The 106,086-nt window shown below is 50.6% G+C and carries 97 protein-coding genes, 1 tRNA gene, 1 rRNA gene and 3 riboswitches; of the genes, 35 read left to right on the plus strand and 64 right to left on the minus strand.

Annotated elements, in window-relative coordinates; genetic code table 11:
• A 16S ribosomal RNA gene (locus EDI28_RS20835) occupies positions 1-383 on the minus strand; the annotation flags it as partial.
• Between the two features lie 478 nt (positions 384-861).
• Between EDI28_RS20835 and EDI28_RS20840 the strand changes: the two genes are divergently transcribed.
• Positions 862-1,317, plus strand: a complete 456-nt coding sequence (locus EDI28_RS20840; RefSeq protein WP_128785816.1) for an RNA recognition motif domain-containing protein — start codon at positions 862-864, stop codon at positions 1,315-1,317.
• Here EDI28_RS20840 and murI read toward each other — a convergent pair.
• Together murI and EDI28_RS20850 are read right to left on the minus strand one after the other, a co-directional pair.
• A complete protein-coding gene (gene murI, locus EDI28_RS20845; RefSeq protein WP_164918601.1) occupies positions 1,286-2,077 on the minus strand; it encodes a glutamate racemase in 792 nt (263 codons plus the stop codon). The genes EDI28_RS20840 and murI overlap by 32 nt on opposite strands.
• A gap of 151 nt (positions 2,078-2,228) precedes the next feature.
• A complete protein-coding gene (locus tag EDI28_RS20850; RefSeq protein WP_128785818.1) occupies positions 2,229-4,166 on the minus strand; it encodes a TonB-dependent receptor in 1,938 nt (645 codons plus the stop codon).
• A 40-nt stretch (positions 4,167-4,206) separates the two neighbouring features.
• Positions 4,207-4,430: riboswitch (cobalamin riboswitch) on the minus strand.
• A gap of 148 nt (positions 4,431-4,578) precedes the next feature.
• Here EDI28_RS20850 and trmA point away from each other — a divergent pair.
• The gene (trmA, locus tag EDI28_RS20855) at positions 4,579-5,685 is read left to right on the plus strand and encodes a tRNA (uridine(54)-C5)-methyltransferase TrmA (protein WP_128785819.1); all 1,107 of its coding nucleotides are present in this window, start codon (positions 4,579-4,581) and stop codon (positions 5,683-5,685) included.
• 88 nt (positions 5,686-5,773) lie between these two features.
• On the opposite strand, the gene EDI28_RS20860 is transcribed toward trmA, so the two are convergent.
• Both EDI28_RS20860 and fabR read right to left on the minus strand, forming a co-directional pair.
• Positions 5,774-6,148, minus strand: coding sequence for a YijD family membrane protein (locus EDI28_RS20860; RefSeq protein WP_128785820.1), 375 nt, complete (start codon positions 6,146-6,148; stop codon positions 5,774-5,776).
• A 22-nt stretch (positions 6,149-6,170) separates the two neighbouring features.
• Entirely contained in the window at positions 6,171-6,803 is a 633-nt protein-coding gene (fabR, locus tag EDI28_RS20865) for an HTH-type transcriptional repressor FabR (RefSeq protein WP_128785821.1), read from the minus strand.
• A 325-nt stretch (positions 6,804-7,128) separates the two neighbouring features.
• On the opposite strand from fabR, the gene sthA reads away from it, so the two are divergent.
• A complete protein-coding gene (sthA, locus tag EDI28_RS20870; protein WP_128785822.1) occupies positions 7,129-8,544 on the plus strand; it encodes a Si-specific NAD(P)(+) transhydrogenase in 1,416 nt (471 codons plus the stop codon).
• Between the two features lie 50 nt (positions 8,545-8,594).
• Here sthA and cysQ read toward each other — a convergent pair whose 3' ends face one another.
• From cysQ to gspC, 14 genes are all read right to left on the minus strand, one after another.
• The gene (cysQ, locus tag EDI28_RS20875) at positions 8,595-9,428 is read right to left on the minus strand and encodes a 3'(2'),5'-bisphosphate nucleotidase CysQ (protein ID WP_128785823.1); all 834 of its coding nucleotides are present in this window, start codon (positions 9,426-9,428) and stop codon (positions 8,595-8,597) included.
• A 9-nt stretch (positions 9,429-9,437) separates the two neighbouring features.
• Entirely contained in the window at positions 9,438-9,989 is a 552-nt protein-coding gene (nudE, locus tag EDI28_RS20880) for an ADP compounds hydrolase NudE (protein WP_128785824.1), read from the minus strand.
• Positions 9,990-10,146: 157 nt separating this feature from the next.
• Positions 10,147-10,905 (minus strand): type II secretion system protein N, encoded by a 759-nt coding sequence (locus EDI28_RS20885; protein ID WP_128785825.1) that lies wholly within the window; start codon positions 10,903-10,905, stop codon positions 10,147-10,149.
• Positions 10,906-10,907: 2 nt separating this feature from the next.
• Entirely contained in the window at positions 10,908-11,384 is a 477-nt protein-coding gene (locus tag EDI28_RS20890) for a type II secretion system protein M (RefSeq protein WP_128785826.1), read from the minus strand.
• Positions 11,381-12,661 (minus strand): type II secretion system protein GspL, encoded by a 1,281-nt coding sequence (gene gspL / locus EDI28_RS20895; protein WP_233353485.1) that lies wholly within the window; start codon positions 12,659-12,661, stop codon positions 11,381-11,383. Before gspL ends, EDI28_RS20890 begins: the two co-directional genes overlap by 4 nt.
• The gene (gene gspK, locus EDI28_RS20900) at positions 12,630-13,637 is read right to left on the minus strand and encodes a type II secretion system minor pseudopilin GspK (protein ID WP_128785828.1); all 1,008 of its coding nucleotides are present in this window, start codon (positions 13,635-13,637) and stop codon (positions 12,630-12,632) included. The genes gspL and gspK overlap by 32 nt, the downstream gene beginning before the upstream one ends.
• On the minus strand, positions 13,637-14,308 hold the full coding sequence (gene gspJ, locus EDI28_RS20905) for a type II secretion system minor pseudopilin GspJ (RefSeq protein WP_128785829.1): 672 nt from the start codon (positions 14,306-14,308) through the stop codon (positions 13,637-13,639). Before gspJ ends, gspK begins: the two co-directional genes overlap by 1 nt.
• Positions 14,295-14,657, minus strand: coding sequence for a type II secretion system minor pseudopilin GspI (gspI, locus tag EDI28_RS20910; protein WP_128785830.1), 363 nt, complete (start codon positions 14,655-14,657; stop codon positions 14,295-14,297). The genes gspJ and gspI overlap by 14 nt, the downstream gene beginning before the upstream one ends.
• A complete protein-coding gene (gene gspH / locus EDI28_RS20915) occupies positions 14,654-15,244 on the minus strand; it encodes a type II secretion system minor pseudopilin GspH (protein ID WP_128785831.1) in 591 nt (196 codons plus the stop codon). Before gspH ends, gspI begins: the two co-directional genes overlap by 4 nt.
• Positions 15,245-15,271: 27 nt before the next feature.
• Complete coding sequence (gspG, locus tag EDI28_RS20920; RefSeq protein ID WP_164918600.1) at positions 15,272-15,706, minus strand: type II secretion system major pseudopilin GspG; 435 nt, start codon at positions 15,704-15,706, stop codon at positions 15,272-15,274.
• Positions 15,707-15,730: 24 nt separating this feature from the next.
• Positions 15,731-16,951 carry a type II secretion system inner membrane protein GspF gene (gene gspF, locus EDI28_RS20925; protein WP_128785833.1) on the minus strand — a complete coding sequence of 407 codons (1,221 nt, stop codon included), beginning with the start codon at positions 16,949-16,951 and terminating at the stop codon, positions 15,731-15,733.
• 3 nt (positions 16,952-16,954) lie between these two features.
• Positions 16,955-18,457: a type II secretion system ATPase GspE gene (gene gspE / locus EDI28_RS20930; protein WP_128785834.1), complete on the minus strand. Its 1,503-nt coding sequence runs from the start codon at positions 18,455-18,457 to the stop codon at positions 16,955-16,957.
• A complete protein-coding gene (gspD, locus tag EDI28_RS20935) occupies positions 18,457-20,469 on the minus strand; it encodes a type II secretion system secretin GspD (protein ID WP_128785835.1) in 2,013 nt (670 codons plus the stop codon). Before gspD ends, gspE begins: the two co-directional genes overlap by 1 nt.
• Before the next feature lie 38 nt (positions 20,470-20,507).
• Positions 20,508-21,392, minus strand: a complete 885-nt coding sequence (gene gspC / locus EDI28_RS20940) for a type II secretion system protein GspC (RefSeq protein ID WP_128785836.1) — start codon at positions 21,390-21,392, stop codon at positions 20,508-20,510.
• A 287-nt stretch (positions 21,393-21,679) separates the two neighbouring features.
• Here gspC and hslR point away from each other — a divergent pair, with 287 nt between their 5' ends.
• The 4 genes from hslR (at position 21,680) to EDI28_RS20960 (ending at position 27,143) form a co-directional block, all read left to right on the plus strand.
• Complete coding sequence (hslR, locus tag EDI28_RS20945) at positions 21,680-22,087, plus strand: ribosome-associated heat shock protein Hsp15 (protein WP_128785837.1); 408 nt, start codon at positions 21,680-21,682, stop codon at positions 22,085-22,087.
• A 27-nt stretch (positions 22,088-22,114) separates the two neighbouring features.
• Positions 22,115-22,996 (plus strand): Hsp33 family molecular chaperone HslO, encoded by an 882-nt coding sequence (gene hslO, locus EDI28_RS20950; protein ID WP_128785838.1) that lies wholly within the window; start codon positions 22,115-22,117, stop codon positions 22,994-22,996.
• Between the two features lie 319 nt (positions 22,997-23,315).
• A complete protein-coding gene (pckA, locus tag EDI28_RS20955) occupies positions 23,316-24,947 on the plus strand; it encodes a phosphoenolpyruvate carboxykinase (ATP) (RefSeq protein ID WP_128785839.1) in 1,632 nt (543 codons plus the stop codon).
• A gap of 216 nt (positions 24,948-25,163) precedes the next feature.
• Positions 25,164-27,143 carry an AsmA family protein gene (locus EDI28_RS20960; protein ID WP_128785840.1) on the plus strand — a complete coding sequence of 660 codons (1,980 nt, stop codon included), beginning with the start codon at positions 25,164-25,166 and terminating at the stop codon, positions 27,141-27,143.
• Here EDI28_RS20960 and EDI28_RS20965 read toward each other — a convergent pair.
• The 3 genes from EDI28_RS20965 to EDI28_RS20975 are packed head-to-tail and all read right to left on the minus strand — an operon-like array spanning position 27,098 to position 29,439.
• Positions 27,098-28,018: a bifunctional GNAT family N-acetyltransferase/hotdog fold thioesterase gene (locus tag EDI28_RS20965; protein WP_128785841.1), complete on the minus strand. Its 921-nt coding sequence runs from the start codon at positions 28,016-28,018 to the stop codon at positions 27,098-27,100. The genes EDI28_RS20960 and EDI28_RS20965 overlap by 46 nt on opposite strands.
• Before the next feature lie 45 nt (positions 28,019-28,063).
• Positions 28,064-28,501: a D-aminoacyl-tRNA deacylase gene (dtd, locus tag EDI28_RS20970; protein WP_128785842.1), complete on the minus strand. Its 438-nt coding sequence runs from the start codon at positions 28,499-28,501 to the stop codon at positions 28,064-28,066.
• Positions 28,498-29,439 (minus strand): virulence factor BrkB family protein, encoded by a 942-nt coding sequence (locus EDI28_RS20975; RefSeq protein WP_128785843.1) that lies wholly within the window; start codon positions 29,437-29,439, stop codon positions 28,498-28,500. The genes dtd and EDI28_RS20975 overlap by 4 nt, the downstream gene beginning before the upstream one ends.
• 104 nt (positions 29,440-29,543) lie before the next feature.
• Here EDI28_RS20975 and EDI28_RS20980 point away from each other — a divergent pair, with 104 nt between their 5' ends.
• Positions 29,544-30,185, plus strand: a complete 642-nt coding sequence (locus tag EDI28_RS20980) for a DUF2959 domain-containing protein (protein ID WP_128785844.1) — start codon at positions 29,544-29,546, stop codon at positions 30,183-30,185.
• Here EDI28_RS20980 and EDI28_RS20985 read toward each other — a convergent pair.
• On the minus strand, positions 30,182-30,712 hold the full coding sequence (locus tag EDI28_RS20985; RefSeq protein WP_128785845.1) for an AAA family ATPase: 531 nt from the start codon (positions 30,710-30,712) through the stop codon (positions 30,182-30,184). The two genes, EDI28_RS20980 and EDI28_RS20985, sit on opposite strands and share 4 nt — an antisense overlap.
• 92 nt (positions 30,713-30,804) lie before the next feature.
• Entirely contained in the window at positions 30,805-32,634 is a 1,830-nt protein-coding gene (typA, locus tag EDI28_RS20990) for a translational GTPase TypA (protein ID WP_128785846.1), read from the minus strand.
• 540 nt (positions 32,635-33,174) lie between these two features.
• On the opposite strand from typA, the gene glnA reads away from it, so the two are divergent.
• From glnA to EDI28_RS27570, 6 genes are all read left to right on the plus strand, one after another.
• Positions 33,175-34,584, plus strand: coding sequence for a glutamate--ammonia ligase (gene glnA / locus EDI28_RS20995; protein ID WP_128785847.1), 1,410 nt, complete (start codon positions 33,175-33,177; stop codon positions 34,582-34,584).
• 131 nt (positions 34,585-34,715) lie between these two features.
• Positions 34,716-35,312, plus strand: coding sequence for a DUF4124 domain-containing protein (locus tag EDI28_RS21000; protein WP_128785848.1), 597 nt, complete (start codon positions 34,716-34,718; stop codon positions 35,310-35,312).
• A gap of 113 nt (positions 35,313-35,425) precedes the next feature.
• Entirely contained in the window at positions 35,426-36,484 is a 1,059-nt protein-coding gene (gene glnL / locus EDI28_RS21005) for a nitrogen regulation protein NR(II) (RefSeq protein WP_128785849.1), read from the plus strand.
• Positions 36,485-36,532: 48 nt separating this feature from the next.
• Entirely contained in the window at positions 36,533-37,948 is a 1,416-nt protein-coding gene (gene glnG, locus EDI28_RS21010; RefSeq protein ID WP_128785850.1) for a nitrogen regulation protein NR(I), read from the plus strand.
• Between the two features lie 182 nt (positions 37,949-38,130).
• Positions 38,131-40,680: a bifunctional diguanylate cyclase/phosphodiesterase gene (locus EDI28_RS21015; RefSeq protein WP_128785851.1), complete on the plus strand. Its 2,550-nt coding sequence runs from the start codon at positions 38,131-38,133 to the stop codon at positions 40,678-40,680.
• A gap of 255 nt (positions 40,681-40,935) precedes the next feature.
• Positions 40,936-41,064 carry a hypothetical protein gene (locus tag EDI28_RS27570; protein WP_267900014.1) on the plus strand — a complete coding sequence of 43 codons (129 nt, stop codon included), beginning with the start codon at positions 40,936-40,938 and terminating at the stop codon, positions 41,062-41,064.
• Positions 41,065-41,215: 151 nt separating this feature from the next.
• On the opposite strand, the gene hemN is transcribed toward EDI28_RS27570, so the two are convergent.
• From hemN to EDI28_RS21040, 5 genes are all read right to left on the minus strand, one after another.
• The gene (gene hemN, locus EDI28_RS21020; protein ID WP_128785852.1) at positions 41,216-42,589 is read right to left on the minus strand and encodes an oxygen-independent coproporphyrinogen III oxidase; all 1,374 of its coding nucleotides are present in this window, start codon (positions 42,587-42,589) and stop codon (positions 41,216-41,218) included.
• A 184-nt stretch (positions 42,590-42,773) separates the two neighbouring features.
• On the minus strand, positions 42,774-43,274 hold the full coding sequence (locus EDI28_RS21025; protein WP_128785853.1) for a DUF2489 domain-containing protein: 501 nt from the start codon (positions 43,272-43,274) through the stop codon (positions 42,774-42,776).
• Positions 43,275-43,277: 3 nt separating this feature from the next.
• Complete coding sequence (yihI, locus tag EDI28_RS21030) at positions 43,278-43,859, minus strand: Der GTPase-activating protein YihI (RefSeq protein ID WP_128785854.1); 582 nt, start codon at positions 43,857-43,859, stop codon at positions 43,278-43,280.
• The gene (locus EDI28_RS21035; protein ID WP_128785904.1) at positions 43,859-44,500 is read right to left on the minus strand and encodes a class I SAM-dependent methyltransferase; all 642 of its coding nucleotides are present in this window, start codon (positions 44,498-44,500) and stop codon (positions 43,859-43,861) included. Before EDI28_RS21035 ends, yihI begins: the two co-directional genes overlap by 1 nt.
• 810 nt (positions 44,501-45,310) lie before the next feature.
• Positions 45,311-45,928 (minus strand): c-type cytochrome, encoded by a 618-nt coding sequence (locus tag EDI28_RS21040; RefSeq protein ID WP_128785855.1) that lies wholly within the window; start codon positions 45,926-45,928, stop codon positions 45,311-45,313.
• Between the two features lie 158 nt (positions 45,929-46,086).
• Here EDI28_RS21040 and yihA point away from each other — a divergent pair, with 158 nt between their 5' ends.
• Positions 46,087-46,752, plus strand: a complete 666-nt coding sequence (gene yihA / locus EDI28_RS21045) for a ribosome biogenesis GTP-binding protein YihA/YsxC (RefSeq protein ID WP_128785856.1) — start codon at positions 46,087-46,089, stop codon at positions 46,750-46,752.
• A gap of 705 nt (positions 46,753-47,457) precedes the next feature.
• Here yihA and spfP read toward each other — a convergent pair.
• Together spfP and polA are read right to left on the minus strand one after the other, a co-directional pair.
• Positions 47,458-47,505: a small protein SpfP gene (spfP, locus tag EDI28_RS27900; RefSeq protein ID WP_438616993.1), complete on the minus strand. Its 48-nt coding sequence runs from the start codon at positions 47,503-47,505 to the stop codon at positions 47,458-47,460.
• Between the two features lie 185 nt (positions 47,506-47,690).
• Entirely contained in the window at positions 47,691-50,462 is a 2,772-nt protein-coding gene (gene polA / locus EDI28_RS21050; RefSeq protein ID WP_128785857.1) for a DNA polymerase I, read from the minus strand.
• A 324-nt stretch (positions 50,463-50,786) separates the two neighbouring features.
• Between polA and elbB the strand changes: the two genes are divergently transcribed.
• Entirely contained in the window at positions 50,787-51,437 is a 651-nt protein-coding gene (elbB, locus tag EDI28_RS21055; RefSeq protein ID WP_128785858.1) for an isoprenoid biosynthesis glyoxalase ElbB, read from the plus strand.
• A gap of 245 nt (positions 51,438-51,682) precedes the next feature.
• On the opposite strand, the gene EDI28_RS21060 is transcribed toward elbB, so the two are convergent.
• From EDI28_RS21060 to recQ, 4 genes are all read right to left on the minus strand, one after another.
• Positions 51,683-52,120, minus strand: coding sequence for a GNAT family N-acetyltransferase (locus tag EDI28_RS21060; RefSeq protein ID WP_128785905.1), 438 nt, complete (start codon positions 52,118-52,120; stop codon positions 51,683-51,685).
• Between the two features lie 72 nt (positions 52,121-52,192).
• Positions 52,193-52,870 carry a 7-cyano-7-deazaguanine/7-aminomethyl-7-deazaguanine transporter gene (locus tag EDI28_RS21065; protein ID WP_128785859.1) on the minus strand — a complete coding sequence of 226 codons (678 nt, stop codon included), beginning with the start codon at positions 52,868-52,870 and terminating at the stop codon, positions 52,193-52,195.
• 170 nt (positions 52,871-53,040) lie between these two features.
• The gene (locus EDI28_RS21070; RefSeq protein WP_128785860.1) at positions 53,041-53,349 is read right to left on the minus strand and encodes a DUF3630 family protein; all 309 of its coding nucleotides are present in this window, start codon (positions 53,347-53,349) and stop codon (positions 53,041-53,043) included.
• A gap of 300 nt (positions 53,350-53,649) precedes the next feature.
• Complete coding sequence (recQ, locus tag EDI28_RS21075; protein ID WP_128785861.1) at positions 53,650-55,494, minus strand: ATP-dependent DNA helicase RecQ; 1,845 nt, start codon at positions 55,492-55,494, stop codon at positions 53,650-53,652.
• A 292-nt stretch (positions 55,495-55,786) separates the two neighbouring features.
• Here recQ and rarD point away from each other — a divergent pair, with 292 nt between their 5' ends.
• The 4 genes from rarD to ggt all read left to right on the plus strand — a co-directional run bounded on the left by rarD (position 55,787) and on the right by ggt (position 60,238).
• Complete coding sequence (gene rarD, locus EDI28_RS21080; RefSeq protein WP_128785862.1) at positions 55,787-56,698, plus strand: EamA family transporter RarD; 912 nt, start codon at positions 55,787-55,789, stop codon at positions 56,696-56,698.
• A 139-nt stretch (positions 56,699-56,837) separates the two neighbouring features.
• Positions 56,838-57,626, plus strand: coding sequence for an AraC family transcriptional regulator (locus EDI28_RS21085; protein ID WP_128785863.1), 789 nt, complete (start codon positions 56,838-56,840; stop codon positions 57,624-57,626).
• Positions 57,627-57,710: 84 nt separating this feature from the next.
• Entirely contained in the window at positions 57,711-58,367 is a 657-nt protein-coding gene (locus EDI28_RS21090; protein ID WP_128785864.1) for a LysE family translocator, read from the plus strand.
• A gap of 116 nt (positions 58,368-58,483) precedes the next feature.
• A complete protein-coding gene (gene ggt, locus EDI28_RS21095; protein ID WP_128785865.1) occupies positions 58,484-60,238 on the plus strand; it encodes a gamma-glutamyltransferase in 1,755 nt (584 codons plus the stop codon).
• A 108-nt stretch (positions 60,239-60,346) separates the two neighbouring features.
• On the opposite strand, the gene uvrD is transcribed toward ggt, so the two are convergent.
• Positions 60,347-62,518 (minus strand): DNA helicase II, encoded by a 2,172-nt coding sequence (uvrD, locus tag EDI28_RS21100; protein WP_128785866.1) that lies wholly within the window; start codon positions 62,516-62,518, stop codon positions 60,347-60,349.
• Between the two features lie 332 nt (positions 62,519-62,850).
• Here uvrD and EDI28_RS21105 point away from each other — a divergent pair, with 332 nt between their 5' ends.
• The 5 genes from EDI28_RS21105 to EDI28_RS21125 are packed head-to-tail and all read left to right on the plus strand — an operon-like array spanning position 62,851 to position 65,501.
• Positions 62,851-63,117 carry a BufA1 family periplasmic bufferin-type metallophore gene (locus EDI28_RS21105; protein WP_128785867.1) on the plus strand — a complete coding sequence of 89 codons (267 nt, stop codon included), beginning with the start codon at positions 62,851-62,853 and terminating at the stop codon, positions 63,115-63,117.
• A 44-nt stretch (positions 63,118-63,161) separates the two neighbouring features.
• Complete coding sequence (locus EDI28_RS21110; protein ID WP_128785868.1) at positions 63,162-63,425, plus strand: BufA1 family periplasmic bufferin-type metallophore; 264 nt, start codon at positions 63,162-63,164, stop codon at positions 63,423-63,425.
• Between the two features lie 24 nt (positions 63,426-63,449).
• Positions 63,450-64,286 carry an MNIO family bufferin maturase gene (gene bufB, locus EDI28_RS21115; RefSeq protein WP_128785906.1) on the plus strand — a complete coding sequence of 279 codons (837 nt, stop codon included), beginning with the start codon at positions 63,450-63,452 and terminating at the stop codon, positions 64,284-64,286.
• Positions 64,264-65,043: an HvfC/BufC N-terminal domain-containing protein gene (locus EDI28_RS21120; protein ID WP_128785869.1), complete on the plus strand. Its 780-nt coding sequence runs from the start codon at positions 64,264-64,266 to the stop codon at positions 65,041-65,043. Before bufB ends, EDI28_RS21120 begins: the two co-directional genes overlap by 23 nt.
• A gap of 2 nt (positions 65,044-65,045) precedes the next feature.
• Entirely contained in the window at positions 65,046-65,501 is a 456-nt protein-coding gene (locus EDI28_RS21125) for a DoxX family protein (RefSeq protein WP_128785870.1), read from the plus strand.
• Positions 65,502-65,549: 48 nt separating this feature from the next.
• Here EDI28_RS21125 and yigB read toward each other — a convergent pair whose 3' ends face one another.
• The 6 genes from yigB to lptM are packed head-to-tail and all read right to left on the minus strand — an operon-like array spanning position 65,550 to position 70,163.
• Positions 65,550-66,266 (minus strand): 5-amino-6-(5-phospho-D-ribitylamino)uracil phosphatase YigB, encoded by a 717-nt coding sequence (yigB, locus tag EDI28_RS21130; protein WP_128785871.1) that lies wholly within the window; start codon positions 66,264-66,266, stop codon positions 65,550-65,552.
• Positions 66,267-66,308: 42 nt separating this feature from the next.
• Positions 66,309-67,223, minus strand: coding sequence for a tyrosine recombinase XerC (gene xerC / locus EDI28_RS21135; protein ID WP_128785872.1), 915 nt, complete (start codon positions 67,221-67,223; stop codon positions 66,309-66,311).
• Positions 67,220-67,921 carry a DUF484 family protein gene (locus tag EDI28_RS21140; RefSeq protein WP_128785873.1) on the minus strand — a complete coding sequence of 234 codons (702 nt, stop codon included), beginning with the start codon at positions 67,919-67,921 and terminating at the stop codon, positions 67,220-67,222. The genes xerC and EDI28_RS21140 overlap by 4 nt, the downstream gene beginning before the upstream one ends.
• Positions 67,918-68,748 carry a diaminopimelate epimerase gene (dapF, locus tag EDI28_RS21145; protein WP_128785874.1) on the minus strand — a complete coding sequence of 277 codons (831 nt, stop codon included), beginning with the start codon at positions 68,746-68,748 and terminating at the stop codon, positions 67,918-67,920. The genes EDI28_RS21140 and dapF overlap by 4 nt, the downstream gene beginning before the upstream one ends.
• A 14-nt stretch (positions 68,749-68,762) precedes the next feature.
• The gene (gene lysA, locus EDI28_RS21150; protein WP_128785875.1) at positions 68,763-70,016 is read right to left on the minus strand and encodes a diaminopimelate decarboxylase; all 1,254 of its coding nucleotides are present in this window, start codon (positions 70,014-70,016) and stop codon (positions 68,763-68,765) included.
• Positions 70,017-70,046: 30 nt separating this feature from the next.
• Positions 70,047-70,163, minus strand: a complete 117-nt coding sequence (gene lptM / locus EDI28_RS21155) for an LPS translocon maturation chaperone LptM (protein WP_128785876.1) — start codon at positions 70,161-70,163, stop codon at positions 70,047-70,049.
• 78 nt (positions 70,164-70,241) lie between these two features.
• Between lptM and cyaY the strand changes: the two genes are divergently transcribed.
• Entirely contained in the window at positions 70,242-70,556 is a 315-nt protein-coding gene (gene cyaY / locus EDI28_RS21160; RefSeq protein WP_128785877.1) for an iron donor protein CyaY, read from the plus strand.
• A 92-nt stretch (positions 70,557-70,648) separates the two neighbouring features.
• Here cyaY and EDI28_RS21165 read toward each other — a convergent pair whose 3' ends face one another.
• Complete coding sequence (locus EDI28_RS21165) at positions 70,649-73,213, minus strand: class I adenylate cyclase (protein WP_128785878.1); 2,565 nt, start codon at positions 73,211-73,213, stop codon at positions 70,649-70,651.
• A 413-nt stretch (positions 73,214-73,626) separates the two neighbouring features.
• Between EDI28_RS21165 and hemC the strand changes: the two genes are divergently transcribed.
• The 4 genes from hemC to EDI28_RS21185 are packed head-to-tail and all read left to right on the plus strand — an operon-like array spanning position 73,627 to position 77,726.
• The gene (hemC, locus tag EDI28_RS21170; protein WP_128785879.1) at positions 73,627-74,559 is read left to right on the plus strand and encodes a hydroxymethylbilane synthase; all 933 of its coding nucleotides are present in this window, start codon (positions 73,627-73,629) and stop codon (positions 74,557-74,559) included.
• Positions 74,559-75,320: a uroporphyrinogen-III synthase gene (locus EDI28_RS21175; RefSeq protein WP_128785880.1), complete on the plus strand. Its 762-nt coding sequence runs from the start codon at positions 74,559-74,561 to the stop codon at positions 75,318-75,320. The genes hemC and EDI28_RS21175 overlap by 1 nt, the downstream gene beginning before the upstream one ends.
• A 4-nt stretch (positions 75,321-75,324) precedes the next feature.
• A complete protein-coding gene (locus tag EDI28_RS21180) occupies positions 75,325-76,539 on the plus strand; it encodes a uroporphyrinogen-III C-methyltransferase (RefSeq protein WP_128785881.1) in 1,215 nt (404 codons plus the stop codon).
• Positions 76,536-77,726 (plus strand): heme biosynthesis protein HemY, encoded by a 1,191-nt coding sequence (locus EDI28_RS21185; protein ID WP_128785882.1) that lies wholly within the window; start codon positions 76,536-76,538, stop codon positions 77,724-77,726. The genes EDI28_RS21180 and EDI28_RS21185 overlap by 4 nt, the downstream gene beginning before the upstream one ends.
• 366 nt (positions 77,727-78,092) lie before the next feature.
• On the opposite strand, the gene EDI28_RS21190 is transcribed toward EDI28_RS21185, so the two are convergent.
• The 3 genes from EDI28_RS21190 to EDI28_RS21200 all read right to left on the minus strand — a co-directional run bounded on the left by EDI28_RS21190 (position 78,093) and on the right by EDI28_RS21200 (position 82,625).
• The gene (locus EDI28_RS21190; RefSeq protein ID WP_128785883.1) at positions 78,093-78,533 is read right to left on the minus strand and encodes a hypothetical protein; all 441 of its coding nucleotides are present in this window, start codon (positions 78,531-78,533) and stop codon (positions 78,093-78,095) included.
• Positions 78,534-78,636: 103 nt separating this feature from the next.
• Positions 78,637-79,410 (minus strand): class I SAM-dependent methyltransferase, encoded by a 774-nt coding sequence (locus EDI28_RS21195; RefSeq protein ID WP_128785884.1) that lies wholly within the window; start codon positions 79,408-79,410, stop codon positions 78,637-78,639.
• A gap of 77 nt (positions 79,411-79,487) precedes the next feature.
• On the minus strand, positions 79,488-82,625 hold the full coding sequence (locus EDI28_RS21200; protein ID WP_128785885.1) for an EAL domain-containing protein: 3,138 nt from the start codon (positions 82,623-82,625) through the stop codon (positions 79,488-79,490).
• Between the two features lie 162 nt (positions 82,626-82,787).
• On the opposite strand from EDI28_RS21200, the gene asnC reads away from it, so the two are divergent.
• On the plus strand, positions 82,788-83,249 hold the full coding sequence (gene asnC, locus EDI28_RS21205; RefSeq protein WP_128785886.1) for a transcriptional regulator AsnC: 462 nt from the start codon (positions 82,788-82,790) through the stop codon (positions 83,247-83,249).
• Between the two features lie 129 nt (positions 83,250-83,378).
• On the opposite strand, the gene hemB is transcribed toward asnC, so the two are convergent.
• The 9 genes from hemB to rmuC all read right to left on the minus strand — a co-directional run bounded on the left by hemB (position 83,379) and on the right by rmuC (position 91,407).
• A complete protein-coding gene (hemB, locus tag EDI28_RS21215) occupies positions 83,379-84,425 on the minus strand; it encodes a porphobilinogen synthase (RefSeq protein ID WP_128785887.1) in 1,047 nt (348 codons plus the stop codon).
• A gap of 49 nt (positions 84,426-84,474) precedes the next feature.
• Positions 84,475-85,272, minus strand: a complete 798-nt coding sequence (gene tatD, locus EDI28_RS21220) for a 3'-5' ssDNA/RNA exonuclease TatD (RefSeq protein ID WP_128785888.1) — start codon at positions 85,270-85,272, stop codon at positions 84,475-84,477.
• Positions 85,273-85,347: 75 nt separating this feature from the next.
• Positions 85,348-86,103, minus strand: coding sequence for a twin-arginine translocase subunit TatC (gene tatC, locus EDI28_RS21225; RefSeq protein ID WP_128785889.1), 756 nt, complete (start codon positions 86,101-86,103; stop codon positions 85,348-85,350).
• A gap of 11 nt (positions 86,104-86,114) precedes the next feature.
• On the minus strand, positions 86,115-86,453 hold the full coding sequence (tatB, locus tag EDI28_RS21230) for a Sec-independent protein translocase protein TatB (protein WP_128785890.1): 339 nt from the start codon (positions 86,451-86,453) through the stop codon (positions 86,115-86,117).
• 3 nt (positions 86,454-86,456) lie between these two features.
• On the minus strand, positions 86,457-86,705 hold the full coding sequence (gene tatA / locus EDI28_RS21235; protein ID WP_128785891.1) for a Sec-independent protein translocase subunit TatA: 249 nt from the start codon (positions 86,703-86,705) through the stop codon (positions 86,457-86,459).
• Positions 86,706-86,773: 68 nt separating this feature from the next.
• Complete coding sequence (gene ubiB / locus EDI28_RS21240; RefSeq protein ID WP_199287472.1) at positions 86,774-88,411, minus strand: ubiquinone biosynthesis regulatory protein kinase UbiB; 1,638 nt, start codon at positions 88,409-88,411, stop codon at positions 86,774-86,776.
• A gap of 3 nt (positions 88,412-88,414) precedes the next feature.
• Positions 88,415-89,020, minus strand: coding sequence for a ubiquinone biosynthesis accessory factor UbiJ (locus EDI28_RS21245; protein WP_128785892.1), 606 nt, complete (start codon positions 89,018-89,020; stop codon positions 88,415-88,417).
• A gap of 7 nt (positions 89,021-89,027) precedes the next feature.
• Positions 89,028-89,783, minus strand: coding sequence for a bifunctional demethylmenaquinone methyltransferase/2-methoxy-6-polyprenyl-1,4-benzoquinol methylase UbiE (gene ubiE, locus EDI28_RS21250; RefSeq protein ID WP_128785893.1), 756 nt, complete (start codon positions 89,781-89,783; stop codon positions 89,028-89,030).
• A 73-nt stretch (positions 89,784-89,856) separates the two neighbouring features.
• Complete coding sequence (gene rmuC / locus EDI28_RS21255) at positions 89,857-91,407, minus strand: DNA recombination protein RmuC (RefSeq protein WP_128785908.1); 1,551 nt, start codon at positions 91,405-91,407, stop codon at positions 89,857-89,859.
• Between the two features lie 296 nt (positions 91,408-91,703).
• Here rmuC and EDI28_RS21260 point away from each other — a divergent pair, with 296 nt between their 5' ends.
• A complete protein-coding gene (locus EDI28_RS21260; protein ID WP_128785909.1) occupies positions 91,704-92,597 on the plus strand; it encodes a DMT family transporter in 894 nt (297 codons plus the stop codon).
• 73 nt (positions 92,598-92,670) lie between these two features.
• Here the strand turns inward: EDI28_RS21260 and EDI28_RS21265 are convergent, their stop codons facing one another.
• Entirely contained in the window at positions 92,671-93,873 is a 1,203-nt protein-coding gene (locus tag EDI28_RS21265) for a multidrug effflux MFS transporter (RefSeq protein WP_128785894.1), read from the minus strand.
• A 117-nt stretch (positions 93,874-93,990) separates the two neighbouring features.
• On the opposite strand from EDI28_RS21265, the gene EDI28_RS21270 reads away from it, so the two are divergent.
• Together EDI28_RS21270 and EDI28_RS21275 are read left to right on the plus strand one after the other, a co-directional pair.
• Positions 93,991-94,947 (plus strand): LysR substrate-binding domain-containing protein, encoded by a 957-nt coding sequence (locus tag EDI28_RS21270; RefSeq protein ID WP_128785895.1) that lies wholly within the window; start codon positions 93,991-93,993, stop codon positions 94,945-94,947.
• A 156-nt stretch (positions 94,948-95,103) separates the two neighbouring features.
• Complete coding sequence (locus tag EDI28_RS21275) at positions 95,104-96,891, plus strand: aminopeptidase P family protein (RefSeq protein WP_128785896.1); 1,788 nt, start codon at positions 95,104-95,106, stop codon at positions 96,889-96,891.
• 112 nt (positions 96,892-97,003) lie between these two features.
• Here EDI28_RS21275 and thiH read toward each other — a convergent pair whose 3' ends face one another.
• From thiH to EDI28_RS21315, 8 genes are all read right to left on the minus strand, one after another.
• Positions 97,004-98,116 carry a 2-iminoacetate synthase ThiH gene (thiH, locus tag EDI28_RS21280; RefSeq protein ID WP_128785897.1) on the minus strand — a complete coding sequence of 371 codons (1,113 nt, stop codon included), beginning with the start codon at positions 98,114-98,116 and terminating at the stop codon, positions 97,004-97,006.
• 9 nt (positions 98,117-98,125) lie between these two features.
• Positions 98,126-98,896 (minus strand): thiazole synthase, encoded by a 771-nt coding sequence (locus tag EDI28_RS21285; protein WP_128785898.1) that lies wholly within the window; start codon positions 98,894-98,896, stop codon positions 98,126-98,128.
• Positions 98,897-99,118 carry a sulfur carrier protein ThiS gene (gene thiS / locus EDI28_RS21290; RefSeq protein WP_128785899.1) on the minus strand — a complete coding sequence of 74 codons (222 nt, stop codon included), beginning with the start codon at positions 99,116-99,118 and terminating at the stop codon, positions 98,897-98,899. It lies immediately after the preceding gene.
• Between the two features lie 5 nt (positions 99,119-99,123).
• Positions 99,124-99,909 (minus strand): HesA/MoeB/ThiF family protein, encoded by a 786-nt coding sequence (locus EDI28_RS21295; RefSeq protein WP_233353486.1) that lies wholly within the window; start codon positions 99,907-99,909, stop codon positions 99,124-99,126.
• Positions 99,875-101,125 (minus strand): thiamine phosphate synthase, encoded by a 1,251-nt coding sequence (locus EDI28_RS21300; protein WP_128785900.1) that lies wholly within the window; start codon positions 101,123-101,125, stop codon positions 99,875-99,877. The genes EDI28_RS21295 and EDI28_RS21300 overlap by 35 nt, the downstream gene beginning before the upstream one ends.
• Positions 101,125-103,047, minus strand: a complete 1,923-nt coding sequence (gene thiC, locus EDI28_RS21305) for a phosphomethylpyrimidine synthase ThiC (RefSeq protein WP_128785901.1) — start codon at positions 103,045-103,047, stop codon at positions 101,125-101,127. Before thiC ends, EDI28_RS21300 begins: the two co-directional genes overlap by 1 nt.
• Positions 103,048-103,183: 136 nt before the next feature.
• A riboswitch (TPP riboswitch) is annotated at positions 103,184-103,281 on the minus strand.
• A 103-nt stretch (positions 103,282-103,384) separates the two neighbouring features.
• Positions 103,385-104,755 carry a voltage-gated chloride channel family protein gene (locus EDI28_RS21310; protein WP_128785902.1) on the minus strand — a complete coding sequence of 457 codons (1,371 nt, stop codon included), beginning with the start codon at positions 104,753-104,755 and terminating at the stop codon, positions 103,385-103,387.
• 85 nt (positions 104,756-104,840) lie between these two features.
• Positions 104,841-104,904: riboswitch (Fluoride riboswitch) on the minus strand.
• A 154-nt stretch (positions 104,905-105,058) separates the two neighbouring features.
• A tRNA-Trp gene (locus EDI28_RS21315) sits at positions 105,059-105,135 on the minus strand.
• A 340-nt stretch (positions 105,136-105,475) separates the two neighbouring features.
• Between EDI28_RS21315 and EDI28_RS21320 the strand changes: the two genes are divergently transcribed.
• Positions 105,476-105,952 (plus strand): IS630 family transposase, encoded by a 477-nt coding sequence (locus EDI28_RS21320; protein WP_128785903.1) that lies wholly within the window; start codon positions 105,476-105,478, stop codon positions 105,950-105,952.
• Positions 105,953-106,086 lie beyond the last annotated feature (134 nt).

Raw genomic sequence — 106,086 nt, forward strand, 5'->3', positions numbered from 1 at the left:
TGTGCAATATTCCCCACTGCTGCCTCCCGTAGGAGTCTGGACCGTGTCTCAGTTCCAGTGTGGCTGATCATCCTCTCAGACCAGCTAGGGATCGTCGCCTTGGTGAGCCKTTACCCCACCAACTAGCTAATCCCACCTGGGCTAATCTTAGCGCGAGAGGCCCGAAGGTCCCCCTCTTTGGCCCGTAGGCATTATGCGGTATTAGCTATCGTTTCCAATAGTTATCCCCCACACTAAGGCATATTCCCAGGCATTACTCACCCGTCCGCCGCTCGCCGCCCAACAAATCCCCCGAAGGGTCAATRTTGTCGCTGCCGCTCGACTTGCATGTGTTAGGCCTGCCGCCAGCGTTCAATCTGAGCCATGATCAAACTCTTCAATTAAAGTTYTGTTGGTCTTTCGACCGGCTCAATGAATACTGATTGAACATCGATAACTAGAAGCTAGTCATGATATTCGAATTGACTGTGCCAAAATAACTTGCGCTATTTTGTATCGGTCACTCAGTTCATTGATAAATCTTTCGACTTAACTCTTTCACGAGTGCCCACACAGATTGCATGGTCAAATTGTTAAAGAACAAACTGACAAATCGTTGCTGGCTTAGCGCCGTACTCCGTGTCAGTGAGGCGGCATTATAGAGACTTAGATCACTCTGACAAGTGTTTTTTCCAAAAAAATCACCGCATGACGATTATTTCAGCTAATGTGATGTAAATGTCTCTAATTTCAACATTAGAGCATCGTCACATTCACTAACTAGCAATTCCAAGTCAATGAAAGTAATATCGATGTGACTCTGTTGTTAAAATAACCAATAACGCCTTCTCTTATAATATTTATGACGATGTAGCTTTGAATATGAAATTTTCTAAACAAACCATGATAGCAATAGGCGCTATCGCCATTACCGGGGCTTTAGTTTTTAGCTTTCTTCCTTTCTCTCCCGGAATTTCCTTTGCCCTAGGGGTCGTTACGGCAGTCCTAGCCATAAACCATCTACAAAACACTCAACCCTTAACAAGTAATCCGGATACACCCCAGAGCAGCAAAACCCTTTATGTAGGCAACCTGCCGTATCGTGCAAATGAAAATGAAGTGAAGAAGCTGTTTTCCGAGCACGGTGAAGTATTTGCTGTGCGCCTTATGAAAGATAAGCGCACAGGTAAACGACGAGGTTTTGGCTTTGTTGTAATGAATAGCAATGATGCTGATACTGCCATCGAGCAACTCAACAACAAAGAATATGGGCAGCGCACATTAAAAGTTCGTGAAGCCAACGAACCTAAAGCTTCGGATACCTTAGAGACTGAATAGCCTCTAACTGCATTTCTCTTAGACTATGATTTAGTGCCGCGACATGATTGTTCGCGGCACTGTTATATGTAAGGTTCAACAGCGAAGATGCCCCCCCTTCACTATCTCCCAGTAACGCTTTTACCCTATTAGCAATAGCAATGCCCGAGTCGACAATGTGCACAGGGGAACCAAACGCTATTGCGATCTCTTGTTTGATTAACGGGAAGTGGGTGCAGCCAAGCACAATGCTATCCACTTGATTCCGCCATGGGTGGAGTATCTCTGCCAATTCAGGAATGGATACAGCCCGCCCCCGTAGCTTTTCTTCCGCCATTTCAACTAGCCGGGTCGAACCAATACGGAAGACTTCGCAATCACTTGCAAACTGTGCCACTAGTCTGTTGGTATAGTCACGCTTTACTGTCGCTGGCGTTGCCAGCAGGCCAATCACTTTCCGCTCGCTAATCATAGCAGCAGGCTTAATCGCCGGAACAACACCAACTACCGGTATTGATAGCTGCTGGCGTAAGGACGGCAGCACAATGGTACTTGCAGTATTACAGGCAATAACCACTAAATCGATAGAGTGGCGATCAACTAAAAGGGATACTATGTACTGAGTACGCTCAATCAATACATCCTCAGGCAACTCACCATAAGGGAACGCTGCATCATCAAACGCATACACATATTGGAAGCTGGGTAACTGGGTATAGATTTCCTGATAAACCGAGAGTCCACCAACACCAGAATCAAAAATGAGTACCCGTTTCACTATTCACCGCTTTCGATATATATCAATCAGATGCTAATAATACTGCCATCTTGCTAAAAATCGAAATGCTGAAGACTTATAACTCACATTAACGGTAGTTTTTCTAAAAACGCTAGACACATAGTCTAGCGTCCTCAGTTAGAGGTTATTCAAGTTAGAAGCTATAGCTTGCCGTCAGACGCACCGCTCGCCCTGTCCCTGAATAATATCCATTTCCAAATTCACTATAGAAGCCAGAACTAACATACTGTTCATCGAACAGGTTATCGACCCGCAAACTCGCCAACCAAACATCGCGACTATAATTCAAAGCCAAGTTACCTAATATGTAGTCGTCTAGCTTTGGATCTACATTTGCGTTATCCCCTTCGAGGAAGCGCTCTCCAGTATAAACAGCTTCTGTAAACAACTGCCAATTACTGGTTATATCGACACTTAGATACCCTCGACCTGAATGCTCTGCAACCCAGGAAAGGGATTTCCCATTATTGGCCCCTTCAGTAAACTCAGCATCTATATAGCTGTATTCCAACCCAAACTGAAACATATCGTTCAGTAACCAGTCCCAGGCAAAATTCACCCCATATCGACGTGAAGCATCTGCATTACGATTCGCGCCGTTAAAAGCACCACCAACAGGCTTTTCAGCACTTGGGTCGAAGACAATTTCATCTTCAAGATCTAGGCGATATAGGCTTAAACGTAAAGAATGAGAATCCGGGTTCCAATCCCAACCCGCTTCGTAGGAGCGACCGGTTTGCGGTTTTAACCCAACAACACCCGGAGAGGTGTAGGCTTGTTCATCTACTTTTGCAAAACGGAAATTATCATCAGCCCGAAGATAGACTCTATGCTCAAATGATGGGCGATAATTAAGACCAAGTTCAAATGCATGTGCATCCTGATCTAACTTGACACCATTGGGGTAAACAGATTTGTCGGTAAGGTCGTCTTTCGCTTCTGCATAACGACCACCAATGACATAACTTAATTTCTGATTCTGAGGGATATTTGCCTGCACATAGATACTAGTAACATTTTGTTCATTACTGCGACCCGAACTAAATTCTGACTCACCACGGCTCAAATCTAGGCCTGTAACAATATTAAGCTTGCCTTTGTCAGTCGTAATATTAGCAACTGCTTTTGGGGTAAACTCCAGCAAAGAACGCTCATTCTTACCCGGCGAGCCCCATGAAACAGTCTCAACATCCGTATCTGAATAGTTAAGATCAGCTCCTAAAGACCAATCTTCAGTCAGTTGATGCTGATAACCAGCACGAGCCGCTGTGGTCTTCTCATGGTTGAAGTCTTTGCTATTCGATGAATTGGCCTGGCGTGGATTTTCATTAATTTGATCCAGTGTCAACGAACCAGCAAGCTCTCGACGATTGTCGTAGTAACTGGTTTCGACAAAGAATTGGTTCTTCTCTGTCTGATACTGAACTCTCCCTAGAATTGAGCCCGTTTCATTAGCATTGTGATCTCGATAATTATCCCCTTGGTTATAACTACCGGCCAAATAGTAGCGCCAGTCATCAGCCAAGGAGCCAGAGACATCACCTTGCCCTTCATAGGTATTGAAGCTACCACCGGAAAGTCGAAGATTACCGCCAGTACTATCCGGTGCCTTAGTCACAATATTAATCACACCACCTACGGCTTGATCGCCATAAAGTACACCCGCACTACCAGAGAGAAGTTCAATACGTTCAATTTGATTTAATGGGATAGCACTAATGCTAGGAGCCGCAATATCGATATTATTGAGACGACGACCGTCCACCAATATAAGGGTATTGTTCGCAGCCTGACTGCCACTAAATCCGCGCATGGCAAAAACAGGGCCTGAATTACTATCTGAAACTTGAATACCACTGCGCCCACGCAACAGTTCAGTCAAATTGGTTGCACCACTCTTTTCAATATCATAGCTATCAATGACATTGACATTTGCCGCTATATGCAATGGTTCTTTAATGCTTCGGCTAATCACTACAAGTTCATCTTCTTGATGAGTTGTATCAGAAGCAAAAGCCTGACTTTGAAGACACAGCGGGGCCAACGCCACTGCTAAAAGCGTTTTTTTCATTTTAATAGATACCTTAAGTCGCGTTGATTACGAAGCAGATGTTCTGCTTAGTACACTGGTTGGTCTTCGGACTTAAGAGCATGGTTGGACAACCACCTAAGGCAACAACTTCCCACTTCAATTACTGTATTGCACAGCATGCAGAAGCAGTGTTCGGAACTTACGTCCATGTGCTTTCGTTCTCTATCACCGCTGCGCGTCAGTCACGGACTCCCACCGTGTTCCCGGCCTGTATTTAGGCTAACCAGCGCAAAAAGAATGCTAGTTATCATTTTGAAGATTGTCTAGTTTTGTTTGTTATGGCATATGACGAATCGTTCCCCACTACACTTTTATCGGTAACAACACTGGACATCGGTCAGCAATACAATAAAATCTGCGCTCTTATTTTGAGCAGTTTGAGGCACACAAAATGGCATCCACCGCAATTAATCCAGCTGAGTACCAACCACAGCTGGATGAAAAAGCAGAGCGTATTCAAAATATCTTTGCAGATTTTGAAACCCCTGAGCTTGAGGTGTTCGCCTCTCCTGCCGAGCATTACCGCATGCGTGCTGAGTTTCGTGTTTGGCATGAAGGCGAAGACCTTTACTATGTCATGTTCAATCAGGAAACCCGCGAAAAGTACCGCGTTGATCAATTCCCGGCGGCTAGCCGCCTGATCAATGACCTTATGCCCTTACTGGTTGATGCCCTTAAGCCAGTCAAAGCACTGCGTCATAAACTGTTCCAAGTTGATTTCCTGTCGACCCTCAGCGGTGAAGTTCTAGTATCCATGCTATACCACCGTCAATTGGACGAAGAATGGGAAACAGAAGCCAAAGCATTGAAACAGCGCCTGAATGATGAAGGTTTCAACCTTAACTTCATTGGCCGTGCCAGAAAACAGAAGATCGTTCTGGATCAAGAGTTTGTGATAGAAAAACTGAAAGTTAACGACCATACCCTGACCTACAAGCAAGTAGAGAACAGCTTTACCCAGCCTAATGGGGAAGTGGCGCAAAAGATGTTGGAGTGGGCCGTTGATTGTACCCAGGACAGTGAGGGTGATCTGCTGGAGCTGTATTGCGGTAACGGAAACTTCTCGCTGGCACTGGCGAAAAACTTTGAGCGCGTATTGGCAACTGAATTGGCCAAACCATCGGTAGACTCTGCCCAGTACAATATTGCAGTAAACAATATCGACAATGTGCAGATCATTCGTATGTCTGCCGAAGACTTTACCGATGCAATGGAAGGTAAGCGTGAATTCCGCCGCCTGAAAGATCAAAACATCGACCTGCAGAGCTACAACTGCAACACTATCTTCGTCGATCCACCACGTTCAGGTATGGATGAAGGCACTTGCCGTATGGTACAGGGCTATGACCGTATTATGTACATTTCATGCAACCCTGATACGCTGAAAGAGAACCTAGCTATTCTGTCCGAGACACACCGTGTTACCCGCTTCGCCTTATTCGACCAATTCCCATATACCCACCATATGGAAGCTGGCGTATTGCTTGAGCGGAAATAAGGACAACTTCGAGCCGCCAAAGCCCCGTGGACCGAGCGGCAGACATTAAAAAAGGCGCCTCAGCGCCTTTTTTTATTGAGCATCAGCCTTAAGCTTCAGCCGCTTCCGATTTAGGTGACATCACACCCAGCTTGTATACCACCCAGAACAATAAGCCCAGAGTGATAATCAGCGGTAGGAAGTTAGAGCCCATATCCGGTGTATGCGCGCGCATAAAGCCGGAATACCCAAATGCACCAGCCAAGAAGCAGGCAAAAGCGATCGCCGGGGTACCTTCAGACATCGGCTTGCTCAGGTACTCCTGATACAGGCAGTACACTGCCAAACCGAATGCAACAACAGGGAAAACAGAAAACGACACAGCGCTTGAAGTGAATACAGCTAACGTAGCATTACCACACAGGCCTGCCAACAAAGACAGAAGCAATGTTTTACGTTCAGCTTTTACTTGTTCCTTGTTCATATCCTTCACCAACAAAATAAAGTTAGAGTTTCTGCCTGAGCTCACGACGCTCACGCTCTTTACGATACCAATAGGCACCTTTTGCAATCATTCGTAACTGCATGATTAGTCTTTCAGCATGCTCAGCTCGAGCATGGCTATCCAGATCCAGTGCATCGGCACCTGAACTGAATACCAGCGTTACTGATGCTTCTGCCTGAGTAAAGGCTTCGTCATGGGTAACACCAGTTTTGGCTTCTAGATACTCGGTCAACTCAGCCACAAAGTGCTGGATCTCCCGAGCAACAGCCGCACGAAACGCGGGGGAAGTTCCTGAGCGCTCGCGTAAAAGCAACCTAAATACATTCGGGCTGCTTTCAATAAATTCCATGAATGTTTCTACAGAGGTACGGATCACACTGCCTTCTTCGGCAATGCGCTGACGAGCCTGACGCATCAACTGACGCAGGATCAAACCACCTTCATCAACCATTGTAAGGCCGAGTTCATCCATATCTTTAAAATGACGATAGAAAGAGGTTGGTGCAATACCGGCCTCTCGCGCCACTTCACGTAAGCTAAGATTCGAAAAGCTACGCTCTGCACTTAGCTGATTAAACGCAGCATCAATAAGTGAGCGCCGAGTTTTTTCTTTTTGCTGAGCCCTAATACCCATGAACCTGTTGTTTCTCTGTAAGCTTTTTCTGCAACTATACGCGTTTTTGCTTGCTACTTCAGCGAGAATCGCAATTTCACAGTAATCAGAACATAGTAATTCCTGATGTGAACTGAATCAAAGTAGTAATTGTTACTTTTATCTACTGGCTCACAAAGTGGCTGACTTAACCTTTACGAACAGACCACATCTCGTTTTCACCGATTTTATCCTCAACAACGTGATCATTACCTATCTATCACCACCCGTTGATTCTACCTCCTTCAGGAAAAAGTTAAACTATAGCGACAGCAATGTTGCACGGATGATAAGAAAGGCCTGAACAATGACCCAATCTAAAAAAAAGAATGCCCAGCACTTTGATGCCATCATCATTGGCAGTGGCCCCGGAGGCGAAGGGGCTGCCATGGGGCTCACCAAGGCAGGCTTCAATGTGGCCATCATTGAACGGGAAGACAGTGTTGGTGGAGGCTGCACTCACTGGGGGACGATCCCTTCGAAAGCATTACGTCATGCCGTCAGCCGGATCATTGAATATAACCAGAACCCGCTCTACTGCAAAAATAACTCTACCCTGCACAGCACCTTCAGCCAAATCCTCGGCCATGCCCAAGTTGTCGTCAACAAGCAAACCCGAATGCGCCAGGGATTTTATGACCGCAACCAATGCTCGATTATTTTTGGCGAAGCGAGTTTTATCGATAGCCACACGGTGAAAGTCAAAACGGCAGATGGCAGTCATGATTTATACAGTGCCGATAAATTTGTGATAGCGACAGGCTCTCGCCCATATCAGCCTGCAGATGTCGATTTTGACCATTCCCGTATGTACGACAGCGATTCGATTCTTCAGCTCAAGCATGATCCCCGCCATATTATTATCTATGGTGCCGGTGTTATCGGCAGTGAGTACGCCTCAATTTTCAGGGGCCTCGGCGTCAAAGTGGATTTAATCAACACCCGTGATCGACTATTGGAATTTCTCGACAATGAAATCTCTGATTCTCTGTCCTACCACCTATGGAACAGCGGAGCGATGATCCGCAACGGCGAAACCTACGAACGAATAGAGGGAACCGAAGACGGTGTGATCCTCCACCTACAGTCAGGAAAAAAAATGCGGGCCGATTGTCTATTGTATGCCAACGGCCGAACCGGCAATACCGATCGCCTTAACCTAGATAAAGTCGGACTGACACCAGACTCCCGTGGCCAGCTGAACGTTAACCAGAACTACTGTACCGAGGTTGAGCATGTATATGCCGTCGGTGATGTAATTGGCTACCCAAGCCTGGCCAGCGCCGCCTATGATCAGGGACGCTTTGTCGCTCAGGCAATTTCAAACGGAGAAGCACAGGGGCAGCTGGTAGACCATATTCCAACAGGAATTTACACCATTCCGGAGATCAGCTCTGTCGGAAAAACCGAACAAGAACTTACCGCAGAGAAAGTACCCTATGAGGTAGGCCGGTCGCAATTCAAACATCTGGCCCGGGCGCAGATTGCCGGGACCGAAGTGGGTAGCCTGAAAATTCTATTCCATCGCGAAACCAAAGAGATCCTTGGGATCCACTGCTTTGGCGAGCGTGCTGCCGAGATCATCCATATCGGACAAGCAATCATGGAACAAAAAGGGGAAGGCAACACAATCGACTATTTCGTCAATACCACCTTTAACTATCCAACCATGGCAGAAGCTTTCCGGGTCGCAGCCCTTAACGGACTGAACCGACTGTTCTGATCCCTGAACACGCATACAAAAAACGGAGCCGACGCTCCGTTTTTTATTCTTTACTTTCCTTCCATTAACCGATTATCAGGCGTCAGGATGGTTGACCAAGGTAAGGTTTCATCCCCTAGCGTAATAAAGTTTGGATTTTCCAGCGTATCTCGCTCATTGTAGGACAACGGAGTCAAATGGGTATTAAGAATCCGCCCACCAGCCTCCTCTACAATGCATTGAGTCGCGGCGGTATCCCACTCCCCTGTAGGTCCAAGGCGTAAATAACAATCCACCGCCCCTTCAGCCACCAGACAGGATTTCAACGCTGCTGAACCTAATGGAACTAAATCATAGTTCAACGACGGATCAAGCCGGTTGGTAATCGTACTGATGTCCTGACGACGACTGATCGCCACAGCGATTGACTGAGTGGGCAGCTCATGCTTATGAGTAGAAATACGGACGGTTTCACCTTCCGGCGTAACTTTCCATGCCCCTTTGCCATGATAGGCGTAATACGTCACCCCGGATATCGGCGCATAGACAACCCCCATCACTGGTGTATTGTTTTCAACCAACGCAATGATCGTTGCAAAATCACCACTGCCTGCGATGAACTCCTGGGTGCCATCCAATGGATCAACCAGCCAGTAACGCTGCCACTGGCTGCGTTCTGCCAGCGAAATAACCGCATCTTCTTCAGAAAGGACGGGAATATCCGGCGTCAGCTCCGTTAGTTTTTCAACCACCAGTTTGTGTGCTGCCAGATCTGCACTTGTCACCGGGGTATTATCTATTTTGATCTGTTTTTCAAACTGACCACGCTGATAAATATCAAGGATCACCTGCCCGGACGCACGGGCAATATCGATCACTGAAGGTAATAGGTTCGATAAATCCATAACTCGCTCCTACTGTGATAATTGTTTTAATGCGAGAAAAAGGGCAGTAATACTACGGGCTTCTGCAAAGTCGAGGTGATGCAGTAGCTCTTCAGCCTGGTTTACAGGCCAACGAACAACTTCCAGCGGTTCGGGTTCATCCCCTTCTAGCTGTTCAGAGTATAAATCCTGAGCCAAAAATAGGGTCATACGGCTAGAAAAATATGACGGTGCCAATACCACTTCTTTGAGCGGTACCAATTGACGCGCACCAAAGCCGATTTCTTCTTTCAGCTCCCGGTTTGCAGCCTCTGCCGCCGCTTCACCAGGATCGATTAACCCCTTCGGAAACCCCAGTTCATACTGCTCAGTCCCAGCGGAGTACTCTCGGATCAACAACAAATCGCCATCAGCAGTCACAGGAACCACCAGTACAGCATGCCGCCCGCTGGGCTTCATTCGCTCATAGGTACGCTCGACACCATTGGAAAAGCGCAAATCAAGCGACTCAATCTTAAATAGCCGAGATTGTGCTACAACTTTCGTTGTCAATATTTCAGGTTTGTTTTTGTCCGCAGCCATGCCATTGTCCTGTATCACCATCAGATCCCCCAAAGGCTGAAGCCAAACTCATACAAGCGGATCATCTGCCACAGGGTAGTAGCTATTTAAGGGCAATAGCTAAGTGAAATAAAGTAAATTTTGGGGAAAGCGTTAAGCTGAGTGAATTACTCAACTATTAAAGACGTCCATTGTAGTTAATTTTGTAACGCCCCTTCGGATCCGGGTTACCCAGCCACTTAAGCTGCTGGCCGAGTTGCGGTGGAAATTCTGCCCCCGGCTTAAACCAACCATTCAAGGTATAACGCTGATCAGTTGCAAGCTCTGCCTGCCATTCACTCGACACATCAGCCGATGACTGCTCGACATCCGCCGTAACCTTGCCCTGCTCGCAGTTTAGATCTGCAATTACCGGACCGGGGTTCAACCCACCTAACGGTGAACTGACATTGCCCGCCGTCCAAGCCAATGAACCTTTCAATACCGAGCAATAGGGCGCCTGATACTGATAATCACGTAACGTCAGCTCTAAATTGCCTGCCACCGTTGCCGGAAGGGCAACCTGAGCAAACTTCATTACCTGCTGGGCCGGCATGGATACCAACAAGTTTTCAGCAAATGGTCCGCTGGCGCTATAACCTACAACCCCACGGCCATTAAGATTCATCTCGCTCCCCTGACCGAAGCGGACATTGAATACCGCTTTACCCGATAGCAAGGACAGCGGACTCATATCCCACTGCAAACGACCGTAATTTCTACCCTGCCACTGAACTTGTGTTGCCGAGCCCTGCCAAGGCGTACCACTAAAACCTGAAATACTCATCCCGCGAATGGGCGGCACCTGCTGCCAGACCCAGCTCGCAGGCACATGAGCAACCAGACTAGTAATAAACACTGCGCCAAATGTGGCACCTAATCCTAACTTATACTTCACTGCTATCCTCGGCCCAGCTGTAAACGACTCACTTCCACCATACCGGCACTGTCGGCTTTTGACACATCCAGGAACTGGGTATCAATACCATGTTCATCCTTAAGAAACGCCAGCCAGTTAACCAATGTATTAAATGGCAGGGGCTTAACCCAAACTTGAACAGCTTCACTACGCGGTTGCATACGAATTAATTCAATTCGGAATCGACGTGTGGTTTCATTCACCACCTGATTCAACCCTTTATTACTGACTGCCCCCGTAGAACCAGACCGACCTCGAAGTGTTGAGATCTCATCGGCTTTGGTGCTGACCCAGCTCAGTAATTGACGTTCTGTCTGCAACCGTTGCTCGGCCATTTCAGCCCGGTTGGCCAACGGCTGCCAAAGTCCCCAGTAAAGCACTGCGATGATTAACGCACCACCACCGCCTAAAACCAAACGTTGTTCACGGGCACTTAAGGCCTTCCACCATGCATTCATGATTTTCTCCTTAATACCACCGCCCCGATAACCTGACTGCCTTCTTTATTAAGCTGTCCTTGCTGCACCTCAAACTTTTCAGCCAATAGCGTCCGCAATTGTTCAAAGTGCTGAAATTCTGCCGCGCTTGCCTGAAAACGCAGCTCGGCGCGATTCTGATCATATTTCAAATTTTGGACATTCAACTGAGGGACCTTGCTCAAGGCAGGCTTGATCTCAGCTAACCAGCGCAACACCCCGTGTTCGCTGTCGGCCCCCCCCAAGCGGGCCAGCTCACTGCTCATCTGCCGTTTAAGATAACTCTGCGACGGAATACGTTTATACTGGGGCAGTACCTGACGGAAAATACGCTCACTTTCTGCTTTGTAGGCAACAGCCTGATCTTCCATTCGCTGAACCGATACCACATGCTCTGCAATGACAGCGACTAACACCAGACCAGCGGCTATCGCAACTTTGCGCCATGGCTTAAGGTACTTCCTCCACGCGGGTTGCTGCTTATAAGGCCCAGAAAGTAAATTGACCTTACTGCCTTCAGCCCCAAGTGCCAGCAACTGCATTACCAGCTCCGGCGTTTCCGCCTGCCACTTACCCGATACACCCTGCGGCGCCGGCGTATAATGGCGGATCAACAGTGGCTGTAGTGATTCTGTCTCAGACTCAACAACGGACACAGCAGCAGAAGACTCATTATCGTCGCCAGCTTCCTTGGTGGCAGCTGTCGGCATTGTCTGGGCAAGCAACCAAGTATCCAGCCACGAAACTTCGGCACCAACTCCCAACGTTTCCGATTGGCGGATCAGCCATTGACCTTCAAGCTCGGCGGCACTGTAGCTGTCGCTGAACAAAGGCAGGCACAGGCAGTCTGGCAGAAGTTTCTTCACTTCCATTCCAGCGTTATTCAGTGCCGCTAGCCATGTCTTTATCTTCCGGTGTTCAACCACCGCAACATGGGCGGTATCACTCTCTCTTTTGAGCAGATGGACATGCAATGAGTCGACATCCTGTGCCAGCTCTTCTTCCAGCAGGTATGGCAGCACAGACGCTAGCTGTCGCCCGCTTCCGGTAGGGATCGCAACGTCAGTCAACAGCATATCTCCCGCCGGGATCAGTGCAAAGACCTCGCGCTGGGCAGCATATTCTGTCAATTCGTTTAACTGGGAAAGATCAGCCAGCTGACCAGATGCAATCACTTCTTTCTGCTGTGGCGACCAGACCAGCCATTGCACCGGCTGTTCAGGCCGGCTACTTAGCCTTATCGTCAGAAATTCGCTCACTGATTCCTCCATAACGGCGACGTATCACAGTCACCTTTTCTTGGCCATCACGTTTAAGTAAGGCCACTAATCTAACTCTGGATCTATCGACCAGAATTTCTGTATCCAGCTGAAAATAATCGCTGCTTACGGCCAAATGCTCTTTGGCTCGTTTTTTCACATCAGCGCCCAACCGGGCAATGGTGGCTTCGGCCATAAAACCATCAACGTTTTGCCAGCCATCATAAGGACGATCGGCTATCAGCGTCTGGGCATCAGACAAAGAGAGCTCAGGCGCAAACATTCCAACCAACAATGCCGCCTGATGCTCGTAGAGCGTATTCACGTTGAGTAGCATATCTGTTGTCGGAATAGCACAAAGCAACGGTTTTGCCTTGCGGTAGATCTGCGCGCTCACACCATTGACCGCACGGAATTCACTAATATCAGCCATCAGGCCTGTAGGCGGTAAATACGGTGGCTGAAAACCTTCGTAGGTACTGTCTCCAGCCCCAAAAGATGAATTAATTGCCTCAGCCGGATCGACATACTCCCAGCTAGAGTCCGCGACTACTTCGGCCTCATAGCTTTCAACACCAGCTTCTTCTAAGATTGATTGCAGATAACTAACCAAAAATGGCTTCTTGGTGCGGTCTGCTTCAAGTGGCAACCCTGACAAAGCGTTGAGGTTAAAGCACGCCTGACGATCAATAATATCGCCAATCGCCTCTCCCTCATCCAACGGGTAACGCTGACCCTGAGTGGCCCAAGCCTGACTCAGGTTGACCGTATCGCTGTCATCAATCCCCTGTTGAATAGCAACCTTACCCAACTCTTCCATTCCCAGTGCATACCAATAGGCCTGCTGATTCTGTACCTGGTTTTCTACCCGGTAAAAATTGAGCTGCAACCGCTCGCTCATCTGAGCCGCGATCAGAGTCATCAATGCCAGCAGCATCAGTACAACAATCAGAGCAACCCCTTTATGCTGTTTCATTAGCTGCTCTCCTTATCATCCGCACTCAGTGCAGAGGTAGGCAGCATATACACTCGCTCTATCTCACCAAAATCTTCCAGCGTCATCTGCACCATAATGCCTTCAGGCAAGTCACTGGCCTCAGCCCATGCCTCCTGCCACTTCTTGTTACTGTAGAACCGGAAAGACAGCTTGGTAACATCGGTCAATATCTGGCGGATCAGAGGCTCGCTACCAACAACGGTATCGGGATAGCGAAACCATACCCGCTCGAGGGTATCTTCGACAATTCGGTAACCTACCCGGACATTTTCACCCCGGGGAAACATCTGCTGAGGGTTTTGCCAACCGGTACGGGTAAACATGATGCCTTGGCTCGACGAGTCGAGCAGGTATTCACCACTGAGCAACAACTTATCTGTGGGCGCTTCGCCCTGATTGCGCGTCTTCCTGGCGACAACCTGACGGAAGTCATTATCCATCATCACCATCGCGCGCTGGATTTCCTGCAGCCGGGCATTGTGATCCTGTGACTGCTGATCGCTAAGCAGGACCCCATTCATCACCTGATAAGCCGACAGGCTCAGCATCGCAAATACCGCAATGGCAACCAGTACCTCCAGCAATGTAAAGCCCCGCTGTCGCGCATTCTTAGGCATAGCCGCTATTCGCTGTCGGTTAATTTTCAACATAAGTTCTCAATGTCACAACCGACTGCTTTCTCGCCTGATCGGTAGAAACCGTCACATCCAATGCCCGTAAAAAGCCATCAGTCGTCTTGGTACTTTTAATTGACCAATACCACTCGCGGCCAGCCAGTTCCGATTTGCCTTTTTTCTCCGAGCTCGGAACCTGACCGGACAGACGCATTTTCGTCAGTTCATTATCTGCCACCATGGCAGCAAAGGTTTTCTCTTCCAGATAACCCAATGTATTTAGGTGCTGGCTGACAGCCTTCATCACGCTCAGGGCTGCAGTGGCAAATACTGCCAACGCTACCAGCACTTCAAGCAAGGTCATCCCGCGACTTCCCTTGTTCATCGCGTATTCCTTTCCGTCTGGCTTTTTACTGTTTCGCCCGGCGCGAACAGGAATAGCTGCCCCAACTCGTCAGCCTGAACCCGCCAGAACTGATTTTCCCCGTCAATTTCAAATTCCAGGCTAAAGGGGGTGTATTCACCGCTGGCCATCACGACGACCTGAGGAGGTTTAATCTTTTTTTTGTCAGTTTGTTCAGCAAACAAGTCTTCATCAAACAGTGAACCCGGCTTAAACAAACGATCCTTGTCCTGCCAGGAATAACCGCCGATTTCCACTCTCAGCTTGATCTCTTCATCCATGTCCACTTCCGTGAAAAAACGAGAATCCTGTACAGGCTGCCAATCCTGACTGGTTAGCTGAAGAAACTGATAACGACTTCGGTCAATCCGAACCCCATAATCAATGCCATTAAGCAGGGCATCTTCTCCCAATAGCTGAATCAAATGATGAAAACGTGCAGCCTCTTCCTTTACTTTGTCTTCCTGGCTTTCAGGCAGAGTGACGATCACTGCGACGGCACTGGTTGCAAGCAGCACCAGTACCAGTAAGATTTCGATTAAGGTAAAACCGGCCGCACGTTTCTTCATTCAATTCGTCTCTGACTCGATCTACTCTTAGTAGTCCAGCATGTTCCAGTTACCGATATCGGTATTCACCTCTTCACCGCCATCCTGACCATCGGCACCCAAGCTAAAGATATCCACGGCACCATGCTCACCCGGCATCACGTAGTTATATTCGTTACCCCATGGGTCCTTCGGCAGACGCTTGATATAACCACCATTACGGTAGTTACGCGGCTCAGGGCTCGATGACGGTTTAGATACCAGAGCCTCCAGACCTTGGTCTGTATTCGGATAGACGCTGTTATCCAGCTTATACATATCCAGAGCCTGCTCAAGTGCACTGATATCAGTGACAACTTTCTGCTGATCGGCTTTCTCTTTGTTGCCTAACAAATTCGGAACAACCAAACTGGCCAGCACACCCAAGATAACAATTACTACCATCACTTCCAGCAGCGTAAAGCCGCGTTGTTTGCGTTGCATTGAAAAGACCTCCAAAGGAAAAAACTACATACCAACCATGTTGTTCAAGGCGATGATCGGCATCAGGGTAGCAATCACGATAAACATCACGATGCCAGCCATTACGACGATTAATAAGGGTTCAAAAATTCCCAGTGCCATGTTAACCAAGGACTCAAAGTCACGATCCTGATTATCGGCAGCCCGGGTTAGCATCTGCTCTAGTTCGCCACTGCGTTCGCCACTGGCGATCATGTGCAGCATCATCGGCGGAAAGAGCTTGGTTTGTTCAAGAGACACACGCAAGCTTGCCCCTTCTCGTACCTTGTCAGCAGCTTCAAGTACCTGCTTGTTTACCCAGGTATTGGTCATCACCTCCGATGCCACTTTCATCCCGTCAAGCAACGGAATAGCACTGGATGTACAGATAGAAAGGGTACGGGCAAAGCGCGATGTATTCAGTCCGCGGGCAACCTTGCCGATCACCGGCAGCCCCATCACCCAGCGATCCCAGCGCAAACGAAAGTCCGGTTTTTTCAGCGCCGCTTTTAACAGCATGATCACGCTGACTATCGCAATAAGGACAACCAGCCCCCAGTTCTGAACAAAATTACTGGCGGCCAGCAGTACCTCGGTAATCGTCGGTAACTGCTGTCCCATCTGGACAAACTGATCGACAATCTTGGGAACGACGGTGGCCAGCAAAAATGCGACAACAGAAACGGCAACCAAGGTTAGCATGGTCGGATAGATCATTGCCTGCTGCAGTTTGCTCCGCATCTGCTGGCGGTTTTCCGTGTAATCGGCCAACCGGTTTAACACGGTATCAAGGTGACCGGATTTTTCTCCGGCGGCAACCATTGCCCGAAACAATTGATCAAAGATATGCGGATATTCAGCCATACTGTCTGACAAGGTATAACCTTCGACCACACGAGAGCGGACGGCCAAGAGCATGTTTTTCAGCCGAGGCTTTTCACTCTGCTCTCCTACCGCCTTGAGGCACTCCTCCAACGGCATCGCCGCCTGGACCAACGTCGCCAGCTGACGGGTAATCAATGACAGCTCATTCGTGCTGATCCCGCGGCGAAACTGGAAGCCACCACCGGCCTTCTTCTTTTCCCGCTCATGGGACTGAACGATATCAACTGGGGTCAACCCCTGCTCTCGCAGCTGCTGGCGTACCTGACGGGCAGTATCACCTTCCAGCACACCCTTTTTCTGCCGTCCCTTTCCATCAAGTGCTTTATATTCAAACGCAGCCATCTATCACCCCTCCTTTGTGACTCGCATCACTTCTTCAAGGGTGGTGACACCTGCTCTGACTTTCTCCAAACCATCATCACGGATACTCGGCGTATGCGCTCTAATGGCCTTTTCAATCGCTAGCTCACCGACTTCCGCATGGATCAACTCCTGCACATTCTCATCAATCAGCAATAGCTCATGAATACCGGTACGGCCCCGGTAGCCTTTGTTGTTGCAGGCCTCGCAGCCAACTGCACGATATAGTGTCAGTGGCTCAGCCTCGGTCAGACCAAACAGCTTCTTCTGCTCGGCATCTGCCTCGTAGGGCTCACGACAAGTCTTACACAAAGTCCGCACCAAGCGCTGAGCCAAAACACCCAGCAACGAGGATGACACCAGAAACGGCTCAATGCCCATATCACGCAGACGGGTGATAGCACCCACAGCAGTATTGGTGTGTAACGTAGACAATACCATGTGACCGGTCAGAGAGGCCTGTACCGCAATTGAGGCGGTTTCAAGATCTCGAATTTCACCGACCATCACCACGTCCGGATCCTGACGCAAAATCGCTCTCAGACCACGGGCAAAGGTCATATCCACCTTGGCATTTACCTGAGTCTGACCGATACCATCGATATCAAACTCAATAGGATCTTCAACTGTCAGGATATTGCGCTCCTGACCATTGAGCTCTTGCAAGCCGGCGTACAAGGTCGTCGATTTACCCGACCCCGTTGGACCGGTAACCAAAATAATCCCGTGCGGACGCTGAATAATATGCTGAAAGTTCTCGTGGTTGCCCTGAGTCATGCCCAAGCTGTACAAGTCGAGTCGAGTCGCATTCTTGTCAAGCAGACGCAATACGACCCGCTCACCGTGTGACGACGGCATGGTCGATACACGTACGTCAACGGCCCGGCCACCAATGCGCAGCGAAATACGGCCATCCTGCGGTACCCGCTTCTCGGCAATATCAAGCCTTGCCATAACCTTAATACGAGATACCAGCAACGGTGCCAGTTTACGGCTCGGCTTCAACACTTCACGCAGCACACCATCAACCCGAAATCGAATAGATAGCACTTTTTCAAAGGTTTCAATGTGAATGTCCGACGCGGCTTCTTTGATTGCCTCAGCCAGCATTGCATTGATCAGCTTGATAATTGGTGCGTCGTCTTCAGATTCCAGCAAATCTTCCGTTTCCGGCAACTCTTCAGCCAATGAGAAAAAATCATCGCTGTCCGAGCCCAGATCTTCCATTAGCTGGCGGGCTTCCGACGAATCCCGCTGGTAGGCATCAGTCAGCTTAAGCTCAAATTCTTTATCACCCAGCTCCTGTGGACTAAACGCCCCACCGGCTACCCGGCGGACTTCTGCCAATACCGGGGCAGTCAGGCTACCGCTATAGAAAAGAACCCATCCCTGCTCGGCAGACTCCAGCACGACCCGGTGGCGCTTGGCAAAAGAAAAAGGCAACCGGAACAAGGGCTGAAAGGCCACAACCGGATTCTCAGTTTCCATTACTGCGCCTCCAACTGGGCGACAAAGGCGCGTACTTCCGGCGGTAGTGAAATATCTTCTCCATATTTCGGCAGTACCGGCGTTTTGGTGTCCGGCATCAGCCGCAGACCTTTATCGGCACGGTAGAGCTGCTCAGCACGAATATAGTTGTATTTACGCTGGGTAATACCGTCGGCCGTGACGCCATCGCGAATAATGGTCGGCTTGATAAATACCATCAGGTTGGTTTTTGACTTGGTGGTATTGGTCGATTTAAATAGGTGCCCCAGAATCGGAATATCGCCCAAAAGAGGAATTTTCTGCTCGCTTTCGTCCACCTGTTCCTGAATCAGGCCGCCCAGAGCTATCATCTGACCATCCTGCACCAGTACTGACGTGGTTAGCTGACGTTTGGAGAACCGCACATCTACCGCCCCTTCGGCACCGAGTACATTAGACACTTCCTGCTCGATTTTCAGCTGGACGGAATCACCTTCGTTGATCTGTGGTACCACATTCAGCTTGATCCCCACTTCCTTGCGCTCGACAGTCTGGAACGGGTTGTCATTATTCGAGCTGGACGTCGAACCGGTCACCACCGGCACTTCCTCACCAACAATAAAAGAGGCCTCGCCGTTATCCATCACCGTAATACTCGGCGATGACAAAATATTGGAGTTGCGATCGGAAGCTACCGCATTAACCAGCGCAGTCCAGTCCCCCATCACAACGCCCAGCGCAGCACCGTTAACGCCACTCAATACACTGGCCAATTTTGTATAGTCACCCTGAGTTGCTTTGTTTTCAGTTCTATTGCCATTCGAATCAATAACGGTTGAACCTGGGACATCTTCAGCCTCTTTCAAGCCCACCGCATATTGGGAGATAGGGATACCAGAGTTACCAAACTGAACCACCCCACCGTCCAAGGAACCCCACTGAACACCGAAATTAACACCATCGCCTTCAGCCAGCTCTACAATCATCGCCTCAATCAGTACCTGTGCCCGGCGAATATCCAGCTGGGCAATGATATTTTCCAGCGCACGCATGATATCTGGCGGCGCTGTCAGGATCAGGGAGTTGGTATCAACGTGGGCCGAAATCATCACTTCGGCATTACCGCTTGCCGCTGTCTTCTTACTGCCGCCTTTCTTCTCGGCCTGCAGGTTGTCAGACACCCCTTTCAGGACATCAACCAATTCCTCGGCGTTGGCATATTTAAGGTACACAACCCGGTTATTGCCCGATGTGGCCATCTCCTTATCTAGCTGGTGAATAAGACGCTTGAGACGGTTGCGCACCTTGGGATCGCCTGACAGCAATACCGCATTGGTACGCTCGTCGGCAACCAGCTTAGGCTGCAAAAATTGTGGGGTAGACTTGGAGTCGGCCGATTTATTCAGTGCATCCACGATACGCACCATTTCTGCTGCCGATGCATTGCGTAGTTCGACCACATCAATTTCTTTGTCACCGGCGCGGTCGACACGCTCGATAATCTCAGCCAGACGGTTTACCACGGCAGCACGGCCTGTGATCATAATGATATTGGCAGGGTCGTAATGCACGACATTACCCGCACCGGCATTATCATTGAGCTGACGCAGCAACGGAGATAGTTCACGGACCGACACGTTGCGAACGGCAATGACCCGGGTAACAACCTGATCACCCTTGACTTGGTCTTTTCCGCCAACCACAGGGATCGCTGAAATTTTCGCGTCTTTATCACGGATAACTTTCAGAACCCCGTTATCCATTTCAACGACAGCAAAACCGTAGACTTCCAGCACATTAAGGAAAAACTGATAATACTGCTCATCATTCAGCAAGTCATAACTGCGAACATTAACCTGCCCACGAACAGCAGGGTCAACAATGATCGTTTTCTGCAGATTGCGTCCGACAATATTAATGAATTCCTGAATATCGGTTCCTTTGAAGCTGGCGCTAAAGTCATTTGCCATTGCAGAGCTGCACAACAAGCTCCCGGCCAGCCACAGGGCACTTTTACCCATCCATTTTTTCACAAAAAACTCCTGATTAATGTCGCGTTTGCCATAAGCCACTAACGCAACTCAATATAAATATCGTGTAACTGGCCTTCACGTTCTACTGTCAATGTAAAATCAGTTGCCTGTGACAGCTCGGTCCATAGCTTGGCCATAACCGCAGGATCCGTAAGGTCATTGCCATTTAGGTTCACCGCCAAATCGTTGGCCTTCAACCCTACAGCATCAAAAAGAGCCCGCTCTTTGCCCGGGTTGACCCGGTATCCCACCAGCTTGCCGTCCCGTTTTACTTGCGACAGGCGAATATAGCTAAATAATGTCTGCGGCTTTTCAAGGATTTCCTGCTTAATTTTTCCCAGTTCAGAAGAAGGGGATGATGATTTAGAAGCTGGCTTCACCGGGACCTGACGAGGCTGTTCCTTACTAAACTTCACACCATCAAGCATTAACGTTTCGTCGCGGCCACTGTTACGAATGATCACGCGATCAACATACACGGCCTGTAACGTAGCACGGGTTCCTTCAATCGCTTCGTTCAGACCATATGTGTTTTGTTTGCCTCGATTGGTAATAACGGCCAGGCTGGTTTGCGGACTAGAGCTCGCGACAACCCCAACCAAGGTAAGGTTAAGGCGAGTCACCGGCGCATCCTGTTTTACCGGCTCTTTTTTTACAACCGGTGTATTTTGCTGATAACGACCAAACAGGTTCATTCCCAGCACGTCAGACACCTGAAAACCGGAGCGGTTCGCTGTCGAGACAGAAACAGTTTTCACCTGCCACGGTGAGGGAGCAGTCGCTGGCTGGGCAATTGACCATACCAGGCGCCCTAATATCCATGCCAGCAGCACCACCAACAGCCAAGTCGCGGTCCGGGTAAGTGTAGTTACTGACAACGGGCGCTTAGCCTGAAGCGTTCCCAACCATTTTGCTGCAACCATGTTGAAATCCATTGTCCTTGGGATGTGAATAGATCCGATAATTTATCGGCCAACTATAAATAGAATACCCGTTAGCGAAGAAAACGGCAGTAAATTGCTACTAAGAAGGTTAAATATACCAAAACACATCACGTTAAAAATACATCTAATTTCAATAGACTAGCTATTATGGGGGATTTATTCTTCATTTGCTGTTGAAAATCTGATCTCATATCACCATTTAGTAGAGCTGACGCTGTAATTGCATTGTGGTATTTTTAGCGCCCATTAAGGGCAAGGAGTACGTTATGGGACAGCAATCATCGGATTCCGATACTCTCCAGGTACGTCTTGATAAATGGCTATGGGCCGCTCGGTTCTATAAAACCCGCTCGATCGCCCGTAATATGATTGACGGCGGTAAAGTGCACTATAACGGCCAGCGCTCCAAACCAAGCAAACTGGTCGAGGTCGGCGCAGAAGTTCGCCTGAGGCAGGGCAGCGATGAAAAAACCGTTATTATCGACAAACTGTCCGGCACCCGGCGGGGAGCCCCCGAAGCGCAAACGCTTTACCAGGAAACAGCTGAAAGTATCAAGCTGCGTGAAAACCACGCCCAAATGCGCAAGCTCAATGCCTTCGACAGCCCGAGCCCTGACAAGCGCCCTGATAAAAAGCAGCGGCGCGATATAATTAAGTTTAAGAGCAGTAACTAAATTTTACCTGCTGGAGTATATAAAAAGATGACAAACGATAGTCTGTACCGTTACCTGTTTGACGGTGTATCTGTACGCGGTGAACTTGTTCAGCTGAACGAGACATATCAGCAAATCATTTCCAGCAAGGAATACCCGGCTCCGGTCCAAAATCTGCTGGGCGAGCTGCTTGTTGCTACGAGCCTGCTTACCGCGACCTTAAAGTTTGAAGGTTCAATCACCGTTCAGCTGCAAGGTGACGGCCCGGTAAAACTGGCTGTGATCAACGGTGATCACGATCAGAAACTACGTGGCGTTGCTCGCTGGGACGGCGACCTACCGGAAACAGGAAACATCCATGACCTAATGGGCAAAGGCCACATGGTGATCACCATCACCCCGAACAAGGGCGAACGCTACCAGGGTGTCGTCGGTCTTGAAGGTGATAGCCTGGCAACTTGCCTGGAAGGTTACTTCGAAAACTCAGAGCAGCTAAAAACCCGTATCTGGCTCCGTACCGGTGAGATCGATGGCCAGGCAAAAGCCGCAGGTATGCTACTTCAGGTTCTGCCTGATGAACAAAGTAGCGACGATGGCGATTTCGCCCACCTAGAGCAACTGACAGATACCGTAAAGAGCGAAGAATTGTTCACTCTGGAAGCTCAGGATGTACTTTATCGCCTGTACCATCAGGAAACCGTACAGCTGTTCGACCCACAGGACGTGACTTTCCACTGTGGTTGTTCGCGTGAGCGCAGCGCATCGGCTATCTGCTCGATCGAACGAACAGAAGTAGAGCGTATTGTCACTGAAGAAGGCAAGGTTTCCCTACATTGTGATTACTGCGGCACCAGCTATGACTTTGATAGTATTGATGTTGCTGCTCTGTTCGAAAATTCGGCAGAGAGCAGTAGCAATCAGGTGCATTAATAATCACCTCGCATTAACTCTGAAAGTTAGTTACAAGAGCCGGATTTACTCCGGCTTTTTTTTTAACTGAAGCACACTTTTCCCCGCCTGATTGAAACTCAATAACACGCTAAATGCCGCTTTTTTCAAGAGAAATATTAATTTTGGGATCTGGCGCAAACGCTTCACATCACTGTAAAATCAACACCTACAAAACCCTTGAAACTTTTACTTAGCTGTAACTTTTTAATGGTTAATTTTTGATAAACCTCCCTGAATTACCCCTTTAGGGTTGCTAGCATGGTCAACAGTTAAACAACATCTTACCCTAGGAGCACCTATGACTGTCATGAACGTCGAGAAAAAGGTTGCAAAAAATATGGACCTGTCTAAATACGGTATCAGCAATGTTACAGAAATTGTTCGTAACCCTTCTTACGAAGTACTGTTCGAAGAAGAGACAAAGCCAGGGCTAGAAGGATATGAAAAAGGTATCGTAACAGAGCTGGGCGCCGTTTCTGTTGACACCGGTATTTTCACCGGCCGCTCACCAAAAGATAAGTTCATTGTTAAAGATGACACCACCAAGGATACCCTATGGTGGTCAGACCAAGGCAAAAACGATAATAAGAGTATTGGTCTTGGAGCGTGGAACGATCTGAAAGAACTTGTCACCGATCAGCTATCGGGCAAACGCCTGTTTGTGATTGATGGCTACTGTGGCACCAACCCAGATACTCGACTATGCATTCGTGTTATCACAGAAGTGGCCTGGCAGGCACACTTCGTGAAGAACATGTTTATCCGTCCAAGCGAAGATGAGCTGGAAACATTCGAGCCAGACTTCGTCGTAATGAACGGCGCGAAGTGCACGAACCAGAAATGGGAAGAGCACGATATGAACTCCGAAAACTTTACCGTTTTCAACCTTACCGAAAAAATGCAGCTGATTGGCGGTACTTGGTATGGCGGCGAAATGAAAAAAGGTATGTTCGCGATGATGAACTACTTCCTGCCGCTAAAAGACATTGCCTCAATGCACTGCTCTGCAAACATGGGTGAAAACGGCGATGTAGCTGTATTCTTCGGCCTATCTGGTACCGGTAAAACAACCCTGTCTACGGATCCTAAGCGTGCCCTAATTGGTGATGACGAACACGGCTGGGATGACAACGGCGTGTTCAACTTCGAAGGCGGCTGCTACGCGAAGACCATCAACCTGTCGAAAGAGGCCGAGCCCGATATCTACAATGCTATCCGCCGTGATGCACTGCTAGAAAACGTGACTGTTCGTGCAGATGGCGCTATTGACTTCGACGATAACTCGAAGACCGAAAATACCCGCGTCTCTTACCCAATTTACCACATCGAGAACATCGTCAAGCCTGTATCGAAAGGCGGTCATGCTAACAAGGTGATCTTCCTGTCTGCAGATGCATTCGGCGTACTGCCTCCAGTGTCCAAACTGACTCCGGAACAAACCAAGTACCACTTCCTGTCTGGCTTTACAGCCAAACTAGCCGGTACTGAGCGCGGTATCACCGAGCCAACACCAACGTTCTCGGCATGTTTCGGTAATGCCTTCCTGACATTGCACCCAACCAAGTATGCAGAAGTACTGGTGAAGCGCATGGAAGCTGCAGGTGCTGAAGCCTACCTCGTCAACACAGGCTGGAACGGTACAGGCAAGCGTATCTCAATCCAGGATACCCGCGGTATTATCGATGCGATCCTTGATGGCTCTATCGACAAAGCTGAAACCAAGCACGTGCCGATCTTCAATATGGAAGTACCGACAGCACTGCCAGGTGTTGATCCGTCAATCCTTGACCCTCGCGACACCTACACCGATCCACTACAGTGGGAAAGCAAGGCAAAAGACTTGGCCGAACGCTTCATCAACAACTTCGACAAGTACACTGACAATGACGAAGGTGCCTCACTCGTTGCAGCCGGTCCGCAACTAGACTAACGCAACAAATCGCTCCCGATTGCCTAAGCCCCTCCGAGGAGGGGCTTCTTTATTTGTATTAACTCAAGATAACCATCTGAAATTTACAGGTATAAACAAACTGTTCCTACTTGCAGTACGGGTGTTTTTCCGTCAATCTGAAGCGCAGTACCAAGCTGATAGCGCACTAATTAGATCAGATTCTTGTCCAGTTTGGTATAACCATAGGAGGGTTCAATGCGTCTAGCCGGGAAACTTATCGCTACCTTTATCGTCTTGTTAATGCTTGGCTTTACGATATTATGCACCCTGCTCCACACTCAGTACGCAACAGCCATTCTCAGCCACGGTATCAACACCCTCAGCCCTTATTCATTCAGTGCTCGCCATATTGGCTATACGATTACCGACCTCTGGCATCTCACCATCGAACAACCCCATATCAGCTTCCAGCAACAGCCTCTGTTTCAGGCCAAACAACTGGAACTCTGGTTCAAACCAGCCAAACTGCTTTATCCCGGCTGGTATTTTGATTCGATATTAGTGGAAGGGCTCGACCTGTCTCCGGACACACCGCTCCCCACTTTGCCGCTGATCAGCAGCGACCGCCTGGCCCTGACCAGTTTCAACCTGACTTCACCTGAACTGATCCTGCGTGACAGCCAGCTTCAGCTTGATAACTGGCGCAACCAAGCACAATCATGGGGGCTGTTTTCGGGTAACTTTCAGCTCTCAGCCAAAGAGCTACGCTGGCAAGAACTCGCATTGCATGATGTGTTATTCGACGGGAGTCGTAGCGATCAGCATTGGAAATGCTACGGGTTTTCATTTAACTGGCAACAAGCCAGCGTCAGTGGCCAGGCAGAATACCTAGCAACAGCGCAGACGGCAGAAACCATACTGCTACACCAACTGACAATTTCCGGTCTTCAGCTACAAGATAGCGAGCTAATCAATACACTACAGTCACACCTCGGCCAGTTGCTCAAACCATCGGTCAAGCTCGATATTCGACGCCTTGATATTCTAGACAGCAGTATTGAACGACCAGACTACACTATCAACGATGGCAACCTGTCATTGCACAACTGGAGCTGGCCAGCTAGCCTTTGGCATCAGCGCAATGCCTTTCTCTCCCTTGGCGCGAGCAGTGTCCGGTGGAAAAATACCGTGATCGATGAACCGTTGGTCGAGCTCGCCTTTTCCCCGCAACAAATTAACATTGAAGGAATGTCAGCCAACCTCCTTAGTGGCTATGTCCAAACTGACGGGACAATCACCCCGGATACACTGGCCCTTAACCAATTGACCATTAACGGTATCAAATGGTTTCTTCCCGAGCAGTGGCTGATTCAGCTGCATAATACCAGTCGCTATTTCAACAATATCAGCCTGACAACCCTTGATATCGGCTATACCCAACTTACAGCTCCACACCCCCAGCTTCCCTTTCAGCTGTCTGGGATCAATGCCAGCGGTCATGACCTGGTTCTTAAACGCCGGGGACAAACAGGCCTATGGCAGGGCAAATTGATGGCCAGTGCCGGGTTTGCCAGCGTCAATAGCATTGCGATGATAGAACCATTCATAGAGATGAACAGCCAGGCCGGCCTATGGCAGCTGACAAAGCTGCTGATCCCGTTTCGAAATGGGTTACTGGAAACGACAGGCACGCTGGATCTCAATCGCGAGGGCCAGCCCTGGCAGCTTGCACTGACGGCCGACAGTATGCCTGCCAATGTCTTGCCGAGGTGGTTGCAGCTGCCACTGCCGATCAGCGGTGTCATGGATATTGATCTGACAGCCAGTGGACTGGGCCAACACGCGACCGGACTGGCCTACAGCCTCGAGGGGGAGTTAAAGGGAAGCTTTCGCCAGCTACAGCTGGACAAACGGACGACGGCTCAGCTCTGGCAGCAATGGAGCCAGCAGAACATGGCAGCTTTGGCGATACAGCAAACTGAGGGCCAAAGTTATAGCCCGCTAACAGCTTCTCCCCTTGCTATCAGAGCCAGTCGTGGCCGGATAACCATCGAGCCTGTTTTGTTGAAGGGGGATGATTTTACTGCCACCCTTCAAGGCCAGTGGGACCTGGCCAGGCCAGCCAAGCAATTACTCCAGCTGCAGGCAACACAGGGATGCCAAATACTCAGCAGGCATTGGAACGGTGATCAGCAACAGCTCTCGCTGTCATCCTGTGACGGCAGCAGCATATAAGTACCGGTAAACGTTGAAGCCAGCTGCTCACCACTGTATACGCTCACCTCTACGACCACCCGACCTTTTCGGCCACTGGCAAGCCGGTCCAGATCGCCGCTAAGGCTCTCGACCGAGGCAACTGCGCGAGGGCGCTCTTTAACTGGGGCGACATAACGGATATGACTGTCAGCCAACACGATATCGGCTTCCAGCTTGCGCTCTTTCAGCAACATCCAGACAAACCCCCAGCCAGCCAGTGTCGCCATGGTAAAAATACTGCCGGCAAACATACTCTCGCTAGGATTCAGGTTGGCATTGATAAGGGCGCTGACTTCAAAGCGGTAGCCAGTATACTGGCTAATTCTAACGCCCATCTTTTCACTGATCGGGATCTGGCACTGCCACAGATCCTGAAGCTCCTGACACCAGTCGGGATGGCGCACCACCTCGTTCAGCGGCTTCAGGTGCTTCAGCATTTGCTGGTGCCTAACCGGTCCGCGCTCTTCGCTCAGCTCGCCCTGACTGGCAAAGTCATTGCGCAGATAGAACGTAATTGCATCTTCCCGAGCATTACAGACCAGTCGCTTGGCGCCTTCCTGGCGTGCCAGCGACTCCAGCGCCATCAGCACCAGTGCCCCCATCCCTTTATGCCGGTATTCCGGATGCACGGCCATAAAACGGATCTGGCCATCATTGTCCGGGGTCATATACAGCCGGCCAATCGCAATCGCCTCCCCGCTATCATTGACGATCATTCGATGGCAACCTAGCTCATCATAGGCATCTCGCTCCGAGCCCACCGGCATGTGCCACGGTTCGCGCAGCATCCGCCAGCGAAAATCATAATACTTTGCCAGTTCATCATCTGTTTGTGGGGTGATCAGTCGAAACATGCAATCCTTCTCCAACATTCCTTGGTCGGTGAGTGTTATCCGCACCTATACCTGTAACCAGAAAGTCACCGGGCCGTCATTCAGCAATGCCACCTTCATATCGGCAGCAAAAATACCTGTTTCCGTTTTAATCTCTTTGGCCTTACAGCTTTCGACAAAATAATCGTACAGACGTTCCGCATCTACAGGAGCGGCTCCGGCAGAAAAACTCGGGCGCATTCCACTCTTGGTATCGGCCGCAAGGGTAAACTGGGATACGACCAACACGCCGCCACCAGCCTGCTGGACATTCAGGTTCATTTTACCGGCTTCGTCTTCAAAAACACGGTAACCAAGCACCTTATCACGTAAACGTTGCGCTTTTGCTTCATCGTCACCTTTCTCTACGCCCAGCAACACCAGCAGGCCTTTACCTATGGTTCCGGCCACCTGCCCCTCGACAGTAACACTGGCTTCACTTACACGTTGAATAAGCGCAATCATTCTTTAGGCTCCTTGAGTTCACTTTTTACATCATTTAGCTGACTTGCAGACAGATCTTGCGGTAATGCTGTTTCAGACACCGCCGGCTGCCAGTGTACACGTTCTCCTAGGCTGGCGGTAATTTCCGCCCCCAGCAACACAATACACCAACACAAATACACCCAGACAAACAGGATCGGAATCACCGCCAGGGCACCGTAAATCACCTGATAGGAAGGAAAATTGGTAATGTAGAGAGCAAAGCCTTTTTTGCTCAATTCAAACAGCATACTGGCAATAATGGCACCGACCAATGCGTGGCGAAAGCGCACCTTGGTATTGGGCACCAGCAAATACAGGCCCAAGAAGGCGCTGCTGGACATGAGCACCGGCAACCCGCGCAGAGTCTGTTGAAACACCCCGCTAACGGCCTCGCTGTCGAGCAAATTGAGCGAGCCTAGATACGAGCTGACAGCAATACTCGTTCCCACCAGAATTGGTCCCAGGGTCAGAACCATCCAGTAGATTGAAAACGAGATCACCGGACGGCGTTTTTCATGTACCCGCCAGATATAATTCAATGATTTATCGATGGACGAGATCAGCATCAGCGCCACCACGAACAATGCCGCGATCCCGACGGCAGTCATCTTGCCGGCATTGGCAACAAACTCATTGAGGTACTGCTTGACCACTTCACCGGCTGCCGGCACGAAATTTTCAATCACAAAATTTTGGAGCACTTCGCCAAGACCGGCAAACACCGGAAAGCTCGATAGTGCAGATAACACCACAGTCAGCAACGGCACCAGCGACAACAAAGTCACATAGGCCATCGAACCTGCCGCAACGGTCAGGCGATCGTGACCGATCCGCCGGTGGAGGTACTTCAGATAGGCAATGCCGGTAAACAAAGACTGCCGCCATTTCCACTTGCCAGTTATCTTTTTGTCAGCCATATTCAGTTTGTTTTATTTATCTGTTTTTATAGTCAAAATAGTTGGTTTAGAGGACGATGGCAACTCAGAGGTCACTCGCAACACCAACTGGTTAGGAGCCTGTTATGCCTTATTTGCTTGTCGCAATGCTCAGCTTCACTCTTTTGTCCGGGTGCCAGAGTGCCTATTATTCTGCCATGGAAACCGTCGGCGTCCACAAGCGTGAAATTATGGTCGATAGAGTCGAGGAAGCAACTGAAGCACAGCAGGATGCCCAGCAGCAGTTCACCAGTGCCCTAGAAGCGCTCAAGGCACTGAACCAGTTTGACGGCGGAGAGCTAGAAACCACCTACAACGCCATCAATGACCAGTATGAAGCCAGCTCCGATGCAGCAGAGAAAGTCAGCAGCCGCATCGCCGCTATCGAAGATGTTGCCGATGCCCTATTTGACGAATGGCAGGATGAGCTGTCGTTATATACCAGCAGCAACCTCAAACGCGAGAGCGAGAGGAGGCTCAACAGCACCAAAGCCTCTTACCGGCAGATGCTTGGCGCCATGCACAAGGCCGAGCAAAAAATGACCCCGGTACTCAATACCCTGCGTGATAATACCCTGTACCTGAAGCATAACCTGAATGCAGCCGCCATTGGTTCACTTCAGGGCGAATTCAATTCGTTGCAGCGTGACATCCAACGGGCAATTACCGATATGCAGACGGCCATTGCCGAATCAGAACGCTTTATCGCCCAACTAAAAAAGGCCTAACCCTGCTTTAACCGGGTCTGCATCCAGCAGGCCCGCTCTTCCACACTGCCCCACGGCACTTCTTCGACCCGGTAGCCCAGAGCCAAGTACGTTTCAGTCAATTGTTGATGAATTTGCTCCGCCTCGGCAAAGCTGTGCGGGCGCTCCTCGTCCTGCACATAGATGTTGCGATTCGGGGCACAGAAAAACACAGTCGGATAATAGCCTGCCGCAGCTTCAAGATAGTGTTCTGCCACAGGCTCACCACCGATTGTCAGGTAGGCGCAGATGTCCCCGATAGCCCGGTCAACAACAGCCGGTATCGTGCCTTTACTGGCCTGACAGCGTTGCTCAGTCATCATTTCAAGACACAACTCGGCAAAAGCGGGTAGATCCGTCCAGGGCAACACCCCCTGTTCCAACTGCGACTGCTGCTGGATCAGCGTACGGGAGACTTCCGGAAACACCAGATAGCCTTTTTTTCCCATCGCGTTCAGCAGGGTTGTTTTCCCCGCCCCCGGGCCACCAGTGATAATAATAGGCTGCATATCGTTATTCTTTTGATTTTATAGGGCTCAGATACAACAATCCCCCCATGGTAGCACCGATGGGGGGATTGGTTAACGGAAGCAGTTAGCAGTTACTTCGCTGTACGGCTTGCACGCTTACGATCGTTTTCAGTAAGTAGCTTCTTACGGATACGAATGCTCAGTGGCGTAACTTCTACCAGTTCGTCATCATCGATAAACTCTAGCGCTTGCTCTAGCGTGTACTTGATTGCAGGAGAAAGCGTTTGTGCTTCATCAGTACCAGATGCACGAACGTTAGTTAGCTGCTTACCTTTCAGGCAGTTAACTGTCAGATCGTTCGAACGGTTATGAATACCAATTACTTGACCTTCATAAACTTCATCTGCGTGTTCAGTAAACAGACGACCACGCTCCTGCAGGTTGAACAGTGCGTACGTCAGTGCTTTACCTGTTGCGTTCGAGATAAGAACACCGTTGTTACGCTGACCGATTGTACCGCCTTTGTGAGGACCGTAGTGATCAAACGAATGGTAAATCAGACCAGAACCAGACGTTAGTGTCATAAATTCAGTCTGGAAACCGATAAGGCCACGAGAAGGCATCATGAAGTCCATGCGAACACGACCTTTACCATCAGGTGCCATATCAGTCAGCTCACCTTTACGCAGGCCGATATTTTCCATGATACCGCCCTGGTGCTCTTCCACCACGTCGATAGTCACGACTTCAAACGGTTCCATTAGCTGACCATCTTCTTCTTTGATGATAACTTCTGGACGCGATACAGCTAGCTCGAAACCTTCACGACGCATGTTTTCGATCAGAATAGACAGGTGAAGCTCACCACGACCTGAAACACGGAATTTGTCTGGGTCTTCAGTTTCTTCAACACGTAGTGCTACGTTATGAACAAGCTCTTTTTGAAGACGCTCAAGGATGTTACGTGAAGTAACAAACTTACCTTCTTTACCTGCGAACGGAGATGTGTTCACCTGGAAAGTCATGGTTACTGTTGGTTCATCAACAGAAAGAGCAGGTAGCGCTTCAACTTCGTTGACGTCACAGATTGTGTCAGAGATTTTCAGCTCGCCAAGACCGGTAATCGCGATGATATCGCCAGCCTTTGCTTCTTCAACTTCGTGACGCTCAAGACCAAGGTAGCCAAGAACCGTACCGACTTTACCGTTGCGTTTCTTACCTTCAGCATTGATGATTGTCACTTGCTGGTTTGGCTTCACAGAGCCACGAGCGATACGCGCAACACCGATAACACCCACGTAAGAGCTGTAGTCTAGCTGAGAAACCTGCATCTGCAGTGAGCCTTCAACGTCAACACTTGGTGGCGCAACATTATCAACAACGGCTTGGAATAGCGGTTCCATATCTTCGCCAGTAACACCTTCTTCAAGCGTTGCCCAGCCATTCAGCGCAGAAGCATAAACAACAGTAAAGTCTAGCTGCTCATCAGTCGCGCCAAGGTTATCAAACAGGTCAAACACCTGATCCATCACCCACTCAGGACGTGCGCCCGGGCGGTCAATTTTGTTGATAACAACGATTGGCTTCAGGCCGTATGCGAATGCTTTTTGCGTTACGAAGCGCGTCTGTGGCATAGGACCATCAACGGCATCTACAATAAGAAGCACAGAGTCAACCATCGACATGATACGCTCAACTTCACCACCGAAATCGGCGTGTCCTGGGGTATCTACGATGTTGATGTGGTAATCATTCCAGTTAATCGCAGTGTTCTTAGCAAGAATGGTAATGCCACGCTCTTTCTCGATATCGTTAGAGTCCATTACACGCTCTTCGCTTTCGCCGCGAGATTCTAGCGTGCCTGACTGCTGAAGCAGTTTGTCAACCAGGGTAGTTTTACCGTGGTCAACGTGAGCAATAATTGCGATATTTCTTAATTTATCGATCTGTTGATTAGACATGGATTTCACATTCACTCAGAACATGCAGCGACCATCGGGTTGCTACTTGGTTAAAAAAACGGCTCATAATCTAACAGATTTTACGCTAAAACCCACGTAATATGTGATTTATATCACCAGCTTTTTTAATTAATTCCGTGAAGCCAGATTCCACAAGGGAATTAGCGGCCGATTGCCATCCATTATATGGCACTATTTTTCCCTTTTTGCACCATATCGTTACCATTGAAAAGTAGAGTTCAACCCAATTTTTAAGCGTAGTTATACAGTCATCCGATTGACAATAGACTTGCGTAGGCCAATAGTAGAGGGCGCACCAATATTGTGAAATGAACCCGATTTGCACCAAAATGGTGCAGCACATCACCATAATAGTGCAAAAAATGGAATTACATAGCCTCAATTGACGCTAAATGGGCGATTTTGGGGCTTTAAAAAGTTGGCACAGTTCTCGCAAAGATTCTTTTAGCTGAACAAGATACCTGTTCATCACTTATTTTTGCGGCCAGTTGCCCAATCTAACACCGGAGGTTACTCAAGATGTCAGTAGAAAACGTACTAGCGCTGATCCAGGAAAATGAAGTTAAGTTTGTTGACCTACGCTTTACCGACACCAAAGGTAAAGAGCAGCACATCTCTATCCCAGCTCACCAGATCGATGCTGATTTCTTTGAAGAAGGCAAAATGTTCGATGGCTCTTCGGTTGCTGGCTGGAAAGGTATCAACGAATCAGACATGGTTATGATGCCCGACGCAGCAAGTGCGGTACTAGACCCGTTTACTGAAGATGCAACCCTGAACATTCGCTGTGACATCCTAGAACCTGCGACAATGCAAGGCTACGACCGTGACCCACGCTCAATCGCCAAGCGCGCCGAAGAGTTCATGCGTGCAACTGGCGTCGCAGACACGGTTCTGGTTGGCCCTGAACCTGAATTCTTCCTATTCGACGATGTGAAGTTCAACACTGATATGTCAGGGTCTTTCTTCAAGATTGACGATGTGGAAGCAGCTTGGAATACGGGTTCTGAATTCGAAGGCGGTAACAAAGGCCACCGTCCAGGCGTTAAAGGGGGTTACTTCCCGGTCGCACCAGTCGATTCGTCACAAGACATCCGTTCAGCTATGTGTCTGATCATGGAAGAAATGGGGCTGGTTGTTGAAGCACACCACCACGAAGTAGCGACCGCTGGTCAGAATGAGATCGCAACTCGATTCAATACGCTTACAACCAAAGCTGATGAAATCCAAATCTACAAATATGTAGTCCATAACGTTGCACACGCATTTGGCAAAACGGCAACCTTCATGCCAAAACCACTCGTGGGCGATAACGGCTCCGGTATGCACGTTCATATGTCTCTGGGTAAAGATGGCCAGAACCTGTTTGCAGGTGACAAGTACGGCGGCCTGTCTGAAATGGCGCTTTACTACATCGGCGGTATCATCAAGCACGCACGTGCCATCAACGCCTTTGCCAACCCAGCAACAAACTCGTACAAGCGTCTTGTTCCGGGTTTCGAAGCACCAGTTATGCTGGCCTACTCGGCACGTAACCGTTCAGCGTCTATCCGTATTCCTGTGGTACCAAGCCCGAAAGCACGTCGTATCGAAGTTCGCTTCGGTGATCCGGCAGCTAACCCATACCTGGCATTCGCAGCAATGCTAATGGCAGGCCTTGATGGTATCCAGAACAAGATCCACCCAGGCGAAGCGATGGATAAGGACTTGTATGACCTGCCAGCAGAAGAAGCAGCTGAAATCCCAACAGTTGCTGAATCGCTACAGGGCGCCCTACAGAGCCTGAACGAAGATCGTGAGTTCCTAACTGCTGGCGGTGTATTCTCTGATGACTTCCTCGATTCTTACATCGACCTAAAATCTCAGGACGTAGTGAAAGTTAACATGACGACTCACCCGCTTGAGTTTGATCTTTACTATTCAGTATAAGTAATTAACACATTACTTAATAATTAAGATTTAGGCCTGCTTCACAAGCAGGCCTTTTTGATCTTGTTCTCTCACCGGAAGCTGAAACACTCATAGTCAGACTATGATCAACCGCCCCCTAACGAAACCCCATGAAGCATACTCCTTATCTGCGACTCGCTATCATCTCTTTGGCCGGACTGACCACAGCGACATGCCTGCAGGCCACCCCGATATATACCTGGGAGGATGACCAAGGGATCACGCATTTCTCTGATCAACCCAGATCCGGTGCCGCCAGGGTTGAACTCAATATCCTGCCAGCCATTGAATCCGAATCTCACAAGAGCTTACCGGTAACGCCATCCGACAAGACTGCCTCCGGCAGCACTGAAGCTACCGAGTTCCGGGACACTCAGACCGCCCAGGCAGCCACGACCATCCGTCTGCTATCGCCACTCGACCAACAGACTCTCCGCGACAATGAGGGAATAATCAATGTCTCTGTCGCCACCACCCAACAGCTGGATAAAGACCACAGTACCCAGCTGCTACTCGATGGGACGCGATATGGCCAACCACAAACCCAGCTCAACTGGCGCTTGAGCAATGTCGATCGCGGCAGCCATACCCTGCAAGCCCAGATACTCAATAACGGCAAGGTTATTGCATCGTCAGAGGTAATCACTGTTTACCTACATCGTGCTTCATTGCTCCAGCGCAAGCCACCAACGGTTAAGCCCAAGTAAAACAGAGCAAGCGCGATTTTCCGTTCACGATGCGGGGCAGACAGGTTACACTTGATTGCACCAATTTGGTGCGCCACCTATTCACTGCACCAAAGTGAACAGGTAATACAAGGATGACAATCGTGACAGCCTCTTTTACCCCCCTGATCCTGGACAATTTGGTCACCGCGATATTGCTGCTCGACGAAGGATTGACTATTCGTTATGTCAATCCGGCCGCAGAGCAACTGCTATCGTTCAGCAAGCGTCGCCTCAACAATGCCCGCTTTCCGGACTTACTGCAGCATTCATCACTCGACCTCGGTCTGATCCAAGACACGCTACAAAGCGGCCAGGGACTGGCAGACAGTGATGTCACCTTTGTGATAGACGGCAGACATTACACCCTTGAGGTTAATGCCAGCCCGCTTTCATGGCAGAAAGAGCTGCTGATCCTGCTGGAACTCAAGCCTATCGATCAACAGCGGCGGATCAGCCAAGAGCTCAGCCAGCACGCCCAGCAGCAGGCAGCCAAGGAGCTGGTTCGGGGGCTGGCCCATGAAATCAAGAACCCACTCGGAGGGCTGCGGGGAGCTGCCCAGCTGCTGGAAAAAACGCTACCGGATCCCAGCTATACCGAATATACCCAGATGATTATCGAACAGGCAGATCGGCTGCGTAACCTGGTCGACCGACTGCTCGGTCCGCAGCGCCCGGGATCGCGTCAGGTAGATAATATTCATGTGGTGTTAGAAAAAGTCCGCCAGCTAGTCGCGATTGACAGCGGCAGCAACATTCAGCTCCACCGCGATTACGATCCGAGCCTGCCTGATTTCACGATGGATCCGGAGCAGCTAGAACAAGCCATACTCAATATAGTCAGCAATGCTGCCCAGGCATTGCAGCAGCATGACGGCGGGAATATTATCCTGAAAACCCGTACTGCCCACCAAACGCTGATCCATGGTAAACGCTACCGTATCGCCGCCAAGGTCGACATTATTGACGACGGGCCGGGGATCCCCGGCGATATCCAGGACACCCTGTTCTACCCCATGGTAACAGGCCGGGAAGGAGGAACCGGGCTTGGGCTGTCAATTGCCCAGAACCTGATCGATCAACATCAAGGTAAAATCGAAGTTGTCAGCTGGCCGGGCCATACCAAGTTCACCATTTATCTCCCGATTAAATAATGGGTAGCAGACACATCACCGATGAACGATAACAAGAGAGGACGTGATATGAGCAAAGGATTAATTTGGGTTGTCGACGATGACAGCTCAATTCGCTGGGTATTAGAACGAACCCTCAATGCGGCCGGATTAAAATGTGAAACCTTTGCCAACGCTGACAGTGTCATTGAGTCACTGGAGCGAAGTGTACCCGATGTACTGGTCTCCGATATTCGGATGCCGGGGATGGACGGGCTAACCTTGCTCAAATCGCTGCAACAGGACTATCCAGCCCTGCCGGTGATTATCATGACGGCCCATTCAGATCTTGATGCTGCGGTTAATGCCTACCAGGAAGGTGCTTTCGAGTACCTGCCCAAGCCATTTGATATTGATGAAGCCGTCACCCTCGTAGAGCGAGCAGTTACCCATAGCCAGGAACAAAAGCGCCAGCAACAGCCTGAGCAGGAAGAAAAAAGTGCACCAGAAATCATCGGCGAGGCACCTGCCATGCAGGAGGTCTTCCGCGCCATCGGCCGTCTATCACGCTCTTCCATCTCGGTGCTTATCAATGGTGAGTCCGGTACCGGTAAAGAGCTGGTTGCCCATGCTCTGCACCGCCACAGTCCACGGAGCCACAAAGAATTCATTGCCCTCAATATGGCTGCTATCCCGAAAGATCTGATCGAGTCTGAGCTGTTCGGCCACGAGAAGGGGGCATTTACCGGGGCCAACAGCGTCCGTCAGGGACGCTTCGAGCAAGCCAACGGCGGTACATTGTTTCTTGATGAAATCGGTGACATGCCGCTAGATATCCAGACTCGCCTACTCAGGGTACTGGCAGACGGCCAGTTCTACCGGGTTGGTGGTCACTCGCCGGTCAATGTCGACGTCCGGATCATTGCAGCGACTCATCAAGACTTGGAGCGACTGGTCACCAACGGTGATTTCCGGGAAGATTTGTTCCACCGCCTCAATGTGATCCGGGTTCACCTTCCGGCACTCAAAGACCGTCGTCAGGATATACCACAGCTTACCCGTCATTTTCTCCAGCGTGCATCTGATGAACTCGGTGTCGAGGTAAAAACCCTCCACCCGACAACAGAAACAACTCTGACCGAGCTCGGCTGGCCAGGTAACGTCCGTCAACTGGAAAATACCTGTCGCTGGTTAACAGTCATGGCGAGCGGTAACGAAATTCTACCATCGGATCTTCCGCCAGAACTGCTGACAAGCGACATTCGAACAGAGACCAACAACAGTCATGGACACTGGCACCACGCTCTCGAGCAATGGGCACGGGACACGCTGCAGCAGGGTAATCAGAACCTACTGGGAGAAGCGTTGCCAGAATTTGAGAAAATCCTGCTGGAAACCGCCCTGGAGCATACACACGGCCATAAGCAGGAAGCCGCCAGGCTGCTCGGTTGGGGTCGCAATACTTTGACCAGAAAACTAAAAGAACTCAACGTCGCGGCAGATTGAGCAACATATAATTAACACAGCATGGGGGCATTCAAGCCTCGACTGGCTTGCCCCCATCGACTGACCTCTCAATTTAGCGGCATGGATATAACATTCCTGAAAAGAACATTTGCATGTTCTTTCAATTTACATGACTATCAGAAGACAATAATTACAGTACGACGTTTCTACTATCATACGCCATGCTTAAGACTCGCCAGCTAACGCTACGTTTAGCGGTAATGGTACCGTTTACCTCATTATTGCTGTTGACTGTTGGCGTGATCACCTTCGCCCAGCAAAATAGCTATGAACGCATGTTGGCCGAAGTCAGCGGTAAACTGTTGAGCTCCTATACCCGAAGCATAAGCAATGATTTACGTCTTTTCCTGGGCGATCCGTTCAATACCAATCTAACCATTGCCGACAGTATTCAACGTCACCAGCTATACCAGCCACCTCGGTTAACAGGCCTTGAAGCATACCTAAAAGACGCCATATCGACGCTGTATGTCCACCAGCCGCAAATATCCACTATCGGCTTTGGCAGTGAAGACAAATATTTTGTTGGGTTTCGTAAAAAAAACCGACATCAACTTTCCCTCCTACTCAAAGATCGTCGTACTGACAACGAACTCCATATTTATACCGGCTCGACACACTTTGGCACCACCACCCATAGGATCAGTGCATACGATCCAACCCTGCGCCCCTGGTACCAACCTTTTGCCCGCAGCCTCACCCCTGGCTGGGCAGATGTTTATACCAACCAGGACGAAACTCACACGCTGACCATATCTGCTGTCAGCCCGGTTATTGACGACAACAATACGTTGCTCGGGGTGATGGTGACGGATATTAACCTCAACTACATCAACAGTTTCCTGCAAAGAGAGAGTCGTGACTTTTCGGGCAGCACGTACATTGTCGATGATGAAGGCAAGCTTATTGCCAGTTCGGTTCTGCCGCCGGAAGAGCAACCGGCGACCCAACTACCTCAACCAGATTCCCTGATCGCTGCCAGCCAAAAATTTATAGCTCAAACTCAGTTAGCGCTCACCAACATTGGTACCGAGTTTGAGTTTGAACACGACAACACACGCTACTTCAGCCGTATGACCCCCTATCAGGACGAATACAACCTCAAGTGGAACATTGTCGTTATCATGCCCGAGGAAGATCTGCTGGGGCAGCTTCCGGAGCATCAAAAATCGGGCTTGCTGGCGGCGGCACTCCTTGCCGGTTGCGGGCTCTTGATCGGCCTGCTGGTGTTGAACAAGCTTACCCAACCGATCATCGACATCGCCCGGGCCTCGCAAAAAATCACCGAAAACAACTGGAATGTTGACATCCGCCCGGGGATCAAACTCCACGAAACCGATCAGTTAACGCAAGCGTTCAAAGCCATGTCTGCCCGCCTTCAGCATTCATTTAACTCTCTGCGCAAGCTGGTGCTCTATGACAATCTGACAGGGCTATTGAGCCGGGAGGGCATCACAGAAGCAACGGTAAGTCCGCACACAAACCAGCACGCGACCCTGATGATTATTGGCCTGAAAGCCTTCAGCCACATCAACGACAGTATCGGCCACCTCAATGGTGACCAGCTTCTGGTCCTTATCGCCCGTCGCCTTGAAAAAGACCTGCCGGATACATCCCTGCTAAGCCGAGTAGGCAGGGATGAGTTTGCCGTGTTTATTCCCGGTCTCGAGACACATGATAATGCCGAGTTAATCGCAGGCCAGCTGCTTGCGCCTTTCTCTTTCCCTTTCATCGTCAACGGAGTAGAGGTTATGGTCTCTGCCAGTATCGGGGCGGTACAGGGTGTATTACCACAAGACGGCATGGCCGAGTGGCTGCGTAATGCCAGCCTGGCCCTCAACAAAGCCAAAACACAGGAAGATAAACCGGTTCACTATTTCGAGCCCCGAATGCTTGAGGCCTCCCTTGAAAAAACCCGGCTGGCTGCCGAGATCAACCGGGCGCTGGAACATAACGAACTCGAAGTCCATTTCCAGCCTCTCATTGATTTGGCAAGTGAGACACCCTGCGGTGCCGAGGCATTGGTACGCTGGCGTAGCCCAACCCGTGGCCTTGTGCCCCCGATCCAGTTTATCCCCCTAGCGGAAGAAAACGGGATGATCATCGAGATGGGCCAGCAAATCCTGCGCATGGCATGCCAACAAACCAGCCAGATGATCGCGCAGCAACATTGGCCACAAACCTTTATGCTCCATGTCAATCTGTCCGTTCGCCAGCTGCTGCAGGCCAATTTTGTCGAGCAGCTAGAAAATATCCTTACTGAGTCAGGTTTGCCGGCAGCCAACCTCACCCTGGAAATCACCGAGTCCCGGCTGATCAGCCAACCGCAGCAGGCAACCGAAACCCTGCAGCACCTCCGCCAGCTCGGCGTTCATATTGCCATTGATGATTTCGGTACCGGTTACTCCTCACTGGCCTATCTCACCCAGCTACCTTTTGATAGCCTTAAAATCGATCGTTCGTTCGTCAACCAAATGACCGAAAGCAGCAACTACACCCCGGTGATTGCCGCCATCATTACCCTGGCCGAGAACTTTAACGCCGATGTTGTCGCGGAAGGGGTTGAAACCAAGGAACAAGCCGAGCAGCTGAAGTTACTCGGTTGCCGCTATGCCCAGGGGTTTTACTATGCCAAACCTCAACCACTGAGCGAATGGCCAACAGCTCAGGAAAGCATCAGCCGAGTTTCTGCCGATATGGACAATGGTTAGCACTAACTACTCTGATTGTAATTACCGCCTTACTTAGCAAATAATATTGGTCTGGTCGATATTTCCTGCTCGCTTTTTGAGCAAAAACAATTCCCTTCTGGCCGATATTGCGTAGAATACGCCCACTTTAAAGCCAAACTGCACCTGCTCAGCTCACTCTGACTAGAGCATTCTTGCTTTAAAAGCGGGATAGAACAGTACGCTGCTTTATACCATCCGCTATAACATCAACAATAACTCCGTGGGAATACCACCATGCTGGAAAGTATTATCTCATTCAGTGTGACTATACCAGCCGTCAGTGAACTCGCAGCCAATGGCCCTGGCCATTTTGCAGCTGGCGTGCTGGCGTTGATAGCCACCGTCAATATGTTTAGCAGCTAAGTAGGCTGTTATACCAATATCTGTCTTGCAACAGGTGGGGATTGGTAAATACAGAAAGCCCCCGAAACCAAGGCCTGAAACCTTAGTCACGGGGGCTTTGTATTATACTCAAGCGATCTCAAGATACTTGGGTATATTCATCCCAGAGGAATTATATCACTCGGGAAAACTGCTGCTGGCGCGCACGATCGCGAAGGTATTTATCAAAGCACATGCAAATATTGCGGATCAACAGGCGACCTCTCAGCTCCACCTGGATGAAACGTTCATCAACGGTCACCAGCTCGTCATTAATAAAAGTCTGCAGCAATTCCAAATCTTCGGCAAAGTAAGTTTTAAAATCCAGATCAAAGCGCTGCTCGATATCAGTCATATCCAGCTGGAAGTTACAAATCAGCGCTTTAATGACTTCACGACGCAACAGATCATCCGCATCTAGTGAGACACCTTTCCAAAGCGCTTCACGCTTGTCCGTCACGCTGGCATAGTATTTTTTCAGCTCTTTCTGATTTTGTGCGTAGCAGTCACCAATCATCGAAATTGCCGACACACCCAGCCCTAGCAGATCACAGTCACCCTGGGTGGTATAGCCCTGGAAGTTACGATGCAGTATCCCGTTTCGCTGCGCCACGGCCAGCTCATCATCCGGCAGCGCAAAATGATCCATACCGATAAACTGATAGCCAACTCCCGTCAGGGTTGCAATGGTATCTTGCAAAATAGCCAGCTTCTCTTTCGCTGCCGGTAAATCAGCCTCGTTGATTTTACGCTGCGCAGCAAACAATTTTGGCATGTGGGCATAATTGAAAATCGATAGTCGTCCCGGCTTCAGGGTCAATACCTGCTCAAGCGTTTTGGCAAACAGCTCACGGTTCTGTTTCGGCAGGCCATAGATCAAATCCAGGTTGGTCGAACGGAAGCCCAGCTCTTTTGCCCGCTCTACCATGGCAAAAATGAATTCTTCATCCTGCTCACGGTTGACCAGTTTCTGCACTTCCTTGTTAAAGTCCTGCACGCCAATGCTCAGACGGTTAAACCCTTCTGCACGCAGGTGATCGAGCATATCGAGGTCAATTTCTCGCGGATCCACCTCAATACTGATTTCAGCATCTGAAGCGAAGTTAAACAGCTCACGCAGTAAGCCCATCAGACGGCTTACTTGCGGCTTGGTAAGGAACGTCGGAGTTCCTCCCCCCCAGTGTAATTGGCTTACATTACGCTCCCCCAGCAGTGCGGCGCGCTGGCGGATCTCCTGCTCTAGGACATCAAGATACTGATCAGCCTTGTGTTGATGGCGAGTAATGATTTTATTGCATCCGCAGTAATAGCACAGCTTGTGGCAAAACGGGATATGGACATACAGTGAAAGGTTGCGATCAGGGTATTGCGCACACGCCATATCAAATTCCGCCGGCGTAAAGGCTTCATGAAACTCAAGGGCGGTCGGGTATGAGGTATAGCGGGGGCCTGAGTAATTATATTTTTCTATCAGTGCCTGATCCCAAATAATCTGCTCATGTGACATGACATATTTCCACTAGTGGTCTGGGGGATAAATTGCGAATGCCAAGTTTGCCATAACTTGGTAAAGATGTAGATATTTTACTTTTTACAGATAACTGAAATGATGACTAGCTCAGATATTGCCTTGGCTATTAGTCAGAAGCCTCACCCATCTGATAGCTTCAGTATAGATGAGGCCTGTCATTCTAATAAACGCTTGGCGTGATCCCGGCTTTCAGCGTCAGAACCACATCCAGCTCGCACTTGATGTCGGCAAGCAAACGAGCTTCAGCTTTCATCCGGCGTAAATCCAGCTCCATCCGTTCTTTCTTCTGCAGAGCCTTTCTAGCATCGCCGCGCGGCATGTCTTTCACGACATGATACAACTCGTTCATCGCCGGATACTGGCTGGCAAAATCAACCTGTCGATCGCCCTGAAGCACTTCCATCAGCTTATAGAGACGGATGGCCACTTCTGACATATCGCACTGATCCTGCTTGCCGGCTTCGGCAATAATGAGCACACTCTCCATAATATTGCTATTGCGCTCTTGAATTTTCTCGGCCTGCTGAAGGTTTGTCCGCTCCAGAAAGGCTTTATGACGTGCATTTTGCTGGTACAGTTTAAACAATAAGTAGCCGGCATACATTGCCAGTACGGCAACAATACTGCCAGCCAGTCCTAACCAAAGCGTCATATCCTGCAACGATTACTCCTTATCGGACGAGCTCTCGCCTGAGTCCTCAAAAGGGTTCTCAAATGAGCCAAAATCCGAGTTTTCAAACTGCTCAAGCAAATCATCATCAGAAGAGATACCTGCTACCGGTGCAAAGCCATCAGCGGCTTCAGGTACATTGTCTTCCAGCAGACCCAGCTGGTTCATTAGCTGCTCGATACGATCCAGCTTCTGATCAACCTGCTTCTGCAGGCCAGCTCCTAGGTTTTCACCCGCTTCGATACGGTCAAGCAACACCATCAGCTGTGCATCGTTTTCCAGCATCGCCAGTTCCTGCTCGGCACTCAGGCGGCGCTCTTTCTTGGTTGTCGGCTTCTTGGCCTCAACAATCAGGGCGACCGGCTTCTTGCTGCCGTGGCGCGGATCTTTGCGTTTCGCCTGTGCTCTCGCATCTTCTGTCTGGACAGCCGAGTGACGGCTACCAGACTTCAGGCCTTTGCGCTTTTTGTCTTTCTGACGCTTACGCGCTTCTAGATCTGCTCTAGTCGTTGATTTTTGAGAATATTCTGCAGGACCTTCCGATCCTGGTGTACGGGTTCTTTTCTTACGGGTCATTACTGGGTTTTCCTCAGCAAAATTACATCATTTCCAACAAACTCGACTTTCAGGCCATCGCGCTTTGCCAGATAGCGAAAAGTCTCGCGGCTGAAAAAGCTCACGTGGGTTGGATCGTTCTTGTAATGCCATTGCACAAAGGCATCTGCATCTGTTGCTAACTTGGTCATGATCCCTAGCCATCCGCCAGGTTTCACCATATCTGTTAGCAGCCTCCATTCCTTCGCAGGCGTATAAAAGTGTTCAATTGCTTCTGTACAGGTGACAAAGTCATACTGCCTATCCAGTACGGCAGAGACATCGGCAAAATACGGATCATATATAGCCATATTATACCCCATCTCTGCCAGCATCACGGACAGAGTCGGTCCCGGGCCACTGCCAAAATCCAGTCCGGAGCACGGTGACGCTCCCAGCCGCTCAACCAGCGGTTGGGCAAGGCGGTTCAGAAAACCACGATAGCCCTGATCGTCAGGGTTATTTTCATGCTGATCGTAGACCGCTTTTTCATCTTCCGGTGACAACAGCGCCTCAGGATCCGCAAAGATCAGCGCGCAAGCCTGGCAGCGAAAATACACCCGTCGCTTGTCTTGGTGAAAAGCATCGGCCGACTGGCTACTGCATAACGGGCAGAGTTGCATGACGAACTGTCTCCTATTAACCAAAATGCTACACAGCACATATGGCAATTTGGCGTAAAATGAAGCCGGGTATAATAGCAGATTCGATCGAGAAATGTGCACTTTCGCACCAGATAGGCAAGGGCCAGAAGGGGCGTTGTAGAAAAGAAAAAAGCGACAGGTAATCACCTGTCGCTCTATGGGGTCGCCATTGCTGGCTTTGATCCTGTCTAGTCTGTCCTTAACCAGTATATAAACATCCCGGTCTGACAATAGTCCTTTTGTTATTAATGCTTTCCCTGCCAACGTTGCTTGTTCTTCATCATCCTGATGAATTTTTACCGTCCGTGCCACTATTCCCTGTAACGTCGATCATTCCCTGACCGGCTTATCCATAAAGCTGTTGTCATCCTGACAACACAATTCACCATCCCTGTGGGTACACTTTCCCTCGCGCACCGTATTCTTCAGGCTACTTGCCTATGCCGTCAATGGCGCTTCCTATCCTTTGCCGCTCTCCCTGTCGACAACGGATACTTTACGCCGATTCAGCTCGGATACAAGATTGCCTCACACACATACTTTTCTGAAATATTATTTCAATATTAATAACCATATGATCTATATGGTAATGGTTCCAATATCCCATGAGTCTTTCATCATCATCGGCTAGCCTGAATGGCAGATCTCTTACAAGCTACTCAGCTATCGGCGTTTTTGCGGTGTTTATTGTCATTAAATTGCAAGCGCTACCGTCCCTCCTTAATTAGGCGGAATGCAAAAAGGCAGCCGAGGCTGCCTTTTATTACACAATACTGGAATACTATTTATTTAGTGTAAGCCACCTACGTACTGTGACAGGGCGGTAATTTCGTCATCAGACAATTTTGCGGCAACAGAACGCATCATCTCATTGAGATCGTTACTACGCTGGCCTGCACGGAATTTATCCAGCTGCAGTTTTACGTACTCGGCATTCTGGCCAGAAATTTTAGGGAAGCCAGACAGGCTGGTACCGTTACCACGAGGACCGTGGCAGGCAGTACACGCCGCAATACCACGCTCGGCATCACCAAAGCGATACAGTTGCTGGCCAATTTCGACCGAAGACTCTGGGGTCGTATTATCTGAAATAGGTAGGGTTGAGTAGTAAGCCGCCAGATCTGCCATATCCTGTTCGGTCAGAGGCATTGCCATCCCCCCCATAACCGGATCATTTCGGCCTTGCTTACCACCCGTCGTCATTGCTAGCTTGAAATCCTTGAGCTGTTTTTCAAGATAGCCAGGGTGCTGGCCGGCAATTTTCGGGTATTGCGCCATTATGCTATTACCATCTGCCCCATGGCAGGCTGCACATGTCGCGGCTTTCGCTTTTCCAGCTTCTGCATCTCCCTGGGCCCAGGCTGAGCAACTGGCAAGAAGAGTCAATATTAATGCTAATTTCTTCATGACATTCCGTTTATAATTATAGAGCTTCCAGTACCACAAGTAATGCTCAGTTACATGGTATACAATGCGACCACAAACCAAGCACGGTTTTCATTCATTTTACACAATTTCACATAAAAGTAATCAGTCGACTACATGAAGACTTGACGGAGTTAACAGTGAATCAACCTCTCAACTATAGAAATACAGGATTCATCACAAGTGCACCGGACATTCGTCACTTGCCAAACGACACAGGCGTTGAGATCGCATTTGCTGGCCGCTCCAATGCAGGTAAGTCTAGTGCCCTAAACCGTATTACCGACCAGAAAAGCCTAGCACGTACTTCCAAAACACCGGGGCGTACCCAGCTCATTAATATGTTCGAGGTCATCAATGGCTGTAACCTGATCGATCTGCCAGGCTACGGTTTTGCCCAGGTCCCGCTGGAAATGAAACTAAAGTGGCAGAGGTCACTGGGTGAGTACCTTCAGAAACGCGAGTGTCTACAAGGCCTGGTAGTACTGATGGATATTCGTCATCCGATGAAAGACCTGGATCAGCAGATGATCAGCTGGGCTGTCGAAAGCCGATTACCGGTATTGGTATTGCTAACCAAAGCCGACAAGCTGAAAAGCGGTGCCCGGAAAAAACAGCTAATGACAGTACGCAATACCGCACTAAGCTTTGGCGGTGATGTGGAGGTAGAGGTATTTTCTGCCCTGAAAGGCATTGGTGTTGATCAAGTGCGCCGCAAGCTCGATGAGTGGTTTGCCCCTGAGCTGGCCCGTCAGCAGACACTACTTGAAGACAATACAGAAACAGCAAACGATGATGCTGAGTAACTGATAATTCGCGAGACGATGGCACTATGGACAGGGCCATAAAAATTCCCCACCTTCCAGGTGGGGCAACGGGAGAGAAATAGGAGGTTTTTATTTTTGTCCTAAAAGGATCAATGAATTCCCTCACCAACGCAAGTTTTTTATCCTGATCCTGCTTGTTTTTTAACCAGCCATTCCTGCACCCAGCCCGCCATTACCACACCTAAACATTGATTTTTACCCATTTGACGGTAAATCTATACTCAGTTGTTTTTTAGTGCAAATTAACCATGAAAAAACATCAAGTGCACAAGGCTGCTTATGGAATTTAATTACACTTTTATAAATATACAGGCGAAAAAAAAGCCACCCCAATCTGAGAGTGACTATTTCATGGATGTGTTGGCCAGCCGGTATAAAGACCCGCTACCAAAAACAAATATGAACAAGAAGCATGCATGATTATACCCACCTATTGATAACAATTAAAGTAATTACTCTAATTTTTAGGCATGAATAGCTGAGGCCTTTATTTATAAAGGACATGCACCATTCAGCGGAAAAACGAGCACTTAAGTCGAACAAGCATCACTATGCATACTTCTTCGCCAGCATTGGGGCAGAAAAAGCCAGATAAGGGACTTTAAAAGGGGGAAAAAACAACAAGCGGGAGAATTTTTGGCGCCCAATAAAAAACGCCCTGGTCAAAAGACCAGGGCGGCTGAATCAGCCAAATCCAATAACGTGAAACAAAAGGTCTGAAAGATAGAACATCTTACCTCTGTACCCTACGCAGATAACTGTATATCAATTGCACAGATTTGAAAAGTCATTTTTGTAATTTTTTTTCATCAAACCGTAACTAAATTTAGAATAACGTAATTTTACTATTCTTTATTTTTCATAAAAAAATAGCTGACCTAAGCCAGCTATTTCCTTAGTTATAACATATAAAACACTTAATGGGCTTCGTCCCAGTTCAAGCCGGCCCCTGCATCAGCTATCAGGGGAACATCCAGTTCAGCCGCAGACTCCATCAGGCTACGGATCTCAGCCGTCACACTTTCTAGCTCAGATTCCTGTACTTCAAAAACAAGTTCGTCATGAACTTGCATGAGTAACCGAACACGGCCCACTTCTTGTTTCTCTACCCACTGATCGACCAATATCATCGCACGCTTGATGATATCGGCTGCTGTTCCCTGCATTGGCGCATTGATCGCCGCACGCTCTGCCGCCTTGCGACGAATGCCATTACGGGATTTGATATCTGGCAGATACAGACGACGGCCAAACAAGGTTTCCACATACCCTTGCTCGCTTGCTGTCGTGCGGGTACTTTCCATATATTCCAATACCCCCGGGTAACGTTCAAAATACACATTCATGTAGTCCTGCGCTTCGTTACGCCCCATATCGAGCTGCTTCGCCAAGCCAAAAGCACTCATCCCGTAGATCAAACCAAAGTTGATTGCCTTAGCACGACGGCGCTGCTCGCTGGTAACTGACTCAATAGGCAAACCCAGTATTTCTGCCGCCGTTGCTGCGTGAATATCTTTGCCATGCCTGAATGCATCCAACAACGCCTTGTCACCGGACAGATGCGCCATGATCCGTAATTCAATCTGCGAGTAGTCGACTGCCAGCACTTTATAGCCGGTCGGAGCAATAAATGCCTTACGGATCCGGCGGCCTTCTTCGTTACGAACCGGAATATTCTGCAGATTAGGATCGCTCGACGATAGGCGGCCTGTCGCAGTAACAGCCTGGTGATAGGAGGTATGCACACGGCCTGTCGCCGGGTTGACCATCTTCGGTAACTTATCCGTGTAGGTCGACTTTAGTTTCGCCAGACTGCGATATTCCAGGATCAGTTTCGGCAATGGGTAGTCCAATGCCAGTTCCTGCAATACCTCTTCATTGGTTGAAGGGGCGCCTGATGGTGTTTTCTTCAGTACCGGTAATCCCATCTTCTCAAACAGGATCGCCTGAAGCTGCTTTGGCGAACTAAGATTAAATTCCTGCTCTGCAATCTCAAACGCCTTTTTCTCCAGCTCATCAAGACGAACGGCAATTTCTGCAGACTGTGCACTAAGCTGCATGCTGTCAATCAGCACTCCGGTACGCTCTATACGTGACAGCACTGGTACCAATGGCATCTCGATATCTTCAAATACCGATTTCAGCTTCTCGTCAGCGTTCACCTTTTCTATCAGAAGATTATGCAGCCGCAGTGTAATGTCGGCATCTTCCGCCGCATATGGCCCCGCCTGTTCCAGATCAATCTGGTTAAACGTCAGCTGCTTTTTGCCTTTGCCGGCAATTTCTTCGAAGCTAATATTTTTGTGCTCTAGATAACGCAGAGCCAAACTGTCCATGTCATGACGACCGACCACACTATTGAAGACATAAGACTCCAGCATGGTGTCATATTGGATCCCCTGCATCTCAATATCGTAACGAGCCAGGATGCTGGCATCGAACTTCAGGTTTTGCCCCACCTTCATTTGTGCCGGATCCTCCAGCAACGGCTTAAGCTGTGCCAGTACCCAATCACGACTCAGCTGGGCCGGAACATCGAGGTAGTCATGGGCAACAGGCACATAGGCTGCCTTGCCTTCTTCCACCGCAAACGACACCCCGATTAAATTGGCTGTCATATAGTCAAGGCCGTCGGTTTCAGTATCGAATGCTACCACATCCGCACCCTTCAGCTGTTCTAGCCAGGCATTGAAAGCAGCCTCATCCAGCACGGTTTCATAACCACTGCGATCTATCGTCGGTGCCACCGCTTTCTTCTCGGCGGCAGGTTGTGCCGATTGTTCATCGGCAACAATTTTACCGTCGCTGCCATCGAGCATTTCTGCCAACCAGCGGCGGAACTGCAGCTTGCCGAACAGTTTGATCAGCTCATCGGTATCAGGCTCACCTTTACGTAGCTGATCAGGCGTCACATCCAGCTCAACATCCAGCTTGATCGTTGCCAGCTCATAGGACAAGTATGCCGAATCTTTATGCTCTTCCAGTTTCTTTGGCATCGTCTTCGAGCCGCGAAAGCCCAATGGCGGGATGGCATCAAGGTTGTCATACAATGCATCCAAGCTACCGATACCCGTGAGCAATGCCTTGGCAGTCTTCTCTCCGACCCCTGGAACACCCGGAATGTTATCCACTTTGTCGCCCATTAGCGCCAGATAGTCGATGATCAGTTCAGGACCGATACCGAACTTATCGACAACGCCGGCCGGATCCATAACGACATCTGTCATGGTATTGATCAAAGTGACGTTCTGATCTACCAACTGGGCCATATCTTTATCACCAGTACTGATCAGCACCGGCATATTTTCCTTGGATGCCTGAGTGGCCAGAGTCCCGATCACATCATCCGCTTCTACCCCGGGAATCGAGATCAACGGGAGCCCCATCGCCTTGATCACTGCATGCAACGGCTCAATCTGGCCTCGAAGATCATCAGGCATCGGCGGGCGGTTGGCCTTGTATTCCGGATATATATCATCGCGGAAGGTTTTGCCTTTGGCATCAAAGATCACGGCGATATGCTCAGTTGAAAACTGGCGCAACAAACTGCGCAGCATATTAACGACACCGAATACGGCACCCGTCGGCTCACCGTCCGAATTAGTGAAGTTCGGTGCGGCATGGTAGGCGCGGTAGAGATAAGAGGAGCCATCAATCAGGATAAGTGGATTTTCAGGGATAGTTGCCATAAAGAGATTCTTATATCCGGGGGATGAAAGAGTTAAGGCACTAGAATGCCATGACAGCCGACAAGTGTTAACTGATGTTTTCCACCAAGCACCCGATATCTGTGGATAACTTTGTTAGTATTTAAAATCAAACAGTTGATCAAAAATAATAAAAAACACACGATCTTCATCTAAACCAATAAAAAACAACGAGTTATATTTAAATGCAAAAATGGATCCTCGATCCTAAAATGATCATTAATTGTGGAAAAAGTTAACAGATCGATCTGAAATTAGAATATCTGAATGCAAAAACAGACAAATCTGACCATAAAGGAAGCCAAAATGAAGAAAATAGCAGTTATTTTGAGCGGCTCGGGCGTGTTTGACGGAGCTGAAATCCATGAGGCGGTATTGGCTTTGCAGGCCATTGAGCAAGAAGGGGCAAGCTGGCATTGCTTTGCGCCCAATATTCCCCAGCACCATGTCATCAATCACCTGACCGGCGAAGAAATGGCTGAAACTCGCAATGTTCTGGTTGAAGCTGCCCGTATTGCCCGCGGCAATATTGACGATATCGTCAATCTCAATGCCGTAGACTACGATGCCCTGTTGCTACCGGGCGGCTTTGGGGCTGCTAAAAACCTATCCGACTTTGCTTTCACCGGTGCCGGTTGCGAGGTAAACCCCGAGGTAAAAAGAGCATGCCAGGCCTTTGCCAAAGAAGAGAAACCTGCCGCCTATCTGTGTATTGCCCCAACCCTGATCCCTGCTATTTACGGGCCGGGGGCCAAAGGAACAATCGGCGATGACCCAGACACAGCCCATTCGTTCAATAAAATGGGCGGCGAGCACATTAACTGTCCGGTCAATGACTTTGTGCTGGATCAGAAACGTCGGCTCCTAACAACACCAGCCTATATGCTAGCAGGAAGTATTACAGAAGCCGCAAGCGGGATTAATAAGCTCGTGAAAGAATTGGTCAAGCTGGCATAGTTTGCAAAAAAGAAAAAGCGGCGTTACCTAGGTTTATAAGTAAACCGGTAAGCGCCGCTCAGCAGAATTGGTGTTCGTTTTCAGCCCTACACTAAAAACACAGACCGTAGCTGAAGTACACTGGAAGCAATGTGAGCAATGTCGTGCCTTCAACAAGGGGGGCGTTTTGCGTACCTCCCTTGCTGAGCGCTGGTTAATAATAACCATTCTCATTTAAGATGCAAGTATTTTATTGCGAATAATTGTCATTTAATTTCCAGCGACTTGACAAAATGTAGTCTGTAATCCTCAATTCCGTCTTTTTTCTCCATATGTTCAATAAGGTACCCGTTTCTTAGCAACAGCCTTAGCATCGCTGGAAAACGGTTACGCGATTTGACCCGTAGCTCTTCAAAACCTTGCTCAACCACCCAGGTTTCTTGGGCTTCCAGCAAAGCCTGGGCCACTCCGCCGCAGCGCCCTTCGGGAGCGACCCCTCCCAACCAACTATAGAAACATGTCTCGGATAGGCGGTAACCTATTTTGACGCCAACCAATTGCTCATCCTGTTCTGCTACAAGGATTAGGCTCGCTTTTCCTTTCAGCCTGGCTTGCAGGGCGTTCTCATCGGCTGGCAGCGCAAACTCGCTGATCCGTGCCAGCACCTCCACAGCTTCTGCCAAACTTGCCTGACGTATCTTCATCACTTCCACTCCTGCTTTTCAGGTACAAAAAAGCCGACATATTGTCGGCTGTTAAGCTTATACCAAACTGTATCAGATCAGCCCCTGCTGGGGCTCAATTTTTGGGTTAATCGTTGTCAGGCGTTTAATCAGGTAGTTAAGCAATATTCCGTACATCGGCACAAACAAGCCAAGGCTAATGATCAGTTTAAAACTGTAATCCACTAGCGAAATTTCGACCCAGTTTTCCGCCATAAACGGATCCGGGCTGTTGTAAAAAGCGATTGCAAAGAAAGCCACTGTATCCAGCGCATTACCAAAAACAGTCGAGCAGCTTGGTGCTACCCACCACTGTTTGGTCTGACGCAGACGGTTAAACACCGACACATCCATGATTTGACCCAGCATATAGGCCATGAAGCTGGCTATCGCGATACGGGCAACAAACAGATTGAACTCGCCGAGATGGGACCAGCCCTGATATTCCCCCTGATAGAAAAGTACCGACAAACCATAAGAAATTGCCAGTGATGGCATCATCACCCGCAAAATGATCTGACGAGCCATGGTTGCACCAAATATCCTGACCGTCAGATCTGTCGCCAGAAAAATAAACGGGAAGGTAAATGCACCCCAGGTCGTATGGAAACCAAACAGGGTAAACGGCAATTGCACCAGGTAATTGCTCGAGGCAATGATCAACAGGTGGAATACAACAAGGAACGAAAGGGCTTTGCGCTGTTGCGCGAAAGAAAATTGAGATGCAGTCATTGTAAGACCTTTTTGTCATTGGGGGAGAGGGAACCCAAAACACTGCGGCCAGGCTCTCATACCTGTCGACAGCAACCGAAGCGGCGATTATACAGTAACCATTTATGTTGCCTAGTCCAAAAACTGGCTTCAAATCAGTGCAAACGTTTGCTGTTTACCGTAACGAAAAACTACCTGACGGCAAGCATACCCGCCAGAAACTGCAGCGTTTCATGGTCGTCGGCCGACAACCACTCAAGCCACAAGGCACTGGAATAGTGTTCTCCCTTGAGCATCAGCCGACAGCCTTCAAAATCAATCAGCCAGACGTGCAGATCGGCATTTAGCTCACGCTCGACAACCGTCGCGTCAATCTGCCGCAGGAACTGTTCGGCCACTGCGGGAAAGCTATCAAAGTCAAATTCAGGGCCTCCGAGCAATAGCAGCCCATGCTCTAAATCGAGTTCTCGACAAACGAACCGAGAGGAAGTAGAGGTCATACGTATTCCTTTTTATCGACGACAAGCACTCGTTACATGCTATCTGGACGGTTTTCCTGTAACCAAGTGTTGCTATGCGTATCAAGTAATAAAGGGGCTATAGCCAGCACCATTGTATTCATGTTTTTATAAGATCGTTGTCTCGGAACCGGAAAGACATCCCGTCGGTTTTCCGTTTCCTGACAATAGGTGATATTAACATTCTCACCAAATACGCAAGCTGTTTTGTCGCGAACAGAACATACTCGTTATGTTCTCAAACGCATTTTACCGGACTCGGAATGTCCGGTATTTTTTTATCTACCGCTCATCGATACCCGCTATGAGATGATCTTCGATCACCCCCAAAAACACATTGCCATATTTTTCCAGCTTACGGTGACCCACACCGTTCACTGCTAGCATTTCACCGGCTGAGGTCGGCAGCATTTCTGCCATTTCCATTAGGCTGGCATCATTAAAGACCACATAAGGCGGTAAATCTTCGTCGTCAGCAATGGCCTTACGCAGCTTGCGCAGTTTGGCAAACAGCTTTTTGTCATACTGGCGGTTGGCCAGCTTGTCATTTTTCGCACTGCGCGTAGCAATATCCAGCCGAGGTACCGCCAGCTCTAGCTCAACCTCGGCACGCAGGACGGCGCGGGCCTTTTCGGTCAGCTGCAATGTCGAACTACGGACAATACTTTGGGTGAGAAACCCACGATGCACCAACTGGCGAAGAATACTGACCCAGAACTCATGGCTGTGCTCCCGGCCAATTCCGTATGTACTCAGTTGCTCGTGCCCATGCTCGCGAATGCGCTGGTTCTGCATCCCGCGGATCACATCCACCACATGATTAATGCCAAAGCTCTGGTTGACCCGGTACACACAAGACAAGGCTTTCTGGGCAACTTCAACGGCAGCAAACCGCTTGGGCGGATCCAGACAAATATCACAGTTGCCGCACGGTTCCTCGCGATACTCGCCAAAGTAATTGAGCAGCACCTGGCGCCGGCAGGTCTGCGCCTCGGCAAAAGCCCCCATAGCATTCAGCTTGTGGCTTTCCACCTGCTTCTGCGGCCCTTCATCCTTTTCATCAAGGCAGCGACGCAGCCAGGCCAGATCTGACGGGTCATAGAACATCACCGCTTCTGCGGGCAAGCCGTCACGGCCAGCACGGCCGGTTTCCTGATAATAGGATTCAATATTGCGAGGAATATCATAATGCACCACGAAACGGACATTGGGCTTGTTGATACCCATCCCGAAAGCCACCGTCGCCACAACAATATGAATGTCATCGCGCTGGAAGCCTTCCTGTACCCTCGCTCGTTCATCATGCTCTAGACCTGCATGATACGCAGCAGCCCGGATCCCGTTATCGCAGAGCTTTTCGGTAATTTGTTCAACCCGTTTGCGGCTATTGCAATACACAATCCCGCTCTGCCCCCGAACGCCGCCAAGGTAGCGGGTCAGCTGCGACATCGGCTTGTATTTTTCCTGTAGGGTGTAACGTATATTCGGCCGGTCAAAACTGCCAAGGTAGGTATGCGGATCAACCAAACTGAGCCGGGACACGATATCATTGCGGGTAGTTTCATCCGCAGTTGCCGTCAGGGCCATGACAGGCAACTGGTCAAAATGCTGCTTCAGCGTTCCCAGAGCCGCATACTCGGGACGAAAATCATGCCCCCACTGAGAGATACAGTGCGCCTCGTCAACGGCAACCATACTCAGCGGCATGTCATAGAGGCGTTCCAGAAAATCACGGGTCAACACCCGTTCTGGCGAGACATACACCAGCTTCACCTCGCCACTCTGCATTGCCCGATATGTGTCCTGCATCGCTTCGCGGGACATTGTCGAATTCAAATAGGCAGCTGTCACCCCGTTGGCATTTAGCTGGTCAACCTGATCCTTCATCAGAGAGATCAAAGGAGAAATAACCAATGTCAGCCCTTCTCGCATCAAGGCTGGGATTTGATAGCAGAGCGACTTACCACCACCGGTTGGCATGATCACCAGACAATCCCGACCATCAGCTACCGCCTCGATCACCTCCTGCTGGCCAATGCGAAAAGTCTGATAGCCGAACACATCCTGTAAGATCTGCTCACTGGCCAAGAGAGAAGCTGGCTGACAAACGGCGCTGCTAGATGACATAAATCGACTCTTTGATTGACGAGCTGGTTATTCTATACCAATCAGATCGCCGATGTGAACGAGACTTGCCAAGACTCACCGTCAAATACCCATGATCCTGCTTACTGGAAAGCAGCTCGCAAATCGACACCGTAGTTTATGTCGCCTTTCCTTCTTGTAAAGGCACTGCTAATAGAATCATCAAAAGTTCGGATGACTTTCATCTTGAACACGTTTTATACTGCTCTCGCATACCTTTTTAGAAAATGCCTTTTTTTTTGCCCAATTTTATAAAATAAGACACTAAGACCAAATGAACCAACAAGCCAATAATACCCAACGAGGGGTCATTCTCGCCCTTGCCGCCTACACGATGTGGGGCATAGCACCAATTTACTTTAAATCCCTACAGCATGTCAGTCCGTTGGAAATCCTCAGCAACCGGGTGATCTGGTCCTTTTTCTTCCTGGCCGGGTTAATCTTCGTCACCAAGAGCTGGAGCAGGATCCGAGCAGTACTACGTAAACCTAAGACATTGCTGATACTGGTTGCTACCGCATTATTAGTTGGCAGCAACTGGCTCATTTTCATTTGGGCCGTCAACAACAACTATATGCTCGATGCCAGCCTGGGCTATTACATCAACCCGTTGCTGAATGTCATTCTGGGTATGTTCTTCCTGGGCGAACGATTACGTCCACTACAATGGCTAGCAGTCGCGCTGGCAGCCTGCGGGGTGGCCGTACAGCTGATCCAGTTTGGCTCTCTGCCACTGATTGCTCTGGCCCTGGCTGCCAGCTTCGGTCTCTACGGCTTGTTGCGGAAAAAGATCAATCTGGACGCCGGAACGGGCCTGTTCATGGAAACCTGTATCTTACTGCCACTGGCCTCAATTTACGTGCTGCTGATCGCTGACAGTCCGACAGCCGACTGGGCCGCCAATCCAGCCAGTACCAACTTGTTGCTGATAGCTGCTGGTGTCGTTACGACAGTCCCCCTGCTCTGCTTCACCGGTGCCGCCACCAAATTGAAACTATCAACGCTAGGGTTCTTTCAGTATATCGGCCCAAGCCTGATGTTCCTGTTGGCAATTACGGTCTACGGTGAAAGCTTTACCGCTGACAAGGGCTACACGTTTGCCTTTATCTGGGGGGCATTGGTACTGTTCAGCGTTGATGGTATCAAAGGCCATCGTCAGGCAAAAAAACAGGCTCAAACCAGCTAGCCAGCTAATCGAACAAAGGCAAACGGCCCGCGGCTTGTCACTTTTTTACAAGTCGCCATCCGTCGTTTATGTTCTACTGATAGCCACATTATTAGCAACGCAAGGTACTATCTGCAATCAGGCGGTTAGGGAGGTCAGGATGAATACAGTCAACCACCGGAAATCTGGCATTGATGACATCAACCTGATTGATGCACATTACCAAAGTTTTGCCTTCAAACGGCATTATCATCTCGACTACCACCTGGGACTGATCACCGACGGGCAACAGCAATATTATTTCAATGGTGCCAGCTACCAAGCGGGAGCCGGCCAGCTAGTGATCATGCCCCCTGATGAAATTCACGACGGCCAGCCACAGCAGCAAGGCTACAAGGTCAAAGTATTCAGCATTGCCCCCGAATGGCTCGATCACCAGGCCGGCGAATTATCGGGCAACGATCAGGTACACTTCCAGCAGCACAAGGTAACGGACAGCCAACTCTTTAGTCAGCTCAGCCAACTGCATACCCAACTGGGCAATCCACATTTCTCCCAGCTGGCCAAGGACTGTATGCCAATTGAATACTTTTCTCGGCTGCTCGGTCGATATAGCCAGCTCCGCCCCCAGCATGTCGTGCCGCTGGGAAGCAAAGATCTCCGTCAGCTACGTGACTACCTGATGGCCAATCTGGATCAGAAAATCAGCCTCGACAATCTGGCCAGGCAATGTGACCTGAGTCCGTCCCAGCTCCTGCGCCAATTTAAAAAAGCAACCGGCATGACTCCCTATGCCTGGCTGGGCCGCCTGCGCCTGGAACATGCCATGGCCCTGCTCAAAGCCGGATACTGCAGCACGGATGTCGCCTACTATGTCGGGTTTTATGACCAGGCTCATTTCACCCGAGCCTTCAAACAGGCCTTTGGCGTTGCCCCATCGGAAATCTGATCCCGTACTGTTAATTTTTTACAAGCGCTCCCGCGCTCACCGAGGCATGCTAGTCCCTGTTATACCACCACCGGATACAATGAGATGCACGAAATTACCCCCTTTATCACCTTGCTTACCGTTCATATTCTTGCCCTGATGAGCCCGGGGCCGGACTTTGCCCTCGTGGTTCAAAATGCAGGACGCTATGGACGTCAGACCGGCATCATCATTGCGCTCGGATTGTCTCTGGGGATCCTGCTCCACTCGATTCTGAGCCTGACCGGAGCCAGCCTGCTGATCCGCGAACAGCCGGCCCTGTTCGCCATACTGCAAGCAGCAGGAGGCTGTTACCTGCTTTGGCTAGGCATCGGTGCCGTCAAAGGAGTACTGAAGCAAGCCTGGCAAAAAAACGATATCTGTAGTTCTCCGGCTCCAGAGCAACACCTTGTCGCCAATCGCAAGCAGGCACTGGCCAAGGGGTTTACCACCAACATCCTCAATCCCAAGGCCTTGGTCTTCTTCCTGAGCCTGCTCTCGACCCTCGTACCGGCAGGGATGTCCGTCACCGGTAAAGTCACCGCAATCAGTCTATTGTGGCTAACTTCCTTCCTGTGGTTTGCCCTGTTGGCCTGGCTACTGACCGGGCAGCGGCTACAGAAAAAGCTGCAGCAGTGGACGCCCTTCATCGACGGGCTCTGCGGCCTGCTGTTTGTCAGTATCGGCAGCATGATCCTGCTGCGTCTGGCGCTACCGGCCTGATCGTTAAACCAACAATAAATTGTTGATTACGAGCACAAAAACTGCTCAACAATTAGACAGGTCCGGATTCAGCTCTTACGCTATCGAAGCCCCCGTATGCGAAAGAGGAATAAACCATGGAACGGAACACGTCCCGTCTGGCTGTAGCACTGGTAGCCTGCCTGCTTGTCCCTACGGCACTGAGCAAGCAAACCGCCGATCAGATTGCCCCCGAGGCAGCAACCGGGATCAGCCAGCAGCACCAGGTGATTGGCAACGAATGGATGATCGCCAGCGCCAACCCGTATGCCAGCGAGGCAGGGGCTACGATGCTCCGCCAGGGGGGCAATGCCATCGATGCGATGGTGGCGACGCAACTGGTACTCGGGCTCACCGAGCCACAGTCTTCCGGCATTGGCGGCGGGGCGTTTATGGTGTATTGGGATGCAGAAAAAGAAGCACTAACCACCTTCGATGGCCGAGAAACGGCCCCTTTTGCCGTCAACCCGCGTCTGTTTCAGGATCAAACCGGCAAGCCGCTGGCATTCTACGATGCCGTGGTCGGTGGTCGCTCCGTCGGGACACCCGGTACCGTCAAGCTGATGTGGTATACCCATCAACGGCACGGCAAGCTGCCTTGGCGTGATCTGTTTGCCCCCGCGATAAAACTGGCCACAGAAGGCTTCACCGTCAGCCCGCGACTGGCAACGCTTGTCGCCAGGGATCAGAAAAACCTCCAGCGCTGGCAGGACACCAAAGCCTATTTCTTCAATGACGACGGCAGTCCTATCAGAGCCGGACAGCGCCTTACCAACCCGGCCTATGCCGATACCCTCTCACAAATTGCCGAGCGGGGAGCCAGCGCGTTCTACCACGGTGAAATTGCCAAGGATATTGTCAGTACCGTGCGCAACGCCGAAGGGAATCCCGGCGTGCTCAGCGTGATGGATCTGGCCACTTACCAGGTCAAGGAGCGGAAGCCTGTCTGCGCACCGTATCGCCAGTTTGAGATCTGCGGCATGGGGCCGCCCAGCTCCGGCGCCCTGACCCTCGGCCAGATCATGGGCATGCTTAGCCACTACCCCATCGACAAAATGGGCCAAAATGACGTCAACAGCTGGCGTCTATTGGGAGATGCGTCTCGCCTAGCCTTTGCCGACCGCGGCCGCTACATGGCAGACAGTGACTATGTGCCGATGCCTACCGATGGCCTGGTCGATCCCGGCTATCTTAAGCAGCGTGCCGAGCTACTAAAAGGCGACAAGGCCCTTGCAACGGCCGAACCAGGCCTGCCGGTTTGGTCCCACGCCATGCGCTACGCGAAGGATGAATCACTGGAGCTGCCCTCCACCAGCCATTTTTCCATTGTCGACAGCGATCGTAATGTTATTTCAATCACCACCACCATCGAGAACGGCTTCGGCTCGCGATTAATGGTACGCGGCTTCCTGCTCAACAACGAGCTGACTGACTTCTCGTTCCGCAGTCATGTCGGCGGCAATCCGATTGCCAACCGAATAGAGCCCGGCAAGCGTCCGCGTTCGTCAATGGCACCCACCATCGTTATGAAAGACGGAGAACCGTATCTGGCGGTTGGCTCGCCGGGCGGCAGCCAGATCATCGGCTATGTCGCCAAAACCCTTGTTGGCCATCTTGACTGGGGACTGGATCTACAGCAGGCCATCAACCTACCCAATATGAACAATCGTTTCGGGGCCTTCGAGCTAGAAAAAGACACGGCAGCCGAGCAGTGGGCTCCGAAACTGAAACAGCTTGGTTTCGAGGTCAAAATCAAAGATCTCAACTCAGGTGTTCAGGCTATCCGGATTGACGGCAAACAACTTTCCGGTGCCGCCGATCCACGCCGGGAAGGCAAGGTCATCGCCCAGTAATAACCAGTAATAAAGAGCCCAATAGGAAATAACCCGATAGACAAAAAAGCCCGCCAATGCATCAGCATGACGGGCTTTCTTTCTGACTACATTACGGCAATCAGTAAATTACATCGGATCCAGCTTGGCGTACTGCGTCACCAGCCATTTGATCCCTTCACCGTTGAACGCAACCTGGACGCGGCTCTGGGCGCCGCTGCCTTCAAAATTGATGATAGTACCTTCACCGAACTTCGGATGCTGCACGCGCTGGCCAAGGCTAAAGCCCGTCTGGTTGAAGTTATCATTCACCTGGGTCTGGCTGAAACGTCCACTGCTCGCCGGACGCGATACCTGTGCCTTCATCCGTACTTCTTCGACGAATTCGGTTGGGATCTCGCGAATAAAACGTGACGGTTTATGGAAGTTATCTTTGCCATACAGACGGCGCATTTCAGCATAGGTGATATACAGCTTCTGCATCGCGCGGGTCATCCCCACATAACACAGGCGGCGTTCTTCCTCCAGGCGTCCCACTTCCTCGGTCGTCCGTGAGCTCGGGAACATTCCCTCTTCCACGCCGACCATAAACACAACTGGGAACTCCAGTCCCTTAGCGCTGTGCATCGTCATCAGCTGCACGGCATCCTCAAAGTCATCAGCCTGTCCTTCGCCAGCTTCCAGCGCCGCGTGAGACAGAAAGGCTGCTAGCGGGCTCATCTCTTCCGCTTCTTCCGGCACTTCAAACTGGCGGGTAGCAGTAACCAGCTCTTCCATATTTTCGATTCGAGCCTGGGCTTTCTCGCCTTTTTCCTGCTCGTACATCGCCCGCAAACCAGAATTACGGATCACCTCATCGGTTTGCTGGAACAACGGCAAATCACGAGTGTCATCTTCAAGTGCATTAACCAGCTCAATAAAGCGGCGCAGCGAATTGGCTGCACGGCCGGCCAGTACCTGTTCTTCCAGCAATGCGATACTAGCCTGCCACATGGTGGCACCACGATCCCGTGCCGCCAGGCGAATGGTTTCCAGAGTCCGGTCGCCAAGTCCTCGAGTCGGTGTATTCACCACCCGTTCGAAGGAGGCATCATCGTTACGGTTCGACATCAGACGCAGGTAGGCCAGCGAGTCTTTGATTTCCTGACGCTCGAAGAAACGCATACCACCGTAGATACGGTATGGCAGCCCCGCCTGGATAAGCGCTTCTTCCAGTACCCGTGACTGGGCATTGCTGCGATAAAGGAATGCGGTCTCGTTCAGGGTGCCCCCCTGATCACGCCATTCCTTGATTTTGCCCACCGCAAAACGCGCCTCATCCAGCTCGTTAAAGGCCGAGTACAACGAAATCGGCTCACCCTCGGCACCGTCGGTCCACAGGTTTTTGCCCATTCGCTCGTTGTTGTTGGCAATCAGTTCATTGGCGGCATTAAGAATATTGCCCGTTGAACGATAGTTCTGCTCGAGAAAAATTGATGACGCATTGGTGAAATCACGCAGGAAACGCTGAATGTTTTCGACCTGAGCACCACGCCAGCCGTATATCGACTGATCATCATCACCGACAATCATCACGTTACAATCAGCACCTGCCATCAGGCGCAGCCAGGCAAACTGAATGTTGTTGGTATCCTGGAATTCGTCGACCAATATATGTTTGAAGCGCGCCTGATAGTGCTCGCGAATGTGCTTGTTATCGCGGATCAGCTCAAAAGCCCGCAGCAACAGTTCGGCAAAATCCACCAGCCCGGCACGATCACAGGCTTCCTGATAGGCGGTATACACACGCAGCCACGTTTGCTCGACAGGATCGTTGAAGCTATCGATATTGGCAGGTCGCAGCCCTTCGTCTTTCTTACCGTTGATATACCAGGCTGCCTGACGGGCCGGCCAATGTTTCTCATCCAGATTCTGCGCTTTGATCAGACGACGGAGCAGGCGCATTTGATCGTCCGAATCCAATATATTGAAGTCATCAGGCAGGCGCGCATCAAGATAATGGGCACGCAGCATGCGATGACACAGGCCATGGAAGGTACCGTTCCACATGCCAGCCGAGGAGCCCTGCATCAGCTCGTTGATCCGGCCGCGCATCTCGGCCGCCGCCTTGTTGGTAAACGTCACCGACATGATCGAATACGGCGAGGCCTGCTCAATCTGCATCAACCAGGCAATACGATGGACCAGTACGCGGGTCTTGCCGCTGCCCGCACCCGCCAGAACCAGGTGATTACCTAGCGGCGCAGCCACCGCTTCTCTTTGCTTGTCATTAAGGCCATCTAACAGGAGTGAAGCGTCCATCGTTACCTACTGGTTATTTATACAATGCTGGTGATTATACCAGCTCAAATCAAGAATGCTTCGAGAACTTCACCCTCCCCAGAGATTCAGGCAATCCGGCCGCCAGTCGGCACAGCAGTTTGATAATTCACTAGTTTCAAACGCTTGCCTTTGCTTATTTGATCTATGCTTGGAAATGACAAAATGTTACATGCCAGCAAAAAAAGTTAAAAAAAGGTGAAATAAAAAGTCTGCTCGCCCTTTCTTATGTTCCGAGAGCGCAAAAAGCGCCAACGATAACAAAAAGAAACGTTGCTACAACGCAACAGTCAGCGAATCAAAGAGGAATGATTATGAAGAAGACAACCAACATTGCCCTAGCAACAGCCGTCACTGGCCTTATTGCGCTAGCAGGTACCGCAATGACGACATCGACCGCCGTGGCAGCCGAAGCCAAAGAGAAATGCTATGGCGTTGCAAAAGCAGGGAAGAACGACTGCGCCACCAAGAGCAGCTCGTGTGCAGGTACTGCCAAAACTGATGGCCAGAAAGATGCGTTCATTATGGTTCCCAAAGGCCTGTGTGACCGTTTATCCGGCGGGTCAACATCATCGTCTTAATGGCCACGACACACTGAATTGTTAGCTCAATCCAAGGAATGATTATGAAAAAAACCAATATTGCCCTCGCCACTGCCGTCACAGGCCTTATTGCTCTGGCCGGTACCGCAATGACTGCTTCGACCGCCGTTGCTGCCGAAGCCAAAGAAAAATGCTACGGCGTTGCCAAGGCGGGCAAGAACGACTGTGCCACCAAGACTAGCTCATGTGCTGGTACCGCAAAAACCGATGGCCAGAAAGATGCTTTTATTATGGTACCCAAAGGTCTGTGCGACCGCCTGGCCGGCAGCTCGCCAGAGGCAAAATAAGTGGGCGCCCTGACACAGCACCAAATGGTTGGGGTGGGGTTACGCTCCCCCCACATCGCTCAGGTTCTTGAGCAGAAGCCGGATATCGGCTGGCTGGAGGTCCACAGTGAGAACTACTTCATCACGACATCGACCGCCCGGCAGCAGCTACGGCAAATTGCCGAGCACTACCCGATTAGCTGCCACGGTATCGGCTTGTCCCTCGGCTCGGCTGATCCCCTGGATCGCCAGCATCTGAGCCAGCTCAAACAACTGGTCGATGAAATCAATCCGATCGCGGTCTCGGATCACCTCAGCTGGAGCTCCGTCGACGGGCAGTTTTTCAATGACTTGCTACCTCTGCCCTATACCGAAGAGGCACTGAACCATTTTTGCCGCAAAGTCGAACAGGTGCAGGAGTATCTCGGCTGCCAGATGCTGATCGAAAACCCGTCCAGCTATCTGAGCTTTGCAAATTCGGCCATTCCGGAGTGGGAGTTCCTTCATCAGGTACAGCAACGAACGGGCTGCGGGCTGTTGCTCGACCTGAACAATATTTACGTCAGTGCCTTTAATCATGGCTTTGACTGTAACCAATACATTGCCGCGCTGGATGCCTCGGCAGTGAAAGAGATCCACCTTGCCGGCTTTACCGCCAAACAATTCGAGGACGGCGAGATCTGGATTGATACCCATAGCAAGCCGGTCAGCGAACCGGTATGGCAACTCTATCGCAACTGGGTGCAACAGCATGGTCAAACCCCGACCCTGATTGAGTGGGATCTGGATATTCCGGAGCTCTCAGTCTTGCTCGAGGAGGCCGACAAGGCACGCAACATTATGATGCAGGAGGCGCAAGATGGGCAGCTCCTCACCCCCTGATTCTGATAACGCGCTACATCAACTGCAGCAAGACTTTGCCGCCGCCCTGCACTATCAGCCCAGTACAGTGACAGCAGAGATTGCTAACGGCCAGTTTCCGGCCGAGCAGCTGATCCAGATCTATCGCAATAACTTTATTATCAGCCTGTCAGAAATTCTTGAGGTGGTTTACCCCTGCGTCAAAGCCGTGGTCGGCGAGGAGTGCTTCGGCCAAATTGCACGCCAGCACGTTCTGACCCATCCGCTGCAACAGGGTGATGTCAGCCATTACGGACAAGGACTTTGCGATACCATCTGCAACCAGCCCGAACTGGTTGCCGCTGTTTCGTACCTGGCCGATTTGGCCAGACTGGAGTGGTACCTCGATCGTGCTGCCCATGCGCCAGCCATCGACTGCCAGTTTCCGTTTTATAAACTACAGCAACTGACTGAGGCTAATTTACCCCAACTCCGGCTTGAGGTGCCCGAACCGACGTTCTGCATTGATTCCGACTACCCGGTCGCGACTATCTGGCAGATGATCACCGACAACGCGATTGAAGAAATCAATCTCAACCAGCCGGAATCTGCCGTGATCCAACGACGCCCGAATCAAACGATAGTGTTGAATACCCATCCCGGAGCGACCGGACTGGTTCGGCTCAGCCAGCAGCATGGCTGCCTTGGCGAAGCCTCGGAAGAGATGCTGGCAATGCTCGGCGAGCTGGTCCAGCAACATATATTTTCAGACATTCAAGGTTTGCCAGAGGGAGAATGAGCATGCTGAGTTTTATCAAACAGGTCGACGGCCTCGCCCAGCGCATTACGGAGCCACTTATTCCGTTGCTGCTGTTATTCACCCGACTCTGGGTCGCCTGGGTATTCTTCAAATCAGGAATGGTCAAATACTCTAGCTGGGACAGTACCCTCTATCTCTTTGAGTACGAATACCAGGTCCCCTTGCTGCCTTGGCAGCTCGCCGCCTACATGGGTACCGCCGCCGAGCTGATCCTGCCGGTCTTTCTGGTCTTGGGCTTATTCACCCGCCCGATGGCACTGGTGTTGTTCGTCTTCAATATTATTGCCGTGGTTTCCTACCCGCTGCTGTGGGAAAAAGGCTTTTTCGACCACCAGCTATGGGGAATGATGATGCTGGTGAACGTCTTCTGGGGCGCAGGGCTGATATCAGTAGACAGACTGCTCGGCAACGAGCCGAAGCAGAGCCTGCTGGAATAGTCAAAAAAGGCGATCGCTATGATCGCCTTTTTGTTTTTCTGGGCCAGTTCAGACCAAATCAAGCAACTGCGACAAACGACAGATTTCCACATCCGGCAGCCACTTAACCTTTGGCTCGCAGTGCAGCTGACGCTGCTGATCATTGTACCAACATGCCTGAAAACCGTTTTTTTTCGCACCGCCAACATCTGTCACCAGGTGATCGCCGACATGGAGGATATCCTGCGCGGCCACACCCAGTAGTGCTGTCGCCCGGGCAAACATATCCGGCTCGGGTTTCGCCAAACCATCACGACCGGCAACCAGCACCTGGGAAAAATACTGCCCGAGGCCTATCTTCTCGGCATCGACATTGCCATTGGTGATCGCCAACAAAGGAACCTTCCGGCCAAGTTCAGCCAGTACCCGGTGTGTTTCCTCGGGAACGTCAACCTGATTACGGACAACCAGTACCCGCTCCAAACCTTCCTGGGCTGCCTGCTCGGCTTTTGGCTGCGAGTATCCCAGCTGCATCAAGCCGATTTTAAGCAGCTCATAACGCCAAAGACTCACATCATGACGCAGATAAGGAGTCTGTACGACCAGACGCATTTTCAGTTGCAGCCAATCTTCCCTGGCCATGCTGTGGCTGCACGGGTGATATTCTGCCAGCCAGTCGTGCATCACCTGCTCGGCGCGGCGGATCACCGGGCGGTTATCGTATAGGGTATCATCCAAATCAAATGTCAGCGCCTTCGGCGGCTGGAGGTTGCGATAAAACTGCATGTCAGCCCTCAGTTACATCAGCAGAGTAGGTGGCAAGACGCATTAGCGTTTGTCTCGTTTGGCCCTCGGGTGTGCTTCATCATACACCTTTGCCAGGTGCTGAAAATCGAGGTGGGTATAAATTTGGGTTGTCGACAGATTGGCGTGGCCCAGTAGCTCCTGCACCGCACGCAAATCGCCGCTGGATTCCAGCATATGGGTAGCAAAGCTATGGCGCAGTTTATGCGGGTTAATGTGGCTGGACACCGCCTGCTTCTGACCCCATTCGGCCATCCGCTTCTGAACATTGCGGTTGGAGATCCGCTGTCCCAATTTAGAAACAAACAAACCGGGCTCGCCGCTGGCAGCCAACTGTCCACGAACCTTAAGCCAATGCCCAACCCATTCGCGGGCCAAGCCCGCAAAGGGAACAATACGCTCCTTGTCCCCTTTACCGATAACCCGGATATCCCCCTTGCTGAGGCTAATATCACGCACATCCAGGTTAACCAGTTCCGACAGGCGTAATCCGGCGCCGTACATCAGCTCCATCATCGCCCGATCCCGAATCGACAGCGGATCATCCTCGTTCACATTGAGCAATTGATCCATCTCGTCAACATCGAGATTCTTGGGCAGCGGCCTGGCCTTACGGGGTGCAGACACTCCCTTGGCCGGGTTGGCTTTCAGCACGCCCTGGCGTACCAGATAATCAAAAAAACTTCGCAGCGCCGACAGGCGCATCGACAAGCTGCTTGCCTTCAGACCATCACGCATGCCTTTGCTGGCTAGCTGCCGTACCCAGCCGGCATCGACCACTTGCCAGTCAGTAACCTCTAGTTCCACCAGCTGCTCGGCTAACGTTGTCAGCTGACGCTTGTAGTTCTGCTGGGTGTGCAGACTCAACTCACGTTCGCTACGCAGGTATTCGTAAAACCGATGCAGTGGCTTCTCCAGCCCAGAAGGCAACTGACTCAATCAATCACCTCACGGGTATATTCCCAGTGATGGATCAGGCGAGTCAGCACCAAGGCCAACTGCTCGACAAACAAAGTATCCATCGCCGGCTGAAAATGACCGCCATCAGCGCTGGCAAAGCTCAGCACCCCGATTGGGTGTTCGATACCCAATGGTAGCACCACATAGGATCCTAAGTGCGGTGGCTGGCGAAAGAGCAGCTCGCTCTCTTGCTTGCGCAACCTCCCCATATATACCGTTCGGTGTGACAAATGGGCAACGCGAAAGCTCTCGAAAGCTTTGCGTTCGAGATATAGGTTGTCATCAAAGCTATCAAACAACCGCAGACTGAAATCCAGCTGCAGCTGACCGCTGAGCTCTTCCAAGATCACCAGTGCCTGATAAATATTGTGGGTTTGAAAAAGTTGCTGCTGGGCGCGGGCAAATATTTCAAACAGCTCGCTGTTTTTCCCAGCCGCAGAAACCAAGGTATTGATCTCACCTTCCAGTTCACGTACCTGGTCGCGCAGTCTCTCCAGCTGAATTTCAACTAAGGACACCACGCCACGCTCACTGTGAGTAACATGCAGCTGCGTCAGTAACTCAGGCTGGCGAATAAAAAAGTCAGGATTGTCGAGCAAGAACTCGGCCACATCCTGATCTGACAACGAGGTGTCTGCAATCATAGGCAGCTCACCCAGTTGGGATACATCTGTCATAATACTATTTGTCCATCAAAGACATGTGCTACAGGGCCAGTCATATACAATGGCTTGCCTTCTCCGGCCCAGCGAATATGAAGATCGCCCCCCGGAAGACTCACTTTCACATTTTCATCCAGCAGCCCCTGCTGCCGACCAATCGCGACAGCCGCACAGGCACCACTACCGCAGGCCTGAGTTTCCCCGGCACCACGCTCGTAGACCCGCAGCTTTACTTCGCCCCGGTTCAATACCTGCATAAATCCCGCGTTAACCCGTTCAGGGAAGCGTTCATGAGACTCCAGCAGCGGACCCAGGGTTTCCACACCGGCGGTATCAAGGTCGTCTACAACCGTGACACAATGCGGATTACCCATGCTCACCGCGCCACAGAATACCGTTTTCTCGCCTGCTCGCAAAATATAGGTTTTTTCGCTCTGCTTGGCACGAAACGGGATCTTGCCTGGCTCGAACTCCGGCACCCCCATGTTCACCGTTACCTGGTTATCGTTTTCCAGCTTCAGCATCATTTTTCCGCCCTTGGTACTGACAGAAACCTGATATTTATTAGTAAGCCCTTTCATCCAGACAAAACGGGCAAAGCAGCGGGCGCCATTGCCGCACTGCTCCACCTCGCTACCGTCGGCATTAAAAATTCGGTAATGAAAATCCGTTTCCGGATCATAAGGCGGTTCCACCACTAACAGCTGGTCAAACCCGATCCCCCGATGGCGATCGGCCAGCCGCCTGATGGCGTCAGGCGAAAAAAACACATTCTGTGTCACGCAATCCACCACCATGAAATCATTGCCTAATCCATGCATTTTAGAAAAATTGATCTGCATGATGTCCCTTCTCGTTATTCTGGCAATTGGTGTTCAGACTGCCATAGTTGCTCCAGCGTTTCACGCTCACGGACGACATGGGCATCTTGGCCATCGACCATGATCTCGGCGGCACGAGTCCGGGTATTGTAATTTGACGCCATGACAAATCCGTAGGCACCTGCCGAACGTACCGCCAGCAAATCACCCGGCTCAAGGCACAAGGCGCGGTCTTTGCCGATGAAATCCCCAGTTTCGCAGATAGGGCCAACAAAGTCATAAATCTGTGCTTCACCGTCACGCGGGACGACCGGCACAATATCCTGCCATGCCTGATAAAGTGTCGGGCGGATAAGATCATTCATCGCCGCGTCGACAATAGCAAAATTTTTGTGCTCGGTGTGTTTAAGATACTCAATTCGGGTCAACATCACACCGGCATTGGCGGCAATTGCCCGGCCTGGTTCAAAAATCAGCTCCAGATCAGGATGGTCATTCAGGCGGGCAAGCAGCTCAATGGCATAGTCCGAAGGCTGAGGAGGCTGCTCATCACTGTAAGTCACTCCTAAACCGCCGCCTACATCCAAATGGTCGATCTCAATGCCTTCGGCCTTGAGGGTATCAATCAATGCCAGCAGGCGATCGGTAGCATCAATAAACGGCTCGATATTGGTCAGCTGGGAACCGATATGACAGTCCATTCCCGTTATCTTCAAGTTTGGCAGACTCTGTGCCAAACGGTATACCTCTGGCGCACGGTCGAAAACGATACCAAATTTATTGTCACGCAGACCGGTAGAAATATACGGGTGGGTCTTGGCATCGACATCCGGATTGATCCGCAGCGAAATCGGCGCCACCTTGCCCAGCTCGGCCGCAACCTCGTTAAGACGAACCAGTTCAGGTTCCGACTCAACATTAAAGCATTTAATACCTAGCTCCAACGCCCGCTTCATTTCGGCAACGGTCTTACCGACACCGGAGAAGACAACTTTGGCAGGATCACCGCCAGCGGCAATCACCCGCTCCAGCTCACCCTGCGACACAATGTCAAATCCGGATCCCAGCCGGGCCAGGACATTCAGCACCCCGAGATTTGAGTTGGCCTTCACGGCATAACAAATCAGGTGAGGGTGATTGACCACCGCCTGATCAAACGCATTCCAGTGACGCTCCAGTGTCGCCCTGGAGTACACATACAAAGGGGTACCGTAGCGCTCAGCGAGGTCGGTAAGTGCAATCTCTTCGGCCCATAGCTGGCCGTCTTGCTGGTAGTTAAAATAATCCAAAGTTGTCTCTTCCCTGTCTGATCGCTGTCGTTACTGTTGCTGTTGTTGCTGCTCAGAATCGTCCGGCATATATAGCGGCCCGCTCTGGCCACAGCCATTAAGAGCCAATACACCCAGTACTAAAATTGCCAATAAACCTTTATGCATTTTTCAAAGCCAGTGATTATCATTTCATTGCCCTCTATAATCGCACCAACACTAGGAAAAGCAATAGGACGCAATGGGATGAATGATACAGAATTTCATAAGTTAGCCGATGAGGTTCTTATGAGCATCGAGGAAGGCATCGACGAATCCGGTGCAGACATTGAATATGAGACCAGCGGCAACGTACTGACACTGGAGTTCGAGAACCGCAGCCAAATCGTTATTAACCGCCAGGAGCCGCTGCACGAAATCTGGCTGGCTTCAAAATCAGGCGGTTACCACTTCAAGTACAAAAACGGCGAATGGCACTGCACCCGCAGCGGTGCCGAGCTGATTTCGCTGGTGAAGCAGGAATGTTCACGACACGCCGAAGAAGCAGTCGATTGGTCATAAGCCAGCAGTACCGTTAAGTGAACAGCCTAGACGAAAAAAGCGAGAGCCTACCGACTCTCGCTTTTTGTTATTCAGCCCGCTTAGATGCCTGACTAGCGTGTCGACAGCGACATCATAGTGGGAGCGGCTCCTGCCGCCGAGGGTCGCGGGATTTGCTGGCCACTCTTGAACGGGATCACCTGCGGCTCACCACCATCGCTATGTACGATGTCGTAAAACTGCGGCAAGTTAAAATTAATAAAATTCGCGCTGTAGCTGAAGCGATCCTGAGCCGAGGTATAGAAACGGTTTACACCATGAACCATTTCATCTTTGTCACCGCTACACTGACGGTAGACTTCCACCCGGTTCGACTCGTCCAAAATATAAATATTGTATCCGGCATCGCAGTCTTCAAAGAAAAACTGGATCAGGCCTTCGCTGGCATAGGCATCGACAATCTCCGGCGGATGCGGTTCATCTGCTTTGCCCATTACCAAATTCGCCGAGCCAAACAGCTTGTTGGTCGAAATACAGCTATAGAAATCGACTGAATTCTCCAGCTTCTGGACCGAGACCCCACGGCGTTCGAAAAACAGACCATGTGTCTGATCGCCGATTCGGATAGCTTTGAAACGACGGCGTTTTTCCTGCTCAACCGGCTTCAGGCGCATTTCGATACACTCGGCGACCAACTGGTAGACCAAGTTACGGATAAGGCCACGCATGTGCTTGCTGTAACAGAAAACATCAACCGACTCAGGCGGAATGGCGTCCTGGTGCATCTTGCCCAGTACCGTTTTCAAGGCATCCAGCATGGCATTTTCGCCACTGAAGTTCAGGGTACGGACTTCATTCCAGGAGTTGCGATAGACCAAATCCACGCTGCCTACCAGGCAAGTCTGCTCGGCACCGTAGCTAAAGATATCGGTGTTTTTGAAGTCAAAACGTACCGAGCGGTTTTTCAACTCGGTCGTCGGATCATTTTCCAGATTGACAAACAGCCCCAGCTGGCGAATCTCACACGGACTGGACAGCGCCTGCAAACCCGGCTGCGGACGACGGATCGGGAAAGTATTGCGGATATCACTGACCAGCTGATAGAGCTTGTCGATATCCATCGCCGCATCACGCACCACATTGTGCAGACAGGTCGATTCGGTTAGCAGGCCGTTGAAGTATGCCCAGGCAACCAGCTTGCTCAGATAGCGGTTGTGCTCCAGCGATGGCTGGCCCAAAATGGCATAGGGATCCAGCGGCTGCTTGTAAAGATACCAACCGGCAGTATTGGTCCGCCCGGCAGGTACCTGGATCAAGGTCAAATCCGACTCATGCAAATCGGGAGATATCTGCGGGTTCAACAACGTTACCTTGCCCGGCAGCACCTCAAACGCAGCATACAGCTTACGCGCAAGAATACTGATATCTTCCGGGCTGATCGCCGAGGTTATGTTATTACGACGGGCAAAACGGATCAGGTTACGGTAGCTCAGCATCAAGGCATCGAGCAACTCGTTATGTGCCCGCTTGACCTGTTCAACCTTCCAGTCCCGGCGATTATCCAGCTCCTGCAAAACCTCTTTCGACCACTGCCAGTCTGAGGTCAACTTAGTCAGGACCTCACGACGCCAGGCCACCGAGCCTGAAGCCGGCTCACGAGTCAGCTTTTCATGTGTCTTGAGATAGAAACAGCGACGCACCAGATCCAGACGACGGTGATCGTCAATACGTTCCAGATAGCGCGTGACCTTTTCCAGCATCAAATAGTACGCATCCATACAGTACTCTGTGCAATCTTCAGAGAAGAAACGGCGCTTGCCGTCAACACTAAGCAGCTGAGTGTGCGGATATTCCCAGGAGTAGGCCTCGAGCAAAATGGCTTTCAGCACCGACTTATAGGGCGAATCAATACTCTTGTATAACTGCCACAGGCTGGAACCAAAATATTCCTCGGCCGGGATCCGGGTAAGCGGACCAAAATCAATCCATTCATCACGACGGATATACCCATTAGTATCGAGATAGTCGATATATTCGTCGTAACACTCTTCCATTTCCGACGGCACCATGTACCACATCAGGCGCTGGCCGGCGAGCTGGACAGCCGAACGGTAAAACTCGTCAAGCAGCAGCAAGTGCTGGCTCGAACCACAGTTATCGCCGGTCATCTGTTCAGAAAAGTTATCGCGGAAACGATTTTCGTCAATCAGGAAAAAGTTGGCTTCGACACCCTGTGCCATTGCCCAGTCGGAGATCAGCGAACACTTGCTCTCAAGTGACTTGCGGGCATCCGCCGCCAGATCGGTACGGATACAGACCCAAATGTCGAGATCACTGGTCAGGCTCTGGCCCAAAGAAGACGTACTGCCCATGGCATATAGGCCTAGAATGGGATATTCGTCGTCGGATAACTGAGGAGGAGTAATAGTAGACTGGCTGGTTAAACCGCAATCATCGATAAGCTGCTGCTGCTGTTCCGAAACGACAAATGCGGCAATGCCTACTGGCACAACCTGATCCAGATAACCGGGTACTGCCGGATGGTTATAGTGAAGTAACACGGTTAGCAGATTGAATACCTGCTCGGACTGCGCATTCATCGCTGCGCGAGCACGCTCCAGCCTAAGCTGATTGTGCTGATCCAGTCGACTTTTAAGCGTCTCGATATAATTATGCAAATTACTCTTCCAAGAGCTACCAGCTAGAGAGCGGCCCAAATCTTGTCATTATTAGTGTAGTTATTGTTCTACACGCGAGCAAAAACGTGATCAATGTAACAGTTTTTGCTTTAACCGTAAAGTTAGTGACGATTTATGACAGCTTATGAATGGCTCGCTTTATTGCCAAACAACAATACGACCCATCCTTGTCCTATTTCCCCTCAAGCTAGTACAAACTCAATAAACCGCCAGCTGCGGTATTGTAATGAATTTTTCACTTAAAGGTTATGTGAGAAATATCACATTAATTACAACACATATCAAGACAATACTGATTCACCGCACTGAGGACAACAAGTGAATTACCATCGCAGCGCAGGAGTGATACGATTACCGTGTATAAATGCAAGCGATTTTATGGACCCGATTCTATGACCGATAAACCGATCCGTATTGCCACCCGCAAAAGCCCGCTGGCAATGTGGCAAGCAGAATTTGTAAAAGATGCCCTAGAGCAGGCCCATCCAGGCCTGATTGTCGAGCTGGTACCAATGGTCACCAAAGGCGATATCATTCTGGATACCCCTCTAGCTAAAGTCGGTGGTAAAGGCCTGTTCGTGAAAGAGCTCGAAGTAGCCATGCTCGAAAACCGTGCAGATATCGCCGTGCACTCGATGAAAGATGTACCTGTCGAATTCCCAGAAGGGCTTGGGCTGGTAACCATCTGTGAGCGTGAAGACCCGCGTGATGCGTTTGTCTCCAACAGCTTCAACACCATTGACGAGCTACCGGCCGGTGCTGTTGTCGGCACCTCTAGCCTGCGCCGTCAGTGCCAACTGCGTGCCCAGCGTCCGGATTTAGTCGTCAAAGATCTACGCGGCAACGTCAACACTCGCCTGCGCAAGCTCGATGATGGTGAATATGACGCTATCATCCTGGCCTGCGCCGGTCTTAAGCGCCTGAAAATGGACGATCGTATTCGTGATGCCATTGCACCTGAAATCAGCCTTCCGGCTGTTGGGCAAGGGGCCGTCGGCATTGAATGCCGCCTGGATGACGCGCGTGTCCGCACGCTGCTCGGTGCCCTTAACCACCAAGATACCGCTACCCGTGTGCTCTGCGAGCGGGCCATGAACAATCGCCTTCAGGGTGGTTGCCAGGTGCCAATCGGCAGCTACTCGGAGCTACAGGGCGATGAAATCTGGTTGCGTGCTCTTGTCGGAGAGCCCGATGGCAGCAAGATTGTCCGTGGCGAGATCAGCGGCCCGGTTGCCGATGCAGAAACACTCGGAACTCAGTTGGCTGAACAGTTGCTTGACGAGGGTGCCAAGGACATATTGGATAAGCTGTACGGCAACGCCTAATGACCATACTGATCACTCGCCCGGCCCCAGAATGCCATCTGCTTGCCCAGCAGCTTAATGCGGCGGGGATCAGTACTATCGCCCAGCCACTGCTAGATATTCAGCCAGGAAAACAACTCCCTACCTTGATTTCCCAGCTAAATAAGCTGCAATCAGACGATTTTCTGATTGCCGTCAGTGTTCATGCAGTGAACCTAGCGCACAATTACTTAACAACACAAGGTGCCAGCTGGCCAAAAAACGTGCATTATATGGCCGTTGGGCACAAAACGTCCGCAGCCCTTTCTGAGTGCTCCGGCAATGATGTGCTATCACCTCAGTCGCGCTGTGACAGTGAAGGGCTACTGGAATTACCTGCACTGGCTAAAGCTCGAGTACAAAACCGTCGGGTGCTGATTTTACGCGGCAATGGCGGTCGTGAACTGATATCCCAAACCTTGCAACAACGCGAGGCGATAGTCAGTTACTGCGAAACATACCTGCGCACCTGGATCCCGCTTGATGGTGGCCAGCTGTGTCAGACATGGCAGTCGAGGCAGGTCTCGGCATTGGTAGTCACCAGTGGCGAACAGCTGGCACACCTAAGCAGTTTAATACCTGATGACAAAATGGCTTGGTTTCTTCAGCGCCACCTTTTCGTACCAAGCCAACGAATCGCAGACCAGGCTAGAATGCTTGGTTTTTGTACAATTTCCACCGTGGGAAGTGCGGCCAACGCTTGCCTTTTCACGACCCTAAGCAAGATAGGCACGATGGGATAATCGGATGACTGACAAAAAAACCAATAATGATACCTCTGCAGATAACAAACAATCGGCAGTGTCAAAAACAACGAATAAGCCAGGTCAATCAAGTGCCAAAGCGCAAGCACCTGAAACCTCTGCACCGAAGGAAACAGCAACCAAGGCCGATACCAACCAGCCAGCCCCTGCTCCCCAGCCAGCCGAAAAACAAAGCGGCAGCAAAACAGGGGCAATTGCCATTGCACTTGTCATCGCGCTAGGTGCCGGCCTGTACTACCACGGCCACCAGCAAACCTTGGCCCAAGAAGCCAAAATGGCCAATCTTCAGCAGCAGCTTGCAGGAATGAAAAGCAACCTGACAAGCAGCATTGCAGCCACGAAAGAAGAAACACTCAGCCAGGTAGAAAAAAGCCTGCAGCGTACAGACGTCTCGATTTCCCAACAGGGCAAATCAATCACCGGCCTGCAGGTGGCACTGTCCGAAATGAAGGGACGCCGCCCGAACGACTGGCTACTGGCCGAAGCCGATTACCTGGTGAAAATGGCTGGCCGTAAATTATGGCTGGAACATGATACTGCCAGTGCAACTATCTTACTTGAATCCGCCGACCACCGTATTGCCGAGCTGAACGATCCAAGCATGACCCCGATCCGCGAAGCCATGCACAGTGATATTACTGCGCTGAAAGCCGTTGCCCGTGTTGATCGCGATGGTCTGGTACTGCGTCTGACCAGCCTGCAAGAAGCCGTTGCGGCACTGCCTCTGGCCAACGCAATCATGCCCGAAGCCGCGGAGGCAGAAGCGGCAACCGTTTCGACCTCTGTCGACGATTGGAAAGCAAACCTACAGACTTCCCTGAAGAACTTCAGCGAGCACTTTGTCACCTACCGTACCCGCGACGGCAGCGTGATCCCACTGCTCTCGCCAAAGCAGGACTTCTACCTGCAGGAAAACATCAAGTCCAAGCTGGAAACCGCGATCAAGTCGGTTTATCGCGAGCAGGGCGAGCTGTACAGCAAGTCGTTGATGATGGCCAAAGCATGGGCTGAGCAGTTCTACGACATGGAAGATCCAGCAGCGCAGAGCTTTATCAGCACCCTGGACAAGCTTGCACAAGAAAATGTGGAAGCAAGCTACCCGAGCAAGCTGAAATCGCAGCCTCTGATCACCGATGCCATCAGCGAGCGTCTACGTCAGCAAGTGAAACCACTTAGCACAGAGGAGAACCCAGCATGATCAAACTATTATTGCTGGTTGCTGCGCTGATCGCCGGTATTGTCGCCGGGCCGATGCTGGCAGGCAATCAGGGCTATGTACTGATCTCTGTTGCCAACCAGACCCTGGAAATGAGCCTGACTACCCTGATCCTGCTAGTCGTGATCCTGTTCGGTTCTTTCTTCCTGCTGGAAACAATCATCAAGCGTATTCTGTCAGTCGGCAGCTCAACCCGAGGCTGGCTATCTGGCCGCAAAGCACGTAAAGCACGCCAACTGACCTCAACAGGCCTGATGAAAGTCATTGAAGGTGACTGGAAACAAGCTGAGAAGCTGGTTGTCAAAGCTGCCAAGCACAGCGACACACCGCTGCTTAACTATCTGGCCGCCGCTGAAGCGGCACAAAGCCAGGGCGATGCCAACCAGCGGGACGAATACCTAAAACTGGCCGCCGATATCGATAGCCAGAATCTCGCCGTAGCGCTAACTCGCGCCAAGTTGCAGTTCCGCCAACAGCAGTATGAGCAAGCTGTTGCCACACTGCACGATATCCAACACGAGCACAGCCGTAACCCGGTACTGCTTGCGCTGCTGAAAGACTGTTACCTGAAACTGGAAGACTGGAAACCACTGCTGGCACAGTTACCTCAGCTTGAGAAACTTGGTGTGATCACCGCCGAAGAAGCCGCTGAACTGCAAATCAAAGCCGAGTGCGGCCTGATGACACATATTACCCAGCAAAACGGTAGCGAAGGCCTGATGGGGCACTGGAACAGCCTCAACCGTAAAACGAAGCAGCGTCCTGAACTTATCGCCTGTTTTGTTAGGCTGATGAGCAGCCACAGTGCCGATAGCGAAGCATATACCGTACTGCGCGACGCGCTGAAGAAGAACAACAATGATGAAGATCTGATTGAGCTGGTTCCAGCCCTAAACCTGGCTGACTACCACCCGGCAATTGTCCGACTCCAGGATCTACTCCGCTATGATAGCAGCAACCCAAGCACCTATAGTGCCCTGGGGCAGCTATTCATGCGCGAAGAGAAATGGGAAGAGGCCAAAAAGCACTTCGAGAAAGCCATTGAACTACGACCAAATATGGCAGACTACGGCTACTTGGTTGACGTGATGGAAAAACTGAATGACAGCGAAGCTGCTGCCGATCTCTCCCGTCAGGCTCTGACGCTGGCACTACCCGCCAAAAACTAACAATTTAGCAACATAATGTTTTGAGTTAAAAAGCACCCAGCAGGGTGCTTTTTTTATTTTTATATACAGCAGTTTATATACCAAAACGCGATACTTTGTATCTAAGTGTTAACAGCTATTTCATCTTATATCCAACCTATTGCTAGCATAATGTAAAAGTTATTCAATACGGTTTCTAGTCGCTAACAGATGGATAACTAACTATGGATATGCTTCCTTGGTTAATCGTTTCTGGCATTGTTGTTTCTGTGATCACTTGCTTGATGACCGCAGTTTTGATCAAAGAATCATAATCGGCCGGAAATTAAAAAAGCCTCCATCTTGGGAGGCTTCTTTAATTGTCTCAACTGTTCTTACCTACTACGACTAAAGCTGCAGAGCCTTTTTGGCTTTCTGCAAAGCCTTGTCGTAGCGCTGCACCGCCTTCGCCGCTTTCTTCAACCGTTTATTCTTTTTTTTCGCCAGCATCTTCAGCTGCTTGACCTGCTTTTTGGTCACGGTAGGCAGAACCACAGCCTCTTCTTGTTCAACAACGGCAATCGCTGCCAACTGCGTCTGAGCGACTGATGATGGCATAGGTAGCTCACTGACCGGTGGCATTTTCTGTGTTGCCTCAGACGTCGCAGTCGAGATGGCAGCCAGTGTTCTGGTCCTTGCCAGCGCACTTGGCTTGCACAAGTAGTCTTTGTTACTGGCTGAACGGGCACAGCTGCTGCACACAAACTTGGGCTCACTGACAATCTTGCTGATTGTTGCAAACTGATCGGCAATTTCGACCCGGCGGTATTTACATAGGGACTTTGCCATTTACCACTCCTTCAGCAAAAGCCAATGATTATCACTATTCCTAAGAATATCACTGCATAGCGACAAGCAAAAGACAGGAAAGCGGAGGGTAAAAATTAAAACGCTACGATTTCATTGCCGCAAGTACATAGACATCAAAACGGTTCTTCTTGGTTTCAATTGCCGTTGAGGGTTTTTGACCAGCCAGAAACTCGGCGTAGTCCGGGCGCTTTACCACTACCCGCTTGGTTGCCAAGGCCATAGCCGGAGCCAATAAGCTGTCAGCATCATTGTCAGCCCCGACCAGAGTCTGAAATACCCGCATTTCCTTCTTCACCAGTGCTGATTTTTTCTTGTGAGGATACATTGGATCAAGATAGACCACATCTGGCGCAGAAAAGTCAGGATCCGCTGCCAGCTTCTCCAGAGCATCATGGCTCGAGGCATGCAGCAGGGTAAGGCGTTCACTGATCCAGCCACCAATTTCAGGATCCTGCTGGGCTCGACGCAAACCATCATCAAGCAAAGCCGCCACAACCGGATGACGCTCCACCATTTGAACTTTACAGCCCAGCGAAGCCAGAACAAACGCATCACGGCCCAAGCCAGCGGTACCATCTACCACCGTGGGTCTTACGCCACCCTTCAGACCAACAGCCTTGGCTATTGCCTGGCCTCGTCCGCCGCCAAACTTACGTCGATGGGACGCCGCCCCTCCAACGAGATCAACATATACCGCTCCGAGCTTTGGCTCATCACGTTTGTGCAGCTCTAGCCTTTCGGTCGTCAGCACTAGGGCAAAAGTGCTATTTTCATCATGGCTCAGCCCCCAACGCAGGGCTAATTCATCCAGCTCATGCTGACGGTCAGGCGTGTTACAGATTAAAGCGAGTTGCACAAGATTCTCCGGTAGTAATCAACAAGCCCCCGGCTATATTGCTCGCATTGAGCACTTAGGGCGTATAAGGAGCAGGATTATACCACTGCCTCCGAGGGTTGGCGCAACTCGCTCACCAGTTCAGCCAGTGGCTGGGGCTTGCCAAATAGATATCCCTGAGCATAGTCGACGCCAAGCTCGTCAAGGCGGGTCAAGATGGCTTCGTTTTCCACAAACTCTGCCACGGTCTGCTTACCCATTTTCTTCGCCAGCTCATTAATGGCCTTCACCATGGCAAAATCCATCTCGTCATCGGCGATATCACGAACAAACATCCCGTCAATCTTAATAATATCAACCGGCATTCTTTTCAGATAACCAAACGAGGAGAGCCCGGAACCAAAGTCGTCCAGCGCAATCAGACAGCCCAAAGACTTCAGTTGGGTAAAGAGCAAGATGGCCTCACTCATATTACCGATAGCTGCCGTTTCGGTAATTTCCAAACACAGTTTATTGGTCGGCAAACCGGAAGCTCGGATTTTATCGACCATGAAATGAACGAAGTCGCGATTGCCCATTGACTGGCCCGATAGGTTAATCGAACACAGCTCCAATTGCTCAACCGCCGCAGGGTGCGCAACTAACCAGTCAATAACAGCATTGACGACATAACGATCTATCAGGTGGGCCAGGTTATATCGCTCTGCCGCCGGCATAAACAATCCCGGAGAGATCATGGAGCCGTCATTTTCACGGATCCTGACCAGAATTTCGTAATGTTGTTTCCGGCTGGTTGAGGTCAGCGGGGCTATTTGCTGGGCATGTAGCTCCAGTCGCTTCTCAGCCAGCGCTTTTCGAATAAGATTCACACACTCCATTTCCAGCTCGCGGCGTTTTAGCTCCTCGTCATCCGGATGGTAGAGGTGAAGACGATTTCGTCCCTCGTCTTTGGCGGCGTAACAGGCGGTATCGGCTTGAGCGTGAACCTGCTGGGTCGAGCCAGCTGTTTCATCGATAAGCCGGATCCCTATCGAACCACTGAAACTAAACCGGTTGTTCTGCCAGTAAAATTCGGCCTCTTCCAGCAGGAGCAATATTTCATTACCAAACTTCACCGCCTCAACTGGGCTGCAGTTACGCAGGATAATGGCAAACTCATCCCCTCCCAAGCGGGACAATGTCGCTCTGTCCGGCGTGATCCCCCGCAGCAGCAGGGCTACTTGCTTCAGAGCTTCATCACCGGCTTCGTGACCAGCGGTGTCGTTAATGACCTTGAATTGGTCAAGGTCGATATAGAGCATCGCATGACGGGCCCCTTTATTCCTCGCTTCAAGCAGCACTTCTTCCAGCTGCTGCTCAAAGTGGTTCCGGTTATACAAATCCGTCAGGTAATCATGGCACGCCTGGTATTCCAGCTGCGCCTCCAGTTCGCGGGTAGAGGTAATATCTTCTCCCACCAACAGAAGCTGAAGCTTGGACTGGGTCGGGCGAATAGTCTCGCGGATCCAGACAGTATGGCCATCAGCACACTTATATCTCAGCTGGCGACGCCAGAGCTTCTGTTCATTGGTCTCGCGAACACCCGAGATATACTGCTGTGGCAATGGCACATCATCATAATAAAAGTCCGTAACCTTATGCCCGAGCAACTGCCGCTTACTATAGCCGAGCAGATCGGCTGCAAATTGGTTAACCGACTGAATACGGGCCTGATTATCGACAGCCAGTAATATAACGGGTTGCTGCTCGTACAGCAGGCGGTAGCTGACCTCCCTTTCTCGCAGCTTTTCTTCCATCTGATGGCGAGAAGTGACATCACGGGCTTCAAATAGAAGCTGCTCTGCCTCACCGACCGACTCCGGCATCCGCTTCATGGCAATATCCAATACCCGTCGGCCGTCATCATTGCTCTGGATCTCGACTTCAAAACGAACCCGCTGATCCTGCCAGGCCGCATAAAAGGCCTTGCTTAGTCGCACCACAGTCTCTTGTTCCCAGCAATGCCAGCGCCACACCGGGCGATCGTATTTGATGATTGAGCGGCCGACCAGGTTCTGCAGGGCAAGATTGCCCGAGATCAACACACCGTTGTAATCGAGGATCCCGATATACTGGAAGCTCTGATCAAACACCCCCTCAAACAATGCCCGACTCTGTTGCAGCTTTTGCTCGCTCTTATGCAAACGACGGATAATCAGGCTAAGGAAGACAATAATCGCCGCCATGATAACGACCGCAATCGTCATCGCACGCAGCTCTTTGTTGTAACGTTCAAACCAGCTCTGCGGCTTGTTCATCACCACCACATCATCTGGCACGGTAAGGCCCCAGCGCAGCAAAGCCTGATGGTTAAACATCTCCTTGCCCGCACTATGCGTAAACATTGGCAGCTGACTGACATCACCATTAATAATCGTCACCAGCAGCTGGCCGATGAGCTGTCCCTGCTCAAAGCCACTGATCATGGTGCCGCCCACGACACCGTGTTCGAGCAGATACTGGTACGAGGCATACACCGGAGCCGATGCTCCCTCGGTCAGCGTATCGACAAAAGAACGGCTGCCCATGTAGTTCCCGCTGCTATCAAAATAGTAGCTCAAGAAAATAATCGCGGATTGATCCGGCAATAAGGCCGCCTGGGAATAAATGTCACTGAATTTTCCCGATGACAGGCGGTGCACCACAAGATCCGAGGGGTTTAACGTTAGATAATCATCGATTTCCTGCCACATCGCCTGCCCGGTATAGGTTTCATCGGCAATGACATAAATCTGCTGTAAATCTGGCTGCTGAGACAGGGCCAAGGCGATATTATCTATAGGGTCGCTGACCTCAAGCACTCCTGTCACCTGAGCCAGCCGGTCATGTTTCTCGGGCTGATAGTTGTTGATCCCCACCATCAATACCGGTGTATCACCGACTTCCTCAGACAGCTGATTAACCAACCACAGAGCATGATCATCCGTGACGACAATCGCCCGGTATTTCTCGCGGGTCAACTTGGTCCGGTAGATATCCAGCAGTTCATTGAGATAGCCATCAGACTGATAGCGCTTACTATCCATATAGCTGACATGAAGTGGGATACCATAAGGTTGCGAGGCCGACTCCAGCCCGGCTTGCAGCGAATCCGTCCAGCTCATTCCTTGATGATAGGAATGGATAACCAGGGTATCTTTCACCTGAGCATAGGAAGGAGCCACCAGCAGCGTGAGAAACAAAGCTAGAAACCGCATAAAACGTCGAAAGATCCTGTCGTCAAAGTCCATGTAATGTGCCAGCCTAGCAGCTAGCACCGCTGTATATTCACAGCACGATTAGGTCTGATTATTAGATACTGAAGCCAGCTCAGTATAAGATATGAGCTGTATCGGATAAACAAGGGATAACACAAAACCATGACCCAGCCACCACGGATTGATGATTTAGATCGCGATATCCTCAACGCCCTGATGAACGATGCCCGGATCCCGTATGCGGAAATGGCCAAGCGCTTTAATGTCAGCCCCGCCACGGTGCATGTGCGGGTGGAGAAAATGCGGGCCGCAGAAATCATTACCGGTACCGAAGTGGTTGTTAACCCGAAATTACTCGGCTATGACGTATGTTGCTTTATCGGTATCAACCTCAACGCTGCCCGTGATTACCATTCGGCTCTGGCCAAGCTCAATGAGCTTGATGAGGTTGTCGAAGCCTATTACACCACCGGGGCGTATAATATCTTCGTTAAGCTGATGTGTAGGTCGATTGAAGAGCTGCAGCATGTGCTGATTGACAAGCTTCAGGCCATTGACGAGGTGCAGTCCACCGAAACACTGATTTCCTTGCAGAATCCGATCAACCGGAACGTAAGCCCGTAAGAGGTGAGAGGTGAGAGGTGAGAGGCGAGAGGCGAGAGGCGAGAGGCGAGAGGCGAGAGGCGAGAGGCGAGAGGCGAGAGGCGAGATAGCATATCCCGCCTCAATAACCCGTTAATACCCGATTGAGTATTAGGCGTTATTTTCAGCGTCAGCCTGGCGAGCAGCAGCTTCTTCGGCCAGCCACTCGGCAACAGGTTTGGCAAAGTAGGTCAAAATACCATCGGCACCGGCACGCTTGAAGCACAACAGGGATTCCATCACCGTCTCGCGCTCTTTCAGCCAGCCATTTTGGATCGCCGCCATGTGCATCGCATATTCACCTGACACCTGATAAGCAAAGGTCGGTACCTGAAGCTCACTCTTCACCCGGCGCACCACATCCAGATACGGCATACCCGGCTTCACCATCACCATGTCCGCGCCTTCGTTGACGTCCATAGCCACCTCGTGCAGCGCTTCATCGCTGTTGGCCGGATCCATCTGGTAGGTCTTCTTGTCACCCCCCTTGAGGTTGCCCGACGAGCCGACTGCATCTCGGAACGGACCGTAATAATTCGAGGCATACTTGGCTGAGTAGGCCATGATTTGAGTATGGATATACCCCGCTTCTTCCAATGCTTCGCGGATTGCCCCAATACGACCATCCATCATATCTGACGGCGCAACAACATCGGCACCGGCTTCGGCGTGAGACAGGGCCTGCTTGATCAGCACCTCGGTGGTCACGTCATTCATTACATAGCCAGTCTCATCGATGATGCCGTCCTGACCATGAATAGTAAACGGATCCAGTGCCACATCAGTGATCACCCCCATCTGCGGAACATGCTCTTTCAGCAAGCGTACGGCACGCTGTACCAGACCTTCCGGGTTATAGGCCTCTGCCGCACAGGTACTTTTGAAATCCTGCGAAATCACCGGAAATAATGCAATAGCCGGAACACCCAGCTTTGCCAGATACTCAGCTTCCTCCAGCATCAAATCAATGGACAGGCGTTCAATACCAGGCATTGATTCAACAGTTTCACGGCGGTTTTTACCCATTAGGATAAACATCGGGTAGATCAGATCATTCACAGAAATCTGGTTTTCTGCCATTAAACGACGGCTGAAGTCATGCTTACGCATGCGACGCATACGGCGGGCCGGAAACGCGCCCTGGATAGATACAGACACTGCATACTCCTTGTATGGGTTGATTCGCTTTTTGCTGATGATACCACTCTCATCTGGCTTCGGGAGATCCGATTACAAAAAATTCCTGAGTTGTAGTATAAGAATTAGCAATAACTTCAGCCGCTTCCTGATTGCGACAGTGTGCAATGACAGAAGCAATATGCGGCAGAAACTTGGGTTCATTACGGCTGGATTTGGGTTTCGGTCGGTAGTCTCGTGGCAACAGATACGGGCAATCCGTTTCAATCATCAAACGATTGTCCGGAATATGGCGGACTATTTCACGCAGCTCGCTCCCCCGACGCTCATCACACACCCAACCGGTAATACCGATGTGCAAGTCTAGCGCCAGGCACTGCTTCAGCTCGGCCTCGGAACCGGTAAAGCAGTGCAGCACCGCCGCTGGCAACCTGTCGCGCCATGGTTTCAGGATCGCCAAGAAACGCTCATGAGCATCACGGCAATGCATAAAAACAGGCATATTGAGCTCTGCGGCCAATGCCAACTGGGCCTCAAAGACGGCTTCCTGCTGAGGCCGAGGCGAGAAATCACGATTGAAATCCAACCCGCACTCGCCAATCGCCACCACTTCCGGCTCCGCAGCCAACAGCCGGATAACCGGCAATGCCATATCTGAAACGGTTTTGGCATCATGCGGGTGTACCCCTGCCGTGCTATAGCAGTATTGCGGCCATTGGCGAGCCATAACCTGTGCCTGGCGACTCTCTTCAACACTGGTACCGGTAAGTATCAACCCTTTTACGCCAGCCTCTTTCGCCCGCTCAATGACAGCCTCGCGGTCCTTGTCAAAGCGACTGTTGGTCAAGTTGACCCCGATATCTATCATTTGGTTATCCGTTATCCTTTGAGTTTTTGTATAAAAAAACCGGCCATTGGCCGGTTCTTCAGTCATGCGTTCTGCTTACTGTTCGTCATGTTCAGTAGTTTCGCCTTCTTCATCGCGGATATAAAAACGCGAGAAGAACAACCCTACCTCAAACAGCAAACACATCGGTATCGCCAACAACGTCTGCGAAATGATGTCTGGCGGCGTCAGCATCATACCCACCACAAATGCTGCCACAACAATGAATGGCCGCTTTTGTTTCAGGGTTTGCGGATCGGTCGCACCGGTCCAGCACAACAGAATAATGGCAACCGGGATCTCAAATGCAATACCGAAAGCCATAAACAGTGCCAGTACAAAATCGAGATAGCTGGCAATGTCTGTTGCAACCTGTACCCCTTCCGGCGCAATGCTGGTAAAGAAACCAAACACGAGTGGGAAGACGACAAAATAAGCAAAGGATACGCCGGCGTAAAACAGCAGCGAGCTGGAAAACAGCAGCGGCATGATCAGCTTACGTTCGTGTTTGTACAGACCCGGTGCGATAAAGCCCCAAACCTGATGCAAAATCATAGGTACAGCAACAAACACTGAGGTAACCAAAGTGAGTTTTATTGGAGTGAAGAAAGGTGATGCCACATCCGTTGCAATCATCGTCGCCCCATCAGGCAGACGCTCTACCAAAGGTGCCGACAAAAACGCATAAATGTCGTTGGCAAACCAAACCAGACCAAGAAAAACCACCATTACACTCAACATGGAACGCAGCAGCCGATTACGCAGCTCTACCAAATGGCTGAATAACGGTTGCGTTTCTTCGACTGTAGACATAGTGATGTAATTTAATCCTGCTTTTGAGAAGTCGTTGCTGAGGTGTGCTCGTCTTTCTCAGCATAGGGACGCTGCACATCCGCGGCGGCTTGTTTCAGCTCTTCCACAGAATCACGCAGTTCAGGCGATAAGTCCTTCATTCCCATTTGCTCGGCCTTTTTCAGATTCTCCTGCAATTCCTGAATTTTCAGTTCTTGCGACAGTTCATCTTTCACTGAATTAGCCATATTACGAGCAGCGCCCACCCAGCGCGATACCGAACGTATCGCGACGGGAAGGCGTTCCGGCCCCAGTACTACCAATCCCACCACCGAGATCAGTATTAACTCCCAGAACCCGATATCAAACACGCGTTAAACCTGCTCTTTGTCTTTTTGGCTCTTTTGAGCCTGCTCACCTTGCTGATCATCAGCAAGTTTCTTTTGGTCGAAATCCGCGTCTGCTTCTTTCTTGGCTGCTGAGTCCTCGTCACCGATCGCTTTCTTAAAGCCCTTCACGGCAGAACCCAAATCACCGCCCAGCGAGCGTAGTTTCTTGGTTCCGAACAGAAGCACAATGATCAGTGCAATGATAAGCAATTGCCAAATACTAATACCACCCATGCTTGTTTTACCTCAGCTAATTGTGGTTGATAACAAAAACGATATGTTTAGGCTGCATACTTTACCTGCTATTTTCGGCAAGCACGCCACCCAAGTAACCAAAACGTGACCCCCGTAACGGCAGAAACCGTTGGATAAGTTTCAATATGATTACTAAAAAGTATGGCAGAACATACAACCAGGGTTGCACCAATGCCAAAATAGAACCTTGCCTGGCCCTGATAACGCCGATTATCCATGAAATTGTCGTAAAGTGTATCAATTCGCTGATTCAGTGCATTGCCCTGGCGCAAACTGTCGTACAGTAATTCCGGCAACTCCGGTAGTTTTTCGGCCCAGAACGGCGCCCTACTTTTAACACCTTCAATCACCGCCTGTGGTCCAACCTGACGAGACATCCAGTCTTCCAGAAACGGCTTGGCGGTATCCCACAAATCCAACTGCGGATACAGCTGACGCCCGAGCCCCTCAACATACAACAAGGTTTTCTGCAGTAAGACCAACTGCGGCTGTACTTCCATGTTGAAGCGACGTGCGGTATTAAACAGATTCAGCAATACATGGCCAAAGGAAATTTCAGCCAGCGGCTTTTCAAAAATAGGCTCGCACACCGTTCGGATTGCGAACTCAAAGTCATCAACATTGGTATCTTTCGGTACCCAGCCTGAATCCACATGAAGCTCGGCGACTTTTCGGTAGTCGCGATTGAAAAAGGCCAGTAAGTTTTCCGCCAGGTAACGCTTGTCATCCCGGTTTAGGGTGCCGACGATACCACAATCAAGCGCAATCCACTGCGGATTTTCAGGATTTTCACGGGCGACAAAGATATTGCCGGGATGCATGTCGGCATGGAAGAAGCTGTCACGAAATACTTGGGTAAAAAAGATATTCACGGCATTTTCAGACAACAACTTCAGATCGGTGCCATTGGCGACCAACGCATCAATGTCAGAGACCTGGATGCCGTAGATACGCTCCATCACCAGCAGTCGTTCACTGCTGAGCTCAGTATATACCTCAGGGACATACAGCATATCACTGTCTTCGAAGTTACGTCGCAGCTGAATGCCGTTAGCCGCTTCGCGCATCAGATCCAACTCGTCCAGCAACGTTTTCTCATACTCGCGTACCACTTCGACCGGGCGTAGACGGCGCGCTTCCGGCAAAATACGCGACAGAATACGTGCCATCCGGTACATGAGTTTAATATCGGCCTGAATAACAGGCAGGATATCCGGGCGAATCACCTTGAGCACTATCTTGCGGCCATCAGCCTTCAGGGTTGCCGTATGCACCTGGGCAATGGAGGCTGATGCCAGCGGTGTTTCATCAAAATCATCGAACCAGGTTTCCAGCGGACCACCCAGCGACTGTTCCATCTGTTTCTTGGCCAGCTTGCCGTCAAACGGAGCAACCTGATCCTGTAGCATTGCCAGCTGATCGGCAATATGCGGCGGAAACAGATCGCGACGGGTCGACATCATCTGACCAAATTTGATCCATACAGGGCCCAACTCCTGTAAAGCCAGCCTCAAGCGGGTGCCAAGCGGCTTGTCTTCATGCTGGTTCTTAATCCAGAACAGCGACTTTCGCACCATTTTCGGCACTTCAACGCGCGGATCATCGGGCAGGAACTCATCCAGCCCATAGCGCAGCTTAACCGTGGTAATTTTATAGAGGCGCTTAAACTCCGAGTAGGTCATCATGGTTTAACGTAACCTCAACAGCTGGTTCAGGCGCGACTCAAAGCGGGCGACATCAGATTTCAAATCATCGACCTGATCGGCAAAATGAGCAATTTCCAGAGCCTGAGGGGCAAGCTTCCATTCTTCGGTGATCACTTCTGCCAAATCACGCTGACGACGCTCGGCTCCCTGGCGAATCCTTTGTGCGCCACTTTTCAGTCCGCTCACCAAGGTATGGGCAACAATATCCCCCGTGTACTGCGACAGCTTTTCTTCCACATCAGGCTTCAGCCCGCTCAGTAATGCAGAGAACTGCTGAGCCAACTGGATATCACCTTCCAGCGCCAGTTTATCGGCCTTGATCAGCTGGGTTAGGTTCGCCTGCTGGCGCAACTCCGGCAGAACGGTGAGGTTAAGCGCGAGATCGCAATCCACATCTCCCTCATAAGCAGCCAGCACATCAATCTGCTGGCTAAAAATAAAGACGAGCTTCTTACCGAATTCATGAATGGTTACGCTAATAACCTTACCGCGCAAGCGTCCCAGACGGCGTTGGCTTTCAACGTCATCTTTCAGTAGGGTGTTAAGCGAGGTTTCTACCGCGCCAGTAACAAAAGCATCGAATGACATAATGTCCTCAGAACTTGTAGCCGCGGTGCAGGGCAACGATACCGCCCGTCAGGTTGTAGTACTGGGTCTGCTCAAAACCAGCATCTTTCATCATACCTTCCAGCGTATCCTGATCCGGGTGCATGCGGATGGACTCAGCCAGATAACGATAGCTCTCCGAATCATTGGCAATCAACTCACCCATTTTCGGCAATAGGTGGAATGAATAGGCATCATAGACTTTCGACAACGCTTCAACCTTCGGCTTGGAAAACTCCAACACTAACAAACGACCGCCCGGTTTCAGTACCCGGTACATCGAGCGCAGGGCCTTTTCTTTATCGGTCACATTACGCAGACAAAAACTTATGGTAATACAGTCAAAATAGTCATCCGGGAATGGCAACTCTTCGGCATTAGCCTGTACATAGCCAACATTGCCGACAATACCGATATCACGCAGCTTGCTTCGGCCCACTTTCAGCATAGAGTTGTTGATATCAGCCAGTACAACCTGGCCACCGTCACCAACAATACGCGAGAACTTGGCTGTCAGATCGCCTGTACCACCACCTAAATCCAACACACGATGGCCACGGCGAACACCACTGCAGTCAATGGTAAAGCGCTTCCATACCCGATGGATACCCATCGACATCATATCGTTCATGATGTCATATTTCGCGGCTACGGAATGGAATACTTCCGCGACCAGATCCGCTTTCTCTTCCTTGGCTACAGTACGATAGCCAAAATGGGTCGTATCTTGTGTGGTGTCCGTCATGCTATATCCGTCATGCTGTATGTGTTTAATTATCCGGCTTAGTGTACTTGATGGCTACGGTTTGCTCAAAGCTCTACGATAAATCATTTGCAACTGAGGCAACTGGCGGTAGCACCGAACACTCATTTTCTTCCAGTTCGGCTACCGTTGCCTGTGCCTGCTCTACCAGATTGGGACTGATATCCCGTTTTACCTCAACCCCCAGTAACTTGAAGCTCTCAGCCTGGCGGATCACATTGCCCCGCCCCGTCACCAGCTTACCCATGGCTCCCTGATAGCTGAGATTGGCTTTATCAAGCGATGTTCCGACGGCTTCCATGTCCGTGACAAACAAACGCAGCTTGTCATAAAGCTTGCCGGCTCGTTCGGCAATCTGTTTGGCATTCTGGTTCTGCCGCTCATTGCGCCACAAATTATTAATTGTTCGCAGAGCCACCAGCAAGGTCGTCGGGCTGACCAACATGATATTCTGATCCATCGCATCACGGATCAAGCGAGGGTCGGCCTCGATAGCGGCTTGAAATGCCGGCTCGACCGGAATAAACATCAGTACGTAGTCCAAGCTACGAATACCGTGCAGCTGGTGATAGTCCTTACGGCTCAACCCTCGAATATGGCTACGTACCGAGACGACATGTTCGCTCAGTGCCAGCTCCTGTTCGGCAGTCGTCTCGGCATTGAAAAAACGCTCGTAGGCGATCAGTGACATCTTGGCATCAATAACCACCTCCTTGTCTTGGGGCAAATGCACAACCACATCTGGCTGATAACGCTTGCCGTCTTCATTTTCCAGGCTGATCTGGGTTTGGTACTCGTGCCCTTCCCGCAATCCGGATTCACTCAGCACCCTGGCCAGGACCACTTCGCCCCAGTTCCCCTGCGCCTTATTGTCACCCTTCAGGGCCAGGGTAAGGTTTATCGCCTCTTGGGCCATCTGTTCATTAAGCTGTTTCAGGTTATTGATTTCATGCACCAAGGTATGACGCTCACGGGCTTCCTGGCTAAAATTATCGGTCACCTGTTTTTTAAACCCTTCCAGCTGCTCCTTGAGCGGGCTAAGCAAATGTTCCAGGCTCAGCTTATTCTGCTCGTCGACGGTACGGGTTTTCTGCTCGAACAGCCGGTTGGCCAGGCTTTCAAACTGCACCCGCAGCCGCTCCTCGGCATTTTCCAGCAAGGCAATCTTGTCATCCGCCGCTTTCTGCTCTTCGAAATGACGGGCTTCCTGCTCACGCAGATCCGCTTCCAACCCGGCATTGGCCATCCGGGCGTTTTCCAGCTGCTCGGTCAGGTACTGCTTCTCGTTTTTCAGCGCTTCGAAGTGGCGCATTTTTTCTAGCGCGGCCGCCAGACGGGCATGCATTTGACGCAGCTCGGAGGTAAGACGATCGCGTTCGACATCCAGCTCATCGAGATCCTGGTTTCGCTCTGCCAGCTGAGCCAGATAATGCTGCTCCTGGTTTTGAGCCAGGCGGGCATCCGCTTCTGCCTGTTGGCGTAATAGCTGCGCTTGTTGCTGCCACCGGCCTTTCATCCACAATGCGGTGATCACACTGGCTACGGTTGCTCCTGACAAAGCAGCAACGACAGCCAGCTCCGCTCCTGTGAGCCACTCAGTTATCATGTATTCCAACCCTAAATAATAGAAAGAACGAGGATATTCAGACGGACTCATTCTCGATTTACTCTGTGATAAAGGCTAAGTGGATACTGGATAAATGTCCAGCCATTCTAACCAGCAAACCAGGCCTCACCAGTGACGACAACCTATCCGTCACTATGATTGGGCTTGCTGTCACAGCCTGAGAATCTGTGATCTGGTCGGGCTCTCAACAATCGAATAGACTTTGCCTTTTGGTATGACGAATAACCCGTGCTGCTCTCGCCGACGGAAGCAGCCTCTCAGATTGTGGATAAATGATGAACGAACGGTACGCACTCGGATATGGATTGGCAGCGGTTCTGCTATGGTCGACAGTCGCCACGGCATTTAAGATCACGCTTGATTTCTTCAGTCCGATCCAAATGATGGTTGCTGCCAGTGTGGTCTCAGCCATAGCGCTGATTGTGATCGCAATCTTTCAGGGCAAGCTTCATCTGCTTGGCCGTACGTTCATAGCCCGCCCTTTCTACTATTTACTACTCGGTTTAATTAACCCCTTTGCCTATTATCTGATCCTGTTCAAGGCTTATGACTTACAGCCTGCCTCACAGGCTCAGCCACTCAACTACAGCTGGGCAATTACTCTCACCCTGATGGCCGCGGTGTTTCTCGGTCAGAAAATTCGTAAACAAGACTGGGCTGCCTGTGGGTTAGGCTATCTGGGCGTCGTGGTTATTGCTACCAAGGGCGATGTCATGGCACTGCAGTTTGACAATCCTTTCGGTGTCGCCCTGGCACTGCTGTCCACCTTGTTGTGGGCGATGTACTGGATCCTAAATACCAAGAACCAGGCCGATCCCGTACTGGGCGTACTACTCGGGTTCTTGGTTTCCCTGCCTTTCTCTGTCGGCCTCAGCCTCTATCTAGGGGATTGGCCAAGTGTGCCATGGCAAGGCTGGGCTGCAGTCAGCTATGTCGGGCTGTTTGAAATGGGGATCACTTTTGTACTCTGGCTCAATGCCTTAAGGCTAACCCGCAATACCGCCCGGATCAGCAACCTGATATTCATTTCGCCGTTTATCTCACTACTGCTGCTGGCAACAATTATCGGCGAAGAAATTCATGTCTCGACCCTTGCAGGGCTGGTACTAATTGTCTGCGGCTTGCTCGTCCAGCAATGGAAAGGCAAAAAAAAACCTGCCACAGCGTGACAGGCAAAACATATTAGGGTTGTCGAGACCCAGCGTCCTAAAGGGAAGACGTCTAGTTATAAATTCAACTGTACTAGCTGGTTGCTGCTACTGCATGCCAGCGGCGGCCCAGTTTGGACCATAGGATCAGTAAGCCGGGAACCAGCAGCCACATCTGCAGTGTCAGTAACATCGGTGGCGTTAAATCCAAACGCTGAGTCAGGCTCACCATCATACCGGCACCGCTCATCTGGAACAGCCCGAGCAAGGCTGCTGCCGTTCCTGCACGATCTCCGAACGGTGCCAGCGCTTTGCCGGCCGCCGAGCCCAATACAAAGGCAAAGCCGAAAGAAGACATAAAGATGGGCACCATAAAGGCCCATGCCTGGTAAATACTGCTCAATACCAGCATCGCGGCACCAGAGCCTATCAGCATCAGCAAGCCAAGGTTCAAGGTGTTACGGGTACCAAACTTATCCATGTATTTGGGGGCAACCATGCAGGCCAGAATATTCAGGGCTGCATTCACCCCAAACCACATTGTAAACTGGCCCATATCCTGATCTAGCTCCATCATCAGCCATACCGGTGCCGAGGTAACGTAGGCCAAAATCACGGCCATCGCCAGCATGCAAAGCGTAGCGTGGAACAAGAATACCGGTTCGCGCAGTACCGACATATAACGCTCAGGGCTGAACAGCGCACCATCGATTTTGGTATCTACCGGGCGTGTTTCCTTGAAAAAGAGCGTCAGAAAAGTACCGGCAACCAAGGCAAAGCCAGCCATGAAGCTGAAATTGGAGCGCCAGCCAAATTCATGGGTCAACCATGAGCCGAGCAAAGGGGCCAAGGCAGGTATAAAACAGATAGCGCCATTGAGATAACTGATCATTCGGCCGCTACGCTCTGGGCCGAAGCTATCGCGAACGGCGGCAAAGGCAGCGACGGAAGTCGCACAGGCACCGAAGCCCTGCAACAATCTCGCCACCAGCAATAAATCCAATGTCTGCGCCCAATGCGCCATAGCTGCACTGAAGGCATAAATAGTCACGCCGCCCAGCGCAATTGGCCGGCGGCCGAAACGGTCAGCCAGCGGCCCGGCCAATAACTGCCCTAATCCGAGGCTAAACATGAACCAGGTAACAGTATCCTGTACCCGCGTTGTATCAACGGCAAACGTCTCTGCCATCGCCGGTAAGGCGGGCAGGTAAATATCAATAGCCAGCGGGCTAAACAGAACAAGGGTGACCATCAGGGTGACTAATCTTGTTCCTGACTGAGTTGTATCAGGCTGCATGTAACATTCCTCTCTCTTTATGGCGGCAGTCTAAGCCCTTAGAGATATGAATAGAAATGGTTTATATTCAAATCAGAATTTCCTTTTTGGAATATCACTCTACCAGAGGTTATTGTTGTGTCTTTTGAAAAGCTTGCCCGTATCGATCTCAACTTGCTGATTTGTCTCCATGTCCTATTGGAGGAATGTAGTGTTACCTATGCCGCCAAGCGGTTGAATATCAGCCAGTCAGCGGTCAGCAAAAGCCTGACGAGGCTACGGGAGCAGTTTGACGATCCTCTTTTTATCCGAACCGCCCATGGCATGGCCCCCACTCCGCGGGCACAAGCGCTTCTCCCCTTGCTGGATCACTTGCTGCGAGAGATCGAACAACTTACTGCACCGGCAAAGTTCGTCCCCGAGACCAGTGAGCGCCATTTTAAGATGGCCTTGGTCGAAAGCGCCTATCCGCTTTTCCTCCCGCAGTTTTTGGGTGATATTTTTTCAAAAGGGCCGAATATCATTCTAGATACCCAGGCATGGGAGCCCAATACCTTTGATCGGCTACAGCGGGGCGAAATAGATTTCGGCATCACCGGCAAAGATCTCAACCCCAAGGATGCCATGCTGACGCTCATGCCTCCCAAAGGGATTATTTTCCAAGAGTTATGCCGTGATACTCAGCGCTGCATCGTCCGTAAGGATCACCCGATATTGTGTCAGGCCGATAGGGCGTGGGATGAAGAGTACTACCTTGAGCAACGCCATATTCAGGTACGCTGCGGGCAGGATGATCGCTGGCTGCTGGACTATAAACTGGCTGAAAAGGGTTTGCATCGTGATATCGCAATGTACGTTCCCGATTTTAACAGTGCCGCCAGTTTATGCACCCATACGGATCTCGTGTTTACCGCTCCGAGCCACTTTGCCCATTACATTACCGCCCAACTCGATCTCGTCGTGCTGCCGTTGCCTCCAGAGCTTCCTGCTATGGCCTACAACCTTTTCTGGCATCAACATCAAGAAAAAGACCTCGGACACAGTTGGTTAAGAGAGCTAATCATCAGCCGATGTCGTGATTTATCTGCCTCTTAATTGCAGCCAGCCAGCAAAAGCGCTAACGTAACATGCTCAGCCTGAACAACTCAGTGCAAGGCAATCAGTTTCATTGGTACCCGTCTTGCTTTGAGTTATTCAGGTTGGCATTCATTCCGTCGCACGGACGGTGGCAATAACAAGGAACCTCAAAACATGCAAGAAGTTATCTCACAACGTGTTGAGCAGATCCGCCAGTGGCTGGCAGACAACCAGCTAGACGCTTTGCTTATTCCTCATGAAGATGAATACCTCGGCGAATACATCCCGGCCCATAACGAGCGATTGCTGTGGGCAACAGGCTTCACGGGTTCTGCCGGTATGGCGGTGATCACGCGTGATAAAGCAGCGGTATTTGTTGATGGTCGTTACGTCGTTCAAGTTCGCAAGCAAGTTCCTGGAGAGATCTTTGAATACCGCCACCTGATTGACGAGCCGCCGGTTCAGTGGACTCAGGATAACCTTGCCGCTGGTAGCAAAGTGGCTATTGATGCTCGCCTTCACAGCGGTGCTTGGCTAGCTCGTACAACCGAAAGCCTTGCTGGCGCTCTGGAGCTGGTTTGTATTGATGCCAACCCTATCGATACGCTGTGGCATGATCGTCCGGCGGCGACGCTATCGGATGCGAAACTGATGGGCCTGGACTTCGTTGGCCAAAGCAGCGCAGACAAACGCATCGACATTGCAGCAGAATTGAAAAAACAACAAGCCGAAGCGGCGCTTCTGACTCAGGTCGATAGTATTGCCTGGTTATTGAATGTACGCGGCAGCGATGTACCAAGCCTACCGGTCTTGCTATCAACAGCCATTATCCATGCTGACGAAAGCGTTGATTTCTACATTGATCCGGCACGCCTTCCAGAGGAATTTACCTCGCACGTCGGTGACGGTGTCCGTATCCATCAACCACAGGCACTGGAAGCTGGCCTACAGGCCCTGAACGGCAAACAGGTATTGATTGATCCGGCAACCAGCAACGCCTGGGCCAGTCAGGTACTACACGCAGCAGGTGCCAGCCTGATTGAAGCTGCCGATCCTTGCCTGCTGCCAAAAGCAGCAAAAAACCCAACTGAAATTGCCGGAATGAAAGCCTGCCATATCCGTGATGGTGTCGCGGTCTCTAAATTCCTGGCATGGGTGGATAGTCAGGTCGCTGAAGGCAACCTGCTTGATGAGGGCACGCTGTCTGATAAGTTATGGCAATTCCGTATTCAGGACACCAGCTGTACCGATGTGAGCTTCGATACCATTTCGGCCGCTGGCGGTAACGCGGCGATGTGTCACTACAATCACCTCAACCAACCTGAGCCAAGCATACTGGAAATGGATAACGTCTATCTGGTCGATTCAGGCGGCCAGTACCCAGACGGTACCACCGATATTACCCGTACGATTGCCATCGGTCAGCCTGGCGACGAAGTGAAGCAAACCTTTACGCTGGTACTGAAAGGCCATATTGCCCTGGCGTCGGCACGTTTTCCCAAAGGAACCACCGGTTCCCAGCTCGATGCACTCGCTCGCCAGCACCTATGGGCTCACGGCTTTGACTATGACCACGGCACCGGCCATGGTGTCGGTCACTTCCTGAGTGTTCATGAAGGCCCGCAACGTATTGCCAAAGTGTATAACCCAACAGCACTGCTACCGGGCATGGTGCTTTCCAACGAGCCGGGGTATTACCGTGCCGATGCCTTTGGTATTCGTATCGAAAACCTAGAGCTCGTGGTAGAAGTTGCCACTCAGGGTGATATGACGGTGATGGGTTTCGAGTCGTTGACTCGCGCCCCGATTGACCGCCGCCTGATCGATATTAACTTATTGACCGATGTCGAACTGGCATGGCTGAACCACTACCACAAAACTGTGTTCGAGGTGATCAGCCCGTCACTGGTCGATGATGACCTGGCTTGGCTGGCACAAGCGACGACACCTATTAAGCGTTAACAGCCCTAAGCCGTAGAAACAAAAACGCCCGCATTAATGCGGGCGTTTTCATACTCTAGACCATAAAGGAGTATTGTCGATACCGATATAGAGCCAGATAGCAACAAGTCTGTTACCCAGAATAAGCGTGATGCCAGTCCTTCCAGACCACCTCGAAGCCATGCTGTTTCACCGCTTCAGCCACTGCTACGGCAGAGCGTTCATCGCTGATAGAAAACTGTTCAAGCTCCGGCTCATCGTCGGCATAGCCGCCTGGCTGAGTTTTCGAGCCCGCCGACATACTGGTGATCCCTAGCGGCAGGGCATTGTCACGAAACTGCGGTGACTCACGGGTCGACAACGACAACTCGACTTCCGGATTAAATAGCCTATATGCGCAGATCAGCTGAACCAGCTGGCGATCATTCATAACGGATTTTGGCTGCAAGCCGCCTTCACAAGGCCTCAGACGCGGGAACGAGATGGAATACCGAGTCTGCCAATAGGTACGCTCAAGGTAATCGAGATGGCTAGCGACATAGAAACAATCCGTCCGCCACTCTTCCAACCCGATCAAGGCACCAATTCCAATCTTATCAATCCCGGCTTTTGCCAGACGATCCGGCGTTTCCAGACGATACTCAAAGTCCATTTTATTGCCTCGCAGGTGATGCTCGGCATAGGTTGATGCACTGTAGGTCTCCTGATATACCATCACGGCATCTAGGCCTAACGTTTTCAGCTCGGCATATTCATCTTGACCCAGCGGCTGGACCTCCATTGCCAAATAACTGAACTGCTCTTTAACCGCCGGCACTGCCTGACGGAAATACGCCATCCCGACCTTTCGCTCATGCTCACCAGTCACCAACAGCACGCTATCAAAGTTCATCGCCTTGATTGCCTGGCATTCCCGCGTGATTTCCTGCGTATTCAGCGTTCGGCGCTTGATACGGTTTTCCATCGAAAAACCACAATAGGTACAGGCATTGGCACACAAGTTAGACAGGTACAGCGGCACATAAAATGAAATCGTATGACCGAAACGCTTGCGAGTCAAAGCTGCCGACTGCTGTGCCATCTGCTCTAGATAGGGCTCGGCCGCAGGCGAGATCAGCGCCTTGAAATCTTCCAGATCCCGCTTGGATTTGCGCAGGGCACGTTCAACATCCGTGGCCGTTTTACTATAAATCGACAACCGGATGTCATCCCACTCGAGCTGCTTCCAGACATCAACGTAACTCATACCGAGCCCCTATGTGGTTTGATCTAAAAAAGCAGTCAACGGGCTAGAGGCTATCGCATGGTTAACCGTCCCGGCCAACCCTGCTTCATATGCCATTCGGCCACTTTCAACGGCAAGTTTGAACGCTTTGCCCATTGCCAGCGGATCGGCCGCAGCGGCAATAGCGGTATTGACCAAGACGGCATCGGCCCCCATTTCCATGGCTTCGGCAGCATGGGATGGCGCGCCAATTCCGGCATCGATAATCACCGGCACCCGCGCCTGATCAATGATAATTTCGAGGAAGTCACGAGATGCCAAGCCCTTGTTGGAACCAATCGGAGCACCTAACGGCATAACGGCGGCACAGCCGACTTCTTCCAATCGTTTGCACAGGACGGGGTCTGCATGGCAATAAGGCAGTACGATAAACCCCTCGCGTACCAATTCCTGTGCCGCCGCCAAGGTTTCAATCGGATCCGGCATCAGGTATTTCGGATCGGGATGAATCTCCAGTTTCAGCCAATTTGTCCCCAGCGCCTCGCGAGCCAGCTTGGCGGCAAACACCGCCTCTTTGGCATTTTTCGCCCCCGAGGTATTGGGGAGCAAATTAACTCCAGCCGCCAGCAATGGGGCCAAAATATCATCATCACGGTTTTCGATATCGACCCGCTTCAATGCCATAGTGACAAGCTCAGATCCGGAAGCAATGATTGATTCAGCCATTGTCTGGCTATTGGCGTACTTCCCCGTACCGGTAAACAGGCGGGATGAAAAAGTTCTGTCTGCAATAGTAAGCATTTAGCCTCCGGCAATAGCTTGGAATAAGGCAATACGATCGCCGGTATTGAGTAGTGTGCCGTTCCAGTCGCTACGGGCAACAATATCGTCATTCAAGGCCACTGCAGTTGCCTGCAATGGCATGTCCAAAGTAGTAAGCAGCGCAGTCAGGCTTTGCCCTTCAGGGCACTCCACAGGCTTGCCATTTACCTGAACCTGAATAGCTGACGTCGTAACTGTCATATTTTTTATTCTCCTGTGCCGCACACCGGGCACTGTGTATCTTGAGCAAGATTAAATCGGTGCCATCCCAGCGTCAGGCCATCAAACTGCTGCAGCGCACCAAAGGCGACCTCACCGGCTCCGGTGATGAGCTTAATAGCCTCCAACGCCTCCAGCATACCCATCATGCCGACCACCGGACCGGCAATACCGGCGTTGCTGCAATTCTGTGGCTCCTGCGGCGATTCCGGCTGCCAAGGGAACAGGCAGTGATAGCAGGGGCCATGGCCCTGGCGGAAATCAAAGGCCATCAACTGCCCCTGCCAACGAATTGCAGCTCCGGAAATCAGTACCTTATTGGCCTCAAGACAAGCCCGGTTAACCGCATGTCGTGTTTCGAGATTATCCGAGCAATCCAGCACCACATCGGCTATTGCGACTTCCATAGCCAGTCTCTGATCGGCTAGCCGCGCCTGTACCGCCCGAACTCGAATATGTGGATTCAGCGCCTTGAGTTGCTCCGCTGCTACTTGTGCCTTGCGTTGTCCCTGATGGATATCACGGTAGATCACCTGGCGCTGCAAGTTGGAGCTGTCAACCTCATCATCATCGGCGATAATGATGTTGCCGACACCGGCCCCAGCCAAATACAACGCAGCCGCCGAGCCAAGCCCGCCCGCACCGACCAGCAACACCTGAGCCTTGCCCAATAACAGCTGGCCATGCTCCCCGATTTCGGGCAGCATGATCTGGCGGTTATAGCGCATGAACGCCTGATCACTGAGCACCATCGCAGTCCTTCGCATGCTCATGACGAACCAGTAACTGGTTAAAGGCATCAACCGCAGCCTGAGTATCTTCAGCCTGTGTCACTGCACGAACGACAGCGACACTGCTAACTCCCGTACGCCAGACTTTTTCTGCCCGCATCAGGTCAATTCCGCCAATGGCCACGGTTGGGAACATGTCACCAATCAGTTTTTGGTATAGCGCAAGACGATTCAGCCCCTGGGGCTTCGACGGCATCTCTTTGGTTGTCGTCGGAAAAATATGCCCCAGCGCAATGTAGCTCGGGCTGAATTCTGCCGCCCGCAAGATTTCATAGTAACCATGAGTCGACAGACCCAGACGCAAACCAGCCTGTTGGATCGCCGCCAAGTCCGCGGTTTCCAGATCTTCCTGTCCAAGGTGAACACCGTAGGCCTGATGCTTGATTGCCATCTGCCAGTAATCGTTCACATAGACCTGAGCCTGATGCTGTTCTCCAGCAGCAATGACCTGCTTAATCTGGGTTTCCAATGTAGGTTCTGCGGGATCTTTAATCCGCAGCTGGGTTGTCGTCACACCCAAGGCCAGTAGGCGCTCAACCCACTCAGCTGAGTCCACCACCGGATATAGTGCCAGTTTGGCAACATCGGTGGCGGCAAAAGGCGCTACCGCCACTTCTTTGCTTACCCAGCCCAACTCGCCCACCTCAGGGTGATTGGCGGTCAATGGCCGCGGAAATAACTCACGGTTCATCGGCCAGCCAGTTTCGCCATAACCGTCAGCATGGGTTTCAAAATAACCACGGGCATGGGCCCGAGATAACGTAACCGCATCTTCCAACGGGTAATCCAACGCCAAAGCAACCAATAGCATTGCACGCTGTGGTTCGCTGGCACCGGCATGATGGCAGTACACCGCTTGGGCTTCACCATGATGGTGCCAAATATCGACACAGCCCTTTTCAGTTGGCAGCCCGCAGACAACCAAGGACGGGTCCTCGGCGACTTGTTGCTGTATCTCGCTTAGCTCGGGAAAAGGTACCATCCACTGATCCAGCACCTTATACCCAGCAATATCAGCCTCGGCCTGGTTATACACCAAGCCGAACTGACGCTCTTCGATCTGAATATCGACGGTACCCGATTCGCTCCAGTCAACACTCACCTGTTCGCCCAGCTGATACTTATCAGCGGCGGCAAGCAAAGGTTCCACATGCATCAGCAGCGGCGTTAAACTATCGGGTAAACATAAAGAGCTCATTAACTATCCTCTTGAACAGGGTGATACAACTCACTACCTCGAGCTCGGAATTCATCGGCTTTCTGCTGCATCCCTTCGAGAGGGTCTTCAAGCAGTTTGATCGCCAGATCCCCATTTTTCTCCAGATTGTAGGCATAGTCCCGCACCTCTTGCGAGATCTTCATCGAGCAGAATTTGGGCCCACACATTGAACAAAAATGAGCCACTTTACCGGACTCCTGAGGTAGAGTTTCATCGTGATAGGCTCGCGCCGTATCCGGATCCAAACCTAGATTAAATTGATCTTCCCACCGGAACTCAAAGCGCGCTTTTGACAATGCATTGTCACGCACTTGGGCCCCCGGATGACCTTTTGCCAAGTCTGCCGCATGAGCACATAGTTTGTACGTGATCAGACCCACTTTTACATCGTCTTTATTGGGTAATCCCAGATGTTCTTTCGGTGTGACGTAACAAAGCATGGCGCAGCCATACCAGCCAATCAATGCCGCACCTATCCCTGAGGTTATATGGTCGTAGCCAGGGGCAATATCAGTGGTCAGCGGGCCAAGGGTATAGAATGGGGCTTCGTGGCAGTGCTTGAGCTGCTCGTCCATGTTCTCTTTGATCATATGCATCGGCACATGACCCGGGCCTTCAATCATAACCTGGACATCGTATTCCCAGGCTATCTTGGTCAGTTCGCCAAGCGTGCGCAGCTCGCTGAACTGGGCTTCATCATTGGCATCGGCAACAGATCCCGGACGCAAGCCATCACCCAATGACAATGCAATGTCGTATTGGGCGCAAATTTCACAAATTTCACGGAAATGCTCATACAAAAAGCTTTCTTCATGGTGAGCCAGGCACCATTTGGCCATGATAGAGCCACCACGGGAAACAATACCCGTTACTCGCTTAGCCGTCATCGGGACGTAACGCAGCAATACACCGGCATGGATCGTAAAGTAATCAACCCCCTGCTCTGCCTGCTCCAACAAAGTGTCGCGGAACACTTCCCAATGGAGGTTTTCAGCAATGCCATTCACCTTTTCTAGTGCCTGATACATCGGCACCGTTCCGATTGGCACCGGACTGTTTCGGATGATCCACTCGCGGGTCTCATGAATATTACGACCGGTAGAGAGATCCATCACCGTATCACCGCCCCAGCGGGTCGACCACATTAATTTTTCGACTTCTTCCTCAATAGAGGAACTAACGGCAGAGTTTCCAATATTGGCATTCACTTTCACTAGAAAGTTACGGCCAATGATCATCGGTTCAGTTTCAGGGTGATTGATGTTAGCCGGAATAATCGCACGGCCTTCCGCCACCTCCTTTAGCACAAACTCAGGAGTGATCTCTTCCGGCAAATTGGCACCAAAGCTGATCCCCGGATGCTGCTGGTTCAACACCTCATCGCGATACTTCACCCTGCCCATATTTTCACGGATCGCGATAAACTCCATTTCCGGAGTGATAATCCCCTGACGGGCGTAATGCAGCTGAGTCACACACCGACCGGCTCTGGCCCGGCGTATACGGTTCGCTTCAGCAAAGCGCAGCTCATCGAGCGTGTCATCGGCTAAGCGTTCTTTGGAATATGCAGAACTAAGCTCATCCAGCAACTCGGTGTCGGCTCGCTCGGTAATCCAGTTTTCGCGTACTTTGGGTAAGCCGGCATAAATATCAACCGTCAGCTCCGGATCCGTGTAATAACCCGATGTATCGTAGACTCGTATTGGTTCGTTAGGCTCAAAAGAAGGGGCTTTTTTTGTTCCACCGACCAAACTGTCCGACAGCGAAATTTCACGCATTGGTACCTGCAGATCAGGTCGACTACCCTGAACATACACTTTTTGGGAGTTGGGATAAGGTTGGGTTGTTAGTGAATCAATAAATTGTTTAGCTTCCAGTCTCGCTTGTTTGCGACTCGACATAGCAATTTCCTTTAATTCCATATAGGGGGAAGTTGCTTGACGGATTGGTGCTTAAACAAGAGGCGTACACATAGGGTGTGCAGCGTCATCTGATACCGCTGCTAAAACATATCAGCCATGACTGTGCAGCTAAACAGAAGATTTATCTCTTGTTCCCTTCGCAGGTATTAGCCCGATCAGGTTCTACGGATCCCGCAATGCGGTCTCAGCCAGTTGGCACTCCGACAAGTTGAGTGAAGAGTATAGGTAAGCAGGCAATCAGCAGCAAGTGCTATCAGTAGAAAATGATGAACTGGTGTAAAAACAATTCGGGCCGCATTTTCATGCGGCCCGACAATCATTTAGTATGTTTTTTCACCATTTTTTTAAGCAAAGATGAGTGAGTATCCCGCAGCTCACCCAGCTTATGGGTGATATTCGGTGCCCCATCCAAATCAAACAATTTGGGTACTGCCACCCTTTGCGAAGAATAAATACCTGTATGGCCACTAAAGTAATAGGCGGTATAACAGGCAATGGCAAAGTACAACATATGCTCGGCACCAAACAATTCAACCCCCATGATGGTGCATGCCAGCGGGGTATTGGTTGCTGCCGCAAACACAGCTAAGAATCCCAATGCAGCGAATAGGTCAACCGGTGCACCCAGCACCCAAGCCATGGTATTGCCTAGTGTCGCTCCAACAAAGAACAACGGGGTCACCTCCCCGCCTTTATAACCGGCAGCCAGTGTAATCGCCGTCAATAACAACTTTATCAACCAGCTGTACCATTCTGCACCGCCTTCGGTAAATGCGCTGAGGATACTGACCCCTCCTTCACGACTCGAATAGACGCCAAGGCCAATGTAGTCATTGTTGCCAATTAAGTGAACCGCAGCAATTACGATCAAGCCTCCGGTGACAACAATAAGGTAAGGGTTCTTCAGCGTCGCTTTAAAAATATCTTTAAACACATGGGTCAATTCACCAAATAGATACCCAGCCAGACCAAAAGCAATGGCTGCCAACACAATCTTCGCAACCATGATAATATCAACTTTGACTGCATGCTCAAATAAAGTGATGGTCTCAAGAAAGTCTATGCGGTAATGAGTATGGTGGGCTCCCCATGCACTGCAAACGACATCAGCCAGAATGGCAGCAAATAAGGCAGGGATGATAGCATCATAACGCAAACGCCCAATAGCCAATACTTCAAGGGCAAAAATAGCTCCTGTCAGAGGTGTACCAAACACGGCACCAAAGCCAGCAGCCACCCCGGCAATCAATATCAACCGGGTATCAGCTTCATTGAGCTTAAAGATTCGAGCCAACCAATGGGTTGTCGCACCGCCGATTTGAACCGCAGTCCCTTCTCGCCCAGCAGAGCCGCCAAACAAATGGGTAATCACTGTCGTGATCAATACCAATGGCCCCATACGAGTAGGAATACCAGCACCTGGCTCATGAATTTCATCCATGATCAGGTTGTTGCCACCTTCAGAGTTTTTACCGAGGTTCCGGTAACAATACACAATAACAATACCAGCCAGGGGCAGCAGATAAATCAACCAAGCGTTATCAATTCGTGTTTCGGTAGCTAGGTTTAAAACCCACAGGAAGAAAGCATTCAGAGAGCCGACAATCACGGCAACAGGAATAATAAGAAGTGTCCATCTCAGGATCTGGACAAAGATTTTCGGATTAGCGCTTAATGGGTGTGCCATACCAAGTTTCTATCTCAATCGGAAATATATTCAAGGATAGATGCTATGGCAAATGACCGGGCCCCACCATAGACGGATCTATCCTACTACAGCAGGAGTCATTATCTCAGTCGAGCGGTTAAAGGTGGAACTCCATCACCCGTTACTAACAGTGACTACTAGTAACAACGATCATATGCTATCGGTAATTATCATAACCAACAAGCGCAAAATACGTGTTTGCCTACTTGAGTTGACCTCGAACAATTTTCGCTAACTCCAGATACAGCAAAGCCCCGACATTTCTGTCGAGGCTTTTATATCTGGCAGGGGTGGAGAGATTCGAACTCCCAACACGCGGATTTGGAATCCGCTGCTCTGCCAATTGGAGCTACACCCCTGTAATACTGCCTTACCACATCCTAAGGCATGAATAATTCCTTAAGAAGTGGTGAGTATTTTATACAGCTAGCAGAGAATTACCAGAATTAATTCAAGAATATTCGAAATTTGCACCCATGAGTATAGATAACAAACAAATCATTCGTTTAACATTCAATTTCTGTAACTTTTCAGGTGATCCCTTACGAATTAAAGTGCCATCTGTGCCTTATTTTTCTTATAGAAGACAAATGCCACTACCGCAAGACCAACTCCAAACCTGTTCTGTTGATTCAGCTAATACCAATCTCAGTAAAAATATGATCTAATTACCTCATCTGAAAAACAACGATAAATGCTATGGATAGCTTAAAAAATATCGACTTCAAAGCACTCGCAAGCCAACAAAAATCCATTCAAATGAAAATGCGATTACTGGCACTATCGCACTTTCAAGATGGCTATTCGCGTACTGAAATTACTAAATTTCTTAAAGTCAGTCGAACCAGTGTTAATAAATGGGTACGAATTTTTCTCCAAGAAGGCCTAAGTGGATTACAAGAGAAGCCACGAACAGGAAGACCGGCTTTCTTAAGCCCTGCACAGCAAAAACAGCTGACTGACTTCATTGAATTACGCGCWAAAAGCAATGAGGGAGGCCGACTCACAGGCGCCGATATTCATACCTATATTATGAAAGAATTTGGYAAGAACTATCATCCTGATTCCATCTATTATCTACTTAAGCACYTAGGCTTCTCGTGGATCACCTCACGGTCACGGCACCCGAAGCAATCAGATAAAATCCAAGAGGATTTTAAAAAAATTCAAAATTGAAACGATCCTTAAGATCCCTGGCCACATAAGGCTTGAGAGTGTTGATATCTGGTTTCAGGATGAAGCTAGGTTCGGCCAACAAAACACCACAACACGCCTTTGGGCTGCAACAGGTTCTCGTCCGAGAGCAGTAA

The organism is Photobacterium chitinilyticum (assembly GCF_004104355.1).
Taxonomy (GTDB): Bacteria; Pseudomonadota; Gammaproteobacteria; order Enterobacterales; family Vibrionaceae; genus Photobacterium; species Photobacterium chitinilyticum.

Coding starts and splice junctions, on each gene's coding strand:
- EDI28_RS20840 (WP_128785816.1), top strand. CDS start 862: ATGAAATTTTCTAAACAAACCATGATAGCAATAGGCGCTATCGCCATT.
- EDI28_RS20850 (WP_128785818.1), bottom strand. CDS start 4,166: ATGAAAAAAACGCTTTTAGCAGTGGCGTTGGCCCCGCTGTGTCTTCAA.
- trmA (WP_128785819.1), top strand. CDS start 4,579: ATGGCATCCACCGCAATTAATCCAGCTGAGTACCAACCACAGCTGGAT.
- EDI28_RS20860 (WP_128785820.1), bottom strand. CDS start 6,148: ATGAACAAGGAACAAGTAAAAGCTGAACGTAAAACATTGCTTCTGTCT.
- fabR (WP_128785821.1), bottom strand. CDS start 6,803: ATGGGTATTAGGGCTCAGCAAAAAGAAAAAACTCGGCGCTCACTTATT.
- sthA (WP_128785822.1), top strand. CDS start 7,129: ATGACCCAATCTAAAAAAAAGAATGCCCAGCACTTTGATGCCATCATC.
- cysQ (WP_128785823.1), bottom strand. CDS start 9,428: ATGGATTTATCGAACCTATTACCTTCAGTGATCGATATTGCCCGTGCG.
- nudE (WP_128785824.1), bottom strand. CDS start 9,989: ATGGCTGCGGACAAAAACAAACCTGAAATATTGACAACGAAAGTTGTA.
- EDI28_RS20890 (WP_128785826.1), bottom strand. CDS start 11,384: ATGAATGCATGGTGGAAGGCCTTAAGTGCCCGTGAACAACGTTTGGTT.
- gspK (WP_128785828.1), bottom strand. CDS start 13,637: ATGAAACAGCATAAAGGGGTTGCTCTGATTGTTGTACTGATGCTGCTG.
- gspJ (WP_128785829.1), bottom strand. CDS start 14,308: ATGTTGAAAATTAACCGACAGCGAATAGCGGCTATGCCTAAGAATGCG.
- gspI (WP_128785830.1), bottom strand. CDS start 14,657: ATGAACAAGGGAAGTCGCGGGATGACCTTGCTTGAAGTGCTGGTAGCG.
- gspH (WP_128785831.1), bottom strand. CDS start 15,244: ATGAAGAAACGTGCGGCCGGTTTTACCTTAATCGAAATCTTACTGGTA.
- gspG (WP_164918600.1), bottom strand. CDS start 15,706: ATGCAACGCAAACAACGCGGCTTTACGCTGCTGGAAGTGATGGTAGTA.
- gspF (WP_128785833.1), bottom strand. CDS start 16,951: ATGGCTGCGTTTGAATATAAAGCACTTGATGGAAAGGGACGGCAGAAA.
- gspE (WP_128785834.1), bottom strand. CDS start 18,457: ATGGAAACTGAGAATCCGGTTGTGGCCTTTCAGCCCTTGTTCCGGTTG.
- gspC (WP_128785836.1), bottom strand. CDS start 21,392: ATGGTTGCAGCAAAATGGTTGGGAACGCTTCAGGCTAAGCGCCCGTTG.
- hslR (WP_128785837.1), top strand. CDS start 21,680: ATGGGACAGCAATCATCGGATTCCGATACTCTCCAGGTACGTCTTGAT.
- hslO (WP_128785838.1), top strand. CDS start 22,115: ATGACAAACGATAGTCTGTACCGTTACCTGTTTGACGGTGTATCTGTA.
- pckA (WP_128785839.1), top strand. CDS start 23,316: ATGACTGTCATGAACGTCGAGAAAAAGGTTGCAAAAAATATGGACCTG.
- EDI28_RS20960 (WP_128785840.1), top strand. CDS start 25,164: ATGCGTCTAGCCGGGAAACTTATCGCTACCTTTATCGTCTTGTTAATG.
- EDI28_RS20965 (WP_128785841.1), bottom strand. CDS start 28,018: ATGTTTCGACTGATCACCCCACAAACAGATGATGAACTGGCAAAGTAT.
- dtd (WP_128785842.1), bottom strand. CDS start 28,501: ATGATTGCGCTTATTCAACGTGTAAGTGAAGCCAGTGTTACTGTCGAG.
- EDI28_RS20975 (WP_128785843.1), bottom strand. CDS start 29,439: ATGGCTGACAAAAAGATAACTGGCAAGTGGAAATGGCGGCAGTCTTTG.
- EDI28_RS20980 (WP_128785844.1), top strand. CDS start 29,544: ATGCCTTATTTGCTTGTCGCAATGCTCAGCTTCACTCTTTTGTCCGGG.
- EDI28_RS20985 (WP_128785845.1), bottom strand. CDS start 30,712: ATGCAGCCTATTATTATCACTGGTGGCCCGGGGGCGGGGAAAACAACC.
- typA (WP_128785846.1), bottom strand. CDS start 32,634: ATGTCTAATCAACAGATCGATAAATTAAGAAATATCGCAATTATTGCT.
- glnA (WP_128785847.1), top strand. CDS start 33,175: ATGTCAGTAGAAAACGTACTAGCGCTGATCCAGGAAAATGAAGTTAAG.
- EDI28_RS21000 (WP_128785848.1), top strand. CDS start 34,716: ATGAAGCATACTCCTTATCTGCGACTCGCTATCATCTCTTTGGCCGGA.
- glnL (WP_128785849.1), top strand. CDS start 35,426: ATGACAATCGTGACAGCCTCTTTTACCCCCCTGATCCTGGACAATTTG.
- glnG (WP_128785850.1), top strand. CDS start 36,533: ATGAGCAAAGGATTAATTTGGGTTGTCGACGATGACAGCTCAATTCGC.
- EDI28_RS21015 (WP_128785851.1), top strand. CDS start 38,131: ATGCTTAAGACTCGCCAGCTAACGCTACGTTTAGCGGTAATGGTACCG.
- EDI28_RS27570 (WP_267900014.1), top strand. CDS start 40,936: ATGCTGGAAAGTATTATCTCATTCAGTGTGACTATACCAGCCGTCAGT.
- hemN (WP_128785852.1), bottom strand. CDS start 42,589: ATGTCACATGAGCAGATTATTTGGGATCAGGCACTGATAGAAAAATAT.
- yihI (WP_128785854.1), bottom strand. CDS start 43,859: ATGACCCGTAAGAAAAGAACCCGTACACCAGGATCGGAAGGTCCTGCA.
- EDI28_RS21035 (WP_128785904.1), bottom strand. CDS start 44,500: ATGCAACTCTGCCCGTTATGCAGTAGCCAGTCGGCCGATGCTTTTCAC.
- EDI28_RS21040 (WP_128785855.1), bottom strand. CDS start 45,928: ATGAAGAAATTAGCATTAATATTGACTCTTCTTGCCAGTTGCTCAGCC.
- polA (WP_128785857.1), bottom strand. CDS start 50,462: ATGGCAACTATCCCTGAAAATCCACTTATCCTGATTGATGGCTCCTCT.
- elbB (WP_128785858.1), top strand. CDS start 50,787: ATGAAGAAAATAGCAGTTATTTTGAGCGGCTCGGGCGTGTTTGACGGA.
- EDI28_RS21060 (WP_128785905.1), bottom strand. CDS start 52,120: ATGAAGATACGTCAGGCAAGTTTGGCAGAAGCTGTGGAGGTGCTGGCA.
- EDI28_RS21065 (WP_128785859.1), bottom strand. CDS start 52,870: ATGACTGCATCTCAATTTTCTTTCGCGCAACAGCGCAAAGCCCTTTCG.
- EDI28_RS21070 (WP_128785860.1), bottom strand. CDS start 53,349: ATGACCTCTACTTCCTCTCGGTTCGTTTGTCGAGAACTCGATTTAGAG.
- recQ (WP_128785861.1), bottom strand. CDS start 55,494: ATGTCATCTAGCAGCGCCGTTTGTCAGCCAGCTTCTCTCTTGGCCAGT.
- rarD (WP_128785862.1), top strand. CDS start 55,787: ATGAACCAACAAGCCAATAATACCCAACGAGGGGTCATTCTCGCCCTT.
- EDI28_RS21085 (WP_128785863.1), top strand. CDS start 56,838: ATGAATACAGTCAACCACCGGAAATCTGGCATTGATGACATCAACCTG.
- EDI28_RS21090 (WP_128785864.1), top strand. CDS start 57,711: ATGCACGAAATTACCCCCTTTATCACCTTGCTTACCGTTCATATTCTT.
- ggt (WP_128785865.1), top strand. CDS start 58,484: ATGGAACGGAACACGTCCCGTCTGGCTGTAGCACTGGTAGCCTGCCTG.
- uvrD (WP_128785866.1), bottom strand. CDS start 62,518: ATGGACGCTTCACTCCTGTTAGATGGCCTTAATGACAAGCAAAGAGAA.
- EDI28_RS21105 (WP_128785867.1), top strand. CDS start 62,851: ATGAAGAAGACAACCAACATTGCCCTAGCAACAGCCGTCACTGGCCTT.
- EDI28_RS21110 (WP_128785868.1), top strand. CDS start 63,162: ATGAAAAAAACCAATATTGCCCTCGCCACTGCCGTCACAGGCCTTATT.
- bufB (WP_128785906.1), top strand. CDS start 63,450: ATGGTTGGGGTGGGGTTACGCTCCCCCCACATCGCTCAGGTTCTTGAG.
- EDI28_RS21120 (WP_128785869.1), top strand. CDS start 64,264: ATGGGCAGCTCCTCACCCCCTGATTCTGATAACGCGCTACATCAACTG.
- EDI28_RS21125 (WP_128785870.1), top strand. CDS start 65,046: ATGCTGAGTTTTATCAAACAGGTCGACGGCCTCGCCCAGCGCATTACG.
- yigB (WP_128785871.1), bottom strand. CDS start 66,266: ATGCAGTTTTATCGCAACCTCCAGCCGCCGAAGGCGCTGACATTTGAT.
- EDI28_RS21140 (WP_128785873.1), bottom strand. CDS start 67,921: ATGACAGATGTATCCCAACTGGGTGAGCTGCCTATGATTGCAGACACC.
- dapF (WP_128785874.1), bottom strand. CDS start 68,748: ATGCAGATCAATTTTTCTAAAATGCATGGATTAGGCAATGATTTCATG.
- lptM (WP_128785876.1), bottom strand. CDS start 70,163: ATGCATAAAGGTTTATTGGCAATTTTAGTACTGGGTGTATTGGCTCTT.
- cyaY (WP_128785877.1), top strand. CDS start 70,242: ATGAATGATACAGAATTTCATAAGTTAGCCGATGAGGTTCTTATGAGC.
- hemC (WP_128785879.1), top strand. CDS start 73,627: ATGACCGATAAACCGATCCGTATTGCCACCCGCAAAAGCCCGCTGGCA.
- EDI28_RS21175 (WP_128785880.1), top strand. CDS start 74,559: ATGACCATACTGATCACTCGCCCGGCCCCAGAATGCCATCTGCTTGCC.
- EDI28_RS21180 (WP_128785881.1), top strand. CDS start 75,325: ATGACTGACAAAAAAACCAATAATGATACCTCTGCAGATAACAAACAA.
- EDI28_RS21185 (WP_128785882.1), top strand. CDS start 76,536: ATGATCAAACTATTATTGCTGGTTGCTGCGCTGATCGCCGGTATTGTC.
- EDI28_RS21190 (WP_128785883.1), bottom strand. CDS start 78,533: ATGGCAAAGTCCCTATGTAAATACCGCCGGGTCGAAATTGCCGATCAG.
- EDI28_RS21200 (WP_128785885.1), bottom strand. CDS start 82,625: ATGCGGTTTCTAGCTTTGTTTCTCACGCTGCTGGTGGCTCCTTCCTAT.
- asnC (WP_128785886.1), top strand. CDS start 82,788: ATGACCCAGCCACCACGGATTGATGATTTAGATCGCGATATCCTCAAC.
- tatD (WP_128785888.1), bottom strand. CDS start 85,272: ATGATAGATATCGGGGTCAACTTGACCAACAGTCGCTTTGACAAGGAC.
- tatC (WP_128785889.1), bottom strand. CDS start 86,103: ATGTCTACAGTCGAAGAAACGCAACCGTTATTCAGCCATTTGGTAGAG.
- tatA (WP_128785891.1), bottom strand. CDS start 86,705: ATGGGTGGTATTAGTATTTGGCAATTGCTTATCATTGCACTGATCATT.
- ubiB (WP_199287472.1), bottom strand. CDS start 88,411: ATGATGACCTACTCGGAGTTTAAGCGCCTCTATAAAATTACCACGGTT.
- EDI28_RS21245 (WP_128785892.1), bottom strand. CDS start 89,020: ATGTCATTCGATGCTTTTGTTACTGGCGCGGTAGAAACCTCGCTTAAC.
- ubiE (WP_128785893.1), bottom strand. CDS start 89,783: ATGACGGACACCACACAAGATACGACCCATTTTGGCTATCGTACTGTA.
- rmuC (WP_128785908.1), bottom strand. CDS start 91,407: ATGATAACTGAGTGGCTCACAGGAGCGGAGCTGGCTGTCGTTGCTGCT.
- EDI28_RS21260 (WP_128785909.1), top strand. CDS start 91,704: ATGAACGAACGGTACGCACTCGGATATGGATTGGCAGCGGTTCTGCTA.
- EDI28_RS21265 (WP_128785894.1), bottom strand. CDS start 93,873: ATGCAGCCTGATACAACTCAGTCAGGAACAAGATTAGTCACCCTGATG.
- EDI28_RS21275 (WP_128785896.1), top strand. CDS start 95,104: ATGCAAGAAGTTATCTCACAACGTGTTGAGCAGATCCGCCAGTGGCTG.
- thiH (WP_128785897.1), bottom strand. CDS start 98,116: ATGAGTTACGTTGATGTCTGGAAGCAGCTCGAGTGGGATGACATCCGG.
- EDI28_RS21285 (WP_128785898.1), bottom strand. CDS start 98,896: ATGCTTACTATTGCAGACAGAACTTTTTCATCCCGCCTGTTTACCGGT.
- thiS (WP_128785899.1), bottom strand. CDS start 99,118: ATGACAGTTACGACGTCAGCTATTCAGGTTCAGGTAAATGGCAAGCCT.
- EDI28_RS21295 (WP_233353486.1), bottom strand. CDS start 99,909: ATGAGCATGCGAAGGACTGCGATGGTGCTCAGTGATCAGGCGTTCATG.
- EDI28_RS21300 (WP_128785900.1), bottom strand. CDS start 101,125: ATGAGCTCTTTATGTTTACCCGATAGTTTAACGCCGCTGCTGATGCAT.
- thiC (WP_128785901.1), bottom strand. CDS start 103,047: ATGTCGAGTCGCAAACAAGCGAGACTGGAAGCTAAACAATTTATTGAT.
- EDI28_RS21310 (WP_128785902.1), bottom strand. CDS start 104,755: ATGGCACACCCATTAAGCGCTAATCCGAAAATCTTTGTCCAGATCCTG.